The organism is Schaalia naturae (genome assembly GCF_042665795.1).
GTDB lineage: Bacteria > Actinomycetota > Actinomycetes > Actinomycetales > Actinomycetaceae > Pauljensenia > Pauljensenia naturae.
This window is the reverse complement of the sequence record NZ_JBHTEF010000001.1, coordinates 2,807,627-2,922,969: the sequence shown is the minus strand read 5'-3', so window position 1 is coordinate 2,922,969 and position 115,343 is coordinate 2,807,627. Positions and strand designations below refer to the sequence as shown.

Sequence of the window (115,343 nt, the reverse complement as noted above, 5' to 3'; positions counted from 1 at the left end):
CCGCCGCCCGCTGGGGCCGGGCGAGGCGTCACGGTCCCGAAGACCGTGAGGTCCCCGCGCACGGCGACCTCGACCCTCAGCGCGAAACGCATCGAGTCCAGCCACTCCGCCAGAGCCTGCGCGCGGTCGCCCTCGGTGGTGAGGAATGTGGCGGTCCCGTCGTCGGCCACGGCGGCGGCGTGCTCGATGTGGCCCTGGGGGTCCAGGACCAGCAGCTCGCGCGCGTCCCCGGGCCCCATGCCCGTGATCACCTGGGAGGTGATCGACGTCAGCCATGCCTGCCGGTCCGGGCCGCGCACCTCGACGACCCGGAGATCGCCGCGGTCGACCAGGCCGCGGCCCCCCTCCAGGGCCCATTGCTCGCCCGAGGGGTCCCCGAAGTGCATCGGCACGCCCTCCAGCTCCCCCTCCCCGGGCACAGCCCCCGGACGCGCGAGCAGCGGCGACCGCCAGCCCCCCGCGCTCACCGCGGATCGCCCTCGTCCATGGGGAACAGTGGCGAGACCTCGGCGGCGGACGAGACGTCGAACAGCGGGAGGCCTCCCCCGGGGAGGCGGCGACGTCGGCGGGGACGGCCTCGCCCGAGGCCGTGCGCGCGAATCCGGTGCGAGTGAGGCGGCCGGACAGGTCGATCGCGACCTCCTCGCCGGAGACGGTGCGTTCCTGCGTCCACATGAGCTCCCCGGCGACCATGCCGTAGAGGCGGGCGAGCGACTCGACGGACTCGGCGCGCGGACCGCGGGCGATCGCGTCGGAGTTGAGCTGCACGCGCGGCCCCATGCCGACGCCGGCCCACAGGGTGGCCAGCCCGGACATGTCCGAGCCGGAGCCGGTGAGCTCGCGCGGCTCCTGCTCGCCGGGCGGGGGGAGCTGGCCCGATCCCGGAAGGACGGCGAGGTAGACGGTCTCCTCGCGCAGGATCTCCCCCTCGGCGAGCACCGCCAGCCCCTCCTGGGCATCGAGCGTCGGATCGATGTCGGGACTGTCCGCGGGAGCGTCCGCCCCGTCGGGATCCGCCGCGGTCGACGCCGCGCGGATCGTCGTCACCAGGCGCACCTGGACACCCCTGACGTCGGCCGCGATGTCCTCGACGACCACCCGGTCGGGCGCATCGCCGGGAGTGGCGAGCATGCCCCATCCCTTCCACGTGCCCAGCATCCAGGCCAACGGCGCCACCTCGGGCGGCAGATCTGAGGGAATCACCATCATGCGCACCAGCCTACGGCCGCCCGGACGGGGCGTCCCCGCGGCGCCCGGCACCCGGTGTCAGATGCCGCCGACACGGATCATGACGTAGAACGGCAGGACCGCGACCAGGAATTTCGCGCACCCGCGGGCCAGCCCCCCGCGTGCCGTGGGATGGCGGCGGCCGTGGTCGCCCAGCAGCCCGTCGACCGCGATGACCGCCAGCGCCACCGACACGCCGGTGGCCAGGCCGGCGACCAGGATGGCCGCCGTGTCGCCGATCCCCCGCGCCAGGTGGGGCAGGACCCGTGGAAGCGCGATCCCCCCTCGTGCGGCGGCCCAGGCGGCGGCGCCGACCAGCAGACCGCCGAGGATCCCTCCGCACAGGGCTCCCAGCGAGTTCGCCCGGTAGGTGCGCCCGATCTGGTCGCCGGCCACCGCCGCGACGACGACGAAACACGCGATGACGGCGGTCCCCGACCACTGCGGAGCGGCAGCCAGGGCCACCCAGCAGGCGCCCGCGGTCGACACGAGGGCGCCGGTCACCGCACCGGGCAGCGAGACCGTCATCGGGGCCGGCCGGCCGCCGGACCCGGGCGCCGCCCGCCGGGGCTCGGCGCCCGAGAGGTCCCGAGGGGCGGGGGCGAAGGCCAGCTCCGCGCCGACCAGGCACACGACGCCCAGGCCCGCGGCGAGCGTCACGGCGAACATGTCGCGCCAGACCATCACCCCGGCGCCCGCGACGATGCCGGCGACGGCCACCACGACGCGTCCGGCCACCGTCATCGGGCTCTCAGTGAGGTCCGGCCACCCGACGCCCAGGCCGGCGCAGGCCACGGCCGTCACCGCCACGGCCGCCACGGCGCGGACGCCCAACGCGAGGGGCCCCACCGCCAGCGAGGTCGCGCCCGCCCCCGCCAGGCCCATCGCCATCATGGCCGCCAGACCGGCGACGGTCCACGCGGACACCCGCAGGCGGAGCCCCGCGGTCTCCGCCTGCGCTCGGGACGCGGGCGGGCGTGCCGTGTCCCGACGCGGCGGACGGCCATGCCGCGCGTGGTGCGCGCCCGGGAGGACTGGCGGATGCCGATTGCTCACAGGGGGATCGTCCCATATCCGCGGCGAACGCGTACGGCCCGGCCCGCTCCGGCCCGGGCGCCTGCCGCGCGCGGCGGGCGCCCCACGTGCCGTATGCTGGAGCACGGCACCGGCTCGGTAAGCCCCGGGCTCCAACTATTGCCGCCTCGAGCGGCCTTCGCGCCGACAGGCGCTTCCGGGTCGGTGTCCCAGATCTCCGACAGCGACGCCGCGCCGCATCCGGCCCACGTAGGATCTGCGTCATGCACCTCGTGGCCGACGCCGGGCGATCCCTCGGGACCATCGTCGTCGACGCGGCGCACGCTCTGGCCCGGCATTGGCCGGCGCTCCTCGTCATCTACCTCCTCGGCGCCGCGGCACGGGCCGGGTTCCTGTGGCTGGCGGTCGAGGTCTCCGACCTCTGGTCGCTGGGCGGCACGCTGCTCATCCCCCTGGCGTCGATCTCGATGCTGGTGGCCATGGTCCTCATGCTCCGCGCCGTCGCGCCGGCCCTCCCCCTGCTCCGGGAGTCGGTGGGCCCAGACCGCCCGCGCCAGCGCCTGCGGGCGGACATCACCGTGGCCGTCCAGGTGCTGATCCCGTTCCTGGCGGTCTACGCCTCCCAGGGGATGCTCGCGGCGGACGCCCGCTCCGCCATCCACGACGCCACTGCCGACGAGTGGATGAACAGCTCCCTCGACGCGCTCGACTTCGGGCGTTTCAGCGACACGCCCGACAGCGTCTACCTCGTCATCGTCATCGCCGCGCTCGTCGTGCGCAAGGTGATCGCGGGGTTCGGCCTGTCCCGGCGCCATCTCGGCATCGCCGCGTTCGCCGGCTACCTGGAGGCCCTGTGGATGGTGACGCTGGCCACCGCCTTCACGCGATCGATCGACTCGCTCAAGGAGTGGGTGGGCTCGCGCGCCGTCATCGTTCGCCTCACCGACGCCCTCCAGACCGCGATCGACGTGCTCGGCCCCCTCGGCCGGGCCGCGCAGGCCGCCATCGACCAGGTCGCCGCCGTCATCTCGTCGATGGGCGCGCTGGTGATCGTCCCGGTCGCCTGGATGGCGGTCGGCGCCACCGTCTACGGCACCTCTCTGCCCGACGCCTCGCCGCTGGCGACGCCGGAGGAGGTCACCCGGAGGCTCCACAGGATCCCGAACCCCATGCGCCGCGCCGCCTCCCAGGTGGTCGAGCCGGTCGTCAGCCCCATCCAGAACGCGCTCACGGCCATCGGCCGCATCGCCGTGGCCGGTGTCCTGCCGATGGTGTTCCTCTGCCTGGTCCTCGCCGGAGCCTCTCACCTGCGCATGCTGACGGCGCGTCTGCTGCATGCGCTCATCGGGCCGCAGTCGCAGCTGGTCGCCTACTCGCTGACGCCCATCGCGGATATGGCCGCCAGGGGCGTCTACACCGTGGTCGCCGTCGCGCTCCTGGCCGCGGCCGTCAACACCATCGCCGCCCGGAGGCTCGAACAGGCCCCGGAAGACGCCTGACCGCGGGTCACAGGCCCGTGGGCATCACCCAGGCGGTCCCCGACTCCCCGCTGAGCCGCCCCATGTCCACGCGGACGTCGGACGGCGTGACCGCCGACGGCACCGCGACGAAGGTCTGCACCTCGTAGGCATCCGGCCGCTCGACCTCCGCGGCGACCCAGGTGAAGGTCTGCCAGTCGAGTGTCGGCCCCGGCGCGTCCAGGGGGACGCAGGTCCCCGCCGCGTAGTCGATGTAGGGCTCGCCGCCGCGCATCTTCCCCCCTGGGCTCCGTAGCGCGTCCCGTCAGGCCCCGTCAGCTCCACCGAGCATTCGTCCAGCACCATCTCCGGCGGGGCGCTCACCTCCAGGGTGACCTTCCACAGCCGCGCGCCGGGCATGGCGACGGCCTGGCCGTAGAGCTCGAGGTCCAGGTCGGACGCCGCCGGCACGGCCGTCGCGGGCACGACGCTGTCCACGGTGAGGGTGGCGCGGTAGTCCGCGCCCGTGCCCTGCGGGTACACCACCACGGAGTCCTCTGTGCCGATGGCGACCGAACGGTCGCCCCGGACCTGGTCGTGGGCCATCCATGGCAGCGCGACGCCCACCAGGCGGAAGAGATTGGCCGCGACGGCCAGCGCCAACGCCGGGGCCAGCGCCGCCAGGTACCAGCGGTTCGCCCGCCACCACGACGGCGCCGCCCGGTCGGCTGCCGGACCGGCGGGGCCGGCCAGCGGATCGGCGCGGTCCTCCCCGCCTGCCGCGGAGTCCGCTCCCGCCTGCGCGCCGATGGGCCCTCCGGCGTCCTCGCCCCTCATGACTGCTCCCCTCCGGGCACGGCCGCCTCCGTCACGCTCACAAGGTCCTCGGGCGCGCGGACGAGGGGGTCGTCCTCGTCGAGGCCGAGGTCGACCATCGCCAGATCATCGGACGGGGAGCCCGGGACGCCCTCGGCGGGAATGCCGACGACGAGGCCGGCGACGTCGTCGGAGGCGACCTCGAACGCCACGGTGCATTCCAGCGGCACTCCCGGCTGGGCGGTCGAGCATCCGGTGGGCCCCACGGCGTCGGCGTAGGTGCGCCCGGATGCCCCGTGCGCCTCGAATCCGGCGAACACGCGGGGCTTTCCCGCGGCTTCGACGTCCATCGTCAGCACGACCCACGTCCCCGCGGTGCCGTAGGTCTCGCCGTACCACTGGATCGACCGGGCGGTGCGCACCGCGACGGGCGTGACCGCACCGGTGCGCAGCCGGGCCGTCTGCCCCAGGACCACCTCGTGGACGAAAGGCTCGTCCAGGACGTCGCCCGAGGACGGCACCGCACGGTCGATGGCCGAGCCGAGCGCGAGCCCGGCCAGGATGACGACGGTCGTGGCCGCCGAGGCCGGAAGGGACCACCGAGGCACGTCAGTCCACCTTCCCGGTCGGGGCGACGGCGATCTCCTGGGTGGACACGGCCGTGCGGTCCGCCCAGAACATCCCGCCGTCGAGGCTGGAGGCCCGCCAGGTCGCGCGGGTGTGGACGATCCGCAGCGCATCCGGCTGCGGGGAGTCCGCGGGGACCTGCCACACCAGCCAGTAGTCCTGGGGGATGCCCGGCTGGACGGCTCGCTCGTGCGCGCCGTCCACCACCCGGTAGGCGGCCCATGGGACGAGTCCCGCGGGCACGCCGCCTCCCGACTGCTGAGACTGGCCCGCGACGTCCAGGCCCTCGGCCTGGGAGGCCTGCCCCGACGCCGCCTCGACGCCCGGCATGATCGCGACGACGCTCTGGCACAGCTGGGAGACCGGGACGGGGGCGTCGAAGGAGGACTCCACGTGGGCGCGGACGACCAGCGAGACCGTGTCCTCCGGCTGCCAGCCCAGCGGGGCGGCATCCGCGGTCCAGAACGCCTCCTGGATCGTGATGGTGAACGGGTCCGCGGAGGCCGGCGCGCCCTCCTCCACGACGGCGAGGGCCTCGGGGTCCTCCTCCGCGGCCCGCCATCCGCCGAAGACGCCCGTGACGGCGATGACCGCCAGGCCCGCCAGGATCGCGATGTTGACCGGATTGACCAGGTCGGAGAACAACTTGAGGAACCGCAGCCACAGCGGGCCCGACGGACCTCCAGCGGGCGCAGCCGCCCCGCCGGGCGGCCGAGGCGCGCCGGACCGCTCCGCGCCCTCAGGCGCGGAGCCGACCTCGTCGATGGCGCCGGAGCCCATTCCCGGGACCTCTCCGCCTTACCCCAGGAGCGGGAAACGCACGATCGTCTCCTCGCGCCCGGGCCCCACCCCGATGGAGGAGATGCGGCAGCGGCACAGCTCCTCCAGACGCCTGATGTAGGCCCGCGCATTGGCGGGCAGGTCCTCGAAGGACGTCACGCCGGTGATGTCCCCGGTCCAGCCCGGCAGCTCCTCGTAGACGGGGACGGCGCGGTTGAACGCGGCCTGGTCCAGCGGCATCTCCTCACACCGGCGCCCATCGACCTCGTAGGCGACGCACACGGGGATGGACGGATAGTCGGTGAGCACGTCCAGCTTGGTCAGGCAGATGTCGGTGAGGCCGTTGATGCGCGTCGCGTAGCGCACCACCACCGAGTCGAACCAGCCGGTGCGCCGCGGGCGCCCGGTCGTCACGCCGAACTCGCCGCCCTTGTCGCGCAGGGCGTCCCCGACCTCGTCCGTGAGCTCGGTGGGGAACGGCCCCTCTCCGACACGCGTCGTGTAGGCCTTGGCAACCCCGACCACGCGATCGATGCGGGTCGGGCCCACGCCCGTGCCGGTCAGCGCGCCGCCGGCGGTGGGGTTCGAGGAGGTGACGAACGGGTATGTCCCGTGGTCGATGTCGAGCATCGTGGCCTGTCCGCCCTCGAAGAGGACCGTCTGGCCGGCGTCGAGGGCGTCGTTGACCACCAGGGAGGCGTCGGCGACCATCGGGCGGACGCGGTCCGCGTAGGACAGGAGCTCGTCGGTGATGGCCTGCGGGTCGATCGTGTCCAGGCCGTAGGCGGACAGCAGCCGGTTCTTGTCCGCCAGCGCCGCGCGGACCCTCCCCGCCAGGGACTCGGCGTCGAAGAGGTCCTGGATGCGCAGGCCGATGCGGTTCATCTTGTCCGCGTAGGTCGGGCCGATGCCCCGGCCCGTCGTGCCGATCTGGTGCTCGCCCAGCCGCTTCTCGCTCGCCCGGTCCATCACCCGGTTGTAGGGCGCGATGATGTGGGCGTTGGAGCTGACGAGCAGCTTCGAGCAGTCGACTCCGCGCGCCGTCATCTGATCGATCTCCTGGAACAGGACCTCCAGGTCCACCACCACGCCATTGCCGATCACCGGGGTGACCCCGGGGCTGAGGACGCCGGCGGGGAGCAGGTGCAGCGCGTACTTCTCCCCGTCGACGACGACGGTGTGCCCGGCGTTGTTGCCCCCGTTGTACTTGACGACGACATCGGTGTGGCTGCCGAGCTGGTCGGTGGCCTTGCCCTTGCCCTCGTCCCCCCACTGGGCCCCGAGCACGATGACGGCTGGCATTGGACGTCCCCTCCTCCGATGTCGCGGCGGTTCCCGCGAGGACGGCATGGGACCGTCCCCGCCAATCCTAGGGGAAGGGTGCGCTGCCTCACGCCCTCGCTCGGATCGTGGGCCGCCGGCCTCCGTGTCACTCGCCGGCGCGCGGCCGTCCTCGTCCCCGCATCGGCGCAGGATGGGGATCCCTCCCCGCCTCCTTGAGGGCCCGGCGCAGGACGACCTCGATCTGGGCGTTCACCGAGCGCAGGTCGTCGGCCGCCCATTTGGCCACGGCCGCGTGCACATCCGGGTCCAGGCGCAGCAGCACCTGCTTGCGGGCGCGCGGCCGCCGGAGGGCGTTCGCCTCCGCGCCGGTCCCCGCCCCTCCGCCCGGATCGTGAACCGGGCTCTCAGACCGGGGATCGCCCTCGTCCGTGACGGCCACTACGCGCGCCTCCTCCCGGTCCGGGGCCGCAGCGCCGGGTCCGTCCGGCTCACGCGTACAGCGAGCCCGCGTTGACGACGGGTGTGGTGCGCTGGTCCGAGCAGAGCACGACCAGCAGGTTCGAGACCATCTGCGCCTTGCGCTCGTCGTCGAAGGAGACGATCTCCTCGCTCTCCAGGCGGCTGAGGGCCTGGTCGACCATGGTCACGGCGCCCTCGACGATCTGCTCCCGGGCGGCGATGACGGCGCCCGCCTGCTGGCGCTGGAGCATCGCCTGGGCGATCTCGGGGGCGTAGGCCAGCGAGGAGATCCGGACCTCGACGATCTCCAGTCCCGCGAGCGCGACACGCTCGGCGACCTCGGAGGCCAGCTCCGCCGACACCAGGTCGGTGGCACCGCGCAGCGAGGTCTCGCCCGTTCCGGGCTCGTCATAGGGATGGGTGGTCGCGACGTGGCGCAGGGCCGCCTCCGACTGGGTCTTGATGAACTCCTCGTAATCCTCGACCGCGAAGACGGCGCGGGCGGTGTCGGCCACCTGCCACACGACGATGGCAGCGATGTTGATCGGGTTGCCGTCCAGGTCATTGACCTTGAGCTCGTTGGTCTCGAAGTTGTGGACCTTGACCGAGACCTTCTTGCCGGTGGTGAGCGGGGGGACGAGGCTGAGCCCGGTGCGCCGGACCGTGCCGATGTAGCGTCCCAGGAACTGGCGGACCTTCGTCTGGCCGGGGGCCACGATGGTGAGCGAGGTGCACGCGACCAGGGCGAGGAGCACCAGCACGGTGCCTCCGATGAGCCCGGGCGCGCCGCCTTGCTGGGCATCGGCGGCGATGGCGCCTCGGACGAACAGGACGACGCCGAGGACCATGACCGCCAGGATCGCGACGAGCGCGAGCAGGGCGGCGAAGGAGCCGACCGAGGGCGCCGGCGTCTCCTCGATGTCGACGCGCGTGCCCTCGTGGCCGACGGGGCTCGCGGCGGGTGCCTCCTCCGGGGCCGCGCTGGGCACGAGGGGGGCGCCGGCCGACCGCCGCGGGTCGTCGGGGAGCGGATTGAGGGGAGTGGGCATGTCAGGCTCCTTGTGTTCGGATGCCACGAGGCTATCAAAGTGATATCTATTTTTCAATGGGACCGGCTTGCCCGCCCGCCAGAGGGCGCCCAGCCCGAGGCTCAGCGCCCCGACCGGTCCGATTCCGATCTCCGAGGCCGTTGAACCTCGGGTTGGGCGCACACCCAGGAGCTCATCGGCCGCCGAGCGGACGGACGGGCCGAGGAGGACGGGAAAGCCCCGCCCGCCGGACGATCTCCCCGACGATGAGCTCCGGACTTCTCAGCTCCCGGCCCTTCGCCCTCAGGACGATGTACCCGAGCGCCTCAAGGTCCTTCTGCCGTATCGCCTCCCGGTCGTAGGAGCGCAGGATCTCCACGACGGACCGCCCCCGCTTCCCCTCACCGTCGAACTCGACGACGATGCGGTGCTCCGGCAACTCGAAGTCGACGTAGTACTCCTTCCTCCCCGCCACATGGACCACCTGGGTCCGCACCTCCCGGAACCCGGCCGCCTTGAGGATCCACAGGAGCTCCCTCTCCGCCACGGACTCGCAGGCCGCGTCCGCCGCCGCGATCACCGCCATAGCCTTCCGCACACCCCGGCGTCCGGGAGCCTCCCGCAGACGGCGGAACAGAAGTTCCCGGACCTCCTCCTCCCGCGCCCGGCTGGTCTCGACCTTCTCGGAGAACCGGTTGAACGCGGCGCACTGCCGCAGCGTCCCCGAGACGACGATGACGCCCTCCCTGGGCGCCTGTTCCATGGACGCCTGCACCGCTGCCGTCACCGGATCCACCAGCCGGAGGCCCGCCGGCCCCTCTCGCATCCACGCCGGATCGAGACGGGTCTGATGACGCAGCAGACGCGCCTCGGGCACGATCCCGATGCCCGCCGAGAAGTCCGGGAGTTGGATGCGCGGGAGGACCATCCTGCCCACGCCCCGCGCTCTCGGATCACAGACGTGCACGTCCATCAGCTCATCGCGCACCTCGACCCCGTGGCACAGAGCGGCGGTCTGGTGGCTGATGACGGCCCGCGGCCCCAGGACGATCTGCACCGCGAACGCCCGTGCCACGGTGGCGAGCTCGAAAACCCTCCACTGATGGCCGAGTCCCGCCAAGCAGGACGTGTCGAGGAGGACCTGACGCCACACCCGCGTCAGCTCACCGCCGCGTTGGGCGGCGGCGCACCGCTTGGCCGTCGCACGCGTGGAGACAACCAGATGCTCCCGGACCTTCCAGAGATCGATCATGACAACAGTTCATACCAGTTCACTATGTTTGACAACATTCCGGGAGGGGTTGTGGACGGGCTGCGCCCCGCCCGCCCGTCTGGCAAGCGCCCAACCCGAGGTTGGGCACCTCAATCGGCCGGATCCGGCGCCCTCAGCCCGCCGAACCTCGGGCCGGGCGCCGGGGTCCCGCTGCTAGCATGCCGGAGTGCCGCATCCATCGTCCGCCCCTGAGCCCCCGGTCATCGCCTCAGGCTCGAACTCCCAGGTCAAACGGGCACGCGCCCTGCTCAAGGACTCAGGAGGCGGGCATGGCCGCCGTTTCGGCGATCTCTTCGCCGCCGAGGGCGTCCAGATCGCCACCCGCGCCCTGCGCGCACCCGACTGGGACATCGAGCAGATCATCGTCTCCGACCCGGACCGCTCCCCCGCGCTGGCCGACGTCGAGCATCTGGCGCAGGCGCGCCGGGTCCCGGTCGCCCGGGTCACCGCGCCCGTCTTCCTCCACGTCACTCAGCGCCAGATGCCCGCCGGCGTCGTCGTCCTGGCGCACCGACGCGTCCATCGCCTGGACGAGCTGCCCGGCGACCGCCCTTTCCTGGTCCTCGAGCATCCCTCCGCCCCGGGCAACATCGGCACGATCGTCCGCACGTGCGAGGCCGCGGGTCTGGGCGGTGTCACGCTGATCGGACCGCACGCCGATCCGTTCTCCCCGTCAGCCGTGCGGTCCTCGATGGGGTCCGTGTTCGGCGTGCCCCTGGCGCCCGGCATCGGCGCCGGCGACCTGGTGACGTGGGCACGTCGCAGCGGGCACGCCCTGATCGGGACGTCGGGCGGCGCCGCCGAGTCGCTGTGGGAGGCCGAGCTGCCCGACCGCTCCGCCATCATCCTGGGCAACGAGGGCGCCGGCATGACCCCCGAGCTCCAGGCCGCCTGCGACGCGATGGTCCGCATCCCGTTCTCCCCCGCGGTGGACTCGCTCAACCTGTCCGCGGCCGCCGCCGTCATCGCGTTCGAGTACCGACGGCGGGTCCCCCTCGTCGAGTGACCCTCCTGGCGGCCCCTATTCGGCGGCGGCCCGCTGGGATCCGGCGCGCACGGAGACGACCTCGTACAGGGCGATCCCCGTGGCGACGGCGGCATTGAGCGACTCCACGCGCGAGGAGATCGGGATGGAGACAACCTGGTCGCAGGTCTCACGCACCAGACGCGACAGGCCGGTCCCCTCGGCGCCCGTGACGATGACCAGCGGCTCGGCGGCCAGCCCCAGACCACGGATCGGGACATCCGATCCGCCGTCCAACCCGACGACGAAGAACCCGGCCTGCTTGCACTCCTGGAGCGCGCGGACCAGGTTCGTCGCCCGCGCGACGGGCACGCGCGCGGCCGCCCCGGCGGACACCTTCCACGCAGCCGTGGTGACGCCGGCCGAGCGCCTCTCCGGGATGATGACCCCGTCCGCCCCGAACGCCCCCGAGGAGCGCAGCACGGCCCCCAGGTTGTGCGGGTCCGTCACCTGGTCCAGCGCCACCAGGAGGGGCGCGCCGATCTGCTGCATCGAGTCTGCGATGAGGTCCTCGACCTGCGCGTACTGATAGGCCGGGACCTCGATGGCCACGCCCTGGTGGGCGGCCCCGTCCGAGGCGACGTCCAGGTCCCGGCGCGTCACCTCCACGACCGGGGCGCCGGTGCGTGCGGCGGCGCGCACGACCTCCTCGACACGGTCGTCGGCGATGTTGCCGATCACGAAGACCCGTTCGACGGGCACCTCCGCGCGGACCGCCTCCGCCACGGGGTTGCGTCCGGCGATCAGCTCGTGGCCCTCCGGGAGTCTGATGGAGGTCTTCGCGCGCGCCCGGGCGATCGCGGCGTCCTGCTCGGCGCGCTTCTCCCGGGCCACCTTGCGCTTGTGAGCGGGATGGTAGGTGCGGTCCTCGGCCTTCGGCGTGGGCCCGCGGCCTTCCAGGGCCTTGCGGCCGTGGCCGCCGGTCCCGACCCTCGCGCCTTTCTTCGTCGTCGGCTTGCGCACCGCGCCGCGACGCCCTTGGTTCCCTGCCATCGCACTCTCCCGTTCATGCGCCCGCGGGAGCGGGAGCACGCCCAGCGTAGAGGATCCGGCCGGGTCCTCCGCCCGCGCACACGACGAGGGCGGCCCGCCCGCCCAAGACCCGCGCTCCCAGAGGACGCACGGACCAGGCTGCCGCAGGGCCGTCCTCGCCACGCCCGAGGAGGAGGGGCCAGGACCGCACGGGTTCACCTGTGCGGGGCCCCTCCTCCCAGGGATCAGCGCCGTGCCATATGCGCGATCCTTCGCCGCCACCCGGCGAGGCCGAGCCCGCCCAGCGCGAGCGCGCCGGCTGCCAGCAGCAGCGGCCGCACCCACGCGCCGGTGGAGGACAGCCGGGAGCCGCCTCCCGCGCCGCCGATCGGCACGGCCGCGCCCGGGCCGTCGGAGCCTGCGCCGGGCGTGTCCGCCGTGGCGCAGCCGACCAGGACGAAGGTCGCGTCGGAGGGCCCGGTGAGTCGGACGCCGCCGTCGACCTTCTCGAAGGAGACGGGCAGCCTCTGGCCGTCGACCACCTGCTCGACCCGCTGGACGTCAAGGCTGCTCGCGATCGTGAGCACGCCCGTGAGTGTGCCCTTGGCGTTGGACACCGCCACCGTCTGCTGGTTGCCCGAGGTCGAGCACGTCGCGCTCAGCGAGTCGCCAGCCGCGAACGCCGCATCCATCGACACGCATCCGGAGGCGAGCGTCGTGACCGGACGCGCGAGCGTCACGGTGACTGTGCGGGTCGCCGCCGCACCGTGGGAATCGGTGGCGGTCAGCACGACGGTGTTGTCGCCGAGGGCCAGCGTCTCCGGATCCGCGACCAGCTCCGTGCCGTCCTGGTCGTCGGTGACGCTCCAGTGCGCTGCGGGGTCGAAGGGCAGGTCCGTGTCCGGGTTGAGGGTGAGCGAGTCCGGCCCGTCGATGACCGGCACCGCGTTGACGAGGAAGGCCATCGCCTTCTCGGACTCGTTGCCCGCCCAGTCGGTCGCCCGGGCCGTCAACACATAGGCGCCGGGCTCGAGCGCGCCCGCGTCGAACGCGACCTCGGAGGTCCCGTCCTCGGTTGCGGCCTCGAGAGGTTCGCCGTTCAACTCGGCGGACACCGTCGCCTCGGGGTCGCTCGTCGACACCGTCACGGGCGTCTCCGTCCCCGCCGTGATCACGTCGTCGTCCACGACCCCGTTGACGGTGACATCGGGGGACGTCGTGTCGAGGACGACGCCGCCGATGTAGAGCGTACGGGCGTTTCCCAGCTGGTCGGTGGCGACCAGGCGGATCGTGTCACCGTCGTGGACCGTGCCGCTCCACTTCCAGGTGCCCGTGGCGTTCCCGAAGTCGGAGAGCGCCGTCTCGAGGTTCGCCACGGCGTCGTTGTTCACCGTCAGCGTGTAGCTGGCGGTCTCATCGGAGATCGTGCCCGCCAGGACGATCCGGGCCGACGAGGCGTCGGCGGGAACGCGGATGGAGAGGGCGCGCGCCGGATCTGTCGCGCCGGGGTCCTCCACGATCTCACCTGGCTTGACCGAGTCGACCGTCACGGCCGGCGCTTCCTCGTCGTACAGGAACTTGACCGCGTAGTCCCACACGAGCGTCCCGTCGGAGTCGACCAGGCGGAAGTTCGTGTCGTTGACGCCGACGGCCAGCGGGACGACGGCGTCGAAGGTGCCATCCGCTGCCACGGTCACGTCGGCCCCACCGATGGAGAACTCCTGCGGCTGATCGGCCAGCCGGCCGGTGACGTGGAACTGAGCGGATCCATCCTGCGCGTAGGTGAGATCCGGGTCTCCGCTCGTCACCGCGTGCACGATCTCGTTGGCGGGATCGACGTTCGAGTCGAGGACGAATCCGCCGTCCGCTGCCGGAGCCTCGATGCGAGCCGCCTGGGCGGGGGCCAGGTTGACGCCGTCGCTCGCGGTGACCGTCACCGTGCGGCGGGTGCGGGCGACCGCGTCGAGCGTCACGCTGAACGAGCCATCCGGTTCCACCGCGGAGGCCTTGCCGTTGACGATGACGGAGGGGGCTGTCGCGATGTTGTCTGTGACCGATCCGGCCACCGTCACCGTGCCGTCGGCGTTGGCCGCGGCCGAGCCGATCGTCACCTCCGGCGCGGTGACGTCGTAGGTGACGGCCACGCTCAGGGGGTCGCCCGCGGCCTTCCCCGTCGCGTCGAAGCCCTGGAGGGTGTACGAGGTCGTCCCCTCCGTGATGGGCGCGGTGAGCGTCGCGAGGCCGGTCGAGGCGTCGACCGCGACGGGTGCGCCGCCGTCGACGGCCACGCTGGCGATCTGGCCGCCGGCCCTGGCCCTCAGGGAGAGCTGCCCGCCCTCGACCAGCTTCTCGCCGTCCGCTCCGACCGACGAGCCATTGATCGGGCCACCGGTGAGGACCGACTGGTCGACCGCGGCCAGGCCGGAGGCCAACGCCTGGACGTCGGCACCGGAGGGGTTGCCCGCCTGGTCGACGGCCGTGACCTGGACCATCGTGGCACTCGCGGGTACCTTCACGGTGAAGGTGCCGCTGGCGGCGCCCGCGTTCGGCTTGGCCGTGACGTCGGCACTGGCGGATCCGTCCTCGCCGATCAGGGCGATCGCGGTGGACCATCCCGCGGCGCCGCCGTCGACTGCGTCCGAGGTGTCGGAGAAGGAGTAGGTGAGCAGCAGGTCGTCGCCGCTCTTCTCCGTGTTCTGCAGAGCGATCGTCGGGGCGACCGTGTCGATGCCGAAGGGCATCGACACCGGGTCCTGGGCGGCGAAGCCGTCGGCGATGGTGGCGGCGGCCTGGAAGACGTACCGGCCGTCGCGCAGAGTCTCGTCCTCGGCCGTCTTCGCGTTCCACACCGTGCCGTCGAACATCGCCTCGGTGGCCACGTGGAACTGGCTGACCTTGCCCGCCAGCACGTCCGCCAGCGCGGGGGCGGAGACTTCGCTGCTGGTGCCCGGGCGGGCGATCACCGCGCCCGAGGAGTCGAGGATGGAGTAGTCGATCCGCTGCGCGTTGCGCATGAGGGTGAGCAGCGGGAGGACCGCATCGGACTGGCCGTCTCCGTTGGGCGAGATCCACCCGCCGTCACCGAGGTAATAGGTGGCGCCGCCCGACACCGTGGCCAGCTGGGTGCCGACTGAGGGATCCTTGGCGCCCTCGCCGCCTCCGAACAGCGCCGGGTAGACCGCCTCCTCGCTGAAGGCGTAGGGGTCGATGACGTCCTCCGCGTTCCAGTCCCCGACGTATCCCAGGAAGGGCACGCGCAGGTCCGGCTGGGTGTCGCTCGCCGAGTCGAAGTCCAGCCATCCCTCGAGGTAGTGGTCGTCGGCCGAGGTGTCGGGCGTGATCATGAAGGAGGCGGTGGTGGTGCCGCCCGCCGGGACGGTCACGGTCCCGGCCGACGCCGTCACGGTGTCGGAGGCGTTCTCGGTCACCACGTTGCCGGTCGCCTGGTCCTGCGTCTCCGTGACGGCGGTCGCGCCCGGCGTGAAGGCGAGATCGGCGTCCCCCTTGTTCGTCAACGTCACCGTGACCGTGCGCGGCGCCTCGACCTCCTTGAGGGCGACGTGGGCGTCGCCGTCCACCGTGGCGAAGACGCTCGTGTCCAGGGCGTCCTCGGTCTGGGCCAGGCCCGCGCCGATCTGGCGCGGGGCGTAGGGCACGCCGTCGGCGTCCTCGAGCACTTGGGCGGTGTTGATGAGGGCCGTGCGGAAGAGCGCGTTGAGATCGACGTCGTTCGCGTCTGCGAAGCGCTCCTGGTACTCCTGGAGGCCCAGCGCGACGATGCCGGCCAGCTGCGGAGAGGCCATCGACGTGCCCGACATCGAGCCATAGGTGTTGTCGTTGAGCGTGGAGTAGACGTTGCCGCCGATGCCGGCGATGTCGGGCTTGAACTCGAGGTCGGGGGCGGGGCCCCACGACGTGAAGCCGGAGGGCGTGAGCGCCGCGGCGTTACCGGTCTCGATGGCGTCGGCGGTGAGGGTCACCCTGACCGTGTGGCCGGCCTGGAGTTGCTCGGCGATCTGGCTGCCATAGGAGTGGCCGGCGAACCCGACGAAGCCCGTGGCCCCCTCGGTCCCCGCCATGCTGACGATCTCGTCGCCGCCCCCCTCATTGTTGTAGACGAGGATCCCGTCGGCGCCCGCCTCGAAGGCGTTGGCGATCTTGTCGGCGAAGCTGTACTCGCCGCGCTGGACCAGGGCGATTTTCCCCTCGGCCCCCGCGAAGTCGGACACCGCACCGCCATATCCCGCGTCCACGATCTCCGTCGGCGCGGTGACCAGGTCCCCCGCCTGGTGGGAGTAGGGGAAGGACAGGTCCGCCGCGTCGGTGCCGCTCCAGTAGGCGCTGGCCTTTTCGGAGGTGACGACGCTGTTCTCGACGGAGGCCACCGACAGGGCGCTCAACGCGGTGGAGGGCCCTCCCACGGTGGCGCTGTCCTGGTAGCCGTAGTAGTCCTCGGTCTCACCCGAGCTGGAGCCGCGCAGGCCGGAGTTGCCGGCCGAGACGACGACGAAGGTGCCGGCCTCGGTGGCCGTGTCGACCGCCCTCTGGATGCCGTAGTCGGAGTCGGTGAAACCGCCGACCGATCCCAGCGACATGTTGATGACGTCGGCCCCGTGCCTCACGGAGTCCTCGATGGCGGCGATGATGTCGTCGTCGTAGGCGCTGCCGGACTTCGCGGGGGCGTTGGAGAACACCTTCATGGCCAGCAGCTGGGCGTTCGGGGCGATGCCGTTGACGGTGCCGGTGGTGGTCGGGCTGGCGTCCTCGGAACCGCCGTTCGCGGCGACGATGCCGGCGACGTGCATGCCGTGCTGAGAGGAGGTCGTGTCCTTGACCGTGTCGTTCTCGTCGGCGAAGTTGTGCCCGTAGGGGACCTTGAGGGTGAAGCCCTTGGAGGCGTCGTAGTCCGTGATCGCGACGTCGTCCTGCGCGTCGGCGTCCAGGCGCATGTCCTGGTGGGAGGCGTCGATGCCGGTGTCGATGACGGCCACGACCAGCCCTGACCCGTCGACCCCGTAGGACCGGCCGGCCGCGGCGGCCTGGACGAGCTCGGAGGAATGCTCGTCGGTGGGCACGTACTCCCGTGACCGCTGGACGGTCGCGACGCCGGGCGCGGCGGCGAGCGCCGGGATCTTGTCCTCGGGGATCTCCGCGGAGAACCCGTTGACCAGGTAGCCGAACTGGCGGTCCACGGTGAGCCCGAAGGCCTCGGACCACGTGTCGAGGAGGGCGTCCTGCTGGGCGAGGTTGGCGGCCTCGGCGCCGCTGGACGCCGTGGCGGGCTGGTTGTCCAGGGTCACGACGACGCGGACCGTCTGGGTCGAGGCCGTCACCGCCTGGGAGGGGTCGTGGGCTGGGCTGGTTGACTCAGTCGGCGCTGCGGAGGCGATGCCCGGTACGGCAAGGCCCGCGCTGGCGGCCAGACCGATCAACGCTGTGATCGCGCGTCTCATCGGTTCTCCGTCGTCTCACTGTGTGGGTTTCGACATCATCAACCTTTCTTTCCAAGGTCGTGACCAACTGTTCGCAGGATGGACGTCCGCGCCTGTCGCCGTCCCGCCATGCGGTCAGGTCTGGACATGGGCCCGCCGCCGTGACGGCGCCGGCTCTCACCGCAGGGACGCCCTCGTCCCGGGGTCCAGGCACGCCCCGGGCGCACTGGTCAGGCGAGCCGCCAGGTGGCGCCGCCCCGCCCGTCCTCCAGCACGATGCCCGACGCGGCCAGCCGATCGCGCAGGGCGTCCGCCCTCGCCCAGTCCTTGGCGGCCCGCGCCTGCGCGCGTTCCTCCACGACGGCGCGCACCAGCGCCTCGAGCGCCTCGTGCTCGGCGCCGCCGGACCCCGCGCCCGCCCCCAGCGTGTCGCGCCACTGCGGGGAGGCGGGATCCAGCCCGAGGATGTCGAGCATCGAGCGGACGAGGAGCTGCTCGCGGCGCACGGCGGGAGCGTCCCCCTCGCTCAGAGCGGTGTTCCCGGCGCGCAGGTGCTCGTGGGCGGCAGCGAGCGCGCCCGCCACGTTGAGGTCGTCGTCCATGGCGGCGGAGAAGGCCTCCGGAAGCTCGTCGGGAGCCAGGGCGCGGACCTCCTCGAGGGGCACTTCGCCCGCCACGTCGATCGCGCGTCCGACGAAGCCCGAGAAGCGCTCCCAGGCGAGCGCGGCGGCAGGCAGGGTCTCCGGCCCCCATTCGATGGCGCTGCGGTGGTGGACGGTGGACAGCGCCCAGCGCAGGACGGCGGGCGGGAAGTCGCGCGTCAGCGCCTCGATCGAGAGCACATTGCCCAGCGACTTCGACATCTTCTCGCCCTTGGTCGTCACCCAGGCGTTGTGGACCCACAGGCGCGCGAAGCCCCAGCCGGCCCCGTGCGACTGGGCCTGTTCGTTCTCGTGGTGGGGGAAGCGCAGGTCGATGCCGCCGCCGTGGATGTCGAACTCCTCGCCGAGATAGCGCCGCGACATCGCCGAGCACTCCAGATGCCATCCGGGGCGCCCCCGGCCCCATGGCGAGTCCCACTGCGCGGTCTCGGGCTCGCCCGGCTTCGCGGCCTTCCACAGGGCGAAGTCCCGGGGATCGCGTTTGCCCGCCTCGACGGCGGCGTCGATCTGGGCGTCGTCCTCGGTGGTGCGCATGTCGGCCAGGCGCTGACGGGTGAGCGAGCCGTAGTCGGGCTGGGAGTGCACGTCGAAATAGACGGAGCCCGACGCCGGATCCGCGTAGGCGTGGCCGCGGTCGATGAGCCGTCGGACCAGCGCGATCTGGTCGGGGATGTGGCCCGTGGCGCGTGGCTCGTAGGTGGGGGGCAGGACGCCGAGGATGCGGTAGGCGTCGGTGAACTCGCGTTCGAAGCGGTAGGCCCACGCCCACCACGGGCGGCCCGCCTGCGCGGACTTGGCGAGGATCTTGTCATCGATGTCGGTGACGTTGCGGATGTACGTCACGTCCAGGCCGGCCCGGCGCAGCCAGCGGATGAGCGCGTCGAAAGCGACGGCGCTGCGCAGGTGGCCGACATGCGGAGACCCCTGAACCGTCGCCCCGCACAAGTAGATCCCGACATGTCCAGGTGTCACGGGATCCAACGACTGGACGCGCGCGGTCTTCGAGTCGTACAGGTGCACCGTCATACGGCCCATCGTAGTGGGAGCGCTGGGAGGGCTGGGATCCCCCGAGATCAGGTGACGAGGGCGGCGCCGCCCGCCCTCACGACCGGGATCTGGCCCCGGGACGGAGGCGGGGGCGGGCCGCGAGGAAGGACACCGCGACCTGCGCGGCAGCCAGGGCGGCGATCATCCACAGCACGGAGTCCCACCCGCCGGCGCCGCTGACCGCACCGGCGGCGACGGGCCCCGCCGACGCGAGCAGATAGCCGAGGGACTGAGCCATGCCGGCCATCGCGGCGGTCTCCTGAGGGGTCCGGGTGCGCAGCCCGGGCAGGGCCAGAGCGACCACCAGGGCCGCCCCCTGGCTGGCGCCCATGACGATGACCCAGGCGACGGCGGAACCGGGCGCCACGACCATGCCGGCGGCGCCGATGGCCATCGCGATGCCGGTGGCCGCGGCGGGCAGCCGCTGGTCGTCGACCCGTTGCATCCACTGGCCGATGGCCAGGCTGCCGGCGATGCCGACGACCATGAGCAGCATGAGATGGCTGCCGGCGGTCGCGGCGCTCAGGCCGTGGGCCTTCTCCATGGTGGGCAGCCACGCCAGCAGCATGTAGAACGTCGCCGACTGGAGGCCCATGAAGGCCGACACGGCCCACGCCGCCGGGGATCGGAGCACGCGCGCGCCGCCGCCCGGCGCGGGTCCCGCCGCGGGCGCGCCCGTCCCGGCCACGGTCGTCGGAGGCGTCGTCCACCCGGATCGCAGGCGCGGCAGCCACGCGAGGGCGGCGATGAGGACGACCACCGCGACCAAGGCGAGCGTGAGCCGCCACCGCCCGGCGAGTCCGGCGGTCAGGGGGACCGCGGACGCGGAGGCGATGCCCGAGACGCCGGCCATCACCCCGGAGTACAGGCCTGTGAGCGCCGAGATCGACTGCGGGGAGTCCCTCTTGAGGACGGCGGGCACCAGCACATTGCACACCGCGATGCCGGCGCCGATCAGCGCGGTTCCGGCATAGAGCGCGACGACCGACGGCAGGGAGCGCACGCCGACTCCCAGGGCCAGGACTGCCAGCGACACGGCGATCGCCGGCTCGATGCCCAGCCTCCCGGCGAAGCGGCCGGCCAACGGGGACACCGCGGCGAAGGCCAGCAGCGGCACGGTCGTGAGCAGTCCGAGCGCCCACGCGGCCAGCCCCGTGTCAGAGCCGATGAGGTCCACGAGCGGGCTCACCGACGACATGGGCGCGCGCAGGCAGGCGGTGACCAGCAGCACGGGGACCAGCGCGCCCCACGCGATGCGGGCAGGGTCGCCGGAACGCACCGTCATGCGGCCTCTCCCAGGCGTTGGGCCATCCGCGGCCGGTCCCCGGTCACCTGCGCCGTCGCATCGACCGGCACCCAACCAGCGCACGCCGACGCCATCGACGACGGCGAAGACGCCAAGGTATGGACATCAACAGCCTGGCCGGCACGAAAAGGGATGGTCATGGCGCCAGACTACCCGGGGACGAGGGCGGCCCCGCCGGCCGCGGGGCGGGACGGCCGGCCGCCGAGCTCGACCGACCCGCCGGGTTGCCCGAACTCGGCGACAGGGACCAACGTCCACGTTGACACCGTGTCAATAATGCCTATCCTGAGAGCGACAGCGAAGTCAGGGGGCGGACCATGAAGGCCGTCGATCGCAGGGCCGCGATCATCGCGGCGGGGCGTCGTCTCGCCCACGGGCAGGGCATCTCGGCGACCACCTATGGAGACGTCGCGGCCGCCGTGGGAGTGACCCGGGGACTCGTCTACCACTATTTCCCCACGCGCGACTCGCTCATCGACGCCGTCCTGGGGGAGGTCGTCGACGACATGGTCGCCCGCTTCGACCAGTGGGACGCCCACCGTAGCCGCGGACACGTCCACCACACGGCCGTCGAGTGGGTGGCCCTGCTGCGCGAACTGCTCTTCCCCGACCCGCCCCTGATCCCGGACATGGACCAGCCGGAGAACGCCCGGTTCCACGTGCGGCTCACCGACCGGGTCGTGGACCAGCTCGCCGACGAGTTCATCCGCACGACGCTGGCCAGCTACATGTCGGCCTACGGTCCGCCCGTCGCCCATCTGCGCGACGCCTGCCTGGTCCTGCTCCATGGCGTCGTCGACCGGATGCGCCTCCACCCCGAGATCCCCGACGTCGTGCTGGCAGGCATCGTCTACCAGTCGCTCCATCTCAAGGAGCTGACCTTGGACCAGCTCGCCCGCACCCCGCAGCTTCCCAACGGACATGGCATGCGCACGGACGCGTGAGCCCGCCGAGGGGAACCATCGAACACTACCACGGAGTCGAAGGAGAAGACGATGACGCATTCACCGGGTACGACGAGGGCCGGCGGGAGGCTCCGCACGGCGGCGCTGGCGCTGCTTGCCCCGACCGCCGCCGCGGGCGCCGTCTACGGCGGCATGAAAGCCGCCGTCGCACTGTACGCCGACCAGATCAAGGCGACTCCCGAGCAGCAGGCCATGACGCTGCCGGGCGACGACCTGGTGCCCGAGCCGGGGGCGGCCCGCATGACCCAGGTCGCCGATCTCGATGCGCCGGTGGAGGAGGTGTGGAAGCACATCTACCAGCTGCACCCGGCCAAGGCCGGCTTCTACAGCTTCACGTTCTTCGAGAAGCTGTTCGGGATGTCGGTGGACAACATGTACAACATCCAGCCGGAGTACCAGGAGCCCGACGCCTACGCGCCCGGGGACCTCTTCGCCTGGAGCTACGCCGGGTGGGGCTGCGAGGTCGCCGACATGGTGCCCGGCAAGTACCTGGTGTGGTACGGCGACAGCCGCGACCCCACGTGGACTCCGGGCGGCAGCTTCATCCTGACCCCGCTCATGGACTTCACCAAGTGGAACTACACCTATGCTCTGGAACCTCTGGACGGCGGGAGGCGCACGCGGCTGTACTGCCGGTGGAACATCCTGGTCGGTCCCAACACGAACCCGGTCGTCCATGCGCTGATGGGCCTCGTCATCGACTCCGGCGGACAGATCATGAACCGCCGCCTGTCGAAGAAGATCGAGTCCTCCGCCCGCCACGAGGAGCCCAAGCCTCCGGCGATGCGCCTCTACGCGCGGCTCATGGGCCGCGCGTACGCGACGGATCCTCGGTTGCAGAAGAAATACCCCTACCCTCAGACCCGCTACTCGCGCGACTTCCCGCGCGTGGCCACGCTGCGCGCGCCGTTCACCGACGACCCCGCCTGGCCGCCGCGCCCCGGGGAGGACTACCGGCCCGACATCGCGGCGAACAACGCGAGCAAGGGTTGGACCCCGGACACGCCGAAGCAGAACGACCGCCTGGCGCGCGAGCGCCAGAAGGACGTGCTGCGCGAGTACGGCCTCCAGTGAGGCCGCGGGGGCGGACGGGCCTCCTCGCCGCCCCCGCCTCACACGATCTGAACACGGATGAAGGAGTTGTCCCATGCACACGAAAGATGAACGGATCTGTATCATCGGCGGCGGACCGGCCGGGCTGGCCGCCGCCTACTTCTCCAGAAGAAGGGTTACCACGACTACACGGTCCTGGAGGCGAACGACCGGGTCGGCGGCAAGACGTACTCGCCGAAGCTACGCGGCAAGAGCATCGAGATGGGCGCCATCATGGGCGTGCCCAACTACGACACCGTCAAGGAGCTCGGCGCGGCCGCCGGCGTCCCGGAGGGAGGGCCCGAGTCGCTGGCGCACACCGACTTCCGCCGCCCAGACGGCAAGCTGTACCGGCCCTTCACCGGCCTCAACCTGTGGAAGGGCGCGCGCCTGATGTACCAGCTGAACAAGCTGGATCGCATCCTCAAGAGCAGGTACCCGGGCTACGACGCGAACGGCCACTACGGCACCTTCTACCCCGACCTGGCGCTGCCGCTCAGCAAGTTCTTCGAGAAGAACGGCGTGGCCGCGCTCACCGACCTGTACGCCCAGCCGTTCACCTCCTTCGGGTACGGCTACTTCGAGGTCGTCCCCGCCGCCTACGTCCTCAAGTACCTCGACATCCCCACAGCCAAGGCCTTCGTCACCAACGACCTGTGGACATGGGAGGACGGGACGCAGTCGATCTTCGAGGGCCTCAACAAGGTCCTTGAGCACCCGGCCGTCCTCAACTCGCCCGTGACCGCGGTCGTCCGCGATCAGGACGGTGTCCACGTCACCACCCCGGCGGGCACGCAGACCTACGACCAGCTCATCGTCACCACGCCGTTGGAGCAGTTCGCCGCGCTCGCCGACGCCGACCAAGACGAGCGGACGGAGTTCGCGAAGATCCTCCACAACGACTACGTCACGCACGCGATCATGGTGCGCAACCTCCCCAAGCAGTCCTCCTTCATCCCCGACAACATGACGGGGGACCGCCTCGGGCACCCGATGGTGTTCTACGTGCGCTACATGGGCGAACCCGATCAGCCGATCGTCACCTACGCGCTGCGCAACTACCCGGGCAAGCCGCCGCTGAGCGTGGAGGAGACCCGGGAGACAGTCCTCGCGGACCTCAAGAGCTGGGGACTCTGGGTCGAGGAGGTCCTCGACGAGCAATCCTGGTACTACTTCCCCCACGTCAGCTCCGAGGACTACGCCGCAGGCTGGTACGCGAAGGTGGAGGGCATGCAGGGGCGTCGCCGCACCTACTACGCGGGCGAGGTGATGAGCTTCGGCGACATGGACGAGACGACGAACTACTCGCGCGGGATCGTGGACCGCTTCTTCGGCTGAGGCCCATCGACGAGGGCGGCCCCGCCCGGTCCGTCACGGCCGCGGCGTCCCGGGGCCGTCCGGGACGCGCGCGATGAGGACGGTCGCCTGCGCGGCCAGCCCCTCGCCGCGCCCGGTGAACCCCAGGCCGTCCGTCGTCGTCGCCGACACGTTCACCGCCGCGCCGACGATCCCGCTCATCCGGGCCGAGGCCTCTTCCAGGCGTTGGGCCATCCGCGGCCGGTTCCCGATCACCTGCACCGTCGCATTGACCGGCACCCAACCGGCACACATCAGACGGGCAACAACCTCGCCAAGGAACACCTCACCAGACGCCCCCGCCCACTCAGGCCGATCCGTCCCGAAGTTCGTCCCCATATCGCCCAACCCCGCCGCCCCCAACAGCGCATCACACAACGCATGCGCGGCGACGTCGCCATCCGAATGCCCGACCAACGCCGGCTCACCCGGCCACTCCAGGCAGGCCAGCATCATCGGGGGCGACGAGGGCGTCTCCTGCTCGGATGAGCCGTCTCCCCTCGGGGAAGACACGAAGGCGTGGACGTCAAGGGCCTGACCGACGCGGAAAGGGATGGCCATGGCGCCAGGCTACCCGGCGCCGAGCGCATGGTTCACGCCCGCTCAGGCGCCCGGCACGAGGTTCGGTGCCGGAAACGGCCTTGAGAAGCCTCCGGATCGCATCGAGCCTCGTCCTCGGCGCAGCCCGACGCTCTCCACGACCCTGGCCAAGGGACCGGATCAACCCTCGCGGTAGATATCCAGATGCGCCCGCTCCGTCCTGATGGGAGCCAGCAGTGCCAGCCCGGCGGCCAGGATCACGATGATCCCGAGGATCCCCCAGGCAGTGGGATCGCCGCCCTCCGGGCCGAACGCCCGGCCGATGCGGATGAACACACCGTAGAGCAGGGGCGACAGGAAGGACACGGCCCGGCCGGTGGTCGCGTACAGGCCGAAGACCTCCCCCTCGCGGCCCTCCGGGATGACGCGTCCCAGGAAGGACCGGGAGGCCGACTGGGCGGGACCGACGAACACGCACAGGATCAGGCCGAGGATCCAGAACACCACTGGCCCCCGCCCGCTCAGGGCGAAGACCCCCAGCCCCGAGGCGACCATGCACACCAGAGAGATCATGATGACCCGTTTCGGCCCCACCCTGTCGTCGAGCGCGCCGAAGGCGATGGTGGCGAGCCCCGCCACGACGTTCGCGGCGATCGCGAAGACGATGACCTCCGAGGACGAGAACCCGAACACCGAGGCGGCGATGATCGCCCCGAAAGTGAACACCCCGGCCAGCCCGTCGCGGTAGATCGCGGAGGCGATGAGGAAGGACAGGGTGTGCGGCGCCTCGCGGAACAACGAGACGACCGTGCCCCAGAGCTTCCGGTAGGAGTCGATGAGGGACTCGCGCCCGGTGTCGTGGCCGGGGTGGGCGGGCCGGGGCGGGTTGAGGATCACCGGCAGCGCGGACACGCCGAACCACAGGGCCGCCACCAGCATCGATACCCGGACGTTGAGGCCGTTCTGCGCGGTCACGCCGAACCAGCCGACCTCCGGGTTGATGAACCCGACGAACAGGATGAGCAGCAGGACGATGCCGCCGACGTATCCCAGCCCCCATCCCAGTCCGGAGATCCTCCCCATCGTCCGCTTCGTCGAGATGTGGTTGAGCATCGCGTTGTAGTTGACGGAGGCGAACTCGAAGAAGACGTTGCCGAGGCCCAGCAGCCCGATCCCCAGCCAGAGCGCGCCCTCCTGGCCCAGCGGGCTGTCGGGGGCGACGAAGAACATGAGCCCCAGGCAGACGACGACCGCCGCCGTGAACCATCCCAGCCACACCCCGCCCTTGCCGCGACGGTCCGCGCGCTGTCCGGTGACGGGGGCCAGGAGGGCGATGAGGACGCCGGCGACGGTCAGGCCGGTGGACAGGTGCTCGGTGGCGGTGGCTTTGTCGGTGAACATGCCGTCGCTGGTGAGATACACCGAGAACACGAATGTCGTGGCGACCGCGTTGAAGGCGGCCGACCCCCAGTCCCAGAACGCCCAGCCGAGGATCCGCGGGGTGAGGATTCGGGGTTTCGGATCGTCGGCGGACGCCGCGGAGGCGGCCGGGGCGGTCGGAACGGGGTGAGTCATCGTGAGTCGCTTCCTGTGCGCGGCGCGGGCCGGGAATCCAGATCCCGGGCCCGTCGTGCGCAAACTACCACGTGGAGGTGACCGTCTGGGTTCACTTCCCCCCGAGGCCCGACCCCTCGTCGTCGGCGCTCGCCAGCAGCCCGGCCAACAGCAGGTCGGAGCGTGTCGTCACCTTGAGCGCCATCAGGTCCCCCGGCACCATGACGACGGTGAGCCCGAGGGCCTCCACCAGCGAGGCGTCGTCCGTGGCCGCCGTCGACTCCGATCCGCCGCGGCCCCGGGCGGCGCGGTGGGCGCGCCTCAGCACGCCCCACCGGAAACCCTGGGGGGTCTGGACGGCCCGCAGCCGGGTGCGGTCGGGGGTGCCGACGACCGGCAGCGGTCCTTCCACGGGCCCCTCCCCGACCTGTTTGAGCGTGTCGGTGACGGGCAGACCCGGCACAACGGCCCCGGCCCCGGAGCGGACCACCGCGACGACGTGGCGGACGAGGTCGGGCGGCGTCAGGCATCGGGCGGCGTCGTGGACGAGGACGGGCGTCGCGTCGTCCAGCGCCGCCCCGGCGCGCGCCGCCAGATCCGGCAGCGCATCCAGCCCGCGGGCGACGGAGGCCTGCCGCGAGAATGCGGAACCCGCCGTCACTTCGACGGGGATGGCCGCGCCCGCCTCGTCCCGGATCCCCTCGACGGCCACGCGGAAGGCCGCCAGGGACTCCTCGGGCGCGGTCACGACGACTCCCGCGATCCCGGCGAGGGCCAGCAGCCGGACGGCGCGGCGGACCATCGGCTCGCCGGCGACGGGGACCAGCGCCTTGGGACCCTCGCATCCCAGCCTGGTCCCGGAGCCGGCGGCGGTCACCACCGCCAGGGCGGGCTCGGGCACGCTCATGGGCGCCCGGATCAGCGGGAGGCGACGGCCTCCGGATCGGCGGCCTCCTCGCCATCGGCCAGGATCGAGTCCAGGCGCTCGGCGGCGCGGACCTTGTCGATGTGGCGGGCGAGCGCCAGCTCGGAGGTGAGGATCTGCCGGGCCTTGGTGAGCATGCGCTTCTCACCGGTGGAGAGCTTCTTGTGCTCGTCCCGGCGGGTGAGGTCGCGCACCACCTCGGACACCTTGACGATGTCGCCGGTCGCGATCTTCTCCTGGTTCGCCTTGAAGCGGCGCGACCAGTTGGTGGGCTCCTCGACATAGGGGGCGCGCAGCACGGAGATGACCTCCTCGAGGCCCTCCTCGTTGACGACGTCACGGACGCCGACCAGGTCGACGTTCTCCGCGGGGACCTGGATGGTGAGATCGCCCTGCGTGACACGGAGCGTGAGGTAGGTCTTCTCCTCCCCGCGGATCTTCCGAGTGGAGATCTCCTCGATCGTGGCGGCCCCGTGATGGGGATAGACGACCGTCTGTCCAACGGTGAACGACATGAAATTGTTCTCCCTGTGACTCGACGCGATGCACCGATTCTACCAGCTGGCGCGTCGAGTGGCCGTTCGCCCTCGGCGAGGGGTAGGGTCTGCCGCCTGTGCGCGGACCGCGCCGTTCGCGCGAGGGCGGCGCCGGCGCACGCGCCGGCCCTGCCGTCGGCGTCCCCGTCCGAGGAGGGAACGCCTCCCGGGGTTCGCCCGTCAGACGGACGGCGGTTCGGAGACGAGCTTGTAGCCCAGGCCCCTCACGGTCAGCAGGCGCACCGGATGGGCGGGATCGGGCTCGATCTTCGCACGCACCCGTTTCACGTGGACGTCCAGGGTCTTCGTGTCTCCGACATAGTCCGCTCCCCACACGCGGTCCATCAGCTGGCCGCGCGTGAGCACGCGGTCCGCGTTGCGCGCCAGGTACTCCAGCAGCTCGAACTCCCGCAGGGGCATCGCGACCGGCTGCCCGTCGACGAGGACCTCGTGGCGCTCGACGCGCACCTCGACGGATCCGACCACGAGGGCCTCGTCGTCGCCCTCCTCCGCCGCGACGGGAAGGCGGCGGCGCAGGACCGCGCGCACGCGGGCCAGGAGCTCACGGTAGCTGTACGGCTTGCTCACATAGTCGTCGGCCCCCAGTTCCAGGCCCACGACGCGGTCCACCACATCATCCTTGGCGGTCACCATGATGATGGGGACTTCCGAGGACTGGCGCAGGCGCCGGCACACCTCGGTGCCGGACATCCCCGGGAGCATGAGATCCAGCAGCACCAGGTCGTAGCGTCCCGCCAGCGCCAGCTCAAGGCCGCGCTCGCCGTCGGCCGCCTCCCCCACCTCGAAGCCGTCTCGACGCAGGTTGAACGCCAGCGGCTCCCGGTAGGAGTCCTCGTCCTCGATCACCAGGATCGCCGTCATGTCCGGTTACCCTCCTCGGTCCGTTCCCCGTCGGCCCGCGCCGCGCTCCACGCGGCGTCGCCCTCGCCCGCCTGCGGCAGGACCAGTGTGAATGTCGACCCCCGCCCGGGACGCGACCACACGGTGACCGTGCCGCCGTGGTCCGAGGCGACGTGCTTGACGATCGACAGCCCCAGACCCGTTCCGCCGGTGTTGCGCGAGCGGGCGGGATCCACCCGGTAGAAGCGCTCGAAGATGCGGTCCTGGTCGGCGGGCGGGATGCCGATGCCCGAGTCGACGACGGAGATGTTCACCAGGTCGTCCTCCACGGAGATCCCGATGCTCACCCGCGTGCCCCGGTCCGAGTAGCGCACGGCGTTGTCCAGGAGGTTCCGCACGGCCGTCACCAGCATGTCGCGGTTCCCCCACACCTGCGCCCCGGTGGGCGTGCGCGGCCCGGCGAGCTCGATGCCGGAGGACTGGGCGACCGTCTCCTGGCGGGCCAGGGCCACGGCGACGACCTCGTCGATGTCCACCAGCACGGGGGTGCTCAGCGCCTCGGGGTCCTGGAAGCGCGAGAGATCGATGAGGTCCTGGATGAGCACCGACAGGCGCTCGGCCTCGCGACGCAGCTTCGGCGCGAAATGGGCGATCATCTCGGGATCGTCGGGGTTGTCCGCGATCGTCTCGGCCAGCAGCTGGATGGCGCCCACCGGGGTCTTGAGCTCATGGGAGACGTTGGCCGTGAAGTCGCGGCGCGTCTGCTCGCTACGGCGCCTCACCGTGAGGTCCTCCGCGGTGACCAGCACCCGGCCTCCAGGCAGGGCCGCCGCCCGCACGTCGAAGTCCCGCACCGCCGCTCCCCTCACCGGGGACCGGGGCACCTGGAGCTCCTGCTCGATCGGCATCCCGCCGTCCCGCACGCGGCGGACGAGGTCGACCAGGGCCTCGTGCGCCAGCTCGTCGCCCCGCGTCAGGCCCTTCGCGTAGGCGGTGGCGCCCGCCCGGGCGATCGTGTCGTCGGCGTCGACGACGATCGCGATCTCCGGTATCGCGGTGAGCACGGCCAGGACCTCGGCCGGCAGGCGGTCCGCGTCCGCCTCGGCGGGGGCCTGCACGGTGCCCTCGCGGTCGATCTGGCGCTCGGAGACGCGGAACGCCCCCACTCCGACCGCCCCGACCAGCAGTCCGAGGGCGGCCACGACAATCAGCGTGAGCACGTCGGGCACGCCCACAGACTACTGGGGCCGCGCCCCGGGAACGCCGCCGCCGCGCGATCGGGGGAGTCTGGGAGCCGAACGGCCACTCCCCGTTCATCCGTCGTTCACCGCCCGTGCGCGCGGCGGCCGCGCCCGAATGGTTTTATCGTCTGGTGGCCCGTCCGGGCCGAGGAAGGTGCGCCCTCGATGCGTGAACTGTACCGCCAGGATCTGGCCCAGCTCGGGATTGAGCTGGAGCATATGAGCCATCATGTCCATCGCGCGATCTCGCGCGCCGTGGAGGCGCTGCGCGAGGGCGACCTCACGATCGCCGAGCAGACGATCGACGCCGACGAGCGGCTGGACGATGCCGCGCGCTCCATCGACGAGATGTGCGTCGGGCTGCTGGCCCTCCAAGGGCCCGTCGCCTCCGACCTCCGCCTCATCCTCGCCGCGCTGAGGCTCTCGCAGACGATGGAGCGCCAGGGCGACCTCGCCCGGCACCTCGCCCTCATCGCGCGTTCGACCTACCCGGCCCAGTCCATCGCTCCCGACGCGGGCCCTCTGCTCACCCGCATGGGCGAGCAGGCCGTCCTGATGGGCAGGCTCCAGGACGAGCTGGTGTCCACCCAGGATCTGGAGATCGCCGCCCGGCTGCAGGACGAGGACGACGTCCTCGACGACCTCCAGGTCCAGGTGCGCAAGCTCGTCGTCGACCCGGATCTGGACCTCACCCGGTCCCAGATCATCGACCTGGTCCTGGCGGCCCGGTTCCTCGAGCGCTTCGGCGACCACGCCGTGTCCGTCGCCCGCCGTGTCGCCTACATCGTCGAGGGCGCCGACGCCCCCGACGAGGAGGGCATCCACCCGCGCCTGTGATCGGCCGGCGCCTGTGACGGGCGCGCCCGGATGGGCGGATGGGTGCGGCCCGGACCTCGAGGTCCGGGCCGCACCCATCCGTCATGTCACGCGGCGGGTCCGCCGCGGCGTCACCTGCCCTGGTTGGCGACGGCGTCGATCTTCGCCTGGGCGTCGGGGTCCAGGTACGTGCCACCCCTCTTGACCGGCGCGAGGGTCCGCTCGTCGAGCTCGTAGACCAGGGGAATGCCCGTCGGGATGTTCAGGCCCGCGATGTCATCGTCCGAGATGCCGTCGAGATGCTTGACGATCGCGCGCAGCGAATTGCCGTGTGCGGCGACCATCACCGTCCTGCCCGTCCTGATCGCCGGGACGATCGTGCCGTCCCAGTAGGGCAGCGCGCGCCCGAGGACGTCCTTGAGGCACTCGGTGCGCGGGATCGGCTCACCGGCGTAGCGGACGTCGGCGTCCTGGGAGAACTCCGATCCCAGCTCGATGGCGGGCGGTGGCACGTCGTAGGAACGGCGCCACTGCATGAACTGGTCCTCGCCGTACTGGTCGCGGATCTCCTTCTTGTTCTTGCCCTGCAGGGCGCCGTAGTGACGCTCGTTGAGCCGCCAGCTGCGCTCCACGGGGATCCAGTGGCGGTCGGCGGCGTCCAGGGCGAGGTTCGCCGTCATGATGGCCCGACGCAGGAGCGAGGTGAACAGCAGGTCGGGCAGCACGCCCGCCTCCTTGAGCAGCTCGCCGCCATGGACCGCCTCCGCGCGCCCCTTCTCGGACAGCGGGACGTCGACCCAGCCTGTGAACAGGTTCTTCGCATTCCATTCGCTCTCGCCGTGGCGGAGCAGCACCAATGTGTAGGTCATGCCGACATTCTCCCATTCCCGGAGCGGGCCTGTCACGGGACCCTCCGCCCCGGCGGCCGGGCGCCTCCCCGTCCGGCGCCGGAAGGCCGCCACCGCTCGGGGAGGCGGCTCAGCGGGATCCCGTCACTTGACCGCCTCGTGGTACTGCTCGGTGACCGAGGCGGGGATGCGCCCGCGATCGGAGACCTCGATGCCGTTCTCATGCGCCCACGCGCGGATCAGAGCCGACTCGGAGTTGCGTGCGCCGCCCGCCGGGCGCGGGGAGCGTGCCACGCGGCCGCCGCGGCCGACCTGTCGGGCATGGGACTGCCACTTCTCCAGGTCCTCGAGCATCTCCTTGGCGTGGGCCTCGGAGAGATCGATCTCATAGGAGGTCTTGTTGAACGAGAATGAGATGGTGCGGTCAGCCTGGGACCCATCAATGTCATCGATGAGCACAGTCTTGGTCTGTTTCATGGTCCAATCGCCTTTCGAGCATCACGGACTGGGTGGGCGGATTCAGAATAGCGAATCCGCGTCGATTCTGCGCAATCTACGCCGACGCTCTCCCACTCGAATTCGAATGACGCCGCCACTCCGCCATTGACGAGGCCGCCCCTGCCGAATCCCACCGGAATCGCCCAGGTCAGCGGCCCCGGATTCATCGAATGAGAGCGGCCTCACGCGCCAGAAGCTTCTTCTTGACGTTGATTCCCCAGGCGAATCCCGCTAGAGCGTCATCTGCCGCGACCACCCGGTGACACGGGACGAATAGGCCGGCAGGATTGCGCCCGCAGGCCTGGGCGACTGCCCGGAAGGCGCGCGGGCGCCCCAATGCGGCAGCGACCTCCGAATAGGTCCTGACCTCTCCGGCCGGAATGGAGCGCAGGTATTCCCAGACCTTCTCCTGGAAATCCGTGCCCTTCGAACGCACGGAGACGGCGGCGATTCCGCTGGCGTCGCCCTCGTAGAAGGAGCGGACGGCGGGGGCGGAATGCGACTCCCCCGCAATGACGGATTCCGGCGGGATTCCGGCGCGCGCCGACACGGCGCGGATATCGGCGCTCCAACCGGAGGCCATGACGTCGCCGTCGGCGGATTCGACGATGGTGAAGGGGCCATCAGGGGTGTCGAGGGTCTGGGAGCGCATCGCGGCGGTCCCGGCCGTTCCGGTGCTCATGGTCGTCGCGGTCCTTCCTGTCCGGGGCGCCCGACCGGGCGCATGCCCCGAGCATGGCACGCGCCGGCCCGGGGCGCACCGGGATCCGGTCCGGACGAGGCCGCCCGCTCCTCCGGGAGAACGCCGGGGCCCCGGAGCGATCACCTTGACAGGATGTTGAAAAGTGAAATACTTGTGCCCATGCAGATAGGAATCTTCTCGGTCTCCGACCTCACCACGGACCCGACCACCGGCCGCACCCCCGACGACGCCGAGCGCATCGCCGGCATCCTCACGATCGCCCGCCACGCCGAGGAAGTCGGCCTGGACGTCTTCGCGATCGGCGAGCACCACAACCCGCCCTTCTTCTCCTCCTCCCCCACCACGACGCTCGCGCGGATCGCCGCGCAGACCACGACCCTGCAGCTCAGCACCTCCACGACGCTGATCACGACGAACGACCCCGTCAAGATCGCCGAGGACTACGCGATGCTCCAGTACATGTCGGACGGCCGCGTCGACCTCATGATGGGCCGCGGGAACACGGGCCCCGTCTACCCGTGGTTCGGCAAGGACATCCGCGAGGGCATCCCCCTGGCCATCGAGAACTACGACCTGCTGCGCCAGCTGTGGGACCAGGAGGTCGTGAACTGGGCCGGCCAGCACCGCACTCCGCTGCGCGGCTTCACCTCGGTTCCCCGCCCGCTCGACGGCATCCCGCCCTTCGTGTGGCACGGCTCGATCCGCTCCCCCGAGATCGCCGAGCAGGCGGCCTACTACGGGGACGGCTTCTTCCACAACAACATCTTCTGGCCGGCCGGGCACACGAAGCGCATGGTCGCCCTGTACCGCCAGCGCTACGAGCACCACGGCCACGGTCCCGCCGAGAAGGCGATCGTCGGCCTGGGCGGACAGGTCTTCATGCGGCCCAGCTCCCAGGACGCCAAGCGGGAGTTCCGCCCCTACTTCGACAATGCCCCCGTCTACGGCCACGGCCCCTCGATGGAGGACTTCACCCGCGAGACGCCGCTGACCGTCGGCTCCCCGCAGGAGGTCGTCGACCGCACCCTCGGCTTCCGCGAGGTCGTCGGCGACTACCAGCGCCAGCTCTTCCTCATGGACCACGCCGGCCTGCCACTCAAGACGGTCCTCGAGCAGCTCGACATGCTCGGGGAGATCGCGCCCGTGCTGCGCCGGGAGTTCGACGCCATGCGCGCGCCCGGCGTGCCCTCCGACCCGCCCACCCACGCGTCGCTGCTGGCCGCCCGCGACGGGGCCGGGACCGTTCCTCAGATCACCGCCGAACTCGCCCGCTCCGCTCGAATCCAGCAGGAGGTCCGCGCCGAGCGGGCCGGGACGATCCCCGCGGCGCCCTCCCCCATCACCGCCGGCGAGCGCGGCCCGGCGGAGGAGGCGGCCCCCCGCCCGGCGGCCGGGACCGCGGACGATCCGCACGCCGCCTTCGCCGACGCCGCAGAGGAGGCCTTCGGGTCCGGCGACGGCTTCGGCGTCCGCGTGGCGTCGGCGACCCAGGACTCGGTGACCGGCGCGTCGTTCTACCCCCAGCAGGACAGCGACAAGGCCGCCGTCGAGCACGCCGACGCGCTGCTGGGGGGCGCCGCCCCGGCCGGCGGGCCGAGGGCCCGGCGCTGATCCGGCCCCGCCCGGGGCACCCATCCGACCACCATCCGACCGACCGTCGAGGAGCACGCGCCATGACCACCATCGCCGTCATCAATGCGGGGATGTCCGAGGAATCGACCACCGCCCGCCTGGGGCACACGATCGAGGGCGCCCTGCGCGACCTCGCGGCCGGCCACGCGGTGGCCGACCTGCAGGTCACATGGGTCGACCTGCGTCCGCTCGCCCACCAGATCATCGACAACCTGCTCACGGGGTTCCCGGCCGGCGGCTTGCGCACCGCCATCGAGCGGGTGCGCGCCGCCGACGCGGTGGTGGCGTTGACGCCCACGTACCAGGCGTCGTTCTCCGGGCTGTTCAAGGCGTTCCTGGACATCCTCGAGGACGGCGCCCTGCGGGACACGCCCGTGCTCATCGGCGCCACCGGAGGCTCAGCCCGCCACTCGCTGGTCACCGAGACCGCGATGCGCCCGCTGTTCATCTATATGCACGCCGACCCCGTCCCGACCGCGGTCTTCGCCGCCACCGAGGACTGGGGGGCCCACGCCTCCGACTCCTCGGGCCGCGATGGGGGGCGGCTGGGGGCGCGCGTCCGCCGGGCGGCCGGCGAGCTGCTCGACCGGGTCGGCGGGCACACCGCCGCGCCGCGGGACGCAGCGCCCGCCCCCGCTTCCCCGGCCGACGCGCGGGAGGACTACCCCGACTTCGTCGATTTCGCGACGCTCCTGTCACGCGGAGGCGTGCGATGAGCTCACGGGGAGAAGCCTGGGAGACCTACTTCACCACCACGCGGCGCCTCTCGGACCGCATCGAGCGCGAGCTCAAGTCGGAACGGGGGATCAGCCTGCCGGAGTACAACGTGCTGCTCCAGCTGTCGCGGGCCGGTGGGACCGGAGCACGGCCCTCGGCGCTGTCGCGGGAGGTCGTCTTCAGCCCGTCGAGGCTCACCCACACGCTGCACCGGCTCCGGGACCGCGGCCTGGTCCAACGCTCCGCCTGCGACACCGACGCCCGCGGCGGCGTCGTGACGCTCACCGAGGCCGGAGCCGCGGAGTTCGAGGCGGCGGCGCAGGTGCACCGCGCCGCCGTGCGCCGCCTGGTCCTGGACTCGCTGGAACCAGGGGACACCGAGGCGCTGGGCCGGGTCTTCGGACGGATCGCCCAGCGGCTGGACGAGGAGGACGCCCGGCGGCGGTGACGGCGGCGGGACGGGCCGCTCGGCTCAGCCGTCGATCGCCTCGCCCTCGACGACGGCGCCGCCGGCGGAGCGCAGGACGTCGCGCCCGAAGGTGAAGGCCCGCGCGAGGGCGGCGACGCCCGTGACCAACGCCGCGGCGCCGGTGAAGATCACCAGCGCGACCGCCGACCAACCGGGGACCGCCACCACGATGACACCGGCCGCGATCGAGAGCAGGCCGAAGGCCACGGCCCATCCCGGCGAGGCGGAGCGGGCGGACTCGATGAGGGCCAGGATGCCCTCCGAGATCCACCCGACGCCGACGATGAACGCGACGACGATGGCGAGCGTGCCGGCGGCCACGGCCGAGTTGCGCACCATGAACACGCCGCCCATGAGGAACAGCACGGAGAACAACACGTCGAGGATGCGCCAGCCGGCGCTGATGTCGGGGGCGGCGATCGCGACGGCCAGCCGGACGACGGCGGAGACGATGAAGTAGACGCCCAGCAGGACGGCCGCGACCTTCAGGGACTTTCCCGGCCACACCAGCAGGGCGAGGCCGATGACGGCGGCCGCGATCCCCGCGATGCCGAACATCCACCGGATGCGGACGATGGCGGCGCGCGTGAGTTCGCGGGCCTCCAGGCGCAGCGCGTCTGAGGGGCTCAGCGGGCGGGCGACGGACGGCGGGGTGGTGTCCTCAGTCATCAGATGCTCCTTAGGGGTGATGTCGACGGGGAGTCCGGCACGGGCGCCGCGCGGGACTTTGTGCAAGCGCCCCCGTCAACCGTAGCGTGGGTGCATGCGATCAGCCGGGACGACGACCATGGGACGTGGCGCGGGGAGCCGCCTGGTCGCCGCCGTGGTGCTGGGCGGTGTCGCGGCCGGCCTGACGGGATGGTTCTTCCAGCGCCTGCTGCACGTCCTCCAGCGGCTCGCCTTCGGGATCGGCCCGGGGACGGGCGGCGGCCCTGTCCGCGCCGGCTGGCTCGACGTCCATTCCGGCCCCTCCCTCCTCACGATGGTCGAGGCCGCGGACCCCTGGCGGCGCGTCGCGGTGCTCGCCGTGGCCGGGGTCGTCGGCGGGTTCTCCTGGTTCCTCTACTTCCGCCGGGGTCACGCGGGCCTCGACGTCGCGGCGACGGCCGAGGGCCGACCCGCTCCTCTGCCCGCCGCCTTCTGGCACACGACCACCCAGGTCGTCATCGTGGCGATGGGCGCCTCGATCGGCCGGGAGGCGGCTCCGCGCGAGCTCGCGGCCTCCCTGTCGGCCGGGTTGTCCGACCGACTGGGCCTGTCGCCGGAGGACCGGCGCACGATCGTCGCCTGCGGGGCCGGGGCCGGTCTGGCCGCCGTCTACTCGATCCCCCTGTCGGGAGCCGTGTTCGCCCTCGAAGTGGTCCTCACCCGGGTGACCCCCCGCACGGTGTGGCCGGCGCTGGTGATGTCCGGTCTGGCGGTGCTGGTCGCAGACGGGTGGACGTTCGGGAGCCCGTTCTACGACGTCCCCGAGATCGCGCCCACGGCGTCGCTGGCCGTGTGGGCCCTCCTCGCCGGTCCGCTCATCGGAGCGTTGGGCCACGGGTTCGGCGCGGCCGTGCGGCGCAGCGAGTCGTCCCGCCCCCGCGACGCCCGACTGCTGTGGACGATGCCCGTCGCGTTCACCGCGGTCGGCCTGGTCTCCGTCTGGGTCCCCGGGGTCCTGGGCAACGGGCAGTCCTCCGCCCAGATCACCTTCGATCTGCCCGACGGCGCCGCCGCCTCCGGCGCGACGCTGCTGGCGGTCGTGGTCCTGGCGAAGCTGGCGACGACGCTGGCGACGATCCGTTCGGGCGCGTGGGGCGGCACCCTGCAGCCGTCCGTCGCGCTGGGAGCCGGCATCGGCGCGCTCACGGGAATGGCATGGGGACTCCTGTGGTCGGCGATCGCCCCGGGATCGCCCGGCACCCAGCTGGCCGCCTTCGCCGTCATCGGGGCCGCCGCGTTCCTCGCCACCTCCTGGAGAGCGCCCTTGACCGCTCTCGCTCTGGTCATGGAGTTCACCCATCAGGGGCCGGGAATCCTGCTCCCCTGCCTGCTGGCGATCGGTGGAGCCACCGCGACCGCCCGATGGCTCGCGCTCCGCGAGGCCGCTCCCCCTCCGCGGTGAGGTCGGTGCCCCGACCCGCACGGGGCGGGCCGTCAGCAGCATCCCGTGGAGACGTTGTCCTCGTCGAAACGGGCGCGGGCCCGCCAGAACTCGCGCTCCGACATCGGCGGGTGCCCGGGGTGCTCACGTGCGTGCCGTTCGGCATAACGGTCGTAGGCGGACTCGCCCGTGAAGTCGCGCCACAGCGCGCGCGCCTGCGCCCACGACTCCCGCGCCCGCGCGAGCGCCCTCGCCGCTCCGACATCCTCAGAGGCCACGGCCGACGCCTCCGCCGCCGCTTCCCGGTCCCTCCGCGCCCGGCGCCGGATCCGCGGCGCGCCCCGACCTGCGGCGGCCGGGGATGAGGGCCGGATCACCGACGACGGCGTACTCGTCGATCAGCTTCTTGTCCAGGGCCGACGCGAACAGCGTCGCCGGGGCGAAGAAGTTCGAGTCCCGATGCGGGTCCTCCGAGGTGGTGGTGTCGCGCGTCCTCAGGGTCCGCAGGATCCGCACGAGCGCGCACACCATGACGAAGGCGACGGTCGCCAGGAACACGATGGACAGGGTCCCTTGGATGAACGTGTTCCGGACGATCGCGCTCTGGACCGTGATCTCCTCCGGATCCGTCAGCGTCCCCATCGTCTGCCGGGCGTCGCGCCATTGCTGCCAGTACCCGACCTTCGGGTCCGTGGAGAAGATCTTCTGCCACGACGCGGTGAAGGTGACGGCCGTGTCGAAGGCGAAGGGGATCAGCGGGATCCACACGTACCTCGTGTTCCCCTTGCGGATCACCACGACGACGCACACCAGCAGGGCGACGGCCGCGATCAGCTGGTTCGCGATCCCGAACAGGGGATAGAGCGTCTGGATGCCTCCGCGCGGATCGGTGACGCCCATGAGCAGCAGGGACCCCCAGGCCGCGACCACCAGGGCGGTGGAGAACCAGGCGCCTGGACGCCATGAGGGGTCGCGGAACCTCGGGGCGAACGCGCCGATCGCGTCGGAGACCTGGAACCGGGCGACGCGGGTCACCGCATCGACGGCGGAGAGGATGAACAGCGCCTCGAACATGATCGCGAAGTGGTACCAGAAACCCATCATCGTCCGGCCGCCGCCGATCTGGTGGAGGATGTGCGCGATGCCGACGGCCAGGGTCGGCGCCCCGCCCGTGCGCGAGGTCACGGACGGTTCGCCGACGTCCTCGGCCAGCTGGCGGAACGCCTCGGCCCCCTCATAGGTCTTCTCGTTGCCGTCCTGGTCCCATGAGTCCCACGCCGCCTTGATCGGGTTGCCGTGGGCGTCGGTGACCGACAGGTTCGCGACGGCCTGGGCCGTGATCTCGTTGCGATCGTCGGTCGTCTGGGTGACCGAGGTCCCGGCCAGCTGGTCCACCGAGGCGGTGGACGTGTTCATCCCGAAGTAGATGCCCTGGTTGAGAGAGGCCGCGGCCGCCAGCGCCATGATCGCGACGAAGGATTCCATGAGCATGCCCCCATACCCGATCATCCGGGTCTGGGACTCCTTCTGGATCATCTTCGGGGTGGTGCCCGAGCTGACCGTCGCGTGCATGCCGGACAGCGCCCCGCAGGCGATCGTGATGAACAGGAAGGGGAACAGGGTGCCGGCGAAGACGGGACCGTCGGTGTTGGAGGCGAACTCGGTGACCGCTGGCATCTCGACGATCGGACGGACCACGATGATGCCGATCGCCAACACCACGATCGTGCCCACCTTCATGAAGGTGGAGAGGTAATCGCGCGGGGTGAGCAGGACCCACACGGGCAGGACCGCGGCGAAGAAGCCGTAGACGATCATGACGACCACCAGCGTCGTGGGGCTGAGGTGCAGGAACTGTCCGAAGGAGGACTCGGCCACCCACCGCCCGGCGATGATGACGGCCAGCAGGGCGGCGAACCCGGCCAGGGACACCTGCGTGATCCGCCCGGGCTGGACGAAACGCAGCCACAGGCCCATGCAGATGGCAATCGGGATGGTGCAGCCCACGGAGAAGACGCCCCACGGCGACTCGGCCAGCGCGTTGACGCAGACCATCGCCAGGACGGCCAGGACGATCATCAGCATCACGAGGACGATGACGGTGGCGACGGCGCCACCGACCCTGCCGATCTCGTCGATGGCCATCTGGCCGAGCGAGCGGCCCCCGCGGCGCATCGAGAAGAACAGCACGAGCATGTCCTGCACGGCGCCCGCCAGGCACACTCCGATGATGATCCACAGCGTGCCGGGGAGGTAGCCCATCTGGGCGGCGAGCACCGGGCCCACCAGGGGCCCCGCGCCCGCGATGGCCGCGAAATGGTGCCCGTAGAGGACCACGCGGTGCGTCGGGTCGAAGTCCTTCCCATTGTTGATGCGCTCGGACGGAGTGGCGTTCGTGTCGTCGGGGCGCATGATCCGCTTCTGGATGTACAGCGCGTAGAAGCGATAGGCGATGAGGTAGGTGCACACGGCGGTGATGACGAACCAGATCGTGTTCACCTCCTCGCCGCGGACGACGGCCAGCATCGTCCACCCGAGGACGCCCAGCGCGGTGATGAGGACCCAGAGGACGACTTTCTTCGAGGTCCAGGTGTTGTCGGGTCTCACGCCGACGGGGACGCCCTGCTTGTTGCGGAGGATCCGTCTTTCTTCTTCGGGGGTGTAGGTCGGAATCTCTGGAACGGCGTTGTCCACCATGGCTGGCTCGCTTGTGCTCGAGGGATGGGGAGGAGCGCGTCGTCGACGACAGTTGTCGAGTCCGGGCCCATGCCCACTTTAGGCGAACCTTGCTTCCCCAGCGGGCGCTTGCCGCCGGCTCATCGCGATTCCCGCGCTCACGCCCGCGCTCCGCCTGTCTGCCGTCCCGCGGACAGGGGCCGCCCCCGTCCCCGGGTCCGGGGAGAACGAGGGCGGCCGTGGCCGGGACGGGAGCGCCGCCGGCGGATGGGCGGCTCAGTGGCCGATGGGCGCCGACAGCGAGTCCAGCGTGCCCAGCTCCCCGGCGGTGAGCTCCACGCTCAGGGAGGCGAGCAGCGAGGGGAGCTGCTCCACCGTGCGGGCCGAGGCGATCGGGGCGGTGACGGTGGGCTGGGCGGCCAGCCAGGCCAGGGCGACGGAGGCCGGCTCCACGCGGTGGGAGGCCGCGATGTCGCGCAGGGCGGCGACCACCAGGAACGCCTGGTCGTTCGCGTAGCCGCGAACGGTGTCGGCGCGGGCGCCGCCCAACCGGTCGATGTCCTCCGGGGAGTGGTACTTCCCGGTGAGCAGCCCGGCGGCCAATCCCCAGTAGGGCATGACGGACAGCCCCAGCTCCTGCGCGGTGGGACGCAGGTTGTCCTCGAAGTCGGCGCGGTGGACCAGGTTGTAGTGCGGCTCCAGGGCGGCGGGGCGGGGGACGCCCTGCTCGTCCGCGGCCTCGGCCCAGGCGCGGATCGAGGCGGCCGAGAAGTTCGACAGGCCCACGGCGCGGATCTTGCCGGCCTCCTGGAGCGCGGCGAAGGCGGCGACCGACTCGGCCACCGGCGTGTCCGGATCCTCCTGGTGGGCGTAGTAGAGGTCGATGCGGTCGGTGCCGAGCCGCTTGAGGGAGGCGTCGGCGGCCGCTGCCACATTGGCGGCCGACAGGCCCGGGAACTGCGGGTGCTGAGCCACCTTGGTGGCGATCGTGACCCCGTCGCGGCGCGCGGCGCCGCCGCGGGCGAGCCACCGCCCGATGATCGTCTCCGATTCCCCGCCCGCGTTGCCGGGCGCCCACGCCGAGTAGACGTCGGCCGTGTCGATGAAGTCGCCGCCGCCGGCGGCGAAGGCGTCGAGGACGGCGAGGGATTCCTCCTCGGAGGAGGTCCACCCGAAGGTGTTGGCGCCCAGCGACAGGGGCGCGACGGTCAGCTCGGATGTGCCGATTCGCGGCATGGTGTGCTCCTTGGTCATCGGGGTTCGTCCGCGCGGGGGCCGCGCGGGCGTCGTCTCAACGGTAGGACGCGGAGGAGGCGAGCGCTCGGTCGAGGTCCGCGATGAGGTCGCCGGGATCCTCCAGGCCGACGGACACGCGCAGCAGCCCCTCCGGCACGGCCCACCGGCCGCCGACGGTCTCCGCGTGGGTCATCACGGGCGGGTACTCGATGAGCGACTCGGTGGCCCCCAGGGACACCGCCAGGGAGAACACCCGGGTGGACTCCGCGACGTGGCGCGCGAGCCCGGCCGAGGCCAGCTCGAAGGAGACCACGCCCCCGAAGGCGCGCATCTGGCGGGCCGCCAGGTCGTGTCCGGGATCCGACTCCAGGCCCGGGTAGTGGACAGCGCGCACCTCCGGGTGGTCCACGAGGTGGCGGGCCAGGGCGAGCGCCGTCGCGGAGTGGCGCTCCATGCGCACGGCCAGCGTCTTGAGCCCGCGGTGGGCCAGGTAGGCGTCACGCGGGGACTCGACGGCCCCGACCGCGCTTTGGAGGAAGGACAGCTCGTCGGCGACCAGCCCGGAGTCCCTCCACGGCCCGGCCGCCAGCCCCACGGGCACGCGCAGCCCGTCGCGCACGATCACCGCGCCGCCCACCAGGTCGGAGTGCCCTCCGATGTACTTCGTCGTCGAGTGGACGACGACGTCCGCGCCGAACTCCAGGGGCCGCTGGAGGTACGGCGAGGCGAAGGTGTTGTCGGCCACGAGCAGCGCGCCCCCGGCGTGAGCGGCCTCGGCCAGGGCGCGCAGGTCGAAGACCTCCAGGCGCGGGTTCGAGGGCGTCTCCACCCACACGAGGCGCGAGCCGTGCTCCGCCACGTCGCGCGCGACGGCCTCCGGATCGGCGAGGTCCAACGGCGTCGCGGTGAGCCCCTCCTTCTCCCACACGGTCCTGAACAGCCGATAGGTGCCGCCGTAGACGTCCGAGCCGAAGGAGATGTGGTCCCCGGGACGGGTCAGCGCCCGCACCAGCGTGTCCTCGGCGTTGAGCCCCGACGGGAAGGCGAAGGCGGCCGCCCCGCCCTCGAGGCTGGCGAGGGCCCGCGTGAAGGCGTCGCGCGTGGGGTTGGGGCCGCGGCCGTATTCGTATCCGCCGCGCAGCCGGTCCACCGCGTCCTGGGCGTGGGTGGACGTCACATGGATCGGCGGGACGACGTCACCGGTGCGCGGGTCGGGCTCCTGTCCGACGTGGACGGCGCGTGTGGCGAATCCCAGGGGGCCGGGGACGGACGTGGGGGTGGTCATAGAGAGCCTTTCGTGTGGGTTCGGTTCTGTGGGACGGAACGGTCAGGCCGCGCCGCCCTCGTCGGCGATCGCCGAGGGCGCCGCGAGCGGCTCGAGGACCCGGCGGAGGAACTGGCGCGTGCGCACCTCGCGCGGACGGGTGAGGATCCGGTCGGGCGGCCCCTGTTCCAGGATGACGCCGCCGTCCAGGAAGGCGACCTGGTCGGCGACCTCCCGGGCGAAGGCGATCTCGTGGGTGACGACGACCATCGTCCATCCCTCGGCGGCCAGGTCCCGCATGACCTGGAGGACCTCTCCGACGGTCTCGGGGTCCAGGGCCGAGGTCGGCTCGTCGAACAGCAGGAGCTCCGGGTGGAGGGCCAGGGCGCGGGCGATGCCGACGCGCTGCTGCTGGCCGCCGGAGAGCTCCGCGGGCCTGCGGTCCCCGCAGTCGGCCAGGCCGACGCGGGCCAGGAGGTCGCGGGCCTCGCGCTCCGCATCGGCGCGGGGGCGATGCTGGGCGTGGACGGGTCCCTCGATGACGTTCTCCAGGGCGGTGCGGTGCGGGAACAGATGGTGGGCCTGGAACACCATCCCGGAGTGGGCGCGCAGCGCGGCGAGCTGCCGGCGGGCGGGGTGCGCCCCGTAGTCGACGGTGGTGTCGCCGATGCGGACGACGCCGGACTGCGGGGTCTCCAGGGCGTTGAGCGAGCGCAGGAACGTCGTCTTCCCGGACCCTGAGGGGCCGATGAGGACCGTGACGGCGCCTGGCTCCGCGGACAGGGAGATGCCGCGCAGCACGGGCGTGTCCCCGAAGGATGCCCGCAGGCCGGTGACTTCCAGCAGTGGCATGGTCGGTGCCTTCCTTGTCCCTTGTTCCCTCGTCAGACGGCGGCGCGGTCCAGTCGCCGCTCCAGACGCTGCTGGAGGGCGGAGAGGATCGTGCAGAGGATCCAGTAGTAGATGGCGGCCAGCGAGTACAGGGCCAGGAACTCGTAGGTCGGGGCGGCGATCTGCTGGGCCTGGCGCAGCAGCTCGACCACCATGATCGAGGATGCCAGCGAGGTGTCCTTGACCAGTGAGATGAACGTGTTGGACAGCGGGGGCACGGCCACACGCAGCGCCTGGGGCAGGATGACGCGGCGCAGGGTCGCGGCGTGGGTGAGCCCGACGGTCTGCGCGGCCTCCCACTGGCCGCGCGGCACCGACAGGATCGCCGCGCGGATCGCCTCGGCCGCGTACCCCGCGACGTTGAGCGAGAACGCGATGACCGCGGAGGGGAAGGGATCGATGACCAGGCCGAGGCTGGGCAGCGCGTAGAAGATGATGAACAGCTGGACCAGCAGGGGCGTCCCGCGGATGACGGAGATGAAGAACCGCGCGAGAGAGCGGGCGACCACGTTGCGGGACAGGCGCGCGAGCGCCACGATGAGGGCCAGCACGATGCCGATGGCGAAGGACGCGAGGGTCAGCGGGATCGTGCCCGTGATCGCGCCCTTGGCCAGGGGCCACAGCGAGTCCAGCAGCAGGCGGACGGTGGGATCGTCGACGGACATGGGCGGGTTCCCGGCCCCGGTCAGTCCTGGCCGGACTCGGCGGAGCCGTCTGCCGCGTCCCCGGTTCCGGAGACGTCCTCGCCGAAGTACTTGCTCCCGAGTTCGGCGAGCGTCCCGTCGGCCCGAAGCTCCGCCAGCGCCTGGTTGACGGCGTCGAGCAGGCCGGAGTCCTTACGCAGCACCAGGGCCTGGCTCACGGCCTGGTCGGGCAGGTCGAACGCCACTTTGACGGAGGTGTCACCGGTGGTGGACAGGTAGTTGAGCGCCGCCAGGTTGTCGTTGAACGTGAGGTCGACGCGGCCGTCCTTGAGCGCCGCCACCGCCTCGGTCAGCCCGTCGACCGGTTCGACGGTGGCGCCGGACTCGGTGGCGAGCTCCGCCCAGTTGGAGGTCGCCGACTGCGCTGAGGTCTTCCCTGCCACGTCGGCGAGCGAGGTGATCGACGTCTCGTCGGCGCGCACGATGACGACCGGCTCGGAGTCCGTGTAGGGGTCGGAGACGTCGTACTTCTCGATGCGCTCGGGATTGACGGTCACCTGGTTGGCGATGATGTCGAAGCGCTTGGCCTCCAGTCCCGCGAAGATCGCGTCCCACTTGACCTCGGAGAACTCTGGCTTCACACCCAGCTTGTCGGCGACGGCCGTGATGACGTCGATGTCGTAGCCCGTGAGATCTCCGGAGGAGGAGTCGTGGTAGGTGAAGGGCGCGTAGGTGCCCTCGGTCCCCACGCGGAGCACGCCGGAGTCCTGGAGCTCGGCCAGAGCGTCCTCCGCTCCCGTCGACGAAGACGACGCGGCTCCCGAGGCCGGCTGGTCCGACGGGCTCGAGGACGTGCCGCCCGATGAGCAGGCGGCCAGGGATGAGGCGGCGAGGGCGGCGGTGAGGACGGTGAGTGCGGCGCGGATGCGCATGGGATCTCCTGGGACGTGATGGGAAGTGCTCAAGGGGGGGCGGCGGCGAGGCGCCGGGGACCGCCGTTGCGGCGATCGGGGACCGTCCTGGCCGCCGGAGGGGCCGGAGGACGCGCGGCACGCATGGCCGGAGGGCGGGGCGGGAGCGTGCTGCCTGGGGCAGCGGCCCCTGGCGGCGCCCAGACGTCGCTCAGCGACAGATGCGACAACAGCCGGCCATGCGCCCGGGCATTCGCCCGCGCATGGCTGCCCCCGCGGCCATCATGGCCACGTCGGGACGGCTGTTCGCTGTGCTCACGTCGGTCAGACTAGCACCCTGGTGGGTGGGGCCCGGCCGCGCGTCCCTCAGGTGAGCCCCCGCCCTCCAGCGCGCGCACGGAGGGGGCGCCCGACGCCGGCGAACCACGGCCCGAAGGCGGCCGCCCGCGCGGGACGAGGGCGGCTACCGCCCGGCGCGGGACGAGGGCGGCTACCGCCCGGCGCGGGCCTCGGAGAGGAGATCCTCGAGCGCCTCCTCGAGCCCGCCCCGGGTGAAGCTCGCCAGGCGCCCGATCGGGATGGAGCCCATCATCCGCTCCATGTCCTCCCCGCCCACCGCCGGCAGGACCTCCCGGCGGGCCCTCGGGCCGACGACCGGATCGGCCAGCAGATCGGCGAGGGAGGACTCCCCTGTCAGGGGCGGGCGGATCGGATCCCCGGGGACGGCAGCCGTCACCCGGGAGCGCAGGTCCCGGCTGGAGGAGCCGATCTCGATGAGGTAGTCGCCGCCCTCGACGACCCACCGGTCGACGCGGATGTCCCAGTAGGCCATGTCCTCCCGCCGGATGCGGATCGCGGCGTTCCGGGTCTCGCCCGCGGCGAGCTCCACCGATGCGAAGCCCGCGAGCTCGCGCGGGGCGCGGGTCACGGCGGAGGGTCCGGTCAGCGAGGTGTAGGCCTGCACGACCTCGCGCCCCGCGACCGTCCCCGTGTTCCTCACGGGCACCGTGACCAGGAGGTCGCCGGCGCCGCCCTCGTCCCCGGCGCCCTGCTGGCCCACGACCTCGACCGAGGCCGGCCCGTACTCGAAGGTGGCGTAGGACAGGCCGTGTCCGAAGGGGAAGGCGACCTCGAGGCCCTTGGCGTCGAACCACCGGTAGCCCACCAGGACGCCCTCGCCGTAGCGGACGTGTCCCAGCTCGCCGGGGAAGTTCCCGAAGGAGGGAGTGTCCTCCAGGCGCAGCGGGATGGTCTCGGTGAGCTTGCCGGAGGGGTTGACGGCGCCGTAGAGGACGTCGGCCGTCGCGCCGCCTCCCGCCTGGCCCAGCAGCCAGCCCTCGATGATGGCCGGCACACGGTCGCGGAAGGGCAGGGCGACCACCCCGCCGTTGGACAGGACCGCCACGGTGCGGGGGTTCGCCTCGATCACGGCGTCGAGCAGCTCGAGCTGGACGGCCGGAAGGTCGATCGTGGTGCGGTCGAACCCCTCTGACTCCTCCGCCTCGGGCAGGCCGAGGAACACGACGGCGACCTCCGCCGCCCGGGCGGCCTCGACGGCCTCGCGGCGCAGCGTCGCGGCGTCGCCCGTCCCGTCGAGCGTGAAGCCGGGGGCGAAGGACACCGTCTCGCCCGCGTCCCCGTCCGCGCCGCTGGCCGCGAGCGCCCGCATCTCCTCCAGCGCGTTGTCCACGCGGGTGGGGTTGATGTGGGAGGACCCGCCGCCCTGGAAGCGCGGGGTGCGGGCGAACTCGCCGATCACGGCCACGCGCGTCTCCCGCGCCAACGGCAAGAGCCCGCCGTCGTTCCTCAGCAGGACCACGCAGCGCCCGGCCGCCTCGCGTGCCAGCGCGTGGTGGGCCTCGACGTCCAGGGGACCGGCGGCACCCAGACGGCCCTGCGCCTTCGCGACCAGGTCGAGGACTCGCTGCGCCGCCACGTCCAGCGCCGATTCCGGCAGCGTCCCCGCCCGGACCGCGGCGACCAGCTGGGCGTCGGTGCGCCCGCCGCTGGCCGGCATCTCCAGGTCCAGTCCGGCCGGGAGCCCCGCGACCCGGTCGTTGACAGCGCCCCAGTCGGACATCACGAGCCCGCGGAAGGCCCACTCGTCGCGCAGCACCTGGGTGAGCAGCCAGGGGTCCTCCGAGGCGTAGACGCCGTTGATGCGGTTGTAGGAGCACATGACGGTCCACGGCTGGGCGTCGCGGACGACGCGCTCGAAGCCGCGCAGGTAGATCTCGCGCAGCGGGCGGGGGTCGATGTCCGCGCTCACGCGCATCCGATCCGTCTCCTGGTTGTTGGCCGCGAAGTGCTTGAGGGAGGTGCCCACGCCCTTCGACTGCACGCCGCGCACCAGGCCCGTACCCATGGCGCCCGCGACCAGGGGGTCCTCCGAGATGTACTCGAAGTTGCGCCCGCACAACGGCGACCGCTTGATGTTGACGGCGGGGCCCAGCAGCACGGCGACGTCCTCGATCCGGCACTCCTCCCCCAGCGCCTCTCCGATGCGCTCGGCCAGGTCGGGGTCCATCGAGGACCCCAGGGCCACCGCGGGCGGGAAACAGGTCGCGGGCACCGATTGCGACAGGCCGAGGTTGTCTGACTCGCCCGCCTGCTTGCGCAGGCCATGGGGACCATCGGTCACCATGATCGAGGGCACCCCGGCACGCTCGACGGGCGTGGTCCTCCAGAAGTCCTCCCCGCTGGTCAGCGACGCCTTCTCCTCCAGGGTGAGGTCGGAAACTCGGTACTCCGCCACGATCGTGTCCTTTCACAGTCGGTCGGCCTCGGTCGGCTCCGGTCGCGGGCGGCCGCGCCCCGGCCGCGCACGCATCTAATCTACCAATTGGTTGTTTCCCTCGCCGCCGATGAGCCCGCTCTCCCGGACGAGGACGTTCCGGTGCCGGCGGCGCGGGCGGCGTCGATCAGCGGACGCTCCTGATGAACATGGTGGCGACGGCGCCGAGGCCCCCGATCACGGCCGCGCTCACGAGCAACGGCGCGAAGTCCGTGCCCGACCCCAGGGACACCAGCGCCCAGCTGCCGAATGCGGGTGCAAGGGACTGGGGCAGGGCGTTCGCGATGTTGAAGACGCCCAGATCCTTGCCCGTGTTCGCCTGGTCGGGCAGGACCTCGAAGACGAGAGCCATGTCGACGGCTCCGTACACTCCGTAGGCCGCCCCCATGATCGCCTCGCAGACATAGAAGAATTCGACCGACTCCGCGTGCATGAGGAGGTAGGTGCCGAGGGCGAAGACCAGGATCGAGATCGCCACGAGGATCTTGCGCCGCTGGAACCTGTCGGACAGCCAGCCGCCGACGACGCCGGTGATCATCGTGGCCACCGTGTAGATCGTGACGCCCAAGGCCACGGCGCTGACCGCGGCGTCCTGGTCCAGCTGGAGATGCTGCGTCATGTACTGCAGGCGGAAGGTCGTGAACATGAATGAGGCGAATATGATGAGGAAGCGTCCGATCCACGCCCATGTGTAGTCCGGATGCGCAACCGGGTTCACCCAGAAGGTCTGCAGGAGCTCCTTCCAGTTGAAGGGGTATTTGTTCTCTTTGAGGACGGGCTCCGGGATGCAAAGCGCATACAGGGACACAGCCACGAATCCGATGAGGGCGGGCACCAGGAGCAGGAGCAGGATGTTGTGGCTGAGGAAGCTGGCCAGCCAGGTGCCTGCCATGATCGCGACGTTCTGGGCGACGGCGACGAGGCCCGAGACGGTGCCGTACTGGCGGTCGGACAGCTGGTCGGCCATCGAGGCCGTGAACGCGGCATAGCCGAGGTTCGCCAGGGATTGGGCGAGGAGCCACCCGATCGCGAGCGTGACCGTGTTCGTGCCGAGCGCCACGATGACCAGCGACAGGGCGAGCCCCGCGATGCCGAGGATCATCCAGGGACGGCGACGCCCCCAGCGCCCCGTCGTGCGGTCCGAGATCCGTCCGCCCACGACGTTGAAGACAAGCGCGGCCAGCGCGCCCCAGGGCAGGATCGCCCCGATCATCGCGGCCTGCTCCGAGGCGTCACTGGTCAGGGTGTTCACCTTGAGTTGCATCGAGACCATGACCGGTGTCAGCAGCGCGAGGAACAGGCCGAATTGCGCGAGCACGATCATGGCGACGTACCAGATGGGTTTCATGCGCTCCGGCTTGACACCCATCTTTGGGGGGATGAGCGCGGGGCCCAGGATGTTGGGGCTCCCGGCCGGATCGACCGTGGGATCCGAGGCGGGCTCCGATGCCGGTATCGCCGCGCCGTCATGGGCGGACGAGGACTTCAGTGTCATCGTTGTTCCTTTGAGATGGGTGATGAGGAGAGCGACGCTCGACGTCGAGCGAGAAAAACTGTATGGCACTCGGTTTTTAGAAGTCAAGCGTTATTCGGGTTTCAAAAAGGTGGGTGAAGGTGGATTAGGATGACGCTCATGGCACGACGGGGCTCATACGCGAAGGGTGTCGCGAAAAGGAACGAGATCCTCCACCGAGCGCTGGACGTCGTGGCAGATCACGGCTTCCCCAACGCCTCGGTCAGGGAGCTTGCCGAGGCCGTCGACCTGTCCCAGGCGGGCCTCCTCCACTACTTCGATTCGAAGGACGACCTGTTCACGCAGATCCTGCACGCACGGGACGAGAGCGATGCCCGGCATTTCAGCCCCGGGCGCCCAGACGACGCCGATGGCGGCAATTACTTCGCGCACTGGACCGTGGATGGTCCCGACCAGACGTTCACGACTTATCTCGACGTGATCGAGCACAACACCCACGTGCCCGGCCTGATCGAGCTGTTCGCCCGCATGGAGGTCCGCGCCGCCGACCCCGCCAATCCCGCACACGAGTTCTTCACCGACCGCAATCGCAACGTGCAGTCGACGTTCGTCGCAGCGTTCCACCAGTTGCAGGCCGCGGGACGCATGGATCCCGACGTGGACGTCGAGAGCCTGGCCCGCATCCTGCAGGCCGTCAGTGACGGATTGCAGTTGCAGCGGCTCCTTGAGCCCGGCCTCGACATGGCCGGCATCGTCGGTTTGCTGATCCGGCTCATCGTCCCCGACTGGGATCCACAGGGAAGTCCTTCGCCGATGTCTTCCGCCGAGAGGGAAGACACGTGATGCCCGCGCCCGGGATCTCGACGCCACCCGAGGCGCCCGTCACCGCCCTCAGCGCCGGCCGGGTGCGCGGGATGTGGCGCGCCGGCCCCGATGGAGGGAGTCCCTCCGCCGCCTTCCTCGGGATCCCCTTCGCGAAGCCGCCTGTGGGCGGCCTCCGATTCGCCGCGCCGCGGCGACCCGATCCGTGGGAGGGCGTCCGCGACGCCCTCGTCCATGGGCCCACCCCCAAGCGCGGCGACTCCGCGCAGACCCTCATCCCCGAGCCCGCGATCCCGGGGGAGGCGACCCTCAACCTCGACGTGTTCACGCCCGCGCCAGGGGACCGCGGGGCGCGTCTGCCCGTCATGGTGTGGATCCATGGCGGCGGGTACGTCGAGGGCTCCCCCGCGAGTCCGTGGTACGACGGCGCGGCCTTCACACGCGACGGGATCGTCACCGTCAACGTGTCCTACCGGCTCGGATTCGACGGATTCGGGCGGATCCCGGGAGCGCCGGACAACCGCGGCGTCCTGGACTGGCTGGCGGCGCTGGAGTGGGTCCAGGAGAATATCGGGGCCTTCGGAGGCGACCCGGACCGGGTGACGATCATGGGGCAGTCGGCGGGCGGCGGGGCCGTGCTCACCCTGCTCGGAATGCCCGCCGCCCAGCCGTTGTTCCACCGGGTGATCAGCCTCTCGGGCGCGCTGGGGGACGTGCCCGGCGCGCGTGCGCGCCGGTTGTCCGCCCGTCTGGCCGAGCTGGCCGGGGTCGCCTGCACCCGCGACGGTTTCGCCTCCGTCCCCGAGGAACGGCTCGCCTCCCTGCAGGCAGAGGCGGCGAAGCCGGACTCGGGCAAGGCCCTCGACGGCGAGATCAGCCTCCTGCGAGAGGGTCTGCCCTGGGCCCCGATGATCGACGGCGGCCTGATCACACGCCCCACCGCCGAGTCCCTCGGGGCCGGCGTCGGTGCGGACAAGGCGCTGCTCCTGGGCGCCGCCGACGACGAGCTCACGATGACCACCGACGCGATGAGGGGGCGGCTCCGGCTGGTCCCGCCGGGGCTGGCGCTCGCGCGGATGGGGCTGGAGGGCCGCCGGCGCCGCGCCTATCTGCGAGACAACCGCGAGCTGCGCCGCAGGGGGGCGGCCGTGGCGCTCGGCCGATACGCCACCGACCGCGTCTTCCGCTCGCTCGTGGCGCGCGTGGCCGGTGCGCGGACCGCGACCGGAGTCGATGGCCGCACGGGGAGCGCGTCCACGTGGGTCTACGCGTTCTCATGGGCCTCCCCGGCACTGGGATGGGCCTGCCACTGCCTGGACGTGCCGTTCTGGTTCGACTGCCTCGGCGCCCCGGGCGTGGACCGGGTCGCCAGCAGCCAGCCCCCGCAGGCGCTGGCCCGCGCCCTCCATTCCGCTGCCGTCCGCTTCGTCGACGAGGGCGACCCCGGCTGGCCGGCGTGGTCCTCTGCTCCCGGCGCCACCGCGGTGCTCGGCGGGCCGGAGGCGCCCGACGGCCTCCGGGTGCGGCCCGACGGGTACGCATCCCTGAGCGCGCTGCTCTGACCCGCCCCGCCCACGCGTGCGCGCGGCCCGCGTCCTCTGGATGGGCTCCTCGCCTCTGGGGCCACTCATGCCGCCAAAACCGAACATCACTTGATTTTGAGCGTAGGATCGTCGTGCCGATGGGGAACGGCTGAGTCGGCGCCTCATCGCGATGATCGCAACGAGGACAGCGATGACGAAGGAGTCGATTGCCCATGTCTGGCTCATGGTCCACCGCCCCGTCGCCACGGGAAGAGACGCGGCCGTCGTCTCATCGCGCGCACCGCAACGGGTCCCCCGGTGTCCGGCCGGGAGTGCTCAGACCTCCCCGGCCCGACCGCAGACGGCCCAGTCCCGCAACCGGATGGCCTGTGCCACGGCACCCCGCCGAACCAGCACGAAAGGAATGACATCATGAGCAGACCGACTTCATCCCCCCGCGTCGAACGCCTCCTGGCGGAGATGACGACCGCCGAGAAGATCGGACAGCTGATCCAGTACTTCTATCTCCCCGGCTCCGCCAATGCGCGGCAACGCGACGGCGTGAGGAACTCCTCCAGGTCCTCCGGATCGGCCGTCATGTCGTAGAAGTCGTAGGGAGCGGGATACTTCCACTCCCGTGCGATCAGATGAGCCCGGTCCGGCGTCATTCGGTCGAACGCCCACTCCGTCTCCACCGTCCCATTGTCGCAGGGTCGCCCTCGTCTTTGTCGAGTCCGCGAGCCTCTCATCCCCGCCCCGACAGGGACGTATTCGTGCGCGAAAGAGAACGTCTCGCACCGGCTCGCCGTCACTGAAAGCCTCACTCGACAACACCCCGCCCTCAGTCAAGACGCCGAGTGCCTGATCCTCGGCAGGAGAGAAGACGCCGGACTCACACCGGCCGGGCACGCCGATCCGCAGAGGATCTTTGGTGCCCCCGACTCCGGGCTTTCTGAGGATTCCCGGACCGCGCCAAAGGTCCTTCCCCATACCGGGGCACCGCATTCGGAGAATGGAATCCGAGGACCGCCCCGTGGCCGTCGTGGACATCGATTCCCTGCGAGGTATCCAGGGAGTCGAGATGCCGTGTCGCGTCGTGAAGGCTGGGAGTCCGACGAGGCGGCTTCAAACGCGTCGACGGAGCGGCATCTGAGGGCCTCTCCCCGACGTGGCGATGCGAATGCTGGATCGCCGCCGCGCCGCCGGGCCCCGCCCCGCGGGCTGCCTCAGGCCACCCATCCGGAGAGTCCGCGCCGGGCTTGCTCGGCCAGCGTGTCCACGCAGCCGCGGGAGTCGTTGGCCCACGGGACGTAGTGGAACTCGCGCCCGCCGGCGCCCAGGAACGTCTTCCGGTTGAGGATGTTGATCTCCTCAAGCGTCTCCAGGCAGTCGGCCATGAAACCGGGGCAGATGACGTCGACGCGGCGGGTGCCCGCGCCGCCCAGCGCGCCCATCGTGTCGATGGTGGCCGGGCCGATCCACTCCGAGGGCCCGAAGACGGACTGGAAGCGCACCAGCACGTCGCCCTCGTCCGCGTCGGCGAGCGGGTCATGCGGCACGTCGGGCGCACCGCCGTCCCGGGTGCCGGACGGCGCCTGGCCTGCCTCGGCGCCCGGCCCCGCGCCCCTGCATGACGCGACCCGCAGCCCCAGCCGCTCGCCGAGCAGCCGTGCGGTGGTCTCGCACTCGGAGCGGTAAGGGTCCCCGGCGCGATGCATGGCCGCCGGGATCGAGTGGAAGCTCAGCACCAGCTTGTCCCCGGCCTCGAAGTCCGGGCGCCCCTCCGGGCCGGCCCAGTGCTCCTCGAGCGCCTCCGCGAGCGCCTCGATGTAGGGGGCGGAGTCCGGGAAGGAGCGGACCGTGCGCAGCTCGAGCTGGTCGCGCGCCTTCAGGGTCCAGCGGGCGGCCTCATCGATGACGGTTCCAGCGGAGGAGGCCGCGTACTGCGGGTAGGCGGGCAGGATCAGGACTCGGCGCGTCCCGTGGTCGCACAGGTCCGACAGGACGTCGCGCAGCGCCGGGCTCCCGTAGCGCATGGCGACGCGGACCTCGACCCGGCCCGGGCCGAGCTCTCCGTCGAGGATCTCCGTCAATCCGTCGCGCTGCCGGGAGGTCCAGTGCATGAGCGGGGAGCCCTCGTCCATCCAGATCGACGCGTACTTCTGCGCCGAGGCGCGGGGGCGGACACGCAGGATGATGCCCTCCAGGATCGGGCGCCACATCCAGGGGCTCATCTCGATGACGCGGCGGTCGGAGAGGAATTCTCGGAGGTAGGGGCGGACGGCCCTCGCGGTGGGCTCCTCGGGGGTGCCGAGGTTGACCAGAACCACCGCGGGGGCGGCCGCCGGAGCCGACGTCGGACGGGCCGGCGCCTCGGGCGCGGCTTTGAGGGTCCTCTCGCCATCGACGAGGGCGGCGCCGGCGTCTTCGCCGGCGCCCGTCACAGCCTGTCCTGACACATGGGCTGAATCCGTCATAACGGCCACTCTACCGGAGGGCGCGCGGAGGCATTGCGACGCTCCGTCATCTCCATGGAACGGATGGCCGTCGGCGGGCACGCGTCCCCGGGAGGGACCGGCCCGCCCGCGTCCGGGGCGCACCCGAAGGGGCCTCTGCCACCGGTCCGCGGCGGAAGGTTCTGGGACACTCACGTACCCGGCGCGGCAGAGAACCCCGGCCCGCATACGAAGCGGCTCCGAGCTCCAGGGCAGGAGGGGTTCCCACACCCGACGCACCAGGCCGGGAGCCTCGTATAACGAGCCATATTCAGTATGCCACCACACCGCATCATCCGCCAGGGAGGCGGACGCCGACGAGAGCTCCCGACCCAGACCAGATCGCCTTTCGCGAATAGCCTCTTTGAGGAGGCCATCTTCACGCTCTCCCCGCCACACGCTGGACCGGTGGCGAAAAGACGACCTGAGCAGGCCTGGGACCGTTGCGCGCGCGAACTGGGAATGAACATCCAGCGCCTGCGCGCAGCACGCGGCCTGAGCCAGGAGAACGTTGCCTACGCAGCCGGTATCAGCCGCTACACCTTCCAGAAGCTGGAGAAGGGCGAGTCCGCCCCGAACCGTGCCGCCAACCCCAGTCTCCGCAACGTCATGGCCGTCGCCCAGGTGCTCGGGACCACGGTCGACGCTCTGCTGCCCGAGGAGTGGCCCGAGCTGAGGAGCGGGCTTCCACCGAGGCCGTGACCCCTCAGCTCCCGCTCGCCACGGTCTCCGCGAGGGCCGAGGCGATGCGGCGCGCCGTCTCCAGAGAGACGTCGAGACGATGCTCGTCGTCCCCGATGTAGACCCATTCCTCCCGGCTGCCGGCCCGGCAGTGCCGGACGACGTCCAGCGTCGTCGCCTCGGTCGTCTCCACCAGCCGGCCCGACTCGGGATAGGTCCGGGAGAGGAGCACGGCCGGGATCTCACGCACCAGCCCCTGATGCTCCCGGTCGTCGGGAAAATCCTCCTCATGATGCGCCGCCACACACCACGGCGGGCAGGACTCCCGTAGCCACGACGCTTTCGACTCCACCATCCTGTGCCCCCTCTCCCCCAGCTCATCATGGCCCAGAGGCCCCGGCAGACAGGGTCCCATCCACGACCCGCACTTCGACGCCATCGCACAGAGGCTGTGGACAGCGGTTTCTCGGGGTGACATATCTCGGCGCCTCTCGCCGGTGCCGTCAGAGGCTCGCGCGCTTGACGGATCACTGTTGCTCAGTCAGGCTATTGACGTGGACACATACGATGACTCGACATACAACGCGCTCGCCGGAATCAGCCTCGGCCTGGTCTTCATCCTCGCCCTCATCCCCCTGATCATCTGGATCGTCACGCTGGTCGGCATCGTGAGATCCCCACGCTGGACGCCCGCATTCAAGGCCTTGTGGGCACTGGCCGCACTCCCCACCGGCATCGTCGGCATGGTCTGCTGGTTCGTGTGGGGCGCCAAGGAGGGCAACCGCCCGCTCCCGCCCGCCCCGTCCGCAGGACCCTCTCCACAGGTATGACGGCGCACGTCTCCCACCCGGCGGTCACGGCTGGGTGGGAGACGAGTTCCCCTTGCACCGCTCCGCCCGATATGTAACCCTGGTCACACCATTTCAGTGGAACACATGAAAGGAGAGGGCGATGGCAGACCTCGATGCGACGGGCGACAAGGCAGCCGGCAAGGTCAAGGAGACCCTCGGCAAGGTGACCGGCGACAAGGACACCGAAGCCGAAGGCCGCCTCCAGAACCTTGAGGGCAAGGCCAAGGAGGCCGTCGAAGATGTGAAATCAGGCGCCAAGGCGCTCGTCGACCGCGCCAAGGACGCCCTCGACGGCAAGGGATGACCCAAGGACGGAAGCACGGACGCCACCCTCATGGGAGATCGCCGTCTACCCCCGACTCCGCCTTCGGCGGGGTCTCACCAGGAGTCGGATGGCGTCGACAGGGGAACTGAGGTGTCCAGGTGCGCCCGGATGAACGCAATCATCGATTTCATCGAGGCTTTCGCCTCCGAGGTGCGCAGGTCCATCTCGTATTCGTGGCCTATGCTGCTCGGCGCCTCTGGGAACCAGAGCGTCTCCACATCGGCGCCTGCCGCCTCCAGGCTCCGGGCCATCGACTGCGAATGCGACAAGAGCGGGTCGCCTGGGCCGGTCGAGATGAATGACACGGGGAAGGTGGAGGAGACGTGCTCGGGAAGGTCGGCCCATTCGAGCCGGGAGTCCGAGGCGGCATCCTTGGAACCGGTGTAGGCCCACATCATGGACTCCGCCAGCCATCGGCCCACGCCGGTGGTCTCCCGCACCAGGGTCAGGTCGAACGCGCCCGAGTACAGGACCACGGCTTGAAGCCCCTCGGGGAGATCAGGCCGGGGCAGACCCGCTTCCGCGGCGTAGGTGGGATCTGAGACCGCCATCGCTGTCTGTGCCGCGATGTGGGCTCCTGCCGAATCGCCGCCCAGAGCCATTTGGCCCGTGTCAATCCCATACTGGGAGGCGTGGGCGACCAGGAAGTCAAGAGCGGCACTGACCTGTTCGACAGGTCTGGGGTATCGGGCCTGGGGGGCAACGGTGTATTCGGCTGCCACGACCGTGTACCCGGCAGCCGCGATGTGCGCGAGATAAGTGTCCATTCCGTCCTTTGAGCCGGTGACGAACCCGCCGCCGTGCACCCACACGACAGTGGGCAGCGCAGCGTTTCCCGCAGCCTCAGGACGATAGACGTCGATCCGGGCGTCCTTGTCGGAGGGGTTCACGACGACATCGCGCTGCACAGAGACCCCACCGGGCTCCAGTGCCTCCAGGGCTTCCACCTGTTCGGCGGTGGGAACGGGCCACATGTGACGGATGAGCAGAACCGACGGCCACGGACTCGCCCACGCCCACAAGCCGAGCCCGAGAAGGAGGAGGAGAACCATCAGGACCGCCCGCTTGGCAATCTTCCTCAGCATCGTTCCTCCGCTCCCGGGTGGCGGGTACTCGCGATCTCGCCTTCACCCGCCTGGCCATCGGCTCTTCGTCATCCGTCACCTCATCCACCGCGTCGGCTCTCCGGCATCCGCCTCGAGCCATCGCGCCGCACACGCGCAGGATGCACCATGCCACCCTCGCACAGAGGACGCCTGCTCGCCCTCGTATCCAGAAGCAAGCCGCACGGCCATGGCGACAGAGACCATCTGCGTACGAGAGGGCCGAGGCACTGGTCGGCGCGGTGGGCGAAACCACGGGGCGACCAATACGCGACGACGAACCGGCCCTCGCTGCGGGTGGATGGCTCCTGCTGCTCATCGGCCCAGTAACCGCAATCCTCGCGGCCGCGGCGACCGGTCAACTCGGCAAGCCCCCTCCTGCCCGTCTCAAACTCGGAGCCACCTCGGAGAATCGAACTCCGGACCTATTCATTACGAGTGAATCGCTCTGCCGACTGAGCTAAGGTGGCCGCGCCTGCCGTCCCGGGGGACCCGGCGCGCAGGCAACGACGACACTGTAGCGGGCCGCGCGCCGCCCCGGCAAACCAAGGGCGCCCTCGTCCCGCGTTGACCCCGTCACACGGCTCCCATCGTGCCGCGGCCCGTCATCGGGCCCTTCATACCTTGAGGTGCTAGGCTCCCACTGACACTCAACACCTAGAGGAACGAGGTAACAAGATGCGCGTGTCGAAGGACCTTGTGGCCGCCTCCGCGACCCCGATTGTGCTGGGGGTGCTCAGCACCGGCGAGGACTACGGCTACTCGCTCCTGCGCCGCATCACGGAGGCCTCCGGCGGCACACTGGAGTGGAGCGAGGGGATGCTCTATCCCCTCCTCCACCGCCTCGAGCGCCAGGGGCTCATCGCCTCCCGCTGGGGCGAGGCCCCCGAGGGCGGCCGACGCCGGAAGTACTACGCGATCACCGAGCTCGGCCGCGCGGAACTCGCCGGCCAGGCCTCCCAGTGGCGGGCCGTCGTCGACACGTTGGAGAGCCTCCTCCCCGGCACCCGGACGTCGGCCGCATTCCAGGCGCCTGCCGTCGCCTCCGCACCCGGCCCCCGGGAGGCGCGATGATCGACCGGACCGGCAGCACCCACGCCACCGACCCCCTGCCTCCCGAGGTCGCCGGCCAGATCGCCGAGTGGCGCTCTCTCATGTCCGCCCGACCCGGGGTCGCCCCCGAGGACGTCGACGAACTCGAGGACCATCTCGTCTCCCAGATGCGCGACCTCCGCTCCGCCGGCCTGTCCCCCGAGGAGGCCCTGCTCATCGCCCTGCGGCGGCTCGGCGCGCAGGACGCCGTCGCCCGCGAGTTCGGCGCCGTCCACTCCGAGCGCCTGTGGCGCCAGCTCGGCACTGCCGGCAGCACACCTCCGATCGGCGAGGCCGACGCCACCGGTCGGCGCGACCGCGCGCAGGCCGAGCCCGCGACCCGGCCCGCGCGGTGGGATCTACTGTCCGCCCTGGGACTCGGACTGCTCGCCGGCCTGGCTGTGCGCCTGCCGTACTCCGTCCTGGGAGAACCGGCCTTCGACGGCTTCTACCTGCGCAACATCGCCTTCCTCGTCCTTCCCTTCCTTGCCGCCCATTTCCTGATTCGCCGCCGCCTCCAGCAGGTGGCAGGCGAGCCGGCGGGGCCGGCGCTGCTGGCCGCCGTGTTCGCTGTCAGCGCCGTCCTCGTCAACCTGTATCCCGGGGACGCCACGGGCCAGACGCTGTGGCTGAGCGCCCTGCACCTGCCCATCGCGCTGTGCGTGGCCACGGGCATCGCCTATCTGGGGCCGCGCTGGCGGACGCTGGAGGCATGGATGGACTGGGTGCGCTTCCTGGGCGAAGCCATCGTGTACTACGTCCTCATCGCGTTGGTCGGAGCCGCGCTGGTCGGCATCGTGTCGGGGATCTTCACGGCCATCGACACGCCCGCCGACCTGGTCGCGCAGGTCATGGGCTGGGTCGTCCCCGTCTGCGCCGCCGCCGCGGTGCTGGTGTGCGCCTGGCTGGTCGAGCGCAAGAAGTCCGTCATCGAGAACATGGCGCCCGTGCTCACCGCCGTGTTCACCCCGCTGCTCACCGTGGCGCTGGCGGTGTTCCTGGTCGCCGCGGCCCTCACCGGGAACCCCGTCGACCTGGATCGCGACGTGCTGATCTGGTTCGACGCGGTCCTCGTCGCGGTGACCGCGATCGTGCTGTTCACCGTGTCCGCCCGGACGCCGTCGACCCCTGGCACCCGTCCGCGGGCGCTGGACTGGATGCAGCTGGCGCTCATCGTCGCCGCGATCGCGGTGGACCTCCTCATGCTGTGGGCCATGGCCGGGCGTCTGCTCGAATGGGGAGCGAGCCCCAACAAGCTCGCCGGCCTCGGGTGCAACATCCTCCTGCTGGCCCATCTGGCCGGGTCCGCCTGGTTCTACGGGCTGATCTGCACGGGCGGCGGGCCGGGGTCGCCACGGGCCGAGCTGTCGCTCCAGCGCTGGCAGTCACTCGCCCTGCCCGCCTTCGGCGTGTGGGCGGGGGCGGTCGCTCTGGCGTTCCCTCCGGCGTTCGGCTGGATCTAGGGCGCCTCCCCCGACGGGATCCCTCAGTCGATGCAGGTGAGACCGTCCTCCGGGACGTCTCCGTCGACCAGGTAGCCCTCGACCGCCTGGGCCACGCACGCCGAGCCCGCCTTCGAGTAGGCCGTGTGGTCCCAGCCGTCCCAGGTGACGAGGACGGCGTCGGTGAGCTCATCTGCCAGGTTCTGCGCCATGACGTAGGGCGTCGCCGGATCGTGGGTGGTGCCCACCACGACGATCGTCGGGGCGCCGTCGGCGGTGATCGCCGCGCGCTGGGCATGCCGGCCGATCGGCCAGGCGTCGAGCCCCGCGGAGGAGTACCCGGCGAACTCACCGAGGATCGGCAGCTCGGCCTGCAGCTGGGCGGCGTCGGCCGCCCACTCCTCGACCGTTCCCACCGGCTCATAGTCCAAGGCGTTGATGGCGATCAGCGCGTCCGTCCCGTTGGAGGCGTACGTGCCGTCGTCGTTGCGGTCGTTCATGTAGTCCGCCAGGTACAGCAGGATCGACCCGTCCCCGCTTCCCATCGCCTGCTCCATGCCCTGGGTGAGCGCCGAGTACGTCTGCGTCGAGTACATCATCCCGATCATCGCGGTGAGCGCCAGCGACTGCGTGAGCGGCCGGTCGGCGTCCTGCGTGGGCAGCGGCGAGTCCGCCAGGCCGTCGAGGAACTGTTTGACCTGCGCGGCGCCGTCGTCGGCCGACCCGGTCAACGGGCAGCCGGAGGCAGCCTGGCAGTCCTCGATCCAGTGGGTGAGCGACGCCTCGAAACCACGCATCTGCAGGTCGGAGATCTGGTTGACGTCCATCGCGGGGTCCAGGGCCCCGTCCAGGACCATGCGCCCGACGCGGTCGGGGAACAACCCCGCATACGTCGCCCCCAGGAACGTGCCGTAGGAGTAGCCGAGATAGGTGAAGGTCGTCTCCCCCAGCACGGCCCGCGCCATGTCGAAGTCCTTGGCGGCCGAGACGGTGTCGATGTGCGCGGCCAGATCGCCGGCGTTGTCCAGGCAGCCCTGACCGATCTTCTTCATCAGGGCCTCCGCCTGCGCGACGATGTCAGCGGGGTCGGCGGAGGCCTCCGAGGTGTCGGAGTCATTGGCGTTGTAGTCGTCGCGCTCCTGGTCCGTCATGCACACGACGGGGGTGGAGGCTCCGACGCCGCGGGGGTCCAGGCCCACCAGGTCATAGTTGTCAACCAACTCTTCGCCGAGGTTGTCCTCCACGAGGTAGCTCAGCGACTTCACCGAGGCGCCGCCCGGGCCGCCGAGGTTGTAGAAGAGCGCGCCCTTGGAGTCCTTCCCCGCCAGGTGCCTCGCGATGCGCAGCATGATGGTCTCCCCCGACGGGTCGTCCCAGTCCAGGGGCGCGGCCATCGTGGCGCACTGGTAGTCCGAGAGGTCGCTGGGCGCGTCCGCGCCCTCGGTGGTGACCTCCTCGGCGGAGCAGGTCTGCCAGTCGAGTTGCTGGCCATAGAAGCCCTCGATCGTGCCGTCGACGGAGGGCGCCGAGCCGGTCCCCGACTGCGCGGACTGGCCGCCCCCCGGGGACAGGGTTGCGACCGGAGGGATGTTCCCCGCCGACGTCCCGCATGCGGCGGCGAGCGCGGCGGTCGCCGCGAGCGCCGCCGCCACCGCCCCCCGGATCCGGACATCGGGTCGAGGACGGGAGCGTGCGGCCGAGCGCGGGGTCATGCCCTCAGGGTAACGAGGACGGCCCCGCCCCGCCGAACCGGCCCGTCCCGGCGAGCCCGAACGCGCCCGGCCCGAGGCTCCCGGCCTGCCCGCCCGCGAACGTGAAGCCGGGCTCCACCCGTAATAGACTGGGCGGTAGATTCAAGGAACGCCGTCGACGCCGCACCAGGGAGGCCCCATGCCCGATCGACGCGCCACCCCGGCCTCGCCCATCGGCCGGCCGGCAGCGAGACAGGAGACCCTCGACCGCATCTCGGAGGGATCGCTCTACACCGAGACCGAGGCCTCCTTCCAGGCGCCCGAGCGCCGCGCCGACCTGATCTTCGCCTACAACCAGACGCCGCCGGACCAGAGCAGCCGGCGCGAGGCCCTGCTCCGCCGGATCTTCGCCTCCGTCGGGGAGAGGCCCCTCCTCAACACCCCGTTCAGCGCCGCCTTCGGCAGCCGGACCTACATCGGGGACGACTTCTACGGCAATGCGAACATCTCCTTCGTCGACGACGTCGACATCCGGATCGGCGACGGCGTGATGATCGCACCGAACGTCACCCTGACGACGACCGGACACCCGATCCACCCGTCGCTGCGCGAGGACTTCCGCCGCTTCTCCCTGCCGATCGTCCTCGAGGACCGCGTCTGGATCGGCGCCAACGCCGTGATCCTGCCCGGCGTGCGCATCGGGTACGGCTCCGTGGTCGGCGCCGGAGCCGTGGTGAGCCGCGACATCCCGCCGATGGTCGTGGCGGTCGGCACCCCGGCCCGCGTCCTCCGCCCGATCACGGAGGCGGACCTGGAGGAGCGTGGCGGCCTCCGGCATTGACGATCGGGCAGCGGCCGGCGCCCTGGTCGCCGGACCGGCCTCGGCGGAGCCGGGATTGAGGACCGTCAGGCCTGGGGGCGCAGGGCGATCGTCATCGCCTCCATGGCCAGCAGGGGCTGGACATTGGCGACCAGCCGGTGGCGCGCCTCCTCGATGGCCTCGACCCGCTCCATCGTCTGCTCCGGCGTGGAATCGGCCGCGATATCGCTGACCAGGTCCGAGAGGTCCTCGTTCACCAGCGCCTGACCGGTCCCCAACTGGACCAGCAGCACGTCGCGATACAACGCCAGCAGGTCCAGCAGCGCCCGGTCCAGCGCATCGACCATCGCGCGTTTCGAACGCCGCTTCTGGTCCTCCTCCAGCTGATGGACGGCACCGCGCGACTGGGGCGTCGACCGATCGCCGTCAGTCATGCCCAACTGGCGCAGCAGCGCCGTGCGCTCGCGGGCATTGCGTTCAGTGGTGCGCGCCTCGGCCTGCGCCTTCGCCATGTCCACCAGGTCCTGGGCGGCGAGCGCCGCCTCGCCGACGCTGCGGACCTCGGCGGGGGCGCGCACGATGCGGCGACGCTGCTCGCGCAGCTCCGGATCCCGGGCCAGCGCCCGGGCCAGCCCGATGTGGGACTGTGCCGCGCGCGCCGATTCGAGGGCCGCCTGCGGTTCCACGCCGTCACGGCGCACCAGCAGGTCCGCGACCGCCTGGGCCGAGGGGATCCGCAGCCCCAGGTGGCGGCATCGCGAGCGGATCGTGGTGATCATGTCCTCGGGGCTGGGCGCGCACAGCAGCCACACCGTGCGCTCAGGCGGTTCCTCGATGGCCTTGAGCAGCACATTCGACGTCCGCTCCAGCATCCGGTCGGCGTCCTCGACGATCATGACGCGCCACCGGCCCGCCGAGGGCGCCACCTGGGCGCGCTGGACGAAGGCGCGGGCCTCGTCGATCCTGATCGTGGTCGCCTCCGTGGACACGACGAGCACGTCGGCGTTCGTCCGCGCCATCGTCGTCCGGCACCCGGGGCACCGTCCGCATCCGGGGGCCTCTCCCGTGCACTGCAGGGCCGCCGCGAAGGCGAGAGCCGCCACCGACCGGCCCGATCCCGGAGGGCCCGTGATGAGCCAGGCATGCGTCATGGCGCGGGCCGGCCCGGCTGCGCCGGCCCCGCGCAGGCTGCCGGAGGCCTCCGGGGAACCGAGGCCCCTGCCGGAGGCACCCGGGCCGTCGACGATCCGGCGAGCGGCCGCGGCGGCCTCCCGTAGGATGCGGACCGCGCCGTCCTGCCCCACCAGCTCGTCCCACACGCTCACAACAGCATGCCCTCGCCGGGGTCGCCCCACAGGGTCGCCTGGGACCCCAGCGGCGATGGCTCCTCGGAGGCCTCCGTCCCGACCGGGGAGACCCCGTCCCGATCGGTGCTGCGACGGGCGGCGGAAGCCGGGGACACCGGCGCGTCGGAGGCGGGGCCGTCGGGCACCGCGTCGTCGGAGGCGGAACCGCCGACGGAGAGGCCAGCCGGCTGGGCCGGCTCCGGTCCCCCGCCGGCCCGCTCCGGCTCGCCCGGCGCAATGGGGCCCGTCTCCTCGTCCAGGTCGACGCGGTGCCCGTAGAAGCGTTCCTCCAGCACCCCGCGGATCTCGGAGAAGACCTGGCCGGGGGTGCCCACCGCGTCGATGACGACGATCCGGTCCGGATCCTCCTCCGCGAGCTGCAGGTACTCATGGCGCACACGCTCGTGGAACTCGCCCGGCTCCCGCTCCAGGCGGTCCGGGTCCCCTGATCCGCGCCGTGCTCCGACCTCGGGCGGCAGGTCCAGCAGGAACGTCAGATCGGGCCGCAGGCCCTCGGTCGCCCATTCGGACAGTTTGAGGATCTCGCCCGTACCCAGGTCCCGCGCCGCTCCTTGGTAGGCGACGGAGGAGTCGATGTAGCGGTCGGAGAGCACCACCGCCCCGTCCTCGAGCGCCGGCCGCACGACCGTCGACACGTGATACGCGCGATCGGCGGCGTAGAGCAGGGCCTCCGTGCGCGCATCGACGTCCTCGGGACCGTGCTGGACGAGACGGCGGATCTCACCGCCCAGCTCCGTGCCGCCCGGCTCTCGGGTGAGGAGCACCCGCCGCCCGCGGTCCGTGAACCACTGTCCGACCCGCCGGATCTGCGTGGTCTTGCCCGAGCCGTCCCCACCTTCGAAGGTGATGAACAGGCCAGCCGATGCTGTCCCTTCGTCCGTCATGCCGTCATCCTCCCACGGTCCACCGGCATCTCCGGATCCCCTACCTCATTTCGGCGTCGAGCCCGCGCGGGCCGTCCCCCCGCCCTTCCCCTTCTTCGTCGACGTGCCCCTCTTCGACGAGGCCGTCCGGGACTTCGCGGTGGCCCGCCCGCCCGCCCGCTTCTTCGGGGCCGGGCCCTTCGCGCGTTTGTCGGCCAACAGCTCGAACGCCCGCTCCTCGGTGAGGCCCTCCACCGATTCCCCGCGCGGCACCGTGACATTGGTGACGCCGTCCGTGACATAGGGACCGAAACGCCCGTCCTTGACGACAACCTTCTTCTCCGAGACCGGATCCGCCCCGAACTCGCGCAGCGGCGGCTTCGCGGCTCCTCGGCCTCGGGTCTTCGGCTGCGCGTAGATCTCCAGGGCCTCCTCCAGCGTGAGGGTGAAGAGCTGGTCCTCCGAGGACAGGGACCGGGAGTCCGCGCCTTTCTTGAGATAGGGCCCGTAGCGCCCGTTCTGGGCGGTGATGACCTCGCCAGTGGCGGGATCGGCCCCGATCTCGCGCGGCAGGGACAACAGCCTGAGCGCGTCCTCCAAGGTGACGGTGGACAGGCTCATCGACTGGAACAGCGACGCGGTCCGCGGCTTCGGGCCGGACGCCGCCTTCCTGCGGCCCTTCCCCGTCCCCTCGTCCTCCGCGGGCGGCGCCGCCTCCGGCAGCACCTCCGTGACATAGGGGCCGTACCGCCCGTTCCTCGCGACGATGACATGGCCCGTCGAAGGATCGGCCCCCAGCTCCCGCCCGTCATCTGCCGCCATCGCGAACAGCTCGGCGATCTTCTCCGCGTCGAGCTCGTCGGGCGCCACGTCCTCGGGGACGTTCGCGCGCACCCCGTCCGCGTTCTCCAGATAGGGCCCGTAGCGTCCCATCCGCAGTGTCACGCCTCCGCCCAGGTCCATGGCGTTCACGGCGCGCGCGTCGATGTCGCCCAGGCTCTCGACCTGGTGGCGCAGGCCGTCGCGGTCGCCCCCGCCGTCCTCCCCCAGGTAGAACTGGGTGAGGAACTGGGTACCGTCCTCCTGGCCGGCGGCGATGCGATCCAGATCGGACTCCATCGACGCGGTGAAGTCGTAGTCGACCAAGTCGGAGAGATTCTCCTCCAGCAGCCGCGTCACCGAGAAGGCCAGCCATGTCGGCACGAGGTACTGCCCGCGGTGGACGACGTATCCGCGGTCCGAGATCGTCTGGATCGTCGCGGCGTAGGTCGAGGGGCGCCCGATGCCCAGCTCCTCCATGGTCTTGACCAGAGTCGCCTCCGTGTACCGGCCGGGAGGCTGCGTGAGATGCCCGTCCGCGTCGGCGTGGTCGACATCGCAGGGGTCGCCCTCGTGGACGTCGGGCAGCACCTTGTCCGAGCCGCCCTCCGCATCCGGCCCGGCCGCCCCGGCCTCGCCCTCGTACCGCGACTTGTCGCGCCCCTCCTGGTAGGCCAGCCGGAAACCCGGGCGCGTGATGACGGTGCCGGAGGCCGAGGAGATGACGTCATGGCGGCCTTGCTCGTCGCCCACGCCCGTGAGCACGCGGATCGTGGCCGTGTACCCGACGGCGTCGGCCATCTGGGAGGCCAGCGTGCGCTTCCAGATCAGGTCGTAGAGCGCAAGCTGCTGGCGACTCAGCGCGCCCGCGACCTGCTCGGGCGTCCGGAAGTGGTCACCGGCCGGGCGGATGGCCTCATGGGCCTCCTGGGCGCCCTTCGCCGTGGTCCCGTACACGCGCGGCTTGTCGGCGACGGCATCGGCCCCGTACAGGTCGCGGGCCTGGGATCGAGCTGCCTTCAGCGCCTGGTCGGACAGGGCCGTGGAATCGGTCCTCATGTAGGTGATGTACCCGGACTCGTACAGGCTCTGGGCGGTGCGCATCGTGGAGCTGGCGTTCCAGTGCAGCTTGCGGCTGGCCTCCTGCTGCAGGGTCGAGGTGGTGAACGGCGCCGCCGGGCGCCGCCGGTACGGCTTCTGCGTGACGGACTCGACCGAGGAGGCGCCGGGGGCCGCCGCCGAGGCGCCGAGCAGCTCCGCCAACCGGACGGCGGCGTCCTTGTCGAGGTGGACCGCCCCCGCCTTCCGCGCCTTGGCGGAGAGCTCACCCGATTCCGTGAAGTCCGACCCCACGGCCACGGGACGGCCGTCCACCTGGACGACGCGCGCGCTGAACGCGCCCGGCTCGGCGGCGACATGGGTGTCGATGGACCAGTACGAGGCCGCGACATGCGCCATCCGCTCGCGCTCCCGGTCCACGACCAGTCGCGTCGCCACGGACTGGACGCGCCCGGCGGACAGGGACGGGCGGATCTTGCGCCACAGCAGCGGCGAGACCTCGTAGCCGTACAACCGGTCGAGGATGCGGCGGGTCTCCTGCGCGTCGACCAGGTCCTCGTCGAGATCGCGCGTCGTCTCGAGCGCGCGCTGGATCGCCTCGCGCGTGATCTCGTGGAACACCATGCGCCGCACCGGCACCTTGGGCCGGAGCACCTCGAGGAGGTGCCAGGCGATGGCCTCCCCCTCGCGGTCCTCATCAGTGGCCAGGTAGAGCTCGTCGGCCTCCTTGAGAGCCCGCCTGAGCTCCGTGACGACCTTCTTCTTGTCCGGGTTCACCGTGTAGTACGGCTGGAACCCGTGCTCGACGTCCACCGCGAAACGCCCGTAGGGGCCCTTCTTGAGGTCTGTCGGGAGGTCCTTGGGCTGCGGCAGGTCGCGGATGTGGCCGATCGAGGCCTGCACCCGGTACTCAGGGCCCAGGTACCCCTCGATCGTGTGGGCCTTCGCCGGGGACTCGACGATAACCAGTTTCGACCCGCTCATGACCCTCCGCTCGCTCAACCACGGCGCCGACGACCGCACCGGACGACCGCACGACCGCACGCCGCGGTTCGGGCCGTCACTGGGGCACCCTACAACGTGGAACCGCCATCTCCGCCAGCCCCGCGCGCCCCTGTGGACGGAGTCACGTCCGTCCGGCCGGCGAACCGGATGAGGCGGTCAGTCCCCTGCGGGCGGTTGAGCTCCGAGGATCCAGAACGTCTCGTAGCCGAATCGGCGTGGCGCTTCCTCCCGGCCCCCGCCGTCCACCGCGTCGGCGGGGACGTCGGCGTCCTCCGGCTCCGGTGCCGCCGTCCGCTCCTCGAATTCGTCGATGAGGCCCCGGATCCTGCGGTGCAGCTCCCTCGCCTCCTCCCGCGTCAGGCGGAGCGCCGCCCGGGACCAGGACGCCGGCCAGGGGCGGTCGTCACCGGGCGGCGGCGGGGGCAGGGCGATCGCGCGCGACACGGACGCGACGAGGTTGCGCATCATCGCCGTCCCCTCCGCGGCGCCGGGCTGCGTCGTCATCTCGCGCCCCGCCGATGTCGCCCGCCAGGGGCGCTCGCGTCCGTCCGGCGAGACGACGCGCTCGACCATGCCGAGACGCGCGAGGTGGCGGAGGTGGTAGCTCATCGCCGAGGGCGTCGCGCCCGCGATCTGTGCCGCCTGCGTGGCCGTGAGCTCCCGGCCGGACCACAGGACCTCCAGCACGCGCCAGCGCGCCGGATGACCGATCGCGCGCATCCGTTCGAGTTCTCGCGGATCGGTGGCCATGGCACGAGCGTAGTTGCTCCCGCGAACTGTGAAGGACTACCTTCGCATTTCATGAAACAAATGCTTCAGATTTGGCGGAACGCCCGATGAGCGCACCCCGGCGCACCCCCGGTCCGCGCGGGTTCCGTGGGCCTCTGGCCGGCGCCTCCGGGCCGGCGGCGGAAGGACGGGACCCCGCCTGACGGGAGACGCCCCCAGCACCGTCCCAGCCTGTCGCCGGTTCCCGGGGACCGGTCAACCCGCCTCGACGATGTCCAGGATGCCCGCCCGGATGAGGTCACGCAGGGGGCCGTCCACCTGCCGGCGCAGCTCGCCCTCGTCCTGGTCGGTGAGCACGGCGATGGCCGTGAGGATCTGGCCGACGCTGAGTTCCCCGTCCGCGGCTCCGACCACGGCCGACTCGGCCGCCCCCACGGGGAAGGACCGTCCCAGGCCGGCTCCCTGATGCAGGATGAGGACGCGCGGGTCCGCCTCGCCGGGCGTGTAGTGCCTCTCCTCGGTGACGTCGACGGCGCGCCGCAGCCGGAGCCCGCCCAGGTCGCCGGGCAGCCGCAACGTCGCCAGCGCGCGGGCGACGTCCACCCCGCGCGGAGTGCGCCCGCCCAGTTCCTCCGTGTAGACCCGGATCCCCTGCCCGCCGGAACCGACGCGGCCTCCGGGGACGCCCTCGCCGGCGGAGCGGGGGCAGTCCGGGGCGCGACGGCGCAGGGCGATGAACCCCATGCCGATAGCCCCCACGCCAGCGGCCCGGAAGTCAGCGATCCAGTCGGCGTAGGCGCGTTCCCACCGGTCGCGCGGCGCGAGCGTGCCGCCGGAGTCGCGCAGCCACATCTCGACGTAGCGGGCCGGATCCAGGACGTCGCGCTGGACCGTCCAGGCGTCGACGGGCAGGCCGTCCAGCCAGTGGTCGACGCGCCGCCACCACTCCGCGTCCGGATCGGCTCCCGCCGGGATCTCCCAGTTCGCCAGCATCTGCATCGATCCGCCCTCGGAGAGGTGGCCGGGGGCGCCGCGGAGCAGGGCGGCGATGAGGCTGTCGCGGGGCATGCCGCCGTCGCGGTACTCCAGCAGGCCCCCCGGGCCGGCGGGGACGCCCCCGCCCGCCGCGTCCCGAAGGCCCTGGGAGCGCACGGAGTCCGGCGTGATGACGAAGGGCGGATTCGACACGATGAGGTCGAAGCGCTCGCCGGCCACCGGCTCGAACAACGATCCCCGGCGGACGTCCAGGTCCGCCCCGTTCAGGGCCGCATTGAAGCGGGTGATCCGGCAGGCCCGCTCCGACAGGTCGGTGGCGACGACCCGATCCGCCTGCTCGGCGAGGTACAGGGCCTGGACCCCGCACCCTGTCCCGATGTCCAGGGCGGAGCCGACGCAATCGCGGACCGTGAGCCCCAGCAGGGTGAGGGTGGCGCCCCCGATGCCCAGGACGTGGTCCGGATTCAAGGGACGGCCCGTCGTGGCCTCTCCCAGGTCCGAGGCGATCCACCATGACCGGGAGCCGGAGGGCAGGTCCGCTGCGTGGGGCCGCAGGTCGAACAGCGCCGTGACCAGCCCATCCTCCAGAGCAGCCAACCCCAGGGCCGCAAGCCCCCCTGATCCCGTGAGCGGCAGGGCGTCGTCGACGGCGTCTCGCTCCTCGGTGGAGCCCAGGACGAACAGCCGGGTGAGCAGGGCCGCGGGATCCGTGGCGACGGGATCCTCGCGGAGTTCGACGAGCGCCGGCATCCGCTGATCCCGCATCGTCGCCTCGCGCGCCATGGGGGACATCAGCCGGTCCACCCGCTCGACCGTCCACCGGGCCGCCGCGAGATCCTGGATCAAGGTCGCGATGAGATCCGGATCCAGGCGGGGAGGCTCGGGGGAGGGGGCTGCCGGTGTCTCTGCGCTCATGGCGCCAGCCTAGGGCGTGCGGACGAGGGAGGCGGTGGGGCCCTCGCCGGCGGGTCCAGGCCCGGACCGGGACGGGGCGCACCGAGGTTCCGCCCGTTCGCCGGCCCGTCCTTTACCACCACATCCCACCAGGCATCCGGGACCAAAGGGCGATAGCCTGGGCAACTGCACGCCCCTGCGGCGTGGCACTCGACACCGCATCCACGCGCCACATGAGAGGCAAGGACACGTCATGGCGATCTACACCCTTCCCGATCTCCCGTACGACTACTCCGCTCTGGAGCCCGCCATCTCGGGCGAGATCATGCAGTTGCACCACGACAAGCACCACGCGACCTACGTCGCGGGCGCCAACACCGCGCTCGAGAAGCTCGAGGCCGCACGCGACGCCGGCGACCTCGGCGCGATCAACCTGTTCGAGAAGAACCTCGCCTTCAACCTCGGCGGGCACATCAACCACTCGATCTTCTGGAAGAACCTCACCCCCGACGGCCAGGGGCGTCCCGACGGCGAGCTCGCCGCCGCCGTCGACGAGTTCTTCGGCTCCTTCGAGAAGTTCCAGGCGCAGTTCGCCGCCGCCGCCACCGGCCTGCAGGGCTCCGGATGGGCCGTGCTCGCCTGGGACACCGTGGCGAAGCGCCTCGTGACGTTCCAGCTCTACGACCAGCAGAACAACGTCCCCGTCGCGACGGTCCCCCTGCTGCAGCTCGACATGTGGGAGCACGCCTTCTATCTGCAGTACAAGAACGTCAAGGCCGACTACGTGAAGAACTGGTGGAGCGTCGCCAACTGGGCCGACGCCGCTGCCCGCTTCGAGGCCGCCCGCGCGAACTTCGGCGGTCTGGTGACCCTCTGAGCCCCGGCGCCCGCCGTCCCGGCCTTCGCCGACGGCGCGCGCTTCGACGAGGGCGTCCCTGCTGGTCGCCGTCCGTTCGCTGAGGACGGCCGCGGGGCGCCCTCGTCCCCTATCCTGGAGCCATGGCCCGGAAGACGAACTCCTCCACACGCCCTGCGCACCCCGTCCAACCGAGCCTGCCGGAACTGCCCGGCTCCGAGGCCGAGATCCTCGACCTCGTCGAGCCCGCCCCCGAGGACGACGCCGGCCTCATCGTCGACGCCGACGCGCCGGACCTGCCCGCCCGGTTCCGTGCGCGACGGGAGGAACTGGGCCTCACGCTGACGGCGATGGCGCAGCGCGCCGGCGTCTCCGACCAGACGTGGCGCAACTACGAGACCGGCCGGACGGCGCCGCGCGACGACAAGGCCCCGCGCATCTGGGCGGCGCTGGGGTGGAAGCTCGTCTGGCCGGACCCCTGGGAGGAGCTCCTCCGCCCCGACGAATGGGGCCGGCGCGGTCGCAGGCCCTCCTGGCTGGAGGATCCCGACGGGGACGTCGCCTCCTTCCTGGCGAACCCCGACGGCAGCATCAACGTCGACCGCGTACGGGAGTTCGCCGCCTCCACAGGCGTAGCGCAGGGGCTGCCCGACTGGGATCAAGAACCCGAGGCCTGGGAGAACTCGTACTCGCCGCTGCTCGCCGGCACCCTGGGCGTCGAGGCGGCACGGACCTTCGCGCTGGGCGCCGACCTGTTCCGCGACGCCGCACGGGAGAACGCCGAGGAGATGTCCGCGATGCCCCGCGGCACCCACCTGGGCCAGTTGGGGGACTCCATCGTCTTCGACTCGCTGCCCCGGCGCTGGGCGATGCACTACGACTATGACTTCCTCTACCGGCTCCTCACTCAGGCCGAGGCGCTGTGCGACCGGCTGGTGGTCCACCCCGTGGGCGCGGACGAGGCTCTGGTCCACTGCGTGGCCGACGCCCTCGTGCTCGACCGGATCCTGGGGATCGGCTCGATGATCGCCACGGCCCAGGGCCACGCCGTGGTCGACCGCAAGGACGGGTGGTACACGTCCCTCACCGGGAGCATCGACATCCTGGGCCCCCTCTTCGCGGCGAACATCCACCCCGGACCCGACGACATCTTCCATGTGGACCACTGGTTCGACCCCTTCGACCGCCCTTTCGTCCCCGACTGGGGCGCGGCCGCCCGCCCGAGCTCAGGAGCGGCACGCCGACGCGGGGGCGCCGCCTTCGGGGTGGGAACGGCCGGCGACGACCACCCGGGCGCCACGGTGACCGAGTTTCCGCGCAACCGCCGAAGCTGAAAGGCGAAGCGGATTCGGAGAACCGGGAGGGGGGTCAGCCGGCGAAGCCGTCGGTGGCGCGCACCAGCGCATCCGTGATGCCGGGCTCGCTCACGGAGTGGCCGGCGTCGGCGATCAGCTGGAGACGGGCCGCCGGCCAGGCGCGGTGCAGGTCCCAGGCGGTCGTCGCGGGGCAGCACATGTCGTAGCGGCCCTGGACGATGACGGCGGGGATGCCGGACAGCCGCTCGTCCGCGTCGGCGATGAGCTGCCCCTCGCGGAGCCAGCCGTGGTTCATGAAGTAGTGGTTCTCGATGCGCGCGAACGACAGGTCGTCCAGGAGCGACTCAGGCGTGGGTTCCTCCTCGGCCGCGGGATCGAGCAGCAGGTGGGTCGTGCGCGACTCCCACTGGCACCAGGCGCGGGCGGCCCGCAGACGCGCCTCCTCGTCGGGGCCGTTGAGCACGGCCCAGTAAGCCTCGATCATCCGTCCGCGCTGCTGCGGAGCGATCGGCGCGACGTAGTCCTCCCAGTAGTCGGGATAGGCGGCGCCCGCACCCCGCGGGCCGTCCTGGTAGAACCAGTCGAGCTCCGAGGCGCGCAGAGTGAAGATGCCGCGCAGGACCAGTTCGGTGACCCGTCCGGGGTGGGCCTGCGCGTAGGCGAGCGCCAGCGTCGACCCCCATGAGCCGCCGAAGACCTGCCAGGCCTCGATGCCCAGGTGCTCGCGGATGCGCTCGATGTCGGCGACCAGGTGCCAGGTCGTGTTGGCGCTCAGATCCGCGAAATCGCGTCCCGCCTGCGGCGTCGACCGTCCGGCGCCACGCTGGTCGAAGAGCACGATGCGGTAGCGCTCCGGGTCGAAGAGCCGGCGATGGTCGGGGACGCACCCTCCGCCCGGCCCGCCGTGGAGGAACACAGCCGGCCTGCCGTGGGGGTTGCCGCACTGCTCGACGTAGAGGCACTGGCCGTCGCCCACGTCCAGCATCTCGGTGGCGTAGGGCTCGAGGGACGGGTATAAGGTGCGCAGGTCGTTCGCCGAGGTCATGCGCCCAGCGTAGCGGGGCGCCGCACGGGCTACTGCCGCGAGCGCCCGCCCAGCCAGCCGTAGATGACGAGGACCAGCAACGATCCCAGGATCGCGAGGGCCCAGGTCCGGATGTTCCAGAAGCCCGCCAACCCGATGTCGAAGATCGCGCTGCCCAGCCATCCGCCCAGCGCCGCGCCGATGACGCCCACGACCAGCGAGCCGAACCAGCCGCCGGGCGCGCGGTCTTTGAGGATGCCCTTCGCGATCGTGCCCGCGATCAGGCCCAGGATGATCCAGCCGAGGAATCCCATGGGATTGTTCCCTTCGAACGGCCCGCCTCGCGACGGACGAAATCGTGATCGGACACTTCGACACTACAGGTCCCACGTCCGAACCGCGACCGGCGTCACAGACAGGCCCGCGCTCGTGCTACGGTCACCGTCATGCGGACAGGGAACCAGTGGTGGCGCGCCGGCTGACGGCGCCGATCCTCTGACCCTGCTCGCAGAACAGAAGCGCCGTCCCCCACCGGGAGGGCGCTCTTCTCATTCTCCGAGGCCGCTCTCCCCGCATCGAGGCAGACGGCGCTGCCGACCGACATCGACACCCACTTGGAGGAACCGGTCATGACCCTCAACCCCGCGGACGCCCAGGTCATCGAGAGCCCCACCACGCACATCCCGACCCACTGGTACAACGTCGTCGCCGACCTGCCCACGCCGCCCGCGCCGATGCTCAACCCCGCCACCCGCGAACCGGTCACCCCTGGTGAACTGGCCCCCCTGTTCGCCTCGGAGCTCGTGCGCCAGGAGCTCTCCACCGAGCGCTGGACCGAGATCCCCGCCCCGGTGCGCGAGGCCTACGCCACCTACCGCCCCACGCCCTTCATCCGGGCCCTGGGCCTCGAGCGCGCCGTGGGCACACGCTCGCGCATCTACCTCAAGTACGAGGGCGTCTCGCCGCTCGGCTCGCACAAGCTGAACTCCTCGCTGCCGCAGGCCTATTACAACAAGCTCGACGGGATCACGACACTCACCACCGAGACCGGGGCGGGGCAGTGGGGCGCGGCGCTCGCCTACGCGGGCGCCCTGTTCGGGCTCGACGTCGACGTCTACCAGGTGCGCGCCTCCTTCGACTCCAAGCCGTACCGCCGCTACCTCATGGAGACCTACGGCGCGACCGTGCACTCCAGCCCGAGCGAGCTCACCGAGTCCGGGCGCGCCATGCGCGAGAGGTTCCCCGACACGACCGGCTCCCTGGGCATGGCGATCAGCGAGGCCGTCGAGGTGGCCGCCAAGTCCGGCGGCTCGGCGCACTATGCGTTGGGCTCCGTCCTCAACCAGGTGATCCTGCATCAGAGCGTCATCGGCCAGGAGGCCGTCGACCAGCTCCGGCAGATGGAGCCGGAGGGCGCGGACGCGGTGTTCGGATGCGTGGGCGGCGGCTCGAACTTCGGGGGCCTGGCGTTCCCGATCCTCCGCGAGGTGCTGAGGGGTCGCTCCCACGCGAGGATCGTGGCCTGTGAGCCGACGGCCTGCCCCTCGATCACGAAGGGGGAGTTCCGCTATGACGCGGGCGACGTCGCCGGCATGACGCCGCTCATGCAGATGTACACGCTCGGCGTCGACTTCGTGCCCAGCCCGATCCATGCGGGCGGTCTGCGCTACCACGGCATGTCACCGCTGGTCAGCCATGTCGTGCACGAGGGCCTGATGAGCGCCACGGCCATCACCCAGACGGACGCCTTCGCGGCGGGCGTCCTCACCGCCCGTTCGCAGGGGATCCTGCCCGCACCCGAGTCGACGCACGCCATCGCCGCGGCGCTGGACTACGTGCGCGCGCAGGAGGAGCCCCGGGTCGTCGTCATCGGCGTCTCCGGCCACGGCCACCTGGACCTGCCCGCATACGCCTCCTACGTCCATGGGGAGCTGACCGATCTGGAGTGAGCGGGGGCGAGAGCGCCGCTCCGGGGGCTGCGCGCAGGTGGCGAGAACCGCCGACCGCGCAGCCCTCAGACTCCTCCCAGTCCGGATCCCGGTGCCGATGTTAGGCTACAGGCGCTGTCGGCCGGCGATCGATCGGCTCCCGCCGGGGACGGGCCCGCCGGCGGCCTTCGGGAGGAGGCAGGCTCCGCCATGTTCGGCATCGATGGACCGGAGTTCGTCATCATCCTGATCGTCGCCCTCGTCATCATGGGGCCGGAGCACGTCGTCGGCCTCCTCAAGGCGTTTCGGAACCTGGTCGACGGCGCGAAGCGGTGGAGCGCCCGCCTGCGCGCGGAGTCCACGGCCGACCTGTCGGGGGTGCTGCCCGCGAATCTGGACCTGCCCGACCTGGATCTCCGCCAGTACGATCCCCGAGCCATCGTCCGCCAGGCCGTCCATGAGGAGATGCACGCCTGGATGGAGCAGACCGCCCGCACCCCGGCTACCCCCACTGCGCGGCCGGAACCCCCTCGTCCCCCGGCGTTCCCGTCGGCGAGGGCGTCCCTGCCGGACCAGCCGGAGCCGGCTCCGGCGGATCGGGCAGCCTCTGCCCCCGCCGAGCCGCTGCCGCCTGACTTCCATCCACGGAGGACACCATGAAACCCATTCACTGGCTGATCGTGCTGATCGTGCTGCTCATCGTCTTCGGCGCCTCGAAGCTGCCCGATATCGCGCACTCGATCGGCAAGTCCGCGAAGGTCCTCAAGGAGGATCTCAAGGACCTGCAGGACGATCCCCCCGCCGGAACGCCGAGCGCGCCCCAGGCGCCGCAGGGCGGGCTCCCCCCCGTCGCCTACGGCCAGCAGCCGGGATACCCCCAGGCCGCCCCCCAGCCGGGCGCGGCTCAGGCGGGTCCGGGCGCCACACCGGCAGGGACAGGGACGCCCTCGTCCCCGTCCGGCACCGACGCGGGCCAGGCACCCGATGACGACGCCCAGGGGCCCGCGGTTCAGCCCGACACCCCCCGCAACTGGCAGTGAGGCCGACTCCCCGAGCCAACCCCGAGGGGCGGATGAGCGTCCTCGACCACCTGCGCGAGCTGCGCAAGCGGTTGCTCTGGACGCTTCCGGGTGTCCTTGCGGGCGTGGTGGCCGGGTGGCTCCTCTATGACCCGATGCTCGGCTACTTCGGGCGGATGCTCTCCGCGGTCGGGGACACCGCCCCGCAGCTGAACTTCCAGACCATCGGCGGGGCGCTGGACCTCAAGTTCAGCGTCGCCGTCTGGCTGGGTCTCATCCTGTCCAGCCCCTGGTGGATCCTCCAGATCGTCCTCTTCATCGGCCCGGGGCTTCGCCACCGGGAGAAGCTCTTCGTCGCCTCCTTCGGCCTGTCGGGCGTCGCGCTCTTCCTGGCCGGCGCCTACGTCGGCACCCTCGCCATCCCCCAGGCCGTCGAGGCGCTGATGTCCTTCGTCCCCGACCAGGCGGCCGTGCTGCTGCGCGCCGACGGGTTCATCAGCTTCTGCACGAAGCTCATCATGGCGTTCGGGCTGTCCTTCCTCACCCCCGAGATCCTCGTCGGGCTCAACTTCGCCGGGCTCCTCTCGGGGCAGGCGATGCTCAAGGGATGGAGGATCGCCGTCATCGTCAGCTTCGTCTTCGCCGCGATCGTCAACCCCGTTCCCAATCCGATCCCCATGATCATCCAGGCACTCGCCATCGTCGCCCTGTATTTCCTGGCAGTGGGGATCTCGGCGCTCCACGACCGGCGTCGCGCGCGGAGGACGCCCACATGACCATCGCATGCGGGACGGGAATCATCATGAGAGCGCCTCCCGGCCAGAAGCGCGCTCGACAGGGCACGAGACACCGAGCGCTCCTCTTCCCCCGCATCCAGGCCGGAGAAGGAGCGCTCGACGCTGTCCCACGCGCTGATCGCTCCCGTTTCCGCCGAATGGCCATTCGGCCGATGCCGCCGCCACGTCGCCACCGGGGACGCCCCGGAACAGCGAGAGGCCCCCGGACCGTTGGGATCCCAACGACTCGGGGGCCTTCCCTGTGGCGGTAGCGCTGGGATTCGAACCCAGGGTGGCTGTGACACCACACAGCATTTCGAGTGCTGCACCTTCGGCCGCTCGGACACACTACCTCGGCGCCCCACATTACAGGAGGCCCCTCCGGGGGCGCCAATCCTGCCGCGCGCCCTCCGCCAGGTGTTGCGCACCCCACCCGGAGGGCCGAGCATGGTCGCACCCGCCGCCGCGCGGCCGCCGCTCCGCCCGAGCGGCCCATAGGACGACGGACCAAGAGGAGACACCATGAGCACACCGGGATCGGGCGCAGGAGCGCCCTCGCCGCACGGGCATGAGCCGGGCCAGCCCGCCGTGAACCTGGCCGGCTGCCCCGTCACCCTGTTGAACGGCGAGCGCACGACCTTCGGCGCGATCGCCGGGGATCGCGCCGTCCTGGTGGTCAACGTCGCATCCCGGTGCGGGCTGGCCCCGCAGTACGAGCAGCTGGAGGCGCTCCAGAGAACCTACGGGCCCCGCGGGTTCACCGTCATCGGCTTCCCGTCGAACCAGTTCCTCCAGGAGCTGGGGAGCGAGGAGAAGATCGGGCAGTACTGCTCGGCCACATGGGGCGTGACCTTCCCGATGTCCGCGCGCATCCGCGTGGGCGGCAGGAACGCGGACCCGATCTACCGGGAGCTGACCCGCTTCCCCAAACAGGAGAACGGCAAGGCCGGGCGCATCACGTGGAACTTCGAGAAGTTCGTCATCTCTCCCGACGGCCACGTCACCCGCTTCAGCCCGACCACGCGGCCCGACGCCCCGGAGGTCATCGCCGCCATCGAGGCCGCGCTGCCGGAGTGAGCCCGAGCCCCCTCCCTTCATCACCGGCGCCAGCGGAAGGAGGCGTCCGTCGCCTTCGCGCCGGCCCCGACGACGCGCCCCGCGCCGTCGGGGTTTCCCCCGAATGTTCCCGGACTGTCACCTGATGGTGCCCGGAGCGCGATGGGGGCCCGCATACACTCGACCGTGACCGTGAACGACGAGTGAAGGGATCCCGGTGATCGACTGGCTGCGTGCCCGGCGTGTCCCCGTCACGGTCGCGGCGGTGTTCGTCCTGTTCAACGGGGTCGGCTTCCGCAACCTCCTAGGCATCCCGCTCTACGCGGTGTTCGCTGTCGCGGTGGCCGCCGCCACCGTCATCGCGCTGTCGGGCACCGGGGTGCGCCCGCCGCGGATGCCGGGGCTCCTCGGCGCCTTCCTTCTCGTGGCCCTCGCCTCGATCCTGTGGTCGCAGACCCGCGACATGACGGCGGCGACGCTCCTCCTCACGGGGTCCCTCACCGGGCTCGCGCTGCTGATCTACCGCGCCTTCTCCGACGAGGCGATCCTCGCCGTCTTCCATCGCGCTCTACAGGCCAGCGTGCTCGTCGGGCTCGCCTTCGAGGTCCTCGTGACCGCCATCGGCCATCCGATCAGCGCCCTGAACCCCACCACGGGACTGGCCGAGCTGGTGCCCAGCGCCAACCTGTCCCTCTGGTCGGAGGACCGCCTCCTCCAGGGCGGGCCGATCCAGGGGTTCGTCGGCAACCGCAACGGGTTCGGGGCGATCGCGCTGCTGGCCCTCGTGCTCGCCTGCTGTCTGGCCCTGGAGCGCACGATCTCCCGGGCCGATGCGCTGCTCACCCTCGTCCCCGCGATCGTGGCGCTGACGCTCACCCGTTCCGCCACGATCTCCGTCGCCGCCGCGTGCCTCGTCATCCTGGGCGCGGGCGCCGCCCTGATGCGCCGTGTCTCCGACGCCCACAAACGCCTGGTGTCCTGGTCCTTCATCGCGTTCTGCCTGGCCCTGGGGATCCTGGTCATCCGTTTCTGGGGCGTGGTGCTGGCGGGCCTGGACCGCAGCACCGATCTGACGAACCGCGGCGTCATCTGGACCGAGGTGGCGAAGTACGCCCTCATGAGACCCGAGGGGTGGGGATGGGTCTCCGCCTACTGGCCCACCTGGAGATGGCCTTACGGGGGCATCACGATCCAGGACCATGTGACCGTGCCCCATGCCCACAACGCCTTCATCGAGGCGTGGATGGAGCTCGGGATCATCGGCGCCGCTCTCATGATCGGGCTGTGCGCGTGGCTGGCCTCCTCGGCGTGGAGGCTCACCGAGAAGCAGCATCGCGGCGACTCCGTCATCCCCGTCGCGTGGATGCTGACGACGGCGGCCCTGATCATCCAGTCCCTGACGGAGTCCCGGCTGTACTACGAGGGATGGTGGGTGCTCTTCGTCATCCTCGCCGCCTCCGTGCCCTCCGCGTTCCGGCTGATCGACGAGCCCGCCACCCCGACTCGACGCGACAGGGCCGAGACCCGCGCGGCGCCGGTCAGATGATCCGCGGCCGGCCAACCGCCGGCCCGCCCTCGGCGCAGGAGGGCACCTGGCCCAGGGCGGAGGGCACGGGGAGCGGGTCGCGCGGGGCGCGCGCCCCCTCGTCACGCGGACCGAGGACGGGCGGCTGCTGGCCGTCCCCCTTCCCGACGGACCCGAGCCTGGCCCGAGCGCCCCACGAGTGATGGTCGCGCGAGGGCGTCTGAGGGCGGGCACGGCTCTCGCGCGCCGACGCCGGGCGCCCTCGGTCAGGACACGGAGGAGCCGCGCACCACGAGCCGGGGCACGACGGCCTCCACCCCGTGGCTGGGACGGCCCTCCATGGCCTCCTCCAGACGCCGGGCGGCGAGGCGGCCGATGTCCTCCAGGTTCATCGAGATGCTGGTCAATGGCGGGCGGGAGCCCGTGACCAGGATCTCCCAGTCGTCGTGGCCGACCACGGACACGTCCGCCGGGACCTCGCGGCCGGCGTCGCGCAACGCGTCCAGCGCACCTCGGGCGATCTGGTCGCTTCCACACAGCACGCCGTCCACCTCGCTATGACGGGCGAGAACGGCATGGGTGCCGGCACGCCCCCAGTCCTCCGTCCAGGCCCCGAAGACCGGCTGACCGCCCAGCGGTTCGAGGCCCGCCTCCGCCAGCCGGGCCACCGCCCCCTGGGCGCGCTCGGTCGCCGCCCCATAGGTCCGGTCGCCGGCGATGATCGCGATGCGGGTGCGCCCGGCCGAGAGGAGGTGCTCGACGCCCAAGGCGCCGGCCCGGACGTTGTCGCTGACGATCGAGCAGTCCTCGGGATCGTCGGAGGGCGCATAGGCATAGACGACGGGCACAGGCAGGTCCTGGCCCAGGGAGGAGCGGGTGTCGGTGCGCGCGCCGACGACGATCAGCCCGTCGATCCGGCGTTCCATCAGCACCCCCAGGTGGTACTGCTCCCTCAGCCGGTCACCGCGCGCGTCGCACAGCAGGACCGACACCTTGTTGAGGCCGAAGGCGTCCTCCGCGCCCATCAGCAGGGGGATGGAGAACCGGCCCTCCAGATCGTGGGTGATCAGCCCGACCGTGCCGGTGCGGCCGCTCAGCAGTGACGTCGCCACCCTGTTCGGCACAAAGGACAGGTCGTCCGCCGCGGCGCGCACCTTGGCCCGCGTCGACTCGGCGACGTCGCGACGGTCGTTCAGCGCCTTCGAGGCGGTCGACACCGACACCCCCGCCCTGCGAGCGACATCCGCGAGCGTGATCACCCGACCTCGGCGAAATTCTTCTTCCATCCTTTTCGGCGACACGAGTTCTCCCCTCCCGGGACTCAGCGCGATCATCCTTCTGAACTCTACCGAAACTCTAGCGACATCAGGGCCCGGGCGCCCCGCTTCGATCCCTCGCGCCAACGAGGCCCCGTCTGCCGCCGATTGCGTGCCGCTTGACGGGCGCGATCCGACCGTGCCACACTCAACGCAAGCCTTTTCGGTGATTTCGACGGGTCTGGCCGCGTGGTCGGCGTCCCGTCGCGTACGCCCTGGCCCGGCACGGCGCCGGCGCGGGGATCTCAAGGAAGAGAGGACACGCACATGAGGTGGACGACCAGACACGGCGCACGCGCCATGGCGGCAGCGGCGACCGCGGTTCTCGCCGCGGCGTCCCTGGCGGCCTGCGGATCGGCAGGCTCCGAGGACGCCGGGAGCGGAACGTCGGGCGGCGAGGACGGTTCCAGTTCGGCGGAGGGCGTCGACGACGGCACCCAGCTGACGATGTGGACGCGCGCGCCCTTGGAGAAGCAGGCGAAGAACGCCGTGGAGGCCTACAACTCCAGCCATCAGAACCAGGTGAAGCTCGAGGTCCTGCCCAACGACGACGTGGAGGGAAAGGTCGGAGCCGCCGTCCAGAGCGACTCCCTTCCCGACATCCTGGCCGGGGACGTCGTGCGCATCCCGTATTGGGTCCAGCAGGGCATCTTCACGGACATCACGGACCGCATCGACGCCCTTCCGAACAAGGCCGACCTGCAGTCCGGCCACATCGACGCCGGGACCTCCGACGGAGCCGAGTACACGCTCCCCTTCGTCACCGACATCTCGGTGATGGTGTGGAACAAAGATCTCTACACGGAGGCCGGACTGGACCCCGAGCAGGGTCCGACCACTCTCCAGGAGTTCGTTGACCAGGCGAAGGCCGTCGCGGCTCTGGGTCAGGACGGGGTCTCGGGAACGTATCTGGCCGGGCAGTCCGGCGGCGCCCTGGTCTTCACGCTGTTCCCAATGATCTGGGCGTCGGGCGAGGAGGCCCTGTCCGAGGACGGCACGCAGTCGCTGGTCGACAACGACGCGGCGCAGGCCGTCTACGCCGCCTACCGCGAGCTCGTCGCCACCCCGAACGGCATGGGCGCGGGGTCCAAGGAGGAGACCGGCGCGACGTGGACCGCGCCGTTCCAGGACGGCAAGGTCGGCGTCATGCCGTACCCGTACACCTCGGTGAGCGGGCTCTTCGACACGGCCGACTTCGAGATCGGCGTCGCCCCGATCCCGGGGGTCGACGGCGGGCAGTCGACCTTCCTGGGAGGCGACGCCCTCGGGATCAGCAAGAGCTCCCAGAACGTCGACCAGGCCTGGAACTTCCTCGCCTGGCTGATGTCCGAGGACGCCCAGCAGACTGTCTTCGCGGACAACAACGACACGGCCTCGAACCTCACGGTCCTGGCAGACGGGTACGCCGACGCCGATCCGCGCACCGTCATCGCCAACGGGACGATCAAGGACGGCCGCACGCCCGTCGCCGCGTTCTTCAACGAGGCCTTCAACGCCGCCGGAAGCCCCTGGCAGCTCCTCATCCAGGACGCCGTCTGGGGCGACGGCTCCCAGATGGGGTCGCTCAACGACCAGATCACGTCCGTCCTCGGACAGTGACTGCTCCCGGGGGCGCGCGGCACCCGGACGCCCTGCACGTCGCACCGCGCAGGCTGTCGCCGCGCGCTCCCGGATCTCCCCGGAAGGACAGGACCACCGCCATGAGCTCCTCACCGACCCGTTCCTCGCCGCCCTCCACACGGACGGCGCCCCCGACCTCCGCACCCTCAACGCCTCGAACGAAACGGAAGACCGGAGCCGACCGCGAGAGGACCACCGGCTGGCTGTTCGCGACCCCCACCGCCCTGATGCTGCTGGTGTTCTTCGTCGCGCCGATCCTCCTCGTCGTCGTGATGGCGCTGTCGAAATGGACGCTGCTGGGGGGCGATCTGGGCCTCAACGGCGGAGAGAACTTCGCGAAGGTCCTGGCCGACCCGCTGCTCGGGCAGTCCATCTGGTTCACCCTGAAGTACACCCTGGTCACGACCGTCATCCTCATGCCGATCGCCCTGGGTCTCGCTCTCCTGGTGCAGGAGTCGCGGCGCTGGAACAACATCCTGCGCACCGCGATCCTGCTGCCCTCCGCGCTGGGCATCGCTTCGGCCTCGCTGCTGTTCTACGCGCTGTACTCCCCGCAGGTCGGCCCCCTCAACCAGATCCTGGCGGCGCTGGGCGCCATGGACCGCAACTCCTCAATCCTGGGGACGCCGGACGGGGCACTCTGGGCGACCGTCTTCCTGGTCGTGTGGCGGTTCTCCGGCTACTACATGCTGCTCACGATGGTCGGCCTGCAGGCGATCCCCGGTGACGTCTACGAGGCCGCGGTGATCGACGGGGCCTCGCGCTGGCAGTCCTTCACCCACATCACCCTGCCCCTCCTCCGACCCACGATCGCGATGACGATGATCATGTCGATCACCGGGTCCCTCCTGGCCTTCGACCAGTTCTACATCCTCACCAAGGGCGGCCCGAACAACGCCACCCTGACCGTCGTCCAGCTGATCTACAAGTACGCCTTCGAGACCAAACGCGACCTGGGCATGGCGGCCGCCCTGTCCGTCATCGTCCTGGCCGCCCTCGTGGTCATCAACGCCTTCCAGCTGAGGGCGATGGGCGTCACAGGAGAGGAGGAGCAATGACACGCAACGCCCCGGGCAGAGCTGCCTTCCACCTGCTGACGGGTCTGCTGGCCCTCACCTTCATCGCGCCGCTCATCTGGGCGGTCCTCAGCTCGGTGTCGCCCGCGCCGGGGACGGCGCAGACCACGGGGTTCGGCCTCAACAACTACGTCTCGCTGTTCCGCTACGGGTCGGGGCTCCCCCTCTACCTGCGCAACTCGCTCGTCATCTCCCTCGTCGCGGTGATCGCGACGCTGGCCGTGTCGGCAACCGGCGGCTACGCCTTCGCCAGGTACCGCTTCCCCGGCAGGAACGCGTTGTTCCTGCTCGCGCTGTCCGTCATGATGGTGCCCTACGCCGCCCTCCTCATTCCGCTGCTGGTGTGGATGAGACAGATCGGCCTCCAGGACAACCTGGTCGGCGTGGCGCTGGTGCTCACGCTGTTCCAGATCCCCTTCGGCGTCTTCATGATGCGCAATGCGTTCGCCGCCATCCCCCGCGAGCTGGAGGAGGCCGCGCAGATCGACGGATGCTCCCCCTTCGGCAGTTTCTGGCGGATCATGCTTCCCGCCGTGCGCCCCAGCATCGTCACTGTCGGCCTGTTCGCCTACCTCTCCGCGTGGAACGACTTCATGGTGGCCCTGTACCTCCTCTCCATGGAGAACGCGCCCCTGCCCTTGGCTCTCGTCAACATGCGGCAGCAGACGATGGGCGTCATCGACTACGGCGCCACGACCGCCGGCGTCGTCGTGCTCACGATCCCCGCGGTCGTCCTGTTCCTCGCGTTGCAGAGGTACTACGTCAAGGGATTCACCTCCGGCGCCGTCAAGGGCTGAGCCCCTGTCGGCCGCCGGCGGCGCCCCGCCGCCGGTTCCCGTCCTCCGGCGGGCGACCGCCCCGTCCTCGTCCCCAGCGCCGCCTTCGGCGCGGAAGGATCACCATGTCTTCCTCGACCTCCACTCCCACCGCCCGCGACGCCGTCATCGTCGATCCCGCCCGTGGGCGCCTCCACCCCCTTGGCATCGACCGCGTGCGGATCGAATCGGGCTTCTGGGCCGACCGGCAGCGGCTCAACGCCGAGGCGACGCAGCCCCATTGCCTGGCATGGGAGCAGCGCGTCGGATGGATCGACAACTTCGCACGCACGGCGAACGGCGACATCGCCGGCCATCGCCACGGCCGCGAGTTCAGCGACTCCGACGTCTACAAGCTCATCGAGGCGCTGGCATGGGAGGCCGGACGCACGGGCGACCCGGAGACGGAGGCGGAGGCGGAGGTCCGGCGGCTGGGCGCCCTCGTCGAGGCAGCTCAATGCCCTGACGGCTACATCAACACCCAGTATGGACACGAGGGGCAGGCACCACGTTACTCGGACCTCGCGTTGGGCCACGAGCTCTACTGCTTCGGGCACCTCATCCAGGCGGCGGTCGCGCGGATCCGCACTGGCCACGGGGACGAGGATGCGATCGTGCGCGTGGCGCGGCGGGCTGCCGACCATCTCTGTCGCGAGTTCGGCCCCGGCGCTCGCGATGCGGTGTGCGGGCATCCGGAGATCGAGGCGGGACTGGCGGAGCTCGCGCGCGCAACGGGATGCCCCCGCTACCTCGAGCAGGCGCGATTGTTCGTCGACCGGCGCGGGCACGGCACGCTGCCCCCGATCGAGTACGGCCCCGTCTACTTCCAGGACGACGTGCCCGTCCGCGACGCGGAGGTCCTGCGGGGGCATGCCGTCCGGGCGCTCTACCTGACGGCCGGCGCGATCGACGTCGCCGTGGAGCGGGGCGACGACGAGCTCCTCGAGGCGGCGCGCGCCCAGTTCGACCGCGCGCTGGCCCGCCGGACCTACGTGACGGGCGGAATGGGATCCCATCATCAGGACGAGGCCTTCGGCGAGGACTTCGAACTGCCTGCGGACCGCTCCTACTGCGAGACCTGCGCAGGGGTCGGCGCCATCATGGTCGCCTGGCGCCTGCTGCTGGCCACCGGCGACGAGAGGTACGGCGACGTCATCGAGCGCACCCTCTACAACGTGGTCGCCACCTCGATGTCAGAGGAGGGAACGGCCTTCTTCTACGCGAACACGCTCCACCAGCGCACCCCCACCCAGCAGACCGCCGTCGACCAGCCCTCCCCCCGCGCCGAGGCCCAGCTGCGCGCCCCGTGGTTCGAGGTGTCCTGCTGCCCGACGAACGTCTCGCGGACCCTGTCGTCCCTGGCCGGTCTGGTCGCCACCTCGACAGAGAGCGGCGTCCAGATCCACCAGTTCATGACCGGCACAATCCACGCGACGATCAAAGGGGGCCACGGGGCGGACCAGGAGGTCGAGATCCGCGTCGACACCGCCTATCCCGACGACGGGAGGATCACGGTCACGATCGAGCGGCCCCCGGCGGGGCCGATGGACCTCACGGTGCGAATCCCCGAGTGGGCGGGGGGCGCCACCGTGGACGGGGCGCGGGTCGGCCCCGGCGCCCGAACGGTGACCCGCCGTTTCCGCGCCGGCGAGAGCGTCACGGTGGATCTGGCCGTCGCCCCCCGCGTCCTGGCGGCCGACCCCCGGGTGGATGCGGTGCGCGGCTGCGTCGCGGTCCAGCGCGGCCCGGAGGTCCTCTGCCTGGAGTCCGTCGACCTGCCGCGGGGCCTCTCCGTCGAGGACATCGAGCTGTCCCCGTCCTTCCGCGTCATAGACGACGACCGCGGGCCCGTCCTCGTCGGGGCGCGAGCGATCCCCCGGCTCGACGGCTCCTGGCCGTACCACGAGGTCGCGACCGGGTCCGCGGGCCCGCGGACCCCTGTCGGGGCGCCGGCCGGCGCCCCCGGCGCGGCCCTGCCGGGGATCCGCCTGATCCCCTACCACGCCTGGGCGAACCGAGGGCCCTCGACGATGCGCGTGTGGATGCCCGTGAGCACGGACTGATCCGGGCCCCACGGCGCCGCCCGCGGTCACACTCCGGACGGGGCCGAGGCCGGGACCGGCGGGCCGCTACGGTCGATGCCACACGGGCGACGCCGTCCACCCCTGCGATCCAGTGGGAGACGGCGCACGTCGCGCCAATCCGGGTCCCCACGTGACCCGTCTCCGACCGTGACATGGCCACCACGACGCGCGAGCACCACCACACATCCCACCCGGGCGCCCTGCCCGCACCCGGCGCGTCTACAGGAGGAGCACCCTTCCCATGTCACAGATCCAGCGATTCGGTTCCTGGCTGACGAAATGGTTCACGCTGGTCGTCATCGTGTGGGCAGCGGTCAACTACTTCGCGCCGCAGACCAGCCTGTGGGCGAAGGGGTTCACGAACTACTTCCTCAGCATCGTCCTGTTCGGCATGGGCATGACGCTGAGCCTCGACGACTTCAAGCGCATCGTCAAGATGCCCCTCATGGTCATCGTCGGCACCGTCGCCCACTACCTCATCATGCCGTTGCTCGCGGTCCTGCTGTGCAAGGTCTTCCATCTCGACGGCATGGTCGCCGTCGGCGTCATCCTGGTCGGGTGCTGCCCCTCGGGGACCTCCTCGAACGTCATGTCCTTCCTCTCACGCGGGGACGTCGCGCTGGACGTGTCGATCGGCCTGCTGTCCACGCTGCTCGCCCCGCTCATGGTGCCCCTGCTGATGAGCGGCCTGGCCAGCCAGTACGTGGAGATCCCCGTGGAGAAGCTGTTCCTCACGGCCCTGCAGGTCGTCCTCATCCCGATCGTCCTCGGGGTCACGGTGCACACTCTGCTGGGCGAGAGGGTCTCGGCCGTCACCACCGTCATGCCCGCCGTCTCGCAGGTCGCGATCCTCCTCATCATCGGCGTGGTCGTCGCCGTGAACAACCAGAAGCTCTTCACCGCCGAGACCGCGATGATCCTGCCCGTCGTCATGCTCCACAACCTCAGCGGGTACGGACTGGGCTGGCTGTTCAGCCGCCTGATGTTCCGCATCTACCCCAAGGGCTTCCGTTACGCCCAGCAGAAGGCCATCACCTTCGAGGTTGGGATGCAGGACTCGGCCCTGGGCGCCACGCTGGCGCTCCAAGCCTTCGCCGCCAACCCCGTGGTCGCGATCCCCTCGACGTTCTTCTCCGTGTGGCACAACATCTCCGGATCGGTCCTGGCGTCCCTGTGGCGCGGACACGACGACAAGTACGGCATCCCCGCCGACTCCCACGACGGGCGCCGTCCGGTCGCCCGGCCCATCGAGGTCGGTGCCGGCGCGCAGGCGGAGGCCTGACCACCGAGCTCGCGGTGGGGCCTCTCCGCCGGTTCCCGCCGGCGAGGAGGCCCCATCGGCGCACGCCGGCGCGGGGCCGCGGCCCGGTTCACTCCCCGGTGCGGCTGCGCAGCGGCTCGTGGGCGGTCTCGTGGGCGAGGACGAAGACGACACCGCTGATGAGGGCCGCCGCCCCGATGTAGAACGCCGGCGCGTACGTGTTGTGCGTCGCCGAGATCAGCCACGTCGACACGTATGGCGTGATGCCGCCGAAGACGGCCACGGCGATGTTGTAGGCGATGGACATCGAGCCGTAGCGGATGTTCGTGGGGAACAGCTCCGGCATGGCGGCATTGATGGCGCCGTCGATGGCGGCCATGAAGACCCCGAGGATCGACATGGCGGCCACAGCCGCCCAGAAGTGACCGGATCCCATGAGGACCAGGGTCGGGTAGCTGAGGAGCACGAATCCCGCGCACCCGGCGATCATGAGCGGACGGCGTCCGATGCGGTCGGAGAGCATCCCCATGAAAGGGACGAGGACGACGATCACCGCGAAGCCGATGACCGTCACCTGGAAACTCTGCGTCTGGTTGTAGTTGAGATCGGACTGCAGGTAGGAGGGCATGAAGGTCTGGAGCATCCAGTGGCCGACGGACTTCACGACGACGAATCCCACGCAGAAGAGCAGCGCCTTCCACGCCGTGCGGAACGAGTCGCGCAACGGCGAGGCCGTCACCTTCTGCGTGGCCTGTGTGGCGAGGAACTCCGGTGTGTCCTCCAGCTTGAGCCGCAGGTACAGCCCGATCAGTCCCAGGATCAGTGCGACCCAGAAGGGAATGCGCCAGGCCCAGGCATCGAGCACGTCCTCGCCCAGCGTCGCGCTGAGGAGCAGGCTGAGGCCGGCACCTGCCAGGAAGGCCAGGAAGCCGAAGACATCGATGAAGCTCGTCACGAATCCCCGCCGTCTGCTCGGCGCGTACTCCAGGAGCAGCGTCGTGGCGCCCGAGCTCTCTCCGCCCGCGGCGAAGCCTTGGAGCAGCCGGACGACCACCAGCAGGACCGATGCCCATACGCCCACCTGCGCGTAGGTGGGCAGGACGCCGATGAGGAACGTCGAGGCTGACGTCAGGATGATGACCGTGGCCAGGACGTTCTTGCGGCCGTGGCGGTCGCCGAGCGATCCCCAGAACATGCCGCCGATCGGGCGCATGACGAACCCCACGGCGAAGACCGCGAAGGTGCTGAGCAGCGCCGAGCCCGGGTTGTCCTTGTCGAAGAAGTTCTGTGACAGGACGGTGGCCAGCGTTCCGTAGAGCCCGAAGTCGAACCACTCGACGAAGTGCCCGACACCCGCGGCCGGCAGGACCCTCCTCAGCGCGCGCCAGCGTTCCGCATCGCTCTCGATTCCTTGGGCCGTCTCCTCGACGGACTCCTCCGGCGTCCCGCCCACCGACGCCGTCACCGCGCCGGCCTGCCCGCCCGGGCCATTCGGTGTTCCTGCCATGGTGTGAGCCCCCTCGCCCGCGCATCGACGCGGTCAAACCCCAGCGTAATCTGCGCTTGTCGCATGTTAACTTGCACAGAGCGAACGTCTACATCCGCCCTGCGCTAGAGTGCTCGTATCAGACGGAGATGTCAAGCAGCATCCAGGAGGAACTGTGGTCGCACGCACCGTGGAACGGACGGATCTCGTCATCGTCGGCGGAGGACTGGCGGGAACGTGCGCCGCCATCGCGGCAGCGCGGCTGGGCGCCAGGGTCTCGTTGGTCACCAATAGGCCGGTGCTCGGCGGCAACTCGTCCAGCGAGGTCCGTGTCTGGGTCGTCGGCGCCACCGCCCACGGGACCCAACGCTTCTCGCGCGAGACCGGCATCATGGGAGAGCTCTTCCTCGAGAACCAGTACCGCAACCCCGAGGGCAACCCGGTGTACTGGGACCAGGTGGTGCTCGACGCCGTGCGCGCCGAGCCGAACATCGCCCTACATCTCAACACCGACGTCCACGATGTCGAGACGGACGGAACCCCCCTGCCCCGCATCGCCTCCGTGTCCGGATGGAACATGCAGACGGAGACGTGGACGCGTTTCGAGGCGCCCGTCTTCGCCGACTGCACGGGAGACGGCCTGATCGGCGCCCTGGCCGGGGCCTCCTTCATGTCCGGACGCGAAGGACGCGGCGACTACGGCGAGGAGTGGGCCCCCGAGGAACCCGATGGCGAGTTCCTCGGCAGCTCGATGTTCTTCTACACCACGGACACCGGGACCCCCACCCGCTTCGTCGCCCCGAACATCGCCAAAGACATCACCACCACGCCGATCCCGCGCAACCGGCTGCTCCGCACGGGCGACAACGGCTGCGACTACTGGTGGATCGAATGGGGCGGCCAACTGGACATCGTGAACGACTCCGACCGGATCCGCGACGAGCTGCTCGGCGTCATCTACGGCATCTGGGACCACATCAAGAACTCCGGAGACTTCGACGCCGACACTCTCTCCCTCGAATGGGTCGGTTCGATCCCGGGCCGGCGCGAGTACCGGCGGTTCCTGGGGGACCACGTCCTCACCCAGCAGGACCTCATGGACCAGCGCGAGTTCGACGACGCCGTCGCCTTCGGCGGCTGGTCCATCGACCTGCATCCTGTTGAGGGGATGTACGCCGAACAGGTCGGCGCCCGGCAGCGCTATGCCAACGGGCCCTACCAGATCCCCTTCCGCTCCCTCTACTCACGCGACATCGACAACCTGCTGCTGGCCGGACGCGACATCTCGGCGACCCACATCGCAGAGGGCTCAGCCCGCGTCATGGCCACCTGCGCCACGGAGGGCCAGGCCATCGGCACGGCCGCCGCGATCATGGCGCGTCGCGGTATCGGCGCGCGTGCTCTCGCGGACGACGCAGGCTCCCTTCAGCAGCTCCTGCTCAAGGAGGACGCTTCGATGCTCGGCGTGGGCCGGGAGGACCGGGACGACCTGCTCCGCGGAGCGGCCGTGAGCGCGTCCAGCCACCAGGGATCGCTCGTCTCCGGAACCGGCGACCATGCCGGGGACGAGCGCGCTTGCGCGACGACGGATCTGGCCGTCATCCTCCCCGCCGACCCGCGGCTGGACCGGGTGGAGTTCCTCGTCGACGCGACGGAGGACACCGATCTGACCGTCGAGCTGTGGGGGACGGACAGGCCGCAGAACTACGTGCCCGTGGACCTGGTGGGCACCCGCGTCGTGCGGGTGGGCGCCGGAGCGGACCAGTGGGCCGCCGTCGAGTTCGGGTGGGCGCCGCCCACGCCTTCGCCATGCAACGTCGTGGCCGTGGTCCGGGCGAATCCAGCGATCTCGCTGCACCTGACCCGCCGGTATCCCTACGGGATGATGATGCTGCGCCGCAGGACCTCCGCCGAGGAAGGGTTCGACCCGCGCATCCCCGACGAACCCGGCCAGCTGCTCACCACGTGGATCGCGCGCAGCGAGCGCGGCCGCGTCCCCGTGCTGAGGGCGACGCCCCCGACTCTCGCCTACGAGCCGTCGCGCGTCCTCGACCCGTACCAGAGACCCTGGGGCGGGCCGCACATGTGGATGTCTGCCCTGCGCGACGCGGGCGCGACCGGAACGGACGGGTCCCCGGCGCGAGGCGAGGACGGGATCCGCTCCGGATCTGTCGCTCCGGTCGGCGAATGGCTCCGGATCGATCTGCCGGAACCGGCCGAGGTCGCCTCGGTGAGGATCGTGTTCAACGACGATGTCGACGCCGACCTCGTCAATCTCCACCACCACCGCACGCCCTGGAGCGTGGTGCCCACCCTGGTCGCCGACTACCGCCTGGAGGCGCACGAGGCGGGCGCGGCGTCCTGGACGGTGCTGGCCGACGTGCGGGGCAACCGCCACCGGCATGCGGTCCACGACGTCGAACCGCTGGTGGTCGACGGCCTGCGCCTGATGGTGCTGTCGACCCACGGCGCCCCCTACGCGAGCGTGAGCGCCATCAAGGCCTACGCCGAGGCCAGCGGAAGAGCCGCCTCGCCGTGGAGATGACCCGGATATGATGGGGCCCTGCGGCGCGAGGGAGGCTTGCGCGCGGGTCGGGAGGTGCGGTGTCCGAGCAGCAGATGCACCAGAGCGTCGCCCGCGCGGCAGCCATCCTCGACGCCATCGGGACGTCGGCGGGTCCGGGCATGCGCGCTGCGGAGATCGCTGAGGCAGCGGGCCTGGGGCTGTCGACGACCACGCGGCTGTTGGCCACGCTCCTTGAACTGGGATTCGCCTCCAGGGTGTCGGAACGTGAGTACGCGCTGGGGCCGCGGCTTCTGGCGCTCTCCTCGCAAGAGCTCAACCAGAGCGCCGTGTTCCGCGAGTCGCGCATGCTGTGCCAGTCGCTCGCGCAGTCGACGCGGCTCAACGCCAATGTCGCCGTCCGGCACGGCGCCCGCTGCGTGTACCTGTGCCACTTCGAGGGCGACCTGTCGCCGAAGAACCAGTCGATGGTCGGCCTGGCTATGCCGCTGCACGCCACTGGCCTGGGGAAATGCCTGCTCCTGGACACCTCGGAGCAGGAGCGGATCGATCTGCTGGGCGCCGGCCTGCCGGTCTACACCCCCCACACGGTCTCCTCGCACGCCGAACTCACGCGCCAGCTGGAGGAGGGCCGCGAACGCGGGTACTGCGTCGAGGACCAGGAGCTGGCGCTCGGGCGATTCTGCCTGGCCTCCCCGGTGCGCGACCGGACCGGCGGGATCTGCGCGGCGGTGTCGGTATCCGGAAGGATCTCGGTGTTCACCGGCGACCAGCGTTCCTCGATCCAGGAGCAGCTCGTCGAGTCAGCCGATCGGATCAGCGTCAATCTGGGCCATCTCAGCGGGGCCAGCGCGGGGTGAGGTGAGGCCGAAGGGCAGCCTGCGGGCGCTGCGGAAGGCGCGCGGCCGCCCGTCGACGGGATCCGCGAAGGAGAGCTCGGCCGCCAGCAGCTGCAGGGGATGCGTGAAGTCGTCGACGGCCACATCGCGCACCACCGGGTAGAGGGGGTCGTTCTCGATGGCGATCCCGAGGCCGCTGAGGTGCACCCGGAGCTGGTGGGTGCGCCCCGTCGCCGGGGTGAGGCGGTAGACCGCGCGTCCCGGCCGCCGCGGGGACGGACCTGGACCGGCGCCCTCGTCGAGGATCCTCATGCGCTCCACCAGCGTCTCCGCGTTCGGCTCGCCGGGCACGACGCGAGCCTGCCAGACGCCGCGTTCCTTGACGATCCGGTTGCGGACGACCACCGGCAGGTCCAGCGGCGGGCCGACGGCCTCCGGGCCGGCGGAGCCCGGGGACCGGCTGCCAGTCGGCCGAAACGGCGCCACGGCCTGATAGGTCTTGCGCACGGCATGGTCCTGGAACAGCCGCTGGTAGGCGCCCCGCCACCGCGGGTCGGCCACCAGCATGAGGACGCCCGACGTCAAGCGGTCCAGGCGGTGCGCGGGCACCAGGTCCGGCAGGCCGAGCTCGTCCCGCAGCCGGGCGAGGACGGTCTGGCCCACGTGCCGGCCCCGGGGCGTCGTCGCCAGGAAGGGCGGCTTGTCCACCACGACGATCCGGTCGTCGCGGAACAGCACCTCGATCGCGCCCGGCACCTCCGGCTCATCGGGGAGCGGGCGGCGCACCCACACGTCCATGCCGGGCCGGCAGGGATCCGAGGCGCGCACTGGCCGCCCCTCGCCGTCGACGACGTCCCCCCGCTCGAACAACCCGTGGACGTCGACCGCCGCCGGGACGCGGTGCCGCAGCCAGTCGCCCATCGTCGGCCAGGCCGCCGCCGTCTCTGTGCGCATGCGCACCGCGCCCACGCCTCGGCGCTGGGGCATCGGGGAACGAGCGGGCATACAGGCATTCTCCCAGAACGCGGGGCGGGGGCAGCGCCGCCCTCGTCAGTGGAGGGTGTCCTGCCAGGCCCGGTACAGGGAGGCGAATTGCCCGCCGCGCGCGATGAGGTCCGAGGGCGATCCGTCCTCGACGATGCGGCCGTCGTCGACGACCAGGACGCGGTCGGCGATCATCACCGTCGACAGGCGGTGGGCGATGATCAGCGCGGTCCGCCCGGCGCCGCCGCCCGGCCGCGCCGCCAGCAGCGACGTCAGGCCGTCCTGCACCTGGCGCTCGCTGGGCAGGTCCAGGGAGCTGGTGGCCTCGTCGAGGATGAGGACCTCCGGATCGGCCAGGAACGCCCGCGCGAAGGAGATCAGCTGGCGCTGGCCGGCGGAGACGCGCCCGCCGCGCTTGTTGACGTCCGTGTTGTAGCCGTAGGGCATCGCGCGGATGAACCCGTCGGCCCCCACCGCCTCGGCGGCCGCGCGGATCTCCGCGTCCGTCGCGTCGGGGCGGCCCAACGCGATGTTATCGCGCACGGTGCCGCCGAAGAGGAAAGCCTCCTGGGTGACCATGACGACCGCCCGGTGCAGGTCGCGGGCGGACAGGCTGCGCACATCCACCCCGTCCAGGCGGACGGAGCCCCGCGTGACGTCGTAGAAGCGGGCGACCAGCTTCGCGATCGTCGACTTGCCGGCCCCGGTCCTCCCGACCAGGGCGACCGTCTGGCCCGCCGGGATGTGCAGGGACACGGGATGGAGCACCTCGGGCCCGTCCCCGCTGTAGCGGAAGGCGACGTCCTCGAAGTCCAGGCGGCCGCCCGACCTCCCGAGCGCGACAGGCCGGGCCGGGTCGGCGACCGCGGGCGCCTCGGCGAGGAGCTGCGCGATCTTCTCCATCGCGGCGGTGGAGGACTGCCACGTGTTGTAGAAGGCGGCGATCTGGTCGACGGGCTGGAAGAAGCGCCGGGCGTAGAGGACGAGCGCCAACAGCACGCCGACCGACAGGGCGCCGTTGGCGACGCGCAGGCCTCCGACCAGCAGCACCAGCGCGACCGTCAGGTTGCCCAGCAGGCGGAAACCCGACTGGTAGACGCCGGAGATCATCACGGAATCCTGGGTGGCGTCGCGGTAGTCGCCCGCGATGGCGGTGTATCCGGACTCCTGGCGGTCCTCGGCGCGGAACGTCTGGACGGCTCGGATCCCGGTGAAGGTCTCCGTGAACTTGACGATCAGGCGGGCCGAGTGCGTCCGGATCCTCCGGTAGGCGACTTTCGACCGGCGCTGGAACCACACGGTGAGCGCCAGGCACGGGACGAGCATGGCGACCATGACGAGGGCGGTGGGCCCGTCCAGCGACACGATCGAGATCGCCGTCAGCGCCATCGTCAAGGTCGAGCCGACGATGACCTGGACGCCGCCCTCCAGCAGCTCGCGGAGGGTCTCCATGTCGTTGGTCTGGCGGGCGACCAGGCGCCCGGAGGTGTAGCGCTGGTGGAACTCCAGGTCCAGGCGCTGGGTGTGCCGGAAGACGCGGCGCCGCAGGTCGACGAGCATCCGCTGGCCCAGGACGCTTGACTGGCGCTCGAAACCCAGGGTGAGCAGGCCCGTCGCCAGTCCGGCCACGAGATACGCGCCGGCGACCAGGGTGGCGGGGAGCCCGTCGCCGCCGAGGAGCGCCGGGAGGGCGTGGTCAATGGCCCAGGCGATGAGCCATGGGCCGACGACGCCGGTGAACTGCGCGAGCACGACCATGACGGCCAGCCCGAGGAACGCGAGGCGCACCGGGTGGAGCAGGGATCTCAGCAGGTCCCAGGACCGCCGGGTGATTTGGCGCTCCTGCTCGCGGGTCTGAGGCGTCGCCCCCTCCTCCTGGGTGCGTGCGCTGTCGGGGCTCTCCGGCGAGGGCGGCGCCGGTTCCGCCTGCGGGCCGGTCGGCTTCGACCGCGGGCTCGGGGTCATCGGGCGGCCTCCCCGGGCTCCGAAGGCTGCGGCGACTCCGCCTGTTCGAGGTCCGCGATGACCGAGCGGTAGCGCGCCGAGGCCGCCATCATCTCCCGGTGTGTGCCGACGCCGGCGATCCGCCCGTCGTCGAGCAGAGCGACCCGGTCGGCCAGGTCCACCGTCGAGGGCCGGTGGGCGACGATGATCGTCGTCGTGCCGCGCAGGGCCGTGCGCAGGCGGTCGGAGACCCGTTCCTCCGTGCGCGTGTCCAGGGCGGACAGCGGATCGTCCAGCAGCAGCACCTGCGGGCGGGCCGCGATCGCGCGGGCCAGCGCCAACCGCTGGCGTTGGCCGCCGGACAGGGACAGCCCCTCTTCGCCGATCTCCGTGTCGACGCCCCGGGGCAGCGTCGACACGAATTCCTGCGCGTCGGCGGTGTCCAGGGCGCGCCGCAACAGCCCGTCGCCCGGGAGCCCGGGTCGTTGGAGGCCGGCCGGGGCGCCCAGCAGCACGTTGTCGCGCACCGAGAAGGAGAACAGGGTGGCGTCCTCGAATGTCATCGCGCAGGTGCGCCGCAGATCGGCCAGCGACAGATCGCGGACGTCCACGCCGTCCACCGTCACCCGTCCCGCCGTCACGTCGTAGAGGCGCGGGACCAGGTCGAGCATCGTCGTCTTCCCCGAGCCGACGACGCCGACGATCGCCAGGGTCTCCCCCGGTTCGACCCGCAGGTCGACGCCGCGCAGCACGTCGGGCATATGGTCGGGGGCGTCCGGGTAGCGGAAGCGCACGTCGTGGAACTCCACGGTCACGGGAGCCGCGGCGCGCGGGGCGGGCGCGGCGCGGCCGTCCTCGTCGATGGAGAACCACGGCGCGGGGACAGGCGAGGGCGGGTCCGTGACGGTGAGCGGGGCGTCGAGGACCTCCCACTGGCGGTCGAGCGCGGTCTTCGTGTTGACGGTCATCGCGAAGAGCTGGCCGATCATGCGCACCGGCATGGACACCATCGCGGCCGTCGTGAACCAGGCGGCGAGCGCGCCCACGGTCATCGCGCCGCCGGCGACCTGGTGGAGGCCGATGAAGAGGGCCATCCCGAGCGCGAGTTCGGGGATGACGATGAGCATGAGGTCGAAGAGGCCGCCCGTCGTGGCCTTGGCGACCTCGACATCGCGGAGCTTGTCGGCCTGCCGGCTGAAGCCGCGCAGTGCGTGGTCGCCCTGACCGAAGGCCTTGAGGACGCGGATGCCCTCGACGGACTCCTCGACGGTCGTGGCCAGGTCGCCGGAGCGGTCCTGCGAGGCGCGCGCCAGCTCGTGGTAGCGGCGGGCGAAGAAGTAGGACATCACGACGACAGGCACAGCCGCCGCGAGGAACACCAAGGCGAGCGCGGCGGACTGGCGCACCATCAGGGTGATGCCGACGACGATCGTCACCAGGTCCGACATGAGCATGATGAGGGCGAACGCCAGCCAGCGGCGGACCTGGCCGAGGTCCGACATCGAGCGGGAGAGCAGTTGGCCGGAGCCCCACTCGTCGTGGAAGGCCGTGGGCAGGTGCAACAGACGGTGGAACAGCGTGAGACGCATCGTGCGCTCGACCTCGGTGGCCGGGGTCACGGCGAAGACGCGGCGCATGTAGACGAGGACGGCCTCGAGAACGCCCAGGACGACCACGAGGCCGACAGCCTGGAGGACGGCGGTGGTCGGGCTGGTGGCGGCGGACGGAGTGGCGTTGGGCGGGGTGGCGGTGGCAGCGTCCGCGAGCGCGCCGTTGATGAGCCGCTGGAGGACCTGCGGGATCATCAACGCGAACACGGAGCCCGCCGCGGCGCACAGGAAACCCGCGAGGAGACGGAAGCGGATCGCCCTCATGATCTGCCACATGCGCGCAAAGGTCTGACCCCAGGTGTAGGCCGAGCGGGAGCGCGAAGGTTCGGGGGCGGCCGAGTCATTCTGGCCGCGCAGTGCGGGCTGAGGTCGGGGCGAGGTGGGCGTGGTCATGACGGCGGCGTTCTCCAAAGGGTCCCCAGCAGCCTAGAGGAGTGCGGCGGGGAAAGCTGTGAGGAGGGTCGAGGGACGGGCTGGAGGGGGCTGGAAGGTGTGCTGGGGGCGTGTCGCGCTTGAACCGACCAGGGTGGTTTGACTCACGGGGACACGGAACGGAAGCGACATCACATCCGCGGCCAACGTGGCCGCTCTCTGAGGTCATGCCCATGAGTGAAAACTGGGGGACTGGCTCTGCAAAGGCGGGGGGTACGAGAACTCTCCGTATTCGGCGCCGCGGAGTGCAAGCTCATCCCCGCGCGGGCGGAGACCACGGACTCCGGCCTGCTGGAGGTAGGCGAGACCCGGGCTCATCCCCGCGCGGGCGGAGACCACCCCAGAGGGTTGCTGCGCGGCATGGTGGAGGGGTGGCTCATCCCCGCGCGGGCAGGGACCACTGCGAGGAGGGCGCGCTGTGGGACCTGGTGTCCGGCTCATCCCCGCGCGGGCGGGGACCACGACGCCCCCACCAGCTGCTCGCTGGTCACGCCCGGCTCATCCCCGCGCAGGCGGGGACCACGATGGGAAAAGTTGGTGCTGATGGACTCATACCGGCTCATCCCCGCGCAGGCGGGGACCACACGCCGAAGGTCACCGGGAAGGGCCAGCAGTACGGCTCATCCCCGCGCAGGCGGGGACCACATGAGGAGGCTCATGATGTTGGTCGCGTGACGGGGCTCATCCCCGCGCAGGCGGGGACCACCCAAGCCGATGCACTACTCCCTGGAGGACCTACGGCTCATCCCCGCGCAGGCGGGGACCACACGTCCACGATGGGCACCGCCGCCCAGAGCGGCGGCTCATCCCCGCGCAGGCGGGGACCACCAAGTAAGAAGGCTCGTCAGACGCTCTATCTGGAGGCTCATCCCCGCGCAGGCGGGGACCACGCCTACGTGCGCGCCGCCCAGGCGGACAGCGAGGGCTCATCCCCGCGCAGGCGGGGACCACCTCGCCGAGACCGACACCATCGCCGACACCGCGGGCTCATCCCCGCGCAGGCGGGGACCACGCGAACTGCGACTCGTCCCAGTCGCGAAGTCCGGGCTCATCCCCGCGCAGGCGGGGACCACATGCGGGAGGGATTCCGCCGGATGGATCACCAGGGCTCATCCCCGCGCAGGCGGGGACCACTCACCGCCCGCCTCATCCGCGCGGCCGCAACCCTGGCTCATCCCCGCGCAGGCGGGGACCACCGAGCCACCGCCGAGCGACTCCAGACCCGCGCCGGCTCATCCCCGCGCAGGCGGGGACCACACCTCCTCGATGCGCCGGATCCTCACCGTCGCAGGCTCATCCCCGCGCAGGCGGGGACCACTCGGCGGACACGATCCCATTGTCCCCCCGCGCCTGGCTCATCCCCGCGCAGGCGGGGACCACAGCTGGCGAAGGCCGGCATGTCCACGAAGGACAGGCTCATCCCCGCGCAGGCGGGGACCACTCCGGGTCCATGAGGTCCGCGAGGTCGCGGTCCGGCTCATCCCCGCGCAGGCGGGGACCACTTCGGGCGACTCTCGACACGACGGCCCGCGGGCGGCTCATCCCCGCGCAGGCGGGGACCACCAGGACCGTGGCGGGGAGTCGCATGTACCGGCTGGCTCATCCCCGCGCAGGCGGGGACCACAACGGAAAGACATATCTCGGGACGTACACGGACGGCTCATCCCCGCGCAGGCGGGGACCACGTCGGATCCGCAGCGCGCCGCTGGTGTCCTGTGGGCTCATCCCCGCGCAGGCGGGGACCACAGCCCGCCGAGGCCCCCCAGGGCCACGAGCCCGGGCTCATCCCCGCGCAGGCGGGGACCACAGTGTTTCGAGCCGGACCTCGCGGACGCTGGCGGGCTCATCCCCGCGCAGGCGGGGACCACGACCTCATCGACTGGCAGGCCGAGACTGGGAACGGCTCATCCCCGCGCAGGCGGGGACCACGTGCCGTGCGCCGCCGGGTGCGTTCCTGTGGGGGGCTCATCCCCGCGCAGGCGGGGACCACAAGATCGCGGTCCCCGCCGGAGGATGGGTCGACGGCTCATCCCCGCGCAGGCGGGGACCACGTCGTCATCGACGCGCGTGTAGGCGAACCCATGGGCTCATCCCCGCGCAGGCGGGGACCACATGATCCATTGGCGGATCACGGACCGGTCGGCGGGCTCATCCCCGCGCAGGCGGGGACCACGCGTCTCCTGGTGCCGCGTGAGGTGTATCCGGCGGCTCATCCCCGCGCAGGCGGGGACCACATGATCCATTGGCGGATCACGGACCGGTCGGCGGGCTCATCCCCGCGCAGGCGGGGACCACGCCTCAACGGGGCGTCGCAGACGGCTCTCGCGGGGCTCATCCCCGCGCAGGCGGGGACCACCGCGCTGCGCGATGTCGCTCATCGTTCGAGTCCGGCTCATCCCCGCGCAGGCGGGGACCACCACTCTCATCGCTACCGCTCATGGCTCTCCCTCGGCTCATCCCCGCGCAGGCGGGGACCACGAGGACAGCATGATCCCTGGATATGAGCCGAACGGCTCATCCCCGCGCAGGCGGGGACCACGAACCCCGGCCAGCAGAAACACCACGACCCCGAGGCTCATCCCCGCGCAGGCGGGGACCACGCGTCCGAAATGACCTCGGTCGGCTCGCCCGGCGGCTCATCCCCGCGCAGGCGGGGACCACCGCCTGGACGCCTACTATGAGGGTGCGCAGCGCGGCTCATCCCCGCGCAGGCGGGGACCACCTTCCCGGACTGCATGATGTGGAGCGCCCACGGGGCTCATCCCCGCGCAGGCGGGGACCACGCGGCATGCTCACGGAGCATTGCCTTGACAATGGGCTCATCCCCGCGCAGGCGGGGACCACCGTAGGCCTTGACTGTGGTGCCGCGCCGGGCGCGGCTCATCCCCGCGCAGGCGGGGACCACGGACATGCGTCTTTCGGTGACGATTCCATGACGGGCTCATCCCCGCGCAGGCGGGGACCACCACCTCACTCGGACCTGACTACGCGTGAGCGCCGGCTCATCCCCGCGCAGGCGGGGACCACTATTCTCACGGTCGGCCGCGTCGGCCCGCAGAAGGCTCATCCCCGCGCAGGCGGGGACCACTCGTTCTGTCCTCTCTCAGACCGTCCCGGGCCCGGCTCATCCCCGCGCAGGCGGGGACCACGAAGCGCGCGGAAGAACCGGGCGTTGAAGGGTGGGCTCATCCCCGCGCAGGCGGGGACCACAGGCGGCGCACGCCCACGGGCAGGGTGGCGCCCGGCTCATCCCCGCGCAGGCGGGGACCACATGGACGCGGGGTACACGGACAACCCGAAGTGGGGCTCATCCCCGCGCAGGCGGGGACCACGTAGGCCTTGACTGTGGTGCCGCGCCGGGCGCCGGCTCATCCCCGCGCAGGCGGGGACCACGCGTAGCGGGCGTTGGTGGTGGATGAGCCGGCCGGCTCATCCCCGCGCAGGCGGGGACCACCTGCTGGACGCGATCAACTACGGGGCGCCTGGGGGCTCATCCCCGCGCAGGCGGGGACCACTATACCCGTTGATATTCGTCACGACCTGCAACGGGCTCATCCCCGCGCAGGCGGGGACCACCGGTGTTTGCCGCGACCCAAAGGTCATGCTCTCGGCTCATCCCCGCGCAGGCGGGGACCACGACGTACTGTATGCCACCACGGGCTACCAAAACGGCTCATCCCCGCGCAGGCGGGGACCACCAGCTTGAGCTGGCGCGTGAAGCCAGAGACCTCGGCTCATCCCCGCGCAGGCGGGGACCACTCACGCGTCGACGGCGGCTACCAGATCCACGACGGCTCATCCCCGCGCAGGCGGGGACCACCTCACCGAGACCAAGGAAGGAATCTTCGCCAGCGGCTCATCCCCGCGCAGGCGGGGACCACCTCACCGAGACCAAGGAAGGAATCTTCGCCAGCGGCTCATCCCCGCGCAGGCGGGGACCACGTCGTGGTCGTGGATTTGGACGGTCCAGAGGCAGGCTCATCCCCGCGCAGGCGGGGACCACGTGCCAACATTGACAGTCGTCCAATTGTATTGAGGCTCATCCCCGCGCAGGCGGGGACCACGCCGTGTGGGAGGCCGCCGGCCAGACCGTCGCGGGCTCATCCCCGCGCAGGCGGGGACCACCCGACACTCCCGCACCCTCGGGCGCGACCCTCGGGCTCATCCCCGCGCAGGCGGGGACCACCGCGCCTCGGACGTGACGCGCTCACCGCAGGCGGGCTCATCCCCGCGCAGGCGGGGACCACGGCCGCAACGCAGTCCGCCTCGACGTCGCGAACGGCTCATCCCCGCGCAGGCGGGGACTGTCGGCGGCGGTTGAAAACGAGGCCATAGCGACGGGCGAAAACGAGGCCACCCAGACAGATTGGATGGGTGATCTCGGTGGAAGATTGGGCATTGATTCGGCGGCTCGTCGCGGATGGGGTTCCGCAGCGGCAGGTCGCGAGGCAGTTGGGGATCGGCCGGTCGACGGTCGATAGGGCGTTGGCGTCGGATCGGCCGCCGAAGTATGAGCGGCCGGCGCAGCCGACGTCGTTCGCGCCGTTTGAGGCGCGAGTCAGAGCGCTGCTCGCGGAGCATCCGGAGATGCCGGCGACGGTGATCGCGGAGCGGGTGGAGTGGTCGGGGTCGATCACGTGGTTCCGGGAGAACGTGCGTCGGTTGCGCCCGGAGCATCGGCCGGTCGACCCGGCCGACCGGCTGAGTTGGGCGGCGGGTGATGCGGCGCAGTGTGATCTCTGGTTCCCGCCGCGGAAGATCCCGCTCGAAGACGGCACGAGCGTGCTGCTGCCGGTGCTGGTGATCGTCGCCGCGCACTCTCGTTTCGTGATGGCGCGGATGATCCCGACGCGTAAGACGGAGGATCTGCTGCTGGGGTCGTGGGAGCTGATCCAGCAACTCGGCCGGGTCCCGCGTCGGCTGATTTGGGATAACGAGCCAGGCATCGGTCAGAAGGGTCGGCTCGCGCAGGGCGTCGCGTCGTTCGCGGGGACGCTGGCGACGAAGGTGGTGCAGCTGCGACCCTACGACCCGGAATCGAAGGGGATCGTCGAGCGCCGCAACGGCTGGTTCGAGACCTCGTTCATGCCCGGCCGCACGTTCACCTCACCCGCAGACTTCAACGCTCAACTCGCAGACTGGCTCGAGCGCGCCAACAGCAAGGTCGTGCGGACCATCAAGGCCCGCCCGGTGGATCTGATCGAGCACGACAGAGCTCGGATGCTGCCGTTGCCGCCGATCCCGTTGCAGCTGGGCTGGCGAGAACGGGTTCGTCTCGGCCGGGACTACTACGTTCGCCTCGACGCGTCCGACTACTCCGTCGACCCCACCGCGATTGGCCGGTTCGTTGACGTCACCGCCGACCTGGACCGGGTCCGAGCCCGGCTCGACGGGCGGATCGTCGCCGACCACGCCCGTGTTTGGGCACGCGGCAGCGTCATCACCGATCCCGCGCACCTCGAGACAGCGAAGCGGTTGCGGCAGCAGTTCCAAACTCCCCGCCCTGTCGCCGTCGGCGACGACCTCTCGAGGGATCTCGCGGATTACGACCGGGCGTTCGGACTGAGCGGCGAGGTTGCCTGATGCCCGGTCCGAAGAGCACTGAAGCGGTCAAGCAGATCACCTACCTCTCCGGCGCGCTGAAAGCACCCCGGATCGCCGAAACTGCCGCTCGGATGGCGGACCAAGCGAGGGATGCGGGCTGGTCGTTCGAGGATTACCTCGCCGCTGTCCTCGATCGCGAAGTCTCAGCCCGCAACGCATCTGGCGCCGAGCAACGGATCAAAGCGGCCGGCTTCCCCGCGCGCAAGACCCTCGAGGACTTCGACTGGGATGCTCAGCCCACCGCGCGTCAGCAGATCGCCGCGCTTGCCTCGGGAGGGTTCCTCCTCGAAGCGCAGAACGTGGTCCTGCTTGGCCCTCCCGGCACCGGGAAGACGCACCTCGCGACAGCGCTCGGGATCGTCGCCGCCCGCCACGGACACCGGGTCCTGTTCGCGACCGCGACGAACTGGGTCACCCGGCTCACCGACGCGCACCGGCAAGGCAACCTTCCCCGGGAGCTCGCCCGGTTGCGCCGCTACGGGCTGATCATCGTCGACGAAGTCGGCTACCTACCCTTCGAGCAAGACGCAGCGAACCTGTTCTTCCAACTCGTCTCATCCCGCTACGAACATGCCTCGCTGATTCTCACCTCAAACCTGCCGTTCTCCGGCTGGGGCGGGGTCTTCGGAGACCAAGCCGTCGCTGCCGCGATGATCGACCGTATCGTCCACCACGCCGACGTTCTCACGCTCAAGGGCGCCAGTTACCGGCTCCGAGGGCGCGGGATCGACACCCTCCCCAGCATCAAAACCCAAGATCCGGCAGACTAGGCACACAACAACCAAGTGGCCTCGATTTCACACGTCGCAATGGCCTACTTTTCGAGCGTCGTCGACAGGGACCACTTGCCGATGTCGACGAGGTCCTGACTGTCGGGGGGCTCATCCCCGCGCAGGCGGGGACCACTCTGCTCCCAGTCAGAGAACCGGCGACGCTCCCGGCTCATCCCCGCGCAGGCGGGGACCACATTCACAGCCTCGTCCTCGGGACGGGGCTGGACGGCTCATCCCCGCGCAGGCGGGGACCACGCGGTGCTGGTGACGACCTGCATTTCAGGGGCCGGCTCATCCCCGCGCAGGCGGGGACCACGTGAGGTCTTTGAGCACGTCGACCTCGCGGGCGGGCTCATCCCCGCGCAGGCGGGGACCACCGTAGTAGTCGTCTTCCCATGAGTCCATGTCACGGGCTCATCCCCGCGCAGGCGGGGACCACCATCACACGTTTCAGCCGCGAACGGCGCGCACAGGCTCATCCCCGCGCAGGCGGGGACCACCCCCGAGTGCGACAGGTGGCGCGACGACAACGAGGCTCATCCCCGCGCAGGCGGGGACCACATGATCGTTTTCGCTGACGTGGCGAGCCCGGCTGGCTCATCCCCGCGCAGGCGGGGACCACGGCGTGGGCTGTCGATCAGCATGTTGTGGGGCCGGCTCATCCCCGCGCAGGCGGGGACCACTTGTCTCGGTAGCTGAGAACACAAAGCGCGGACGGCTCATCCCCGCGCAGGCGGGGACCACTACCAGAACACCTACATGTCGGCACGGAGCACCGGCTCATCCCCGCGCAGGCGGGGACCACTGCGCCTGTCTAGCCACTTGTGAAAATGTGCCGAGGCTCATCCCCGCGCAGGCGGGGACCACGTTGGTACGAGACCGGCAGTGTGGAACTCGGAGGGCTCATCCCCGCGCAGGCGGGGACCACACCGTCACATGCGCGCTCACTGCTGCACCCTCCGGCTCATCCCCGCGCAGGCGGGGACCACGGGTTCCGCGTCTCCGACGCCCTCGTCTACCGGGGCTCATCCCCGCGCAGGCGGGGACCACGAGAAGTTCTTGACCATCGAGGGTGGCGACCAGGGCTCATCCCCGCGCAGGCGGGGACCACTCAATCCAGTGTCCACGACGATGGAGCTCAGGGGGCTCATCCCCGCGCAGGCGGGGACCACAGTTCCGCTTCGGTCGAGTCGAACTTCTCGGCCGGCTCATCCCCGCGCAGGCGGGGACCACGCCCCCTTCGTCGGGGCGAGGGTGGGGGACACCGGCTCATCCCCGCGCAGGCGGGGACCACGGGGGTCTGGCGGCGTCTGTGGCTGCAGAGTGGGGCTCATCCCCGCGCAGGCGGGGACCACGGCGACGAGTCCGCCCGCACAGCGATCGCCCCCGGCTCATCCCCGCGCAGGCGGGGACCACCAGGCCAGCACGTCGAGAACGTTGTAGGCGGCAGGCTCATCCCCGCGCAGGCGGGGACCACCGGGAGGGCGAGCGGCACCGTCCGCCTCAAGCGGGCTCATCCCCGCGCAGGCGGGGACCACTCGACGAGGACTACGAGGCGTGGGCCGCACACAGGCTCATCCCCGCGCAGGCGGGGACCACTCAGCCTTGATGCGCGCCGCATTGTGCAAGTACGGCTCATCCCCGCGCAGGCGGGGACCACGACCGGATCGTCGAGGCGATGATCAAGTCCGTGGGCTCATCCCCGCGCAGGCGGGGACCACGTGGAAGTCGACAGTCACCCGTTTTTCTCCGCGGGCTCATCCCCGCGCAGGCGGGGACCACAACCCCACGCCAGTGGGGACAACTGCTCAGCCCGGCTCATCCCCGCGCAGGCGGGGACCACTCGACGTTGACGGTGCGCTCGGCGCCGTACTCGGGCTCATCCCCGCGCAGGCGGGGACCACGTCCTCAGCGTGCGTACGTCCCGTAAGGAGACGGGCTCATCCCCGCGCAGGCGGGGACCACGTGGCATACCGGACGGGCGACTGGCGACAGGTGGGCTCATCCCCGCGCAGGCGGGGACCACGAACCCCCTGTGAGATGTTGACGCCGTCAACGCGGCTCATCCCCGCGCAGGCGGGGACCACGCGTCAACGTTCGCGAGACCATCAAACGGACGCGGCTCATCCCCGCGCAGGCGGGGACCACACCTGCTTCGGCCCGCCCCGCACCATCGATTCCGGCTCATCCCCGCGCAGGCGGGGACCACTGACTAGATCTGGACTCATGGCCAGTAGTGAAGGGCTCATCCCCGCGCAGGCGGGGACCACATGCCATGGTCCTTCCCCTTCTCGTTCGATTGGGGCTCATCCCCGCGCAGGCGGGGACCACGACAAGAACGTCCTCACCAAGTTCCGCGCCGGAGGCTCATCCCCGCGCAGGCGGGGACCACAGGTAGGCGCGCACGTCCTTCGCGGCCGCCGCCGGCTCATCCCCGCGCAGGCGGGGACCACAGGCGCGGCTTTCCCATGCCCTCGAACACGGACGGCTCATCCCCGCGCAGGCGGGGACCACCCTGGTCGTCTCCCTCGCCCGCCGTCTCCATGAGGCTCATCCCCGCGCAGGCGGGGACCACGGTCCAGCCGTGAGCCCGCGCATCTACGGCGACGGCTCATCCCCGCGCAGGCGGGGACCACCTCGTGATCTGGGCGGCGCACTCGATGGCCTCGGGCTCATCCCCGCGCAGGCGGGGACCACGGACGAAATGCGACCGGCATAGTTGCACGGTAGGGCTCATCCCCGCGCAGGCGGGGACCACGGCACCCAGCCCACGCTCTCCCTGTCTGGCGTGGGCTCATCCCCGCGCAGGCGGGGACCACGACGCGACCTCCCCGAGCAGCGCCTCGACAGGCGGCTCATCCCCGCGCAGGCGGGGACCACCCGCACGGCACACGGATGACGGCCTTTTTCGCAGGCTCATCCCCGCGCAGGCGGGGACCACCCCAGAAGGAGGCTGCGGACGTCAACATGAGCGTGGCTCATCCCCGCGCAGGCGGGGACCACGATGATGCGATAACGCGTGACCTACGCGCTAGGGGCTCATCCCCGCGCAGGCGGGGACCACGCCTTCGTGGAGGCGGTCGGGGTGGACGAGGTGGGCTCATCCCCGCGCAGGCGGGGACCACGGGCGAGGCTGGTTCTCCCGAGGGCGCAGCGCAGGCTCATCCCCGCGCAGGCGGGGACCACTATTGGGATGATTTGGTCCGCACGACCACCCCGGGCTCATCCCCGCGCAGGCGGGGACCACTCCTTGGCGCGAGTCTTGCGTTTCGCTAGACGGGGCTCATCCCCGCGCAGGCGGGGACCACGCGTCACGACTCCTCACCGTCCTGTGCGATCTGGGCTCATCCCCGCGCAGGCGGGGACCACCCTCTCCGCGATGCGACGCCGTTGTTCGCCTCGGGCTCATCCCCGCGCAGGCGGGGACCACATGGGGATCGCTCGACTTCCCGCAACATACCGGGGCTCATCCCCGCGCAGGCGGGGACCACCCAGACCATCGAGGGCAACACGTCCGGCAGCGAGGCTCATCCCCGCGCAGGCGGGGACCACCATACGGAATGCATGGTCGGAAATCCCTGCGAACGGCTCATCCCCGCGCAGGCGGGGACCACGCGGGCGCCGCCACCGCGGCGACGGGTGACCACGGCTCATCCCCGCGCAGGCGGGGACCACTCGATACGGTGGAGCTTTCCGGCGAGCACCCACGGCTCATCCCCGCGCAGGCGGGGACCACTGGAGGAGGAGCGGCTTCGGAACAGCCCTCCGGGGCTCATCCCCGCGCAGGCGGGGACCACATTTTTCGGCACACTTCAACGCCGCCGACCTCGGGCTCATCCCCGCGCAGGCGGGGACCACTAGGCTCAACGCCTAGCCCACGTCACACTCGAGGGCTCATCCCCGCGCAGGCGGGGACCACGGAACAGCTTCGGGCCACAGACAGTTACCGGTGGGCTCATCCCCGCGCAGGCGGGGACCACGCGAAGTCGATCGCAAGCGAAACGTCGATCCCCGGCTCATCCCCGCGCAGGCGGGGACCACGGTGCTGGTCCCGTCCATGGCGGTTGAGACGTCGGCTCATCCCCGCGCAGGCGGGGACCACCACATGGCAAACATCGAAGATCGCGGCGAACGAGGCTCATCCCCGCGCAGGCGGGGACCACGGGGCGGTGAGCTTGAGGCTCTCGGAGCCGCGGGGCTCATCCCCGCGCAGGCGGGGACCACCGGTAAGGGATTCCGGTCTCCGTGGCGACACGGGGCTCATCCCCGCGCAGGCGGGGACCACTCACCGACTCGGGCATCGGAGTCGCCCCGAGGTGGCTCATCCCCGCGCAGGCGGGGACCACGGGGCGTCGAGGACCCGGGCCGCCCGGGGGAGAGGCTCATCCCCGCGCAGGCGGGGACCACATGCTGGGCAGGACCTCGGTGGTGATCCAACGCGGCTCATCCCCGCGCAGGCGGGGACCACCATCTGGGCAGGTGGCAGGTGGCCCTGGGACGGGGCTCATCCCCGCGCAGGCGGGGACCACCCGGCGTGAGAGTCGAACTCACGTACCATCCCGGGCTCATCCCCGCGCAGGCGGGGACCACAAAATCCGCGAAACCACGGCGCGCCCAGGCACCGGCTCATCCCCGCGCAGGCGGGGACCACCGCGCATACCTTGCTGGCGGGTAGAGCTTCGGCGGCTCATCCCCGCGCAGGCGGGGACCACGGCTGGTACGACATGCGCGGGCACGCCGTGGCAGGCTCATCCCCGCGCAGGCGGGGACCACTGAATCCAGGAAGCGATACCGGACACCCAAGACGGCTCATCCCCGCGCAGGCGGGGACCACTCATTGAAATACTTGTGCGCTCGCTGCCCCGCCGGCTCATCCCCGCGCAGGCGGGGACCACGCAAGATCAATGACCAGATCAACGGGATCCGTGGGCTCATCCCCGCGCAGGCGGGGACCACACAGTGATCGTAGAACTCGGAACGACAGGTGTGGGCTCATCCCCGCGCAGGCGGGGACCACTCCGCCTGATCTGTGAGATGGAAATAATGGACCGGCTCATCCCCGCGCAGGCGGGGACCACCCCTATCTGTCGGCTGCGTATACAAAAAAACTAGGCTCATCCCCGCGCAGGCGGGGACCACCGCATACTCGACAAGCGAGGACCACAGTAGCTCGGCTCATCCCCGCGCAGGCGGGGACCACATCTGCCCGCCCGTGGCGAGCCACCGGCGGTAGGGCTCATCCCCGCGCAGGCGGGGACCACCTCGGTTTCATGGTCTTGGCCTTTCGTATGGGGGGCTCATCCCCGCGCAGGCGGGGACCACCACGCACGTGTTGTGGGGCGACGATATGGCAAGGGCTCATCCCCGCGCAGGCGGGGACCACGCGAGATCAATGACCAGATCAACCGGGTTCATGGGCTCATCCCCGCGCAGGCGGGGACCACCCTAGATGGCGTTCTAAGAGACTTTCATGCCGCGGCTCATCCCCGCGCAGGCGGGGACCACCTCGAAACTCAGCAGCCCCTCGACGCCCAGGCGGGCTCATCCCCGCGCAGGCGGGGACCACAGTGCCCGGACCTACCTGAAGGTTTGGCGGACCGGCTCATCCCCGCGCAGGCGGGGACCACACCTGCCCAAGGTACAGTACGTGCGCATCCCCGGGCTCATCCCCGCGCAGGCGGGGACCACTAGGGCGTATCCATCACAACGCGCGGGATGCCGGGCTCATCCCCGCGCAGGCGGGGACCACAAAATCCGAGAGACCACCGCGAGGCCCGGGACCGGCTCATCCCCGCGCAGGCGGGGACCACGGGGAGGGCTGGCGGAACCGGACGATGCTGGACGGCTCATCCCCGCGCAGGCGGGGACCACGCTATGGCGAAGGGCGAGATCACCGCCGACGAGGGCTCATCCCCGCGCAGGCGGGGACCACACGAAGGCCCTGCGCGTCGTGTTCCGCGTCGGCGGCTCATCCCCGCGCAGGCGGGGACCACGAAATCTACGTTCTCGCAAATACGCAATCCGAGGGCTCATCCCCGCGCAGGCGGGGACCACACGGACGGCCGCTACGTGATCGTCCCGCCCGAGGGCTCATCCCCGCGCAGGCGGGGACCACAGGCCGGGTCAGGCGACCTCCGTCATCCACGCCGGCTCATCCCCGCGCAGGCGGGGACCACCGTTGAAAGACGTCAACGTTTGGGGGCCAAACCGGCTCATCCCCGCGCAGGCGGGGACCACCTACGAAGGAGCTTGATATGGCTGATCCTACCCGGCTCATCCCCGCGCAGGCGGGGACCACTCGATGCTCAGCGAGGGGCCATGACCGTTGCCGGGCTCATCCCCGCGCAGGCGGGGACCACGATCGGTCTGTGGAACGCCTGTCGGACCTGCCGGGCTCATCCCCGCGCAGGCGGGGACCACGGCGTGCACCCGATGCTCACGCCGAGGATCGCCGGCTCATCCCCGCGCAGGCGGGGACCACCAGATCCACAAGCTGGCTGAGCTCGCGTTCCGCGGCTCATCCCCGCGCAGGCGGGGACCACGGCTCGAATCGCTGGTTGACCGGTTTGGCGAGCGGCTCATCCCCGCGCAGGCGGGGACCACGGACCTGTCATCCATGGTGCGCGCGGCGACCTAGGCTCATCCCCGCGCAGGCGGGGACCACTCGGCAAGCGCGTGCTCGCAGCAGACAGTCGTGGGCTCATCCCCGCGCAGGCGGGGACCACCCAGGTCACAATCTGATAACAGTCCGTCACCGCGGCTCATCCCCGCGCAGGCGGGGACCACATGTGCAGTTCGACGCGCGGCGGCTGCGGGCCGGGCTCATCCCCGCGCAGGCGGGGACCACGGCGTCCCGAATGGCGCTCCCCTCCGCCAGCGCGGCTCATCCCCGCGCAGGCGGGGACCACTAGAGAAGGCGCCCATGAAGGCTCCGTCATTGAGGCTCATCCCCGCGCAGGCGGGGACCACGGAGCGGATCAGCGAGGCCACCGGTGACAAGACGGCTCATCCCCGCGCAGGCGGGGACCACATGCTGACGACCTGCTCGCGGGCGAACGCACGTGGCTCATCCCCGCGCAGGCGGGGACCACTGGAACGGGCCGATGACCGCGTCGAGAGTGACCGGCTCATCCCCGCGCAGGCGGGGACCACCCGGCCGCGACAGTCGCGTTCGGCTCAAACCCAGGCTCATCCCCGCGCAGGCGGGGACCACCTTGCCATGCTCGACCAGCTGCGCGGCGAAGACGGCTCATCCCCGCGCAGGCGGGGACCACCTCACCGGTCAATTTCGGTCCTGAAACGACTGCGGCTCATCCCCGCGCAGGCGGGGACCACCTCCTGATGCAGGAGCATGACGCAGTCGGCGTCGGCTCATCCCCGCGCAGGCGGGGACCACCTCGTCGGCCAGCTGTCCTCACAGATGCCGGTCGGCTCATCCCCGCGCAGGCGGGGACCACACGTCTTCACCACCACGACAGCCCCCTCACCTGGGCTCATCCCCGCGCAGGCGGGGACCACACGCCGATGCTCTCAAGCAGCTCACGGGCTACGGGCTCATCCCCGCGCAGGCGGGGACCACAGGTCTTTCGACGTTGCTCAGCGACATCCACAGGGCTCATCCCCGCGCAGGCGGGGACCACCCGTCCATGCTGAGCAGGGTCGATTGGTCGCTGGGCTCATCCCCGCGCAGGCGGGGACCACGACCTCGAAAAGTACAGCCCCGACTACCAGTGGGGCTCATCCCCGCGCAGGCGGGGACCACTCCGAGGAGCGTCTTGAGAGCGAGGTAGCGGTGGGCTCATCCCCGCGCAGGCGGGGACCACCAGCATCATCACCGGCCGACCCGAGCCGATCCGGGCTCATCCCCGCGCAGGCGGGGACCACGGTGAGGGCGGTGACGATGGTGGCGCTGGCGGCGGCTCATCCCCGCGCAGGCGGGGACCACAGGTTGTGGATGTCCTTGGAGGAGACCACGGTGGGCTCATCCCCGCGCAGGCGGGGACCACAGTCGGGAAAGCACAGACGGCGTCCTCCGGGAGGGCTCATCCCCGCGCAGGCGGGGACCACCCCACTGACGCGACGACCGCGCTGGCGTCGGAGGGCTCATCCCCGCGCAGGCGGGGACCACCTGCATGAGGCGCCTGACGAGCTGAACGCGGACGGCTCATCCCCGCGCAGGCGGGGACCACTGTGAACGGTGACCCGAACGCTTACTTCGGAACGGCTCATCCCCGCGCAGGCGGGGACCACAAGTCTGTGACCTTGATGTTGTCCTCGTCAATGGGCTCATCCCCGCGCAGGCGGGGACCACCGGCGCTGCTCGACGCCGCGTCAGCCTCTGGGGGGCTCATCCCCGCGCAGGCGGGGACCACGGTGGCGCGGAGGTTGGCTTGGAGCCAGGTGGCGGCTCATCCCCGCGCAGGCGGGGACCACGGATCATGTGCAGCTCGGCCGGGTCAGCAGCGGGGCTCATCCCCGCGCAGGCGGGGACCACTGGGGCTGGTAGGGCTTGCGCTGAGCGTTGGGGGGCTCATCCCCGCGCAGGCGGGGACCACCTACAGTGCCGTGGATCTGGGGGCTCCGGGCGCGGCTCATCCCCGCGCAGGCGGGGACCACCAGAACACCTGCTCGCGGACATCGCGGATGATGGGCTCATCCCCGCGCAGGCGGGGACCACCGGGCGCCGATGTGGGCTCGGATGGATTCCGTGGGCTCATCCCCGCGCAGGCGGGGACCACGATGGGTCGCGCGGACGCCGGTAGGAGAGCTGCGGCTCATCCCCGCGCAGGCGGGGACCACTCGCCCTTCGCGCCGTTAGTCCCGTTAGTGCCGGGCTCATCCCCGCGCAGGCGGGGACCACACCGCAGTGCCGAGCCCAGCGACAGCGTTCCCAGGCTCATCCCCGCGCAGGCGGGGACCACTGGGAGGCGACGATCAGCCCCTCTTGTGCGGCCGGCTCATCCCCGCGCAGGCGGGGACCACGCGTACTCGACGGCTGCGGATGGTTCTGCCGGAGGCTCATCCCCGCGCAGGCGGGGACCACAAGCCCTACCTCGCCGCGCAAGGTGAGCGCCGGGGCTCATCCCCGCGCAGGCGGGGACCACGAGGTCCACGCAGTCCCACGTGAGGCCGAGCGCGGCTCATCCCCGCGCAGGCGGGGACCACGCAGAAGTTGATCGGCCCGCTTCCCCCTACGACGGCTCATCCCCGCGCAGGCGGGGACCACGATGGGGGGATCACGGCGGTGGGCGCGGTGGTGGGCTCATCCCCGCGCAGGCGGGGACCACGAGCATGAAGCCGAGTCCCTGGTCGCCTGCGCGGGCTCATCCCCGCGCAGGCGGGGACCACGCGCGGATGGCCGTGGATTCCTTCCGGCCGGCCGGCTCATCCCCGCGCAGGCGGGGACCACCTCGCCCGGTGCGCCAGCGAGGACCAGACCATGGGCTCATCCCCGCGCAGGCGGGGACCACAGGTACAAGGCGAGCCCGGACGCGATCGTCGTCGGCTCATCCCCGCGCAGGCGGGGACCACGAATGGCAGTAGAAGGAACGAGGCCGCGCGGACGGCTCATCCCCGCGCAGGCGGGGACCACGATGTAGCCGTGGGCGCGCAGGGCTTCGAGGGCGGCTCATCCCCGCGCAGGCGGGGACCACCGACAGCCCCAGGCTACCGCGTCCCGTGCTCGAGGCTCATCCCCGCGCAGGCGGGGACCACGCCCGCCGAGGAGACCGTGACCACGAAGCGCGCGGCTCATCCCCGCGCAGGCGGGGACCACATCACCGGTTACGCGCTGGCCTTGGCGACGGCCGGCTCATCCCCGCGCAGGCGGGGACCACCCGCCAGGCAGTTGCGGAAGCTCCCCGCCGACAGGCTCATCCCCGCGCAGGCGGGGACCACCCCTTCGCGGGCCCGGGTGGGGGCGGTCTTCGCGGCTCATCCCCGCGCAGGCGGGGACCACGTCCGTCTTCACGGTCAGCTCCACGCGGTACAGGGCTCATCCCCGCGCAGGCGGGGACCACGGGATCATCGAGGACAACCGGCACGGCAGCCAAGGCTCATCCCCGCGCAGGCGGGGACCACGGGAGATCGAGCTCACGCGCGATCGCCGGAGTGGGCTCATCCCCGCGCAGGCGGGGACCACATGTCTACCTCTATACAGTCTGTAAGGTCACAAGGCTCATCCCCGCGCAGGCGGGGACCACGCCCAGTTGGCCGCCACCGCCGCCCAGACCGCAGGCTCATCCCCGCGCAGGCGGGGACCACAGTATCACGTTGATGGGCTGGTCGCTTCCATCAGGCTCATCCCCGCGCAGGCGGGGACCACCTGGTGTCGTCCGTGATGCTCATGGTGTGCTCCGGCTCATCCCCGCGCAGGCGGGGACCACGGGACCGTCACCACCGGAGCCCGATTGTTCGCCGGCTCATCCCCGCGCAGGCGGGGACCACCTCAGAGAGGTCGATAGCCATTCGACTCACCTGGGCTCATCCCCGCGCAGGCGGGGACCACACCGAGTCCCGGGCGCGCGTCCCGCCGTCGACCGGCTCATCCCCGCGCAGGCGGGGACCACGAGGACCCGGACGACTACGAGCCGTACGACGTGGGCTCATCCCCGCGCAGGCGGGGACCACAGGCGCGCGGGCGAGGGATCGCCGCGCGCCGGGGGCTCATCCCCGCGCAGGCGGGGACCACCCGCATCCTGCGCGACACCGAGGACGCCTACATCGGCTCATCCCCGCGCAGGCGGGGACCACTCCGAGGAGCGTCTTGAGAGCGAGGTAGCGGTGGGCTCATCCCCGCGCAGGCGGGGACCACGAGAGCGTGCCCTCCACGCTCACCTTGCTGCCCGGCTCATCCCCGCGCAGGCGGGGACCACGCGCTTGGTAGTAGGACCAGTGGATGACGGGGGGGCTCATCCCCGCGCAGGCGGGGACCACCTACGCGGCGCTGGACCTGGGCGCTCCGGGCGCGGCTCATCCCCGCGCAGGCGGGGACCACGACAAGATGATCCGACGTCGTGCACATGCGTTGGGCTCATCCCCGCGCAGGCGGGGACCACCGCCTGGTGATCGGCGTCCCGTTTTGCTGCTCAGGCTCATCCCCGCGCAGGCGGGGACCACGCGCGCGCCGCCTCCACGTCCTCCCGGGCAGCCGGCTCATCCCCGCGCAGGCGGGGACCACTGGATGCCCGACTTCGAGTCCTTGAGAGTCGCGGGCTCATCCCCGCGCAGGCGGGGACCACGAGACACGTCCGCGACGGGTCTATGCGCGCCCGGGCTCATCCCCGCGCAGGCGGGGACCACTGATGAGAAAAATGACTGTTCCTATGATCGACAGGCTCATCCCCGCGCAGGCGGGGACCACGCGTTGAGAGCGAACGGGAGGCCGTGGCGGGCCGGCTCATCCCCGCGCAGGCGGGGACCACCGAACCGACTTGGGTACACACCCATCGTCCCCCGGCTCATCCCCGCGCAGGCGGGGACCACTTGGATGCGACGACGGCGGCCCTGGATGCCGGGGGCTCATCCCCGCGCAGGCGGGGACCACTTGGATGCGACGACGGCGGCCCTGGATGCCGGGGGCTCATCCCCGCGCAGGCGGGGACCACGAGGACGCAGGGACCTTGTAGTCGATTGCGTAGGGCTCATCCCCGCGCAGGCGGGGACCACCGTCGACCCGACCCGTTTTGACTGAAAGAGGCCGGCTCATCCCCGCGCAGGCGGGGACCACGCGCTCGGC

84 protein-coding genes, 2 tRNA genes, 1 pseudogene and 2 CRISPR repeat arrays (2 of these 89 running past the window's edge) are annotated in these 115,343 nt (G+C 71.2%); of the genes and pseudogenes, 36 read left to right on the top strand and 51 right to left on the bottom strand.

Going from position 1 to position 115,343, the window contains the following annotated elements:
• The 3 genes and pseudogenes from ygfZ to ACFQWG_RS12805 all read right to left on the bottom strand — a co-directional run.
• On the bottom strand, window positions 1–386 hold the 5' end (the start) of the coding sequence (ygfZ, locus tag ACFQWG_RS12815) for a CAF17-like 4Fe-4S cluster assembly/insertion protein YgfZ (RefSeq protein WP_380976343.1). 736 nt of this gene lie to the left of the window's left edge; the window shows 386 of its 1,122 coding nt (coding positions 1–386); the start codon lies at window positions 384–386; the stop codon falls past the left edge of the window.
• A 280-nt stretch (window positions 387–666) separates the two neighbouring features.
• Window positions 667–1,131, bottom strand: a pseudogene (locus ACFQWG_RS12810) (heme-binding beta-barrel domain-containing protein); the annotation flags it as partial.
• Window positions 1,132–1,266: 135 nt separating this feature from the next.
• Window positions 1,267–2,154, bottom strand: a complete 888-nt coding sequence (locus ACFQWG_RS12805; RefSeq protein WP_380975904.1) for a hypothetical protein — start codon at window positions 2,152–2,154, stop codon at window positions 1,267–1,269.
• Window positions 2,155–2,525: 371 nt separating this feature from the next.
• On the opposite strand from ACFQWG_RS12805, the gene ACFQWG_RS12800 reads away from it, so the two are divergent.
• A complete protein-coding gene (locus ACFQWG_RS12800; RefSeq protein WP_380975902.1) occupies window positions 2,526–3,761 on the top strand; it encodes a hypothetical protein in 1,236 nt (411 codons plus the stop codon).
• 7 nt (window positions 3,762–3,768) lie between these two features.
• Here ACFQWG_RS12800 and ACFQWG_RS12795 read toward each other — a convergent pair whose 3' ends face one another.
• From ACFQWG_RS12795 to ACFQWG_RS12765, 7 genes are all read right to left on the bottom strand, one after another.
• On the bottom strand, window positions 3,769–4,014 hold the full coding sequence (locus ACFQWG_RS12795) for a hypothetical protein (protein ID WP_380975900.1): 246 nt from the start codon (window positions 4,012–4,014) through the stop codon (window positions 3,769–3,771).
• A 538-nt stretch (window positions 4,015–4,552) separates the two neighbouring features.
• Window positions 4,553–5,143, bottom strand: a complete 591-nt coding sequence (locus tag ACFQWG_RS12790) for a hypothetical protein (RefSeq protein ID WP_380975899.1) — start codon at window positions 5,141–5,143, stop codon at window positions 4,553–4,555.
• 1 nt (window position 5,144) lies between these two features.
• Window positions 5,145–5,942 (bottom strand): hypothetical protein, encoded by a 798-nt coding sequence (locus ACFQWG_RS12785; RefSeq protein WP_380975897.1) that lies wholly within the window; start codon window positions 5,940–5,942, stop codon window positions 5,145–5,147.
• An 18-nt stretch (window positions 5,943–5,960) separates the two neighbouring features.
• Window positions 5,961–7,244, bottom strand: coding sequence for an adenylosuccinate synthase (locus ACFQWG_RS12780; RefSeq protein WP_380975895.1), 1,284 nt, complete (start codon window positions 7,242–7,244; stop codon window positions 5,961–5,963).
• Window positions 7,245–7,371: 127 nt separating this feature from the next.
• Complete coding sequence (locus ACFQWG_RS12775) at window positions 7,372–7,665, bottom strand: AT hook motif protein (RefSeq protein ID WP_380976372.1); 294 nt, start codon at window positions 7,663–7,665, stop codon at window positions 7,372–7,374.
• 49 nt (window positions 7,666–7,714) lie between these two features.
• Window positions 7,715–8,734: an SPFH domain-containing protein gene (locus tag ACFQWG_RS12770; protein ID WP_380975893.1), complete on the bottom strand. Its 1,020-nt coding sequence runs from the start codon at window positions 8,732–8,734 to the stop codon at window positions 7,715–7,717.
• A gap of 172 nt (window positions 8,735–8,906) precedes the next feature.
• Window positions 8,907–9,965, bottom strand: coding sequence for a DUF559 domain-containing protein (locus ACFQWG_RS12765; protein WP_380975891.1), 1,059 nt, complete (start codon window positions 9,963–9,965; stop codon window positions 8,907–8,909).
• 187 nt (window positions 9,966–10,152) lie between these two features.
• Here ACFQWG_RS12765 and ACFQWG_RS12760 point away from each other — a divergent pair, with 187 nt between their 5' ends.
• The gene (locus ACFQWG_RS12760; RefSeq protein ID WP_380975889.1) at window positions 10,153–10,992 is read left to right on the top strand and encodes a TrmH family RNA methyltransferase; all 840 of its coding nucleotides are present in this window, start codon (window positions 10,153–10,155) and stop codon (window positions 10,990–10,992) included.
• 15 nt (window positions 10,993–11,007) lie between these two features.
• Here ACFQWG_RS12760 and rlmB read toward each other — a convergent pair whose 3' ends face one another.
• The 4 genes from rlmB to ACFQWG_RS12740 form a co-directional block, all read right to left on the bottom strand.
• Window positions 11,008–12,003 (bottom strand): 23S rRNA (guanosine(2251)-2'-O)-methyltransferase RlmB, encoded by a 996-nt coding sequence (rlmB, locus tag ACFQWG_RS12755; protein ID WP_380975887.1) that lies wholly within the window; start codon window positions 12,001–12,003, stop codon window positions 11,008–11,010.
• A 224-nt stretch (window positions 12,004–12,227) separates the two neighbouring features.
• Window positions 12,228–17,435, bottom strand: coding sequence for a S8 family serine peptidase (locus ACFQWG_RS12750; RefSeq protein ID WP_380975886.1), 5,208 nt, complete (start codon window positions 17,433–17,435; stop codon window positions 12,228–12,230).
• 209 nt (window positions 17,436–17,644) lie between these two features.
• Complete coding sequence (gene cysS / locus ACFQWG_RS12745; RefSeq protein ID WP_380975884.1) at window positions 17,645–19,102, bottom strand: cysteine--tRNA ligase; 1,458 nt, start codon at window positions 19,100–19,102, stop codon at window positions 17,645–17,647.
• Between the two features lie 76 nt (window positions 19,103–19,178).
• Window positions 19,179–20,408: an MFS transporter gene (locus ACFQWG_RS12740; protein WP_380975882.1), complete on the bottom strand. Its 1,230-nt coding sequence runs from the start codon at window positions 20,406–20,408 to the stop codon at window positions 19,179–19,181.
• A gap of 338 nt (window positions 20,409–20,746) precedes the next feature.
• Between ACFQWG_RS12740 and ACFQWG_RS12735 the strand changes: the two genes are divergently transcribed.
• From ACFQWG_RS12735 to ACFQWG_RS12725, 3 genes are all read left to right on the top strand, one after another.
• Complete coding sequence (locus tag ACFQWG_RS12735) at window positions 20,747–21,373, top strand: TetR/AcrR family transcriptional regulator (RefSeq protein WP_380975880.1); 627 nt, start codon at window positions 20,747–20,749, stop codon at window positions 21,371–21,373.
• A 51-nt stretch (window positions 21,374–21,424) separates the two neighbouring features.
• Window positions 21,425–22,468, top strand: a complete 1,044-nt coding sequence (locus ACFQWG_RS12730; RefSeq protein ID WP_380975878.1) for a hypothetical protein — start codon at window positions 21,425–21,427, stop codon at window positions 22,466–22,468.
• A gap of 96 nt (window positions 22,469–22,564) precedes the next feature.
• Window positions 22,565–23,824 carry an FAD-dependent oxidoreductase gene (locus tag ACFQWG_RS12725; RefSeq protein ID WP_380976341.1) on the top strand — a complete coding sequence of 420 codons (1,260 nt, stop codon included), beginning with the start codon at window positions 22,565–22,567 and terminating at the stop codon, window positions 23,822–23,824.
• Between the two features lie 33 nt (window positions 23,825–23,857).
• Here ACFQWG_RS12725 and ispF read toward each other — a convergent pair whose 3' ends face one another.
• From ispF to ACFQWG_RS12695, 6 genes are all read right to left on the bottom strand, one after another.
• On the bottom strand, window positions 23,858–24,403 hold the full coding sequence (gene ispF / locus ACFQWG_RS12720) for a 2-C-methyl-D-erythritol 2,4-cyclodiphosphate synthase (protein WP_380975877.1): 546 nt from the start codon (window positions 24,401–24,403) through the stop codon (window positions 23,858–23,860).
• Window positions 24,404–24,562: 159 nt separating this feature from the next.
• A complete protein-coding gene (locus ACFQWG_RS12715; RefSeq protein ID WP_380975875.1) occupies window positions 24,563–25,957 on the bottom strand; it encodes an MFS transporter in 1,395 nt (464 codons plus the stop codon).
• Between the two features lie 91 nt (window positions 25,958–26,048).
• Entirely contained in the window at window positions 26,049–26,843 is a 795-nt protein-coding gene (locus ACFQWG_RS12710; RefSeq protein WP_380975873.1) for an IspD/TarI family cytidylyltransferase, read from the bottom strand.
• Between the two features lie 11 nt (window positions 26,844–26,854).
• Window positions 26,855–27,376, bottom strand: coding sequence for a CarD family transcriptional regulator (locus ACFQWG_RS12705; protein ID WP_380975871.1), 522 nt, complete (start codon window positions 27,374–27,376; stop codon window positions 26,855–26,857).
• A 201-nt stretch (window positions 27,377–27,577) separates the two neighbouring features.
• Window positions 27,578–28,279, bottom strand: a complete 702-nt coding sequence (locus ACFQWG_RS12700) for a response regulator (protein ID WP_380975869.1) — start codon at window positions 28,277–28,279, stop codon at window positions 27,578–27,580.
• Complete coding sequence (locus ACFQWG_RS12695; protein ID WP_380975867.1) at window positions 28,276–29,487, bottom strand: sensor histidine kinase; 1,212 nt, start codon at window positions 29,485–29,487, stop codon at window positions 28,276–28,278. Before ACFQWG_RS12695 ends, ACFQWG_RS12700 begins: the two co-directional genes overlap by 4 nt.
• Before the next feature lie 177 nt (window positions 29,488–29,664).
• On the opposite strand from ACFQWG_RS12695, the gene phoU reads away from it, so the two are divergent.
• Window positions 29,665–30,336, top strand: coding sequence for a phosphate signaling complex protein PhoU (gene phoU / locus ACFQWG_RS12690; protein WP_380975865.1), 672 nt, complete (start codon window positions 29,665–29,667; stop codon window positions 30,334–30,336).
• Window positions 30,337–30,446: 110 nt separating this feature from the next.
• Here phoU and ACFQWG_RS12685 read toward each other — a convergent pair whose 3' ends face one another.
• The 3 genes from ACFQWG_RS12685 to ACFQWG_RS12675 all read right to left on the bottom strand — a co-directional run bounded on the left by ACFQWG_RS12685 (window position 30,447) and on the right by ACFQWG_RS12675 (window position 32,343).
• Window positions 30,447–31,184: a phosphoglyceromutase gene (locus ACFQWG_RS12685; RefSeq protein ID WP_380975863.1), complete on the bottom strand. Its 738-nt coding sequence runs from the start codon at window positions 31,182–31,184 to the stop codon at window positions 30,447–30,449.
• 123 nt (window positions 31,185–31,307) lie between these two features.
• Window positions 31,308–31,640, bottom strand: coding sequence for a histone-like nucleoid-structuring protein Lsr2 (locus ACFQWG_RS12680; RefSeq protein ID WP_380975861.1), 333 nt, complete (start codon window positions 31,638–31,640; stop codon window positions 31,308–31,310).
• A gap of 184 nt (window positions 31,641–31,824) precedes the next feature.
• Window positions 31,825–32,343, bottom strand: a complete 519-nt coding sequence (locus ACFQWG_RS12675) for a methylated-DNA--[protein]-cysteine S-methyltransferase (RefSeq protein WP_380975859.1) — start codon at window positions 32,341–32,343, stop codon at window positions 31,825–31,827.
• Window positions 32,344–32,523: 180 nt separating this feature from the next.
• Between ACFQWG_RS12675 and ACFQWG_RS12670 the strand changes: the two genes are divergently transcribed.
• The 3 genes from ACFQWG_RS12670 (at window position 32,524) to ACFQWG_RS12660 (ending at window position 35,161) form a co-directional block, all read left to right on the top strand.
• Complete coding sequence (locus ACFQWG_RS12670; RefSeq protein ID WP_380975858.1) at window positions 32,524–33,975, top strand: LLM class flavin-dependent oxidoreductase; 1,452 nt, start codon at window positions 32,524–32,526, stop codon at window positions 33,973–33,975.
• Between the two features lie 62 nt (window positions 33,976–34,037).
• Window positions 34,038–34,712, top strand: coding sequence for a CE1759 family FMN reductase (locus ACFQWG_RS12665; protein WP_380975856.1), 675 nt, complete (start codon window positions 34,038–34,040; stop codon window positions 34,710–34,712).
• The gene (locus ACFQWG_RS12660; protein WP_380975854.1) at window positions 34,709–35,161 is read left to right on the top strand and encodes a MarR family winged helix-turn-helix transcriptional regulator; all 453 of its coding nucleotides are present in this window, start codon (window positions 34,709–34,711) and stop codon (window positions 35,159–35,161) included. The genes ACFQWG_RS12665 and ACFQWG_RS12660 overlap by 4 nt, the downstream gene beginning before the upstream one ends.
• 24 nt (window positions 35,162–35,185) lie before the next feature.
• On the opposite strand, the gene ACFQWG_RS12655 is transcribed toward ACFQWG_RS12660, so the two are convergent.
• Window positions 35,186–35,851, bottom strand: a complete 666-nt coding sequence (locus tag ACFQWG_RS12655) for an HdeD family acid-resistance protein (RefSeq protein WP_380975852.1) — start codon at window positions 35,849–35,851, stop codon at window positions 35,186–35,188.
• 94 nt (window positions 35,852–35,945) lie between these two features.
• Here ACFQWG_RS12655 and ACFQWG_RS12650 point away from each other — a divergent pair, with 94 nt between their 5' ends.
• Window positions 35,946–37,292, top strand: coding sequence for a chloride channel protein (locus ACFQWG_RS12650; protein ID WP_380975850.1), 1,347 nt, complete (start codon window positions 35,946–35,948; stop codon window positions 37,290–37,292).
• A gap of 32 nt (window positions 37,293–37,324) precedes the next feature.
• Here the strand turns inward: ACFQWG_RS12650 and ACFQWG_RS12645 are convergent, their stop codons facing one another.
• The 9 genes from ACFQWG_RS12645 to ACFQWG_RS12605 all read right to left on the bottom strand — a co-directional run bounded on the left by ACFQWG_RS12645 (window position 37,325) and on the right by ACFQWG_RS12605 (window position 49,182).
• Window positions 37,325–37,549 (bottom strand): YbdD/YjiX family protein, encoded by a 225-nt coding sequence (locus tag ACFQWG_RS12645; RefSeq protein WP_380975848.1) that lies wholly within the window; start codon window positions 37,547–37,549, stop codon window positions 37,325–37,327.
• Entirely contained in the window at window positions 37,539–39,968 is a 2,430-nt protein-coding gene (locus ACFQWG_RS12640; protein ID WP_380975846.1) for a carbon starvation CstA family protein, read from the bottom strand. Before ACFQWG_RS12640 ends, ACFQWG_RS12645 begins: the two co-directional genes overlap by 11 nt.
• Window positions 39,969–40,223: 255 nt before the next feature.
• On the bottom strand, window positions 40,224–41,183 hold the full coding sequence (locus tag ACFQWG_RS12635; protein ID WP_380975844.1) for an aldo/keto reductase: 960 nt from the start codon (window positions 41,181–41,183) through the stop codon (window positions 40,224–40,226).
• A gap of 55 nt (window positions 41,184–41,238) precedes the next feature.
• Window positions 41,239–42,468: a cystathionine gamma-synthase gene (locus tag ACFQWG_RS12630; protein WP_380975843.1), complete on the bottom strand. Its 1,230-nt coding sequence runs from the start codon at window positions 42,466–42,468 to the stop codon at window positions 41,239–41,241.
• A gap of 42 nt (window positions 42,469–42,510) precedes the next feature.
• Complete coding sequence (locus ACFQWG_RS12625) at window positions 42,511–43,299, bottom strand: amino acid ABC transporter ATP-binding protein (protein ID WP_380975841.1); 789 nt, start codon at window positions 43,297–43,299, stop codon at window positions 42,511–42,513.
• Window positions 43,300–43,331: 32 nt separating this feature from the next.
• Window positions 43,332–44,003: an amino acid ABC transporter permease gene (locus tag ACFQWG_RS12620; RefSeq protein ID WP_380975839.1), complete on the bottom strand. Its 672-nt coding sequence runs from the start codon at window positions 44,001–44,003 to the stop codon at window positions 43,332–43,334.
• 20 nt (window positions 44,004–44,023) lie between these two features.
• Window positions 44,024–44,914 carry a transporter substrate-binding domain-containing protein gene (locus ACFQWG_RS12615; protein WP_380975837.1) on the bottom strand — a complete coding sequence of 297 codons (891 nt, stop codon included), beginning with the start codon at window positions 44,912–44,914 and terminating at the stop codon, window positions 44,024–44,026.
• A 469-nt stretch (window positions 44,915–45,383) separates the two neighbouring features.
• Window positions 45,384–47,648: a beta-glucosidase family protein gene (locus tag ACFQWG_RS12610; RefSeq protein ID WP_380975835.1), complete on the bottom strand. Its 2,265-nt coding sequence runs from the start codon at window positions 47,646–47,648 to the stop codon at window positions 45,384–45,386.
• 166 nt (window positions 47,649–47,814) lie between these two features.
• On the bottom strand, window positions 47,815–49,182 hold the full coding sequence (locus tag ACFQWG_RS12605; protein ID WP_380975833.1) for an MFS transporter: 1,368 nt from the start codon (window positions 49,180–49,182) through the stop codon (window positions 47,815–47,817).
• Between the two features lie 129 nt (window positions 49,183–49,311).
• Between ACFQWG_RS12605 and ACFQWG_RS12600 the strand changes: the two genes are divergently transcribed.
• The 3 genes from ACFQWG_RS12600 (at window position 49,312) to ACFQWG_RS12590 (ending at window position 52,112) form a co-directional block, all read left to right on the top strand.
• The gene (locus ACFQWG_RS12600; protein ID WP_380975831.1) at window positions 49,312–50,004 is read left to right on the top strand and encodes a TetR/AcrR family transcriptional regulator; all 693 of its coding nucleotides are present in this window, start codon (window positions 49,312–49,314) and stop codon (window positions 50,002–50,004) included.
• A complete protein-coding gene (locus tag ACFQWG_RS12595; protein WP_380976339.1) occupies window positions 50,004–51,545 on the top strand; it encodes a carboxylesterase/lipase family protein in 1,542 nt (513 codons plus the stop codon). Before ACFQWG_RS12600 ends, ACFQWG_RS12595 begins: the two co-directional genes overlap by 1 nt.
• A gap of 393 nt (window positions 51,546–51,938) precedes the next feature.
• On the top strand, window positions 51,939–52,112 hold the full coding sequence (locus ACFQWG_RS12590) for a hypothetical protein (protein WP_380975829.1): 174 nt from the start codon (window positions 51,939–51,941) through the stop codon (window positions 52,110–52,112).
• Between the two features lie 620 nt (window positions 52,113–52,732).
• Here the strand turns inward: ACFQWG_RS12590 and hemH are convergent.
• Window positions 52,733–53,983: a ferrochelatase gene (hemH, locus tag ACFQWG_RS12585; RefSeq protein ID WP_380975827.1), complete on the bottom strand. Its 1,251-nt coding sequence runs from the start codon at window positions 53,981–53,983 to the stop codon at window positions 52,733–52,735.
• 426 nt (window positions 53,984–54,409) lie between these two features.
• Here hemH and ACFQWG_RS12580 point away from each other — a divergent pair, with 426 nt between their 5' ends.
• Entirely contained in the window at window positions 54,410–54,703 is a 294-nt protein-coding gene (locus ACFQWG_RS12580; RefSeq protein ID WP_380975825.1) for a helix-turn-helix transcriptional regulator, read from the top strand.
• Window positions 54,704–54,707: 4 nt separating this feature from the next.
• Here ACFQWG_RS12580 and ACFQWG_RS12575 read toward each other — a convergent pair whose 3' ends face one another.
• Window positions 54,708–55,037, bottom strand: coding sequence for a DUF6907 domain-containing protein (locus ACFQWG_RS12575; RefSeq protein ID WP_380975823.1), 330 nt, complete (start codon window positions 55,035–55,037; stop codon window positions 54,708–54,710).
• Window positions 55,038–55,236: 199 nt separating this feature from the next.
• Here ACFQWG_RS12575 and ACFQWG_RS12570 point away from each other — a divergent pair, with 199 nt between their 5' ends.
• Complete coding sequence (locus tag ACFQWG_RS12570; protein WP_380975821.1) at window positions 55,237–55,512, top strand: hypothetical protein; 276 nt, start codon at window positions 55,237–55,239, stop codon at window positions 55,510–55,512.
• 121 nt (window positions 55,513–55,633) lie between these two features.
• On the top strand, window positions 55,634–55,837 hold the full coding sequence (locus ACFQWG_RS12565; RefSeq protein ID WP_380975819.1) for a CsbD family protein: 204 nt from the start codon (window positions 55,634–55,636) through the stop codon (window positions 55,835–55,837).
• 74 nt (window positions 55,838–55,911) lie between these two features.
• Here ACFQWG_RS12565 and ACFQWG_RS12560 read toward each other — a convergent pair whose 3' ends face one another.
• Together ACFQWG_RS12560 and ACFQWG_RS12555 are read right to left on the bottom strand one after the other, a co-directional pair.
• The gene (locus ACFQWG_RS12560; RefSeq protein ID WP_380975817.1) at window positions 55,912–56,943 is read right to left on the bottom strand and encodes an alpha/beta hydrolase; all 1,032 of its coding nucleotides are present in this window, start codon (window positions 56,941–56,943) and stop codon (window positions 55,912–55,914) included.
• Between the two features lie 415 nt (window positions 56,944–57,358).
• Window positions 57,359–57,431, bottom strand: a tRNA-Thr gene (locus ACFQWG_RS12555).
• 208 nt (window positions 57,432–57,639) lie between these two features.
• Here ACFQWG_RS12555 and ACFQWG_RS12550 point away from each other — a divergent pair.
• Entirely contained in the window at window positions 57,640–58,035 is a 396-nt protein-coding gene (locus ACFQWG_RS12550) for a PadR family transcriptional regulator (protein ID WP_380975815.1), read from the top strand.
• Complete coding sequence (locus tag ACFQWG_RS12545) at window positions 58,032–59,516, top strand: permease prefix domain 1-containing protein (protein WP_380975813.1); 1,485 nt, start codon at window positions 58,032–58,034, stop codon at window positions 59,514–59,516. Before ACFQWG_RS12550 ends, ACFQWG_RS12545 begins: the two co-directional genes overlap by 4 nt.
• Before the next feature lie 23 nt (window positions 59,517–59,539).
• Here the strand turns inward: ACFQWG_RS12545 and ACFQWG_RS12540 are convergent, their stop codons facing one another.
• Window positions 59,540–61,207, bottom strand: a complete 1,668-nt coding sequence (locus ACFQWG_RS12540; protein ID WP_380975809.1) for an alpha/beta fold hydrolase — start codon at window positions 61,205–61,207, stop codon at window positions 59,540–59,542.
• A gap of 178 nt (window positions 61,208–61,385) precedes the next feature.
• Here ACFQWG_RS12540 and ACFQWG_RS12535 point away from each other — a divergent pair, with 178 nt between their 5' ends.
• Window positions 61,386–62,027, top strand: coding sequence for a sugar O-acetyltransferase (locus tag ACFQWG_RS12535; protein WP_380975807.1), 642 nt, complete (start codon window positions 61,386–61,388; stop codon window positions 62,025–62,027).
• A 65-nt stretch (window positions 62,028–62,092) separates the two neighbouring features.
• On the opposite strand, the gene ACFQWG_RS12530 is transcribed toward ACFQWG_RS12535, so the two are convergent.
• From ACFQWG_RS12530 to ACFQWG_RS12510, 5 genes are all read right to left on the bottom strand, one after another.
• Window positions 62,093–63,331 carry a DNA polymerase III subunit delta' gene (locus tag ACFQWG_RS12530; protein WP_380975806.1) on the bottom strand — a complete coding sequence of 413 codons (1,239 nt, stop codon included), beginning with the start codon at window positions 63,329–63,331 and terminating at the stop codon, window positions 62,093–62,095.
• Window positions 63,328–64,257: a dTMP kinase gene (tmk, locus tag ACFQWG_RS12525; RefSeq protein ID WP_380975804.1), complete on the bottom strand. Its 930-nt coding sequence runs from the start codon at window positions 64,255–64,257 to the stop codon at window positions 63,328–63,330. The genes ACFQWG_RS12530 and tmk overlap by 4 nt, the downstream gene beginning before the upstream one ends.
• Before the next feature lie 45 nt (window positions 64,258–64,302).
• The gene (gene topA, locus ACFQWG_RS12520; protein ID WP_380975803.1) at window positions 64,303–67,098 is read right to left on the bottom strand and encodes a type I DNA topoisomerase; all 2,796 of its coding nucleotides are present in this window, start codon (window positions 67,096–67,098) and stop codon (window positions 64,303–64,305) included.
• Window positions 67,099–67,275: 177 nt separating this feature from the next.
• Entirely contained in the window at window positions 67,276–67,869 is a 594-nt protein-coding gene (locus ACFQWG_RS12515; protein WP_380975800.1) for an ArsR/SmtB family transcription factor, read from the bottom strand.
• Window positions 67,870–68,103: 234 nt separating this feature from the next.
• Entirely contained in the window at window positions 68,104–69,759 is a 1,656-nt protein-coding gene (locus ACFQWG_RS12510) for a DUF7059 domain-containing protein (RefSeq protein WP_380975798.1), read from the bottom strand.
• 232 nt (window positions 69,760–69,991) lie between these two features.
• Between ACFQWG_RS12510 and ACFQWG_RS12505 the strand changes: the two genes are divergently transcribed.
• Window positions 69,992–70,615 (top strand): superoxide dismutase, encoded by a 624-nt coding sequence (locus ACFQWG_RS12505; protein ID WP_291500684.1) that lies wholly within the window; start codon window positions 69,992–69,994, stop codon window positions 70,613–70,615.
• A gap of 122 nt (window positions 70,616–70,737) precedes the next feature.
• A complete protein-coding gene (locus ACFQWG_RS12500) occupies window positions 70,738–71,928 on the top strand; it encodes a helix-turn-helix transcriptional regulator (RefSeq protein WP_380975796.1) in 1,191 nt (396 codons plus the stop codon).
• Between the two features lie 34 nt (window positions 71,929–71,962).
• Here the strand turns inward: ACFQWG_RS12500 and pip are convergent, their stop codons facing one another.
• Both pip and ACFQWG_RS12490 read right to left on the bottom strand, forming a co-directional pair.
• On the bottom strand, window positions 71,963–72,955 hold the full coding sequence (gene pip / locus ACFQWG_RS12495; RefSeq protein ID WP_380975794.1) for a prolyl aminopeptidase: 993 nt from the start codon (window positions 72,953–72,955) through the stop codon (window positions 71,963–71,965).
• 29 nt (window positions 72,956–72,984) lie between these two features.
• Window positions 72,985–73,248: a GlsB/YeaQ/YmgE family stress response membrane protein gene (locus tag ACFQWG_RS12490; protein ID WP_291498325.1), complete on the bottom strand. Its 264-nt coding sequence runs from the start codon at window positions 73,246–73,248 to the stop codon at window positions 72,985–72,987.
• Between the two features lie 315 nt (window positions 73,249–73,563).
• On the opposite strand from ACFQWG_RS12490, the gene ACFQWG_RS12485 reads away from it, so the two are divergent.
• From ACFQWG_RS12485 to tatC, 4 genes are all read left to right on the top strand, one after another.
• On the top strand, window positions 73,564–74,883 hold the full coding sequence (locus ACFQWG_RS12485; RefSeq protein ID WP_380975792.1) for a TrpB-like pyridoxal phosphate-dependent enzyme: 1,320 nt from the start codon (window positions 73,564–73,566) through the stop codon (window positions 74,881–74,883).
• 189 nt (window positions 74,884–75,072) lie between these two features.
• On the top strand, window positions 75,073–75,522 hold the full coding sequence (locus ACFQWG_RS12480) for a hypothetical protein (RefSeq protein WP_380975790.1): 450 nt from the start codon (window positions 75,073–75,075) through the stop codon (window positions 75,520–75,522).
• Window positions 75,519–75,902 (top strand): twin-arginine translocase TatA/TatE family subunit, encoded by a 384-nt coding sequence (locus ACFQWG_RS12475; protein ID WP_380975788.1) that lies wholly within the window; start codon window positions 75,519–75,521, stop codon window positions 75,900–75,902. The genes ACFQWG_RS12480 and ACFQWG_RS12475 overlap by 4 nt, the downstream gene beginning before the upstream one ends.
• Before the next feature lie 32 nt (window positions 75,903–75,934).
• Window positions 75,935–76,657: a twin-arginine translocase subunit TatC gene (tatC, locus tag ACFQWG_RS12470; RefSeq protein WP_380975786.1), complete on the top strand. Its 723-nt coding sequence runs from the start codon at window positions 75,935–75,937 to the stop codon at window positions 76,655–76,657.
• A gap of 263 nt (window positions 76,658–76,920) precedes the next feature.
• Here tatC and ACFQWG_RS12465 read toward each other — a convergent pair.
• Window positions 76,921–77,010, bottom strand: a tRNA-Ser gene (locus ACFQWG_RS12465).
• A gap of 169 nt (window positions 77,011–77,179) precedes the next feature.
• Here ACFQWG_RS12465 and ACFQWG_RS12460 point away from each other — a divergent pair.
• The gene (locus ACFQWG_RS12460; protein ID WP_380975785.1) at window positions 77,180–77,734 is read left to right on the top strand and encodes a glutathione peroxidase; all 555 of its coding nucleotides are present in this window, start codon (window positions 77,180–77,182) and stop codon (window positions 77,732–77,734) included.
• A 196-nt stretch (window positions 77,735–77,930) separates the two neighbouring features.
• The gene (locus tag ACFQWG_RS12455) at window positions 77,931–79,259 is read left to right on the top strand and encodes an O-antigen ligase family protein (RefSeq protein ID WP_380975783.1); all 1,329 of its coding nucleotides are present in this window, start codon (window positions 77,931–77,933) and stop codon (window positions 79,257–79,259) included.
• 245 nt (window positions 79,260–79,504) lie between these two features.
• Here the strand turns inward: ACFQWG_RS12455 and ACFQWG_RS12450 are convergent, their stop codons facing one another.
• Complete coding sequence (locus ACFQWG_RS12450) at window positions 79,505–80,497, bottom strand: LacI family DNA-binding transcriptional regulator (RefSeq protein WP_380975781.1); 993 nt, start codon at window positions 80,495–80,497, stop codon at window positions 79,505–79,507.
• Between the two features lie 324 nt (window positions 80,498–80,821).
• Here ACFQWG_RS12450 and ACFQWG_RS12445 point away from each other — a divergent pair, with 324 nt between their 5' ends.
• From ACFQWG_RS12445 to ACFQWG_RS12425, 5 genes are all read left to right on the top strand, one after another.
• Window positions 80,822–82,153: an ABC transporter substrate-binding protein gene (locus tag ACFQWG_RS12445; RefSeq protein ID WP_380975779.1), complete on the top strand. Its 1,332-nt coding sequence runs from the start codon at window positions 80,822–80,824 to the stop codon at window positions 82,151–82,153.
• Between the two features lie 101 nt (window positions 82,154–82,254).
• Entirely contained in the window at window positions 82,255–83,232 is a 978-nt protein-coding gene (locus ACFQWG_RS12440; protein WP_380975777.1) for a carbohydrate ABC transporter permease, read from the top strand.
• A complete protein-coding gene (locus ACFQWG_RS12435) occupies window positions 83,229–84,047 on the top strand; it encodes a carbohydrate ABC transporter permease (protein ID WP_380975775.1) in 819 nt (272 codons plus the stop codon). Before ACFQWG_RS12440 ends, ACFQWG_RS12435 begins: the two co-directional genes overlap by 4 nt.
• Before the next feature lie 104 nt (window positions 84,048–84,151).
• Entirely contained in the window at window positions 84,152–86,128 is a 1,977-nt protein-coding gene (locus ACFQWG_RS12430) for a glycoside hydrolase family 127 protein (RefSeq protein ID WP_380975773.1), read from the top strand.
• Window positions 86,129–86,390: 262 nt separating this feature from the next.
• On the top strand, window positions 86,391–87,431 hold the full coding sequence (locus ACFQWG_RS12425; protein ID WP_380975772.1) for a bile acid:sodium symporter family protein: 1,041 nt from the start codon (window positions 86,391–86,393) through the stop codon (window positions 87,429–87,431).
• Between the two features lie 88 nt (window positions 87,432–87,519).
• Here ACFQWG_RS12425 and ACFQWG_RS12420 read toward each other — a convergent pair whose 3' ends face one another.
• Complete coding sequence (locus ACFQWG_RS12420) at window positions 87,520–88,917, bottom strand: MFS transporter (protein WP_380975771.1); 1,398 nt, start codon at window positions 88,915–88,917, stop codon at window positions 87,520–87,522.
• A 154-nt stretch (window positions 88,918–89,071) separates the two neighbouring features.
• Between ACFQWG_RS12420 and ACFQWG_RS12415 the strand changes: the two genes are divergently transcribed.
• Both ACFQWG_RS12415 and ACFQWG_RS12410 read left to right on the top strand, forming a co-directional pair.
• Entirely contained in the window at window positions 89,072–91,441 is a 2,370-nt protein-coding gene (locus tag ACFQWG_RS12415) for an FAD-dependent oxidoreductase (RefSeq protein WP_380975770.1), read from the top strand.
• A gap of 59 nt (window positions 91,442–91,500) precedes the next feature.
• Complete coding sequence (locus tag ACFQWG_RS12410; RefSeq protein WP_380975768.1) at window positions 91,501–92,280, top strand: IclR family transcriptional regulator; 780 nt, start codon at window positions 91,501–91,503, stop codon at window positions 92,278–92,280.
• On the opposite strand, the gene ACFQWG_RS12405 is transcribed toward ACFQWG_RS12410, so the two are convergent.
• From ACFQWG_RS12405 to ACFQWG_RS12395, 3 genes are read right to left on the bottom strand one after another with little or no spacing between them, the layout of a single operon-like run.
• Window positions 92,224–93,264, bottom strand: a complete 1,041-nt coding sequence (locus ACFQWG_RS12405) for a pseudouridine synthase (RefSeq protein WP_380975766.1) — start codon at window positions 93,262–93,264, stop codon at window positions 92,224–92,226. The two genes, ACFQWG_RS12410 and ACFQWG_RS12405, sit on opposite strands and share 57 nt — an antisense overlap.
• Window positions 93,265–93,309: 45 nt before the next feature.
• The gene (locus tag ACFQWG_RS12400; RefSeq protein WP_380975764.1) at window positions 93,310–95,208 is read right to left on the bottom strand and encodes an ABC transporter ATP-binding protein; all 1,899 of its coding nucleotides are present in this window, start codon (window positions 95,206–95,208) and stop codon (window positions 93,310–93,312) included.
• Window positions 95,205–97,190, bottom strand: a complete 1,986-nt coding sequence (locus ACFQWG_RS12395) for an ABC transporter ATP-binding protein (protein WP_380975762.1) — start codon at window positions 97,188–97,190, stop codon at window positions 95,205–95,207. Before ACFQWG_RS12395 ends, ACFQWG_RS12400 begins: the two co-directional genes overlap by 4 nt.
• A 289-nt stretch (window positions 97,191–97,479) precedes the next feature.
• Window positions 97,480–101,537: direct repeats of the CRISPR family, unit length 28 nt; unit sequence GGCTCATCCCCGCGCAGGCGGGGACCAC.
• 66 nt (window positions 101,538–101,603) lie between these two features.
• Here ACFQWG_RS12395 and istA point away from each other — a divergent pair.
• Complete coding sequence (gene istA / locus ACFQWG_RS12390; RefSeq protein ID WP_380973583.1) at window positions 101,604–102,812, top strand: IS21 family transposase; 1,209 nt, start codon at window positions 101,604–101,606, stop codon at window positions 102,810–102,812.
• Entirely contained in the window at window positions 102,812–103,603 is a 792-nt protein-coding gene (gene istB / locus ACFQWG_RS12385) for an IS21-like element helper ATPase IstB (RefSeq protein ID WP_380973580.1), read from the top strand. Before istA ends, istB begins: the two co-directional genes overlap by 1 nt.
• Before the next feature lie 108 nt (window positions 103,604–103,711).
• A CRISPR array of direct repeats spans window positions 103,712–115,343; the repeat unit is 28 nt; unit sequence GGCTCATCCCCGCGCAGGCGGGGACCAC; it runs 3,287 nt beyond the window's last position.

Bases quoted from the DNA above. Each gene is read 5' to 3' on its own strand.
- ACFQWG_RS12800 (WP_380975902.1), top strand. From the start codon at position 2,526: ATGCACCTCGTGGCCGACGCCGGGCGATCCCTCGGGACCATCGTCGTC.
- ACFQWG_RS12795 (WP_380975900.1), bottom strand. From the start codon at position 4,014: ATGCGCGGCGGCGAGCCCTACATCGACTACGCGGCGGGGACCTGCGTC.
- ACFQWG_RS12785 (WP_380975897.1), bottom strand. From the start codon at position 5,942: ATGGGCTCCGGCGCCATCGACGAGGTCGGCTCCGCGCCTGAGGGCGCG.
- ACFQWG_RS12780 (WP_380975895.1), bottom strand. From the start codon at position 7,244: ATGCCAGCCGTCATCGTGCTCGGGGCCCAGTGGGGGGACGAGGGCAAG.
- ACFQWG_RS12770 (WP_380975893.1), bottom strand. From the start codon at position 8,734: ATGCCCACTCCCCTCAATCCGCTCCCCGACGACCCGCGGCGGTCGGCC.
- ACFQWG_RS12765 (WP_380975891.1), bottom strand. From the start codon at position 9,965: ATGATCGATCTCTGGAAGGTCCGGGAGCATCTGGTTGTCTCCACGCGT.
- rlmB (WP_380975887.1), bottom strand. From the start codon at position 12,003: ATGGCAGGGAACCAAGGGCGTCGCGGCGCGGTGCGCAAGCCGACGACG.
- ACFQWG_RS12750 (WP_380975886.1), bottom strand. From the start codon at position 17,435: ATGAGACGCGCGATCACAGCGTTGATCGGTCTGGCCGCCAGCGCGGGC.
- cysS (WP_380975884.1), bottom strand. From the start codon at position 19,102: ATGACGGTGCACCTGTACGACTCGAAGACCGCGCGCGTCCAGTCGTTG.
- ACFQWG_RS12740 (WP_380975882.1), bottom strand. From the start codon at position 20,408: ATGACGGTGCGTTCCGGCGACCCTGCCCGCATCGCGTGGGGCGCGCTG.
- ACFQWG_RS12735 (WP_380975880.1), top strand. From the start codon at position 20,747: ATGAAGGCCGTCGATCGCAGGGCCGCGATCATCGCGGCGGGGCGTCGT.
- ACFQWG_RS12730 (WP_380975878.1), top strand. From the start codon at position 21,425: ATGACGCATTCACCGGGTACGACGAGGGCCGGCGGGAGGCTCCGCACG.
- ispF (WP_380975877.1), bottom strand. From the start codon at position 24,403: ATGGCCATCCCTTTCCGCGTCGGTCAGGCCCTTGACGTCCACGCCTTC.
- ACFQWG_RS12715 (WP_380975875.1), bottom strand. From the start codon at position 25,957: ATGACTCACCCCGTTCCGACCGCCCCGGCCGCCTCCGCGGCGTCCGCC.
- ACFQWG_RS12710 (WP_380975873.1), bottom strand. From the start codon at position 26,843: ATGAGCGTGCCCGAGCCCGCCCTGGCGGTGGTGACCGCCGCCGGCTCC.
- ACFQWG_RS12705 (WP_380975871.1), bottom strand. From the start codon at position 27,376: ATGTCGTTCACCGTTGGACAGACGGTCGTCTATCCCCATCACGGGGCC.
- ACFQWG_RS12700 (WP_380975869.1), bottom strand. From the start codon at position 28,279: ATGACGGCGATCCTGGTGATCGAGGACGAGGACTCCTACCGGGAGCCG.
- phoU (WP_380975865.1), top strand. From the start codon at position 29,665: ATGCGTGAACTGTACCGCCAGGATCTGGCCCAGCTCGGGATTGAGCTG.
- ACFQWG_RS12685 (WP_380975863.1), bottom strand. From the start codon at position 31,184: ATGACCTACACATTGGTGCTGCTCCGCCACGGCGAGAGCGAATGGAAT.
- ACFQWG_RS12680 (WP_380975861.1), bottom strand. From the start codon at position 31,640: ATGAAACAGACCAAGACTGTGCTCATCGATGACATTGATGGGTCCCAG.
- ACFQWG_RS12675 (WP_380975859.1), bottom strand. From the start codon at position 32,343: ATGAGCACCGGAACGGCCGGGACCGCCGCGATGCGCTCCCAGACCCTC.
- ACFQWG_RS12670 (WP_380975858.1), top strand. From the start codon at position 32,524: ATGCAGATAGGAATCTTCTCGGTCTCCGACCTCACCACGGACCCGACC.
- ACFQWG_RS12665 (WP_380975856.1), top strand. From the start codon at position 34,038: ATGACCACCATCGCCGTCATCAATGCGGGGATGTCCGAGGAATCGACC.
- ACFQWG_RS12660 (WP_380975854.1), top strand. From the start codon at position 34,709: ATGAGCTCACGGGGAGAAGCCTGGGAGACCTACTTCACCACCACGCGG.
- ACFQWG_RS12655 (WP_380975852.1), bottom strand. From the start codon at position 35,851: ATGACTGAGGACACCACCCCGCCGTCCGTCGCCCGCCCGCTGAGCCCC.
- ACFQWG_RS12650 (WP_380975850.1), top strand. From the start codon at position 35,946: ATGCGATCAGCCGGGACGACGACCATGGGACGTGGCGCGGGGAGCCGC.
- ACFQWG_RS12640 (WP_380975846.1), bottom strand. From the start codon at position 39,968: ATGGTGGACAACGCCGTTCCAGAGATTCCGACCTACACCCCCGAAGAA.
- ACFQWG_RS12635 (WP_380975844.1), bottom strand. From the start codon at position 41,183: ATGCCGCGAATCGGCACATCCGAGCTGACCGTCGCGCCCCTGTCGCTG.
- ACFQWG_RS12630 (WP_380975843.1), bottom strand. From the start codon at position 42,468: ATGACCACCCCCACGTCCGTCCCCGGCCCCCTGGGATTCGCCACACGC.
- ACFQWG_RS12625 (WP_380975841.1), bottom strand. From the start codon at position 43,299: ATGCCACTGCTGGAAGTCACCGGCCTGCGGGCATCCTTCGGGGACACG.
- ACFQWG_RS12620 (WP_380975839.1), bottom strand. From the start codon at position 44,003: ATGTCCGTCGACGATCCCACCGTCCGCCTGCTGCTGGACTCGCTGTGG.
- ACFQWG_RS12615 (WP_380975837.1), bottom strand. From the start codon at position 44,914: ATGCGCATCCGCGCCGCACTCACCGTCCTCACCGCCGCCCTCGCCGCC.
- ACFQWG_RS12605 (WP_380975833.1), bottom strand. From the start codon at position 49,182: ATGACACTGAAGTCCTCGTCCGCCCATGACGGCGCGGCGATACCGGCA.
- ACFQWG_RS12600 (WP_380975831.1), top strand. From the start codon at position 49,312: ATGACGCTCATGGCACGACGGGGCTCATACGCGAAGGGTGTCGCGAAA.
- ACFQWG_RS12595 (WP_380976339.1), top strand. From the start codon at position 50,004: ATGCCCGCGCCCGGGATCTCGACGCCACCCGAGGCGCCCGTCACCGCC.
- ACFQWG_RS12590 (WP_380975829.1), top strand. From the start codon at position 51,939: ATGAGCAGACCGACTTCATCCCCCCGCGTCGAACGCCTCCTGGCGGAG.
- hemH (WP_380975827.1), bottom strand. From the start codon at position 53,983: ATGACGGATTCAGCCCATGTGTCAGGACAGGCTGTGACGGGCGCCGGC.
- ACFQWG_RS12575 (WP_380975823.1), bottom strand. From the start codon at position 55,037: ATGGTGGAGTCGAAAGCGTCGTGGCTACGGGAGTCCTGCCCGCCGTGG.
- ACFQWG_RS12565 (WP_380975819.1), top strand. From the start codon at position 55,634: ATGGCAGACCTCGATGCGACGGGCGACAAGGCAGCCGGCAAGGTCAAG.
- ACFQWG_RS12560 (WP_380975817.1), bottom strand. From the start codon at position 56,943: ATGCTGAGGAAGATTGCCAAGCGGGCGGTCCTGATGGTTCTCCTCCTC.
- ACFQWG_RS12550 (WP_380975815.1), top strand. From the start codon at position 57,640: ATGCGCGTGTCGAAGGACCTTGTGGCCGCCTCCGCGACCCCGATTGTG.
- ACFQWG_RS12545 (WP_380975813.1), top strand. From the start codon at position 58,032: ATGATCGACCGGACCGGCAGCACCCACGCCACCGACCCCCTGCCTCCC.
- ACFQWG_RS12540 (WP_380975809.1), bottom strand. From the start codon at position 61,207: ATGACCCCGCGCTCGGCCGCACGCTCCCGTCCTCGACCCGATGTCCGG.
- ACFQWG_RS12535 (WP_380975807.1), top strand. From the start codon at position 61,386: ATGCCCGATCGACGCGCCACCCCGGCCTCGCCCATCGGCCGGCCGGCA.
- tmk (WP_380975804.1), bottom strand. From the start codon at position 64,257: ATGACGGACGAAGGGACAGCATCGGCTGGCCTGTTCATCACCTTCGAA.
- topA (WP_380975803.1), bottom strand. From the start codon at position 67,098: ATGAGCGGGTCGAAACTGGTTATCGTCGAGTCCCCGGCGAAGGCCCAC.
- ACFQWG_RS12515 (WP_380975800.1), bottom strand. From the start codon at position 67,869: ATGGCCACCGATCCGCGAGAACTCGAACGGATGCGCGCGATCGGTCAT.
- ACFQWG_RS12510 (WP_380975798.1), bottom strand. From the start codon at position 69,759: ATGAGCGCAGAGACACCGGCAGCCCCCTCCCCCGAGCCTCCCCGCCTG.
- ACFQWG_RS12505 (WP_291500684.1), top strand. From the start codon at position 69,992: ATGGCGATCTACACCCTTCCCGATCTCCCGTACGACTACTCCGCTCTG.
- ACFQWG_RS12500 (WP_380975796.1), top strand. From the start codon at position 70,738: ATGGCCCGGAAGACGAACTCCTCCACACGCCCTGCGCACCCCGTCCAA.
- pip (WP_380975794.1), bottom strand. From the start codon at position 72,955: ATGACCTCGGCGAACGACCTGCGCACCTTATACCCGTCCCTCGAGCCC.
- ACFQWG_RS12490 (WP_291498325.1), bottom strand. From the start codon at position 73,248: ATGGGATTCCTCGGCTGGATCATCCTGGGCCTGATCGCGGGCACGATC.
- ACFQWG_RS12485 (WP_380975792.1), top strand. From the start codon at position 73,564: ATGACCCTCAACCCCGCGGACGCCCAGGTCATCGAGAGCCCCACCACG.
- ACFQWG_RS12480 (WP_380975790.1), top strand. From the start codon at position 75,073: ATGTTCGGCATCGATGGACCGGAGTTCGTCATCATCCTGATCGTCGCC.
- ACFQWG_RS12475 (WP_380975788.1), top strand. From the start codon at position 75,519: ATGAAACCCATTCACTGGCTGATCGTGCTGATCGTGCTGCTCATCGTC.
- tatC (WP_380975786.1), top strand. From the start codon at position 75,935: ATGAGCGTCCTCGACCACCTGCGCGAGCTGCGCAAGCGGTTGCTCTGG.
- ACFQWG_RS12460 (WP_380975785.1), top strand. From the start codon at position 77,180: ATGAGCACACCGGGATCGGGCGCAGGAGCGCCCTCGCCGCACGGGCAT.
- ACFQWG_RS12445 (WP_380975779.1), top strand. From the start codon at position 80,822: ATGAGGTGGACGACCAGACACGGCGCACGCGCCATGGCGGCAGCGGCG.
- ACFQWG_RS12440 (WP_380975777.1), top strand. From the start codon at position 82,255: ATGAGCTCCTCACCGACCCGTTCCTCGCCGCCCTCCACACGGACGGCG.
- ACFQWG_RS12435 (WP_380975775.1), top strand. From the start codon at position 83,229: ATGACACGCAACGCCCCGGGCAGAGCTGCCTTCCACCTGCTGACGGGT.
- ACFQWG_RS12430 (WP_380975773.1), top strand. From the start codon at position 84,152: ATGTCTTCCTCGACCTCCACTCCCACCGCCCGCGACGCCGTCATCGTC.
- ACFQWG_RS12425 (WP_380975772.1), top strand. From the start codon at position 86,391: ATGTCACAGATCCAGCGATTCGGTTCCTGGCTGACGAAATGGTTCACG.
- ACFQWG_RS12420 (WP_380975771.1), bottom strand. From the start codon at position 88,917: ATGGCAGGAACACCGAATGGCCCGGGCGGGCAGGCCGGCGCGGTGACG.
- ACFQWG_RS12405 (WP_380975766.1), bottom strand. From the start codon at position 93,264: ATGCCCGCTCGTTCCCCGATGCCCCAGCGCCGAGGCGTGGGCGCGGTG.
- ACFQWG_RS12400 (WP_380975764.1), bottom strand. From the start codon at position 95,208: ATGACCCCGAGCCCGCGGTCGAAGCCGACCGGCCCGCAGGCGGAACCG.
- ACFQWG_RS12395 (WP_380975762.1), bottom strand. From the start codon at position 97,190: ATGACCACGCCCACCTCGCCCCGACCTCAGCCCGCACTGCGCGGCCAG.
- istB (WP_380973580.1), top strand. From the start codon at position 102,812: ATGCCCGGTCCGAAGAGCACTGAAGCGGTCAAGCAGATCACCTACCTC.